General features: G+C 72.1%; 100 protein-coding genes, 1 tRNA gene and 2 pseudogenes (1 of these 103 cut by a window edge). 65 read left to right on the top strand and 38 right to left on the bottom strand.

All coding sequences use genetic code 11. From position 1 onward, the window contains the following. Positions 1-432 precede the first annotated feature (432 nt). Positions 433-1,212, top strand: a complete 780-nt coding sequence (locus OG490_RS29190; protein WP_330299241.1) for a TetR family transcriptional regulator — start codon at positions 433-435, stop codon at positions 1,210-1,212. A 95-nt stretch (positions 1,213-1,307) separates the two neighbouring features. Further along, positions 1,308-1,706: a VOC family protein gene (locus tag OG490_RS29185; protein WP_330299240.1), complete on the top strand. Its 399-nt coding sequence runs from the start codon at positions 1,308-1,310 to the stop codon at positions 1,704-1,706. Here the strand turns inward: OG490_RS29185 and OG490_RS29180 are convergent. Beyond that, positions 1,640-2,401 carry a helix-turn-helix domain-containing protein gene (locus tag OG490_RS29180; RefSeq protein WP_330301117.1) on the bottom strand — a complete coding sequence of 254 codons (762 nt, stop codon included), beginning with the start codon at positions 2,399-2,401 and terminating at the stop codon, positions 1,640-1,642. The two genes, OG490_RS29185 and OG490_RS29180, sit on opposite strands and share 67 nt — an antisense overlap. Before the next feature lie 37 nt (positions 2,402-2,438). Then, positions 2,439-3,554: a YihY/virulence factor BrkB family protein gene (locus OG490_RS29175; RefSeq protein ID WP_330299239.1), complete on the bottom strand. Its 1,116-nt coding sequence runs from the start codon at positions 3,552-3,554 to the stop codon at positions 2,439-2,441. A 17-nt stretch (positions 3,555-3,571) separates the two neighbouring features. On the opposite strand from OG490_RS29175, the gene OG490_RS29170 reads away from it, so the two are divergent. The 14 genes from OG490_RS29170 to OG490_RS29105 all read left to right on the top strand — a co-directional run bounded on the left by OG490_RS29170 (position 3,572) and on the right by OG490_RS29105 (position 17,300). After that, positions 3,572-5,215 carry an acyl-CoA dehydrogenase family protein gene (locus tag OG490_RS29170; RefSeq protein ID WP_330299238.1) on the top strand — a complete coding sequence of 548 codons (1,644 nt, stop codon included), beginning with the start codon at positions 3,572-3,574 and terminating at the stop codon, positions 5,213-5,215. A gap of 376 nt (positions 5,216-5,591) precedes the next feature. Further along, a complete protein-coding gene (locus OG490_RS29165) occupies positions 5,592-6,968 on the top strand; it encodes a GAF domain-containing protein (protein WP_330301116.1) in 1,377 nt (458 codons plus the stop codon). Positions 6,969-6,981: 13 nt separating this feature from the next. After that, positions 6,982-7,545: a GNAT family N-acetyltransferase gene (locus tag OG490_RS29160; protein WP_330299237.1), complete on the top strand. Its 564-nt coding sequence runs from the start codon at positions 6,982-6,984 to the stop codon at positions 7,543-7,545. 154 nt (positions 7,546-7,699) lie between these two features. Beyond that, on the top strand, positions 7,700-7,783 hold the full coding sequence (locus OG490_RS29155) for a putative leader peptide (RefSeq protein WP_312847410.1): 84 nt from the start codon (positions 7,700-7,702) through the stop codon (positions 7,781-7,783). 201 nt (positions 7,784-7,984) lie between these two features. After that, positions 7,985-9,694, top strand: a complete 1,710-nt coding sequence (locus tag OG490_RS29150) for a nitrite/sulfite reductase (RefSeq protein ID WP_330299236.1) — start codon at positions 7,985-7,987, stop codon at positions 9,692-9,694. Next, positions 9,691-9,870 carry a hypothetical protein gene (locus OG490_RS29145; protein ID WP_330299235.1) on the top strand — a complete coding sequence of 60 codons (180 nt, stop codon included), beginning with the start codon at positions 9,691-9,693 and terminating at the stop codon, positions 9,868-9,870. Before OG490_RS29150 ends, OG490_RS29145 begins: the two co-directional genes overlap by 4 nt. Continuing rightward, positions 9,867-10,595, top strand: coding sequence for a phosphoadenylyl-sulfate reductase (locus OG490_RS29140; protein ID WP_330299234.1), 729 nt, complete (start codon positions 9,867-9,869; stop codon positions 10,593-10,595). The genes OG490_RS29145 and OG490_RS29140 overlap by 4 nt, the downstream gene beginning before the upstream one ends. A gap of 53 nt (positions 10,596-10,648) precedes the next feature. Further along, positions 10,649-11,194: an adenylyl-sulfate kinase gene (gene cysC, locus OG490_RS29135; protein WP_215148038.1), complete on the top strand. Its 546-nt coding sequence runs from the start codon at positions 10,649-10,651 to the stop codon at positions 11,192-11,194. Beyond that, complete coding sequence (cysD, locus tag OG490_RS29130) at positions 11,191-12,129, top strand: sulfate adenylyltransferase subunit CysD (RefSeq protein ID WP_330299233.1); 939 nt, start codon at positions 11,191-11,193, stop codon at positions 12,127-12,129. Before cysC ends, cysD begins: the two co-directional genes overlap by 4 nt. A gap of 2 nt (positions 12,130-12,131) precedes the next feature. After that, positions 12,132-13,472, top strand: coding sequence for a sulfate adenylyltransferase subunit 1 (locus OG490_RS29125; RefSeq protein WP_330299232.1), 1,341 nt, complete (start codon positions 12,132-12,134; stop codon positions 13,470-13,472). A 211-nt stretch (positions 13,473-13,683) separates the two neighbouring features. Continuing rightward, the gene (locus OG490_RS29120) at positions 13,684-14,811 is read left to right on the top strand and encodes an aliphatic sulfonate ABC transporter substrate-binding protein (protein ID WP_330299231.1); all 1,128 of its coding nucleotides are present in this window, start codon (positions 13,684-13,686) and stop codon (positions 14,809-14,811) included. Positions 14,812-14,846: 35 nt separating this feature from the next. Next, a complete protein-coding gene (locus OG490_RS29115; RefSeq protein ID WP_330299230.1) occupies positions 14,847-15,644 on the top strand; it encodes an ABC transporter ATP-binding protein in 798 nt (265 codons plus the stop codon). Continuing rightward, entirely contained in the window at positions 15,631-16,521 is an 891-nt protein-coding gene (locus OG490_RS29110; protein WP_330299229.1) for an ABC transporter permease, read from the top strand. The genes OG490_RS29115 and OG490_RS29110 overlap by 14 nt, the downstream gene beginning before the upstream one ends. A gap of 5 nt (positions 16,522-16,526) precedes the next feature. Beyond that, on the top strand, positions 16,527-17,300 hold the full coding sequence (locus OG490_RS29105; RefSeq protein WP_330299228.1) for a sirohydrochlorin chelatase: 774 nt from the start codon (positions 16,527-16,529) through the stop codon (positions 17,298-17,300). A 185-nt stretch (positions 17,301-17,485) separates the two neighbouring features. Here the strand turns inward: OG490_RS29105 and OG490_RS29100 are convergent, their stop codons facing one another. Continuing rightward, positions 17,486-18,490: a ketopantoate reductase family protein gene (locus tag OG490_RS29100; protein WP_330299227.1), complete on the bottom strand. Its 1,005-nt coding sequence runs from the start codon at positions 18,488-18,490 to the stop codon at positions 17,486-17,488. Positions 18,491-18,535: 45 nt separating this feature from the next. On the opposite strand from OG490_RS29100, the gene OG490_RS29095 reads away from it, so the two are divergent. Continuing rightward, entirely contained in the window at positions 18,536-19,393 is an 858-nt protein-coding gene (locus OG490_RS29095) for an aldo/keto reductase (RefSeq protein ID WP_330299226.1), read from the top strand. A gap of 30 nt (positions 19,394-19,423) precedes the next feature. Here OG490_RS29095 and OG490_RS39240 read toward each other — a convergent pair. Continuing rightward, positions 19,424-20,323 (bottom strand): annotated as a pseudogene (locus OG490_RS39240) (AraC family transcriptional regulator); the annotation flags it as partial. 38 nt (positions 20,324-20,361) lie between these two features. On the opposite strand from OG490_RS39240, the gene OG490_RS29080 reads away from it, so the two are divergent. After that, positions 20,362-20,979, top strand: a complete 618-nt coding sequence (locus tag OG490_RS29080; RefSeq protein WP_443065889.1) for a zinc-binding dehydrogenase — start codon at positions 20,362-20,364, stop codon at positions 20,977-20,979. A gap of 43 nt (positions 20,980-21,022) precedes the next feature. On the opposite strand, the gene OG490_RS29075 is transcribed toward OG490_RS29080, so the two are convergent. Continuing rightward, on the bottom strand, positions 21,023-21,577 hold the full coding sequence (locus OG490_RS29075) for a DUF1697 domain-containing protein (RefSeq protein WP_330299225.1): 555 nt from the start codon (positions 21,575-21,577) through the stop codon (positions 21,023-21,025). Positions 21,578-21,597: 20 nt separating this feature from the next. After that, positions 21,598-22,934 (bottom strand): annotated as a pseudogene (gene mgt / locus OG490_RS29070) (macrolide-inactivating glycosyltransferase). A 106-nt stretch (positions 22,935-23,040) separates the two neighbouring features. Here mgt and OG490_RS29065 point away from each other — a divergent pair. From OG490_RS29065 to OG490_RS29055, 3 genes are all read left to right on the top strand, one after another. After that, positions 23,041-23,904, top strand: coding sequence for a phosphotransferase enzyme family protein (locus OG490_RS29065; protein ID WP_330299223.1), 864 nt, complete (start codon positions 23,041-23,043; stop codon positions 23,902-23,904). A gap of 550 nt (positions 23,905-24,454) precedes the next feature. After that, complete coding sequence (locus tag OG490_RS29060; RefSeq protein WP_330299222.1) at positions 24,455-24,802, top strand: hypothetical protein; 348 nt, start codon at positions 24,455-24,457, stop codon at positions 24,800-24,802. Between the two features lie 84 nt (positions 24,803-24,886). Beyond that, the gene (locus OG490_RS29055; protein ID WP_330301113.1) at positions 24,887-25,969 is read left to right on the top strand and encodes a serine hydrolase domain-containing protein; all 1,083 of its coding nucleotides are present in this window, start codon (positions 24,887-24,889) and stop codon (positions 25,967-25,969) included. A gap of 34 nt (positions 25,970-26,003) precedes the next feature. On the opposite strand, the gene OG490_RS29050 is transcribed toward OG490_RS29055, so the two are convergent. Then, on the bottom strand, positions 26,004-26,729 hold the full coding sequence (locus tag OG490_RS29050; protein ID WP_330301112.1) for an exonuclease domain-containing protein: 726 nt from the start codon (positions 26,727-26,729) through the stop codon (positions 26,004-26,006). Between the two features lie 85 nt (positions 26,730-26,814). Further along, positions 26,815-28,131: an SAV2148 family HEPN domain-containing protein gene (locus tag OG490_RS29045; protein WP_330299221.1), complete on the bottom strand. Its 1,317-nt coding sequence runs from the start codon at positions 28,129-28,131 to the stop codon at positions 26,815-26,817. A 314-nt stretch (positions 28,132-28,445) separates the two neighbouring features. On the opposite strand from OG490_RS29045, the gene glgX reads away from it, so the two are divergent. Beyond that, a complete protein-coding gene (glgX, locus tag OG490_RS29040; protein ID WP_330299220.1) occupies positions 28,446-30,560 on the top strand; it encodes a glycogen debranching protein GlgX in 2,115 nt (704 codons plus the stop codon). On the opposite strand, the gene OG490_RS29035 is transcribed toward glgX, so the two are convergent. Next, a complete protein-coding gene (locus OG490_RS29035; RefSeq protein ID WP_330299219.1) occupies positions 30,557-31,891 on the bottom strand; it encodes an MFS transporter in 1,335 nt (444 codons plus the stop codon). The genes glgX and OG490_RS29035 overlap by 4 nt on opposite strands. Before the next feature lie 82 nt (positions 31,892-31,973). Here OG490_RS29035 and treY point away from each other — a divergent pair, with 82 nt between their 5' ends. Beyond that, positions 31,974-34,310 carry a malto-oligosyltrehalose synthase gene (gene treY, locus OG490_RS29030; RefSeq protein ID WP_330299218.1) on the top strand — a complete coding sequence of 779 codons (2,337 nt, stop codon included), beginning with the start codon at positions 31,974-31,976 and terminating at the stop codon, positions 34,308-34,310. Between the two features lie 227 nt (positions 34,311-34,537). After that, complete coding sequence (locus tag OG490_RS29025) at positions 34,538-35,860, top strand: M14 family zinc carboxypeptidase (protein WP_330299217.1); 1,323 nt, start codon at positions 34,538-34,540, stop codon at positions 35,858-35,860. Between the two features lie 33 nt (positions 35,861-35,893). Here the strand turns inward: OG490_RS29025 and OG490_RS29020 are convergent, their stop codons facing one another. Continuing rightward, complete coding sequence (locus tag OG490_RS29020; protein WP_330299216.1) at positions 35,894-36,379, bottom strand: GNAT family N-acetyltransferase; 486 nt, start codon at positions 36,377-36,379, stop codon at positions 35,894-35,896. Positions 36,380-36,490: 111 nt separating this feature from the next. After that, the gene (locus tag OG490_RS29015; protein WP_330299215.1) at positions 36,491-37,054 is read right to left on the bottom strand and encodes a DUF1707 and FHA domain-containing protein; all 564 of its coding nucleotides are present in this window, start codon (positions 37,052-37,054) and stop codon (positions 36,491-36,493) included. A gap of 143 nt (positions 37,055-37,197) precedes the next feature. Between OG490_RS29015 and OG490_RS29010 the strand changes: the two genes are divergently transcribed. Next, the gene (locus tag OG490_RS29010) at positions 37,198-38,400 is read left to right on the top strand and encodes an RNA-guided endonuclease InsQ/TnpB family protein (RefSeq protein WP_330299214.1); all 1,203 of its coding nucleotides are present in this window, start codon (positions 37,198-37,200) and stop codon (positions 38,398-38,400) included. Between the two features lie 150 nt (positions 38,401-38,550). After that, positions 38,551-40,314 carry a malto-oligosyltrehalose trehalohydrolase gene (gene treZ, locus OG490_RS29005; RefSeq protein WP_330299213.1) on the top strand — a complete coding sequence of 588 codons (1,764 nt, stop codon included), beginning with the start codon at positions 38,551-38,553 and terminating at the stop codon, positions 40,312-40,314. Positions 40,315-40,335: 21 nt separating this feature from the next. Here the strand turns inward: treZ and OG490_RS29000 are convergent, their stop codons facing one another. Both OG490_RS29000 and OG490_RS28995 read right to left on the bottom strand, forming a co-directional pair. After that, positions 40,336-41,457 (bottom strand): aminopeptidase P family protein, encoded by a 1,122-nt coding sequence (locus tag OG490_RS29000; RefSeq protein ID WP_330299212.1) that lies wholly within the window; start codon positions 41,455-41,457, stop codon positions 40,336-40,338. Between the two features lie 195 nt (positions 41,458-41,652). Continuing rightward, entirely contained in the window at positions 41,653-42,807 is a 1,155-nt protein-coding gene (locus OG490_RS28995) for a heparan-alpha-glucosaminide N-acetyltransferase domain-containing protein (protein WP_330299211.1), read from the bottom strand. 241 nt (positions 42,808-43,048) lie between these two features. Between OG490_RS28995 and OG490_RS28990 the strand changes: the two genes are divergently transcribed. From OG490_RS28990 to OG490_RS28975, 4 genes are all read left to right on the top strand, one after another. Next, positions 43,049-43,121: transfer RNA gene (locus OG490_RS28990), tRNA-His, on the top strand. A gap of 225 nt (positions 43,122-43,346) precedes the next feature. Further along, on the top strand, positions 43,347-44,489 hold the full coding sequence (locus tag OG490_RS28985; RefSeq protein ID WP_330299210.1) for an alpha/beta hydrolase: 1,143 nt from the start codon (positions 43,347-43,349) through the stop codon (positions 44,487-44,489). Between the two features lie 330 nt (positions 44,490-44,819). After that, complete coding sequence (locus OG490_RS28980) at positions 44,820-46,901, top strand: RICIN domain-containing protein (RefSeq protein WP_330299209.1); 2,082 nt, start codon at positions 44,820-44,822, stop codon at positions 46,899-46,901. A gap of 95 nt (positions 46,902-46,996) precedes the next feature. Continuing rightward, on the top strand, positions 46,997-47,614 hold the full coding sequence (locus OG490_RS28975) for a hypothetical protein (RefSeq protein WP_330299208.1): 618 nt from the start codon (positions 46,997-46,999) through the stop codon (positions 47,612-47,614). A gap of 7 nt (positions 47,615-47,621) precedes the next feature. On the opposite strand, the gene OG490_RS28970 is transcribed toward OG490_RS28975, so the two are convergent. Further along, on the bottom strand, positions 47,622-48,377 hold the full coding sequence (locus OG490_RS28970; protein ID WP_330299207.1) for an alpha/beta fold hydrolase: 756 nt from the start codon (positions 48,375-48,377) through the stop codon (positions 47,622-47,624). A gap of 71 nt (positions 48,378-48,448) precedes the next feature. Between OG490_RS28970 and OG490_RS28965 the strand changes: the two genes are divergently transcribed. Next, a complete protein-coding gene (locus OG490_RS28965) occupies positions 48,449-49,183 on the top strand; it encodes a hypothetical protein (protein ID WP_330299206.1) in 735 nt (244 codons plus the stop codon). Here the strand turns inward: OG490_RS28965 and OG490_RS28960 are convergent. Next, the gene (locus tag OG490_RS28960) at positions 49,170-51,230 is read right to left on the bottom strand and encodes a phosphocholine-specific phospholipase C (protein ID WP_330299205.1); all 2,061 of its coding nucleotides are present in this window, start codon (positions 51,228-51,230) and stop codon (positions 49,170-49,172) included. The genes OG490_RS28965 and OG490_RS28960 overlap by 14 nt on opposite strands. 183 nt (positions 51,231-51,413) lie before the next feature. Here OG490_RS28960 and OG490_RS28955 point away from each other — a divergent pair, with 183 nt between their 5' ends. From OG490_RS28955 to OG490_RS28920, 8 genes are all read left to right on the top strand, one after another. Then, on the top strand, positions 51,414-53,771 hold the full coding sequence (locus tag OG490_RS28955) for a hypothetical protein (RefSeq protein ID WP_330299204.1): 2,358 nt from the start codon (positions 51,414-51,416) through the stop codon (positions 53,769-53,771). Between the two features lies 1 nt (position 53,772). Next, positions 53,773-55,059 (top strand): TRAFAC clade GTPase domain-containing protein, encoded by a 1,287-nt coding sequence (locus OG490_RS28950; RefSeq protein WP_330299203.1) that lies wholly within the window; start codon positions 53,773-53,775, stop codon positions 55,057-55,059. Next, the gene (locus OG490_RS28945; RefSeq protein ID WP_330299202.1) at positions 55,056-57,524 is read left to right on the top strand and encodes a GTPase-associated protein 1-related protein; all 2,469 of its coding nucleotides are present in this window, start codon (positions 55,056-55,058) and stop codon (positions 57,522-57,524) included. Before OG490_RS28950 ends, OG490_RS28945 begins: the two co-directional genes overlap by 4 nt. Next, complete coding sequence (locus OG490_RS28940) at positions 57,521-59,098, top strand: TRAFAC clade GTPase domain-containing protein (RefSeq protein ID WP_330299201.1); 1,578 nt, start codon at positions 57,521-57,523, stop codon at positions 59,096-59,098. Before OG490_RS28945 ends, OG490_RS28940 begins: the two co-directional genes overlap by 4 nt. Before the next feature lie 37 nt (positions 59,099-59,135). Further along, a complete protein-coding gene (locus tag OG490_RS28935) occupies positions 59,136-59,264 on the top strand; it encodes a hypothetical protein (protein ID WP_330299200.1) in 129 nt (42 codons plus the stop codon). A gap of 36 nt (positions 59,265-59,300) precedes the next feature. Then, positions 59,301-59,963 (top strand): vWA domain-containing protein, encoded by a 663-nt coding sequence (locus tag OG490_RS28930; protein WP_330301111.1) that lies wholly within the window; start codon positions 59,301-59,303, stop codon positions 59,961-59,963. Positions 59,964-60,037: 74 nt separating this feature from the next. After that, positions 60,038-60,937, top strand: a complete 900-nt coding sequence (locus OG490_RS28925; RefSeq protein ID WP_330299199.1) for a protein phosphatase 2C domain-containing protein — start codon at positions 60,038-60,040, stop codon at positions 60,935-60,937. Then, positions 60,934-62,265, top strand: coding sequence for a protein kinase domain-containing protein (locus tag OG490_RS28920; RefSeq protein ID WP_330299198.1), 1,332 nt, complete (start codon positions 60,934-60,936; stop codon positions 62,263-62,265). The genes OG490_RS28925 and OG490_RS28920 overlap by 4 nt, the downstream gene beginning before the upstream one ends. A 30-nt stretch (positions 62,266-62,295) precedes the next feature. Here the strand turns inward: OG490_RS28920 and OG490_RS28915 are convergent, their stop codons facing one another. After that, complete coding sequence (locus OG490_RS28915; RefSeq protein WP_330299197.1) at positions 62,296-62,622, bottom strand: hypothetical protein; 327 nt, start codon at positions 62,620-62,622, stop codon at positions 62,296-62,298. A 28-nt stretch (positions 62,623-62,650) separates the two neighbouring features. After that, positions 62,651-64,144 carry a hypothetical protein gene (locus tag OG490_RS28910; RefSeq protein ID WP_330299196.1) on the bottom strand — a complete coding sequence of 498 codons (1,494 nt, stop codon included), beginning with the start codon at positions 64,142-64,144 and terminating at the stop codon, positions 62,651-62,653. Positions 64,145-64,237: 93 nt separating this feature from the next. On the opposite strand from OG490_RS28910, the gene OG490_RS28905 reads away from it, so the two are divergent. Beyond that, on the top strand, positions 64,238-64,378 hold the full coding sequence (locus tag OG490_RS28905; RefSeq protein ID WP_330299195.1) for a hypothetical protein: 141 nt from the start codon (positions 64,238-64,240) through the stop codon (positions 64,376-64,378). A 186-nt stretch (positions 64,379-64,564) separates the two neighbouring features. On the opposite strand, the gene OG490_RS28900 is transcribed toward OG490_RS28905, so the two are convergent. The 4 genes from OG490_RS28900 to OG490_RS28885 are packed head-to-tail and all read right to left on the bottom strand — an operon-like array spanning position 64,565 to position 68,235. Continuing rightward, positions 64,565-65,158, bottom strand: a complete 594-nt coding sequence (locus OG490_RS28900; protein WP_330299194.1) for a GTP-binding protein — start codon at positions 65,156-65,158, stop codon at positions 64,565-64,567. Further along, positions 65,145-65,513, bottom strand: coding sequence for a DUF742 domain-containing protein (locus OG490_RS28895; RefSeq protein ID WP_330299193.1), 369 nt, complete (start codon positions 65,511-65,513; stop codon positions 65,145-65,147). The genes OG490_RS28900 and OG490_RS28895 overlap by 14 nt, the downstream gene beginning before the upstream one ends. Continuing rightward, positions 65,513-65,932 (bottom strand): roadblock/LC7 domain-containing protein, encoded by a 420-nt coding sequence (locus tag OG490_RS28890; RefSeq protein ID WP_330299192.1) that lies wholly within the window; start codon positions 65,930-65,932, stop codon positions 65,513-65,515. The genes OG490_RS28895 and OG490_RS28890 overlap by 1 nt, the downstream gene beginning before the upstream one ends. Next, on the bottom strand, positions 65,929-68,235 hold the full coding sequence (locus OG490_RS28885) for a sensor histidine kinase (RefSeq protein WP_330299191.1): 2,307 nt from the start codon (positions 68,233-68,235) through the stop codon (positions 65,929-65,931). Before OG490_RS28885 ends, OG490_RS28890 begins: the two co-directional genes overlap by 4 nt. 299 nt (positions 68,236-68,534) lie before the next feature. On the opposite strand from OG490_RS28885, the gene OG490_RS28880 reads away from it, so the two are divergent. Genes OG490_RS28880 through OG490_RS28855 form a run of 6 tightly spaced genes read left to right on the top strand, consistent with a single transcriptional unit; the run spans position 68,535 to position 72,610 of the window. Continuing rightward, on the top strand, positions 68,535-68,924 hold the full coding sequence (locus tag OG490_RS28880; RefSeq protein WP_330299190.1) for a WXG100 family type VII secretion target: 390 nt from the start codon (positions 68,535-68,537) through the stop codon (positions 68,922-68,924). A 52-nt stretch (positions 68,925-68,976) separates the two neighbouring features. After that, positions 68,977-69,276 carry a WXG100 family type VII secretion target gene (locus OG490_RS28875; RefSeq protein ID WP_330299189.1) on the top strand — a complete coding sequence of 100 codons (300 nt, stop codon included), beginning with the start codon at positions 68,977-68,979 and terminating at the stop codon, positions 69,274-69,276. Continuing rightward, positions 69,276-70,973 carry an RNase A-like domain-containing protein gene (locus OG490_RS28870; RefSeq protein WP_330299188.1) on the top strand — a complete coding sequence of 566 codons (1,698 nt, stop codon included), beginning with the start codon at positions 69,276-69,278 and terminating at the stop codon, positions 70,971-70,973. The genes OG490_RS28875 and OG490_RS28870 overlap by 1 nt, the downstream gene beginning before the upstream one ends. A 13-nt stretch (positions 70,974-70,986) precedes the next feature. Continuing rightward, positions 70,987-71,640 carry a hypothetical protein gene (locus OG490_RS28865; RefSeq protein WP_330299187.1) on the top strand — a complete coding sequence of 218 codons (654 nt, stop codon included), beginning with the start codon at positions 70,987-70,989 and terminating at the stop codon, positions 71,638-71,640. Continuing rightward, a complete protein-coding gene (locus OG490_RS28860) occupies positions 71,637-71,963 on the top strand; it encodes an RNase A-like domain-containing protein (protein WP_330299186.1) in 327 nt (108 codons plus the stop codon). The genes OG490_RS28865 and OG490_RS28860 overlap by 4 nt, the downstream gene beginning before the upstream one ends. Positions 71,964-71,974: 11 nt before the next feature. Beyond that, positions 71,975-72,610 carry a contact-dependent growth inhibition system immunity protein gene (locus OG490_RS28855; RefSeq protein WP_330299185.1) on the top strand — a complete coding sequence of 212 codons (636 nt, stop codon included), beginning with the start codon at positions 71,975-71,977 and terminating at the stop codon, positions 72,608-72,610. A 50-nt stretch (positions 72,611-72,660) separates the two neighbouring features. On the opposite strand, the gene msrB is transcribed toward OG490_RS28855, so the two are convergent. The 4 genes from msrB to OG490_RS28835 all read right to left on the bottom strand — a co-directional run bounded on the left by msrB (position 72,661) and on the right by OG490_RS28835 (position 75,955). Further along, positions 72,661-73,068, bottom strand: a complete 408-nt coding sequence (gene msrB / locus OG490_RS28850) for a peptide-methionine (R)-S-oxide reductase MsrB (protein ID WP_330299184.1) — start codon at positions 73,066-73,068, stop codon at positions 72,661-72,663. Positions 73,069-73,103: 35 nt separating this feature from the next. Beyond that, on the bottom strand, positions 73,104-74,501 hold the full coding sequence (murC, locus tag OG490_RS28845) for a UDP-N-acetylmuramate--L-alanine ligase (protein ID WP_330299183.1): 1,398 nt from the start codon (positions 74,499-74,501) through the stop codon (positions 73,104-73,106). A 63-nt stretch (positions 74,502-74,564) separates the two neighbouring features. After that, complete coding sequence (locus OG490_RS28840; protein WP_330299182.1) at positions 74,565-75,032, bottom strand: indole-3-glycerol phosphate synthase; 468 nt, start codon at positions 75,030-75,032, stop codon at positions 74,565-74,567. Between the two features lie 149 nt (positions 75,033-75,181). Continuing rightward, entirely contained in the window at positions 75,182-75,955 is a 774-nt protein-coding gene (locus OG490_RS28835; RefSeq protein WP_330299181.1) for a pyrimidine reductase family protein, read from the bottom strand. 84 nt (positions 75,956-76,039) lie between these two features. Here OG490_RS28835 and zapE point away from each other — a divergent pair, with 84 nt between their 5' ends. The 5 genes from zapE to OG490_RS28810 all read left to right on the top strand — a co-directional run bounded on the left by zapE (position 76,040) and on the right by OG490_RS28810 (position 81,314). Continuing rightward, complete coding sequence (zapE, locus tag OG490_RS28830) at positions 76,040-77,095, top strand: cell division protein ZapE (RefSeq protein ID WP_443065987.1); 1,056 nt, start codon at positions 76,040-76,042, stop codon at positions 77,093-77,095. Positions 77,096-77,157: 62 nt separating this feature from the next. Next, positions 77,158-77,583 (top strand): OsmC family peroxiredoxin, encoded by a 426-nt coding sequence (locus OG490_RS28825; RefSeq protein ID WP_330299179.1) that lies wholly within the window; start codon positions 77,158-77,160, stop codon positions 77,581-77,583. Between the two features lie 221 nt (positions 77,584-77,804). Continuing rightward, positions 77,805-79,160, top strand: a complete 1,356-nt coding sequence (locus tag OG490_RS28820; RefSeq protein WP_330299178.1) for an alkaline phosphatase PhoX — start codon at positions 77,805-77,807, stop codon at positions 79,158-79,160. Positions 79,161-79,557: 397 nt separating this feature from the next. Then, entirely contained in the window at positions 79,558-80,379 is an 822-nt protein-coding gene (locus OG490_RS28815) for a polyphosphate kinase 2 family protein (protein WP_330301110.1), read from the top strand. A gap of 17 nt (positions 80,380-80,396) precedes the next feature. Then, positions 80,397-81,314, top strand: a complete 918-nt coding sequence (locus tag OG490_RS28810; RefSeq protein WP_330299177.1) for a polysaccharide deacetylase family protein — start codon at positions 80,397-80,399, stop codon at positions 81,312-81,314. Positions 81,315-81,349: 35 nt separating this feature from the next. On the opposite strand, the gene OG490_RS28805 is transcribed toward OG490_RS28810, so the two are convergent. Both OG490_RS28805 and OG490_RS28800 read right to left on the bottom strand, forming a co-directional pair. Then, positions 81,350-81,583, bottom strand: coding sequence for a hypothetical protein (locus OG490_RS28805; protein ID WP_330299176.1), 234 nt, complete (start codon positions 81,581-81,583; stop codon positions 81,350-81,352). Between the two features lie 45 nt (positions 81,584-81,628). Further along, positions 81,629-82,303: an AIM24 family protein gene (locus tag OG490_RS28800; protein WP_330299175.1), complete on the bottom strand. Its 675-nt coding sequence runs from the start codon at positions 82,301-82,303 to the stop codon at positions 81,629-81,631. Between the two features lie 71 nt (positions 82,304-82,374). On the opposite strand from OG490_RS28800, the gene OG490_RS28795 reads away from it, so the two are divergent. The 5 genes from OG490_RS28795 to OG490_RS28775 all read left to right on the top strand — a co-directional run bounded on the left by OG490_RS28795 (position 82,375) and on the right by OG490_RS28775 (position 88,357). Continuing rightward, positions 82,375-83,124 carry an aminoacyl-tRNA hydrolase gene (locus tag OG490_RS28795; RefSeq protein WP_330299174.1) on the top strand — a complete coding sequence of 250 codons (750 nt, stop codon included), beginning with the start codon at positions 82,375-82,377 and terminating at the stop codon, positions 83,122-83,124. A gap of 146 nt (positions 83,125-83,270) precedes the next feature. Beyond that, entirely contained in the window at positions 83,271-84,623 is a 1,353-nt protein-coding gene (locus OG490_RS28790; RefSeq protein ID WP_443065986.1) for a DUF692 domain-containing protein, read from the top strand. After that, the gene (locus OG490_RS28785) at positions 84,620-85,744 is read left to right on the top strand and encodes a TIGR04222 domain-containing membrane protein (protein WP_330299172.1); all 1,125 of its coding nucleotides are present in this window, start codon (positions 84,620-84,622) and stop codon (positions 85,742-85,744) included. The genes OG490_RS28790 and OG490_RS28785 overlap by 4 nt, the downstream gene beginning before the upstream one ends. 84 nt (positions 85,745-85,828) lie before the next feature. Further along, positions 85,829-86,641 (top strand): TIGR04222 domain-containing membrane protein, encoded by an 813-nt coding sequence (locus OG490_RS28780; protein WP_330299171.1) that lies wholly within the window; start codon positions 85,829-85,831, stop codon positions 86,639-86,641. An 81-nt stretch (positions 86,642-86,722) separates the two neighbouring features. Further along, a complete protein-coding gene (locus tag OG490_RS28775) occupies positions 86,723-88,357 on the top strand; it encodes an alpha/beta hydrolase (RefSeq protein WP_330299170.1) in 1,635 nt (544 codons plus the stop codon). 104 nt (positions 88,358-88,461) lie between these two features. Here OG490_RS28775 and hemQ read toward each other — a convergent pair whose 3' ends face one another. Beyond that, the gene (gene hemQ, locus OG490_RS28770) at positions 88,462-89,175 is read right to left on the bottom strand and encodes a hydrogen peroxide-dependent heme synthase (protein ID WP_330299169.1); all 714 of its coding nucleotides are present in this window, start codon (positions 89,173-89,175) and stop codon (positions 88,462-88,464) included. A 4-nt stretch (positions 89,176-89,179) separates the two neighbouring features. Further along, positions 89,180-90,709, bottom strand: a complete 1,530-nt coding sequence (hemG, locus tag OG490_RS28765) for a protoporphyrinogen oxidase (protein WP_330299168.1) — start codon at positions 90,707-90,709, stop codon at positions 89,180-89,182. 170 nt (positions 90,710-90,879) lie between these two features. Between hemG and OG490_RS28760 the strand changes: the two genes are divergently transcribed. Further along, positions 90,880-91,935 (top strand): DUF4349 domain-containing protein, encoded by a 1,056-nt coding sequence (locus tag OG490_RS28760; RefSeq protein ID WP_330299167.1) that lies wholly within the window; start codon positions 90,880-90,882, stop codon positions 91,933-91,935. Positions 91,936-91,999: 64 nt separating this feature from the next. Continuing rightward, positions 92,000-93,388: an FAD-dependent oxidoreductase gene (locus OG490_RS28755; RefSeq protein WP_330299166.1), complete on the top strand. Its 1,389-nt coding sequence runs from the start codon at positions 92,000-92,002 to the stop codon at positions 93,386-93,388. Between the two features lie 102 nt (positions 93,389-93,490). Here the strand turns inward: OG490_RS28755 and hemE are convergent, their stop codons facing one another. Continuing rightward, positions 93,491-94,555, bottom strand: a complete 1,065-nt coding sequence (gene hemE / locus OG490_RS28750; RefSeq protein WP_330299165.1) for a uroporphyrinogen decarboxylase — start codon at positions 94,553-94,555, stop codon at positions 93,491-93,493. A gap of 91 nt (positions 94,556-94,646) precedes the next feature. On the opposite strand from hemE, the gene OG490_RS28745 reads away from it, so the two are divergent. The 3 genes from OG490_RS28745 (at position 94,647) to OG490_RS28735 (ending at position 97,748) form a co-directional block, all read left to right on the top strand. Continuing rightward, positions 94,647-95,309 (top strand): DUF3000 domain-containing protein, encoded by a 663-nt coding sequence (locus tag OG490_RS28745; RefSeq protein WP_330299164.1) that lies wholly within the window; start codon positions 94,647-94,649, stop codon positions 95,307-95,309. Positions 95,310-95,635: 326 nt separating this feature from the next. Then, complete coding sequence (locus tag OG490_RS28740; protein ID WP_330299163.1) at positions 95,636-96,304, top strand: response regulator transcription factor; 669 nt, start codon at positions 95,636-95,638, stop codon at positions 96,302-96,304. Positions 96,305-96,437: 133 nt separating this feature from the next. Next, positions 96,438-97,748: a ribonuclease D gene (locus OG490_RS28735; protein ID WP_330299162.1), complete on the top strand. Its 1,311-nt coding sequence runs from the start codon at positions 96,438-96,440 to the stop codon at positions 97,746-97,748. Positions 97,749-97,788: 40 nt separating this feature from the next. Here OG490_RS28735 and OG490_RS28730 read toward each other — a convergent pair whose 3' ends face one another. Continuing rightward, a complete protein-coding gene (locus tag OG490_RS28730; protein WP_330299161.1) occupies positions 97,789-98,979 on the bottom strand; it encodes an alpha/beta fold hydrolase in 1,191 nt (396 codons plus the stop codon). 333 nt (positions 98,980-99,312) lie between these two features. Between OG490_RS28730 and OG490_RS28725 the strand changes: the two genes are divergently transcribed. The 3 genes from OG490_RS28725 (at position 99,313) to OG490_RS28715 (ending at position 103,956) form a co-directional block, all read left to right on the top strand. Then, a complete protein-coding gene (locus tag OG490_RS28725; protein WP_330299160.1) occupies positions 99,313-100,536 on the top strand; it encodes a thiolase family protein in 1,224 nt (407 codons plus the stop codon). Next, positions 100,533-102,671: a 3-hydroxyacyl-CoA dehydrogenase NAD-binding domain-containing protein gene (locus OG490_RS28720; RefSeq protein WP_330299159.1), complete on the top strand. Its 2,139-nt coding sequence runs from the start codon at positions 100,533-100,535 to the stop codon at positions 102,669-102,671. Before OG490_RS28725 ends, OG490_RS28720 begins: the two co-directional genes overlap by 4 nt. 211 nt (positions 102,672-102,882) lie before the next feature. After that, positions 102,883-103,956, top strand: a complete 1,074-nt coding sequence (locus tag OG490_RS28715; RefSeq protein ID WP_330299158.1) for an LCP family protein — start codon at positions 102,883-102,885, stop codon at positions 103,954-103,956. A gap of 40 nt (positions 103,957-103,996) precedes the next feature. Here OG490_RS28715 and OG490_RS28710 read toward each other — a convergent pair whose 3' ends face one another. The 7 genes from OG490_RS28710 to OG490_RS28680 all read right to left on the bottom strand — a co-directional run bounded on the left by OG490_RS28710 (position 103,997) and on the right by OG490_RS28680 (position 113,045). Beyond that, positions 103,997-104,512, bottom strand: coding sequence for a GNAT family N-acetyltransferase (locus OG490_RS28710; protein ID WP_330299157.1), 516 nt, complete (start codon positions 104,510-104,512; stop codon positions 103,997-103,999). A gap of 20 nt (positions 104,513-104,532) precedes the next feature. Further along, entirely contained in the window at positions 104,533-106,047 is a 1,515-nt protein-coding gene (locus tag OG490_RS28705) for an amino acid permease (protein ID WP_330299156.1), read from the bottom strand. Between the two features lie 93 nt (positions 106,048-106,140). After that, on the bottom strand, positions 106,141-108,057 hold the full coding sequence (gene dxs, locus OG490_RS28700) for a 1-deoxy-D-xylulose-5-phosphate synthase (protein ID WP_330299155.1): 1,917 nt from the start codon (positions 108,055-108,057) through the stop codon (positions 106,141-106,143). Between the two features lie 262 nt (positions 108,058-108,319). Beyond that, positions 108,320-109,609, bottom strand: coding sequence for a sugar ABC transporter permease (locus tag OG490_RS28695; protein ID WP_443065985.1), 1,290 nt, complete (start codon positions 109,607-109,609; stop codon positions 108,320-108,322). A gap of 26 nt (positions 109,610-109,635) precedes the next feature. Continuing rightward, positions 109,636-110,424 (bottom strand): ATP-binding cassette domain-containing protein, encoded by a 789-nt coding sequence (locus tag OG490_RS28690; RefSeq protein WP_112447331.1) that lies wholly within the window; start codon positions 110,422-110,424, stop codon positions 109,636-109,638. A gap of 175 nt (positions 110,425-110,599) precedes the next feature. Then, the gene (locus tag OG490_RS28685; RefSeq protein ID WP_330301108.1) at positions 110,600-111,700 is read right to left on the bottom strand and encodes a sugar ABC transporter substrate-binding protein; all 1,101 of its coding nucleotides are present in this window, start codon (positions 111,698-111,700) and stop codon (positions 110,600-110,602) included. A 130-nt stretch (positions 111,701-111,830) separates the two neighbouring features. Further along, positions 111,831-113,045 (bottom strand): ROK family transcriptional regulator, encoded by a 1,215-nt coding sequence (locus OG490_RS28680; RefSeq protein WP_330299154.1) that lies wholly within the window; start codon positions 113,043-113,045, stop codon positions 111,831-111,833. Between the two features lie 609 nt (positions 113,046-113,654). On the opposite strand from OG490_RS28680, the gene mgtA reads away from it, so the two are divergent. After that, positions 113,655-115,343: the 5' portion of a magnesium-translocating P-type ATPase gene (gene mgtA / locus OG490_RS28675; RefSeq protein ID WP_330299153.1), read on the top strand. 1,032 nt of this gene lie beyond the right edge of the window; only the first 1,689 of its 2,721 coding nucleotides appear in the window; it begins with the start codon at positions 113,655-113,657; the stop codon falls past the right edge of the window.

Here is a 115,343-nt window from a genome sequence, read left to right as displayed (position 1 = left end):
GCGCGGGAGATGAGGAGAAGTCAGCCGGAGACCACGGAAGTGACATTGATGGTCTTCTGAGTGCGGGCAACGCCCTGCGCCATGACAGTCATCAATGAACTCACCTCCGAGTCGTACACACACGTGCTGACGAGCGGTCCCGCCACTGCTCGGCGGGAACGTCCCCACCGTAACAAGGCCCTTGAGGACCGCGCCAATTCTTTTTCGGGTTCCTTTTCGGGTTCCCTTCCGGGCCGTGCCGGGACTTACCGTCGGTCAGGGGCCGGCCATCGGTCCCTTCCCCAAGTCGGTTGAGGAGTTAGGCTGCTCCGCGTGGACAACCGTGAGCTTGCAGATTCTGAGACGCTTTACGAGACGGTAATCGGCCCGTCGGCCTCGTGCGGCGAGCCGGTCGTCGAGACGGCCTCGGACACCAGGAAGCGGATTCTGCGGGTGTCCACGGAACTCTTCTCGGTCCACGGTTTCCACGACACCTCGCTGCGCGAGATCGCCGAGCGGGTGGGCATCTCCAAGCCGGCGGTGCTGTACCACTTCCCCGGCAAGGCCGATATCCTCGGCGCCCTCGTGGAGCCGATGCTCCGCGATCTGGTGGCGGCCATGTCCCGCGCCGCGGCCGCCGCACCAGAGGAGCCGGCCCCGGACGGGCCCGATGGAACCGGCGGGACCGGCGGAACCCGCGGGACCGGCGCGGCAGGCGCGGCCGACCGGGTCCGCTGGGCCGCGATCGAGGGGGTCCTCGACACCTGGCTGAGCCACCGCCACCTGCTCCGGCTCAACCTCCAGGACATGGCCGTGGCCACCCCCGGGCCGGCCTTCGCCCGCCTGCGGGAGGCGATGCTCCGGGCGAACGCCCTGGTCGCGGGGGCCGGTCCCGGGTTCGCGGAGCGGGTGCGGGCCGCTCAGGCCATCGCGATGCTCTCCGACCCCGTGGTCCTCTTCGCCGACGCCCCGGTCCCCGAGCTCCGCGCGGCGGTCCTGGACGGCGTACGCCGCCTCCTGGACGGGCCCGCCGAGCACCCGCCCACGGCTCCGGCCGCGCGTCCCGCGCCCGGGGGCCGGCGCGGACGGCCCGCCGCCATGACTGCCGCCATGACCGAGGCCGCGCGCCGGATGCACGCCGCCGGCAGCGGTGCGACCGCGATCGCCGCCGCGCTCGGCGTCTCCCGGGCCACCGTCTACCGCCACCTGCCGCCGGAGGAGGACGCCGGGTGAGGTGAGGATGCCTGGTGAGGAGGACGTCGGGTGAGGTCCGGTTCATGTCCGATTCCTTCAAGACCGGCGGCCCCGGCCGCCCCTAGCCTGACGGCATGACTCCCCGACTCGACATGATCGGCATCATCGTCTCCGACATGGCCGCCTCGCTCGCCTTCTACCGCCGCCTGGGCCTCGACGTCCCGGCCGAAGCGGACTCCCAGCCGCACGTGGAGGCCGTCCTGCCGGGCGGTCTGCGGATCGGCTGGGACACCGAGGAGGTCATCCGCTCCTTCGACCCGTCCTGGACCCGGCCCGAGACCGACGGCCGGGTGGGGCTCGCGTTCCTGTGCGACTCCCCCGCCGAGGTGGACTCCCTGTACGCGGCATTGACCGGGGCCGGGCACACCGGCCACCTGAAGCCCTGGGACGCCTTCTGGGGCCAGCGCTACGCCGTGGTCCTCGACCCGGACGGCAGCGGGGTCTCCCTCTTCGCCGCGGCCGACCCCGCCTGACCGGCGGCCGTCGACGCCGCCGCGTAGGCCCCCGGTGTGGTCGCCGCCAGGGCCCGTACCTCGCGGGCGTAGTGCGCCTGGTCGGCATAGCCGGCCGCCTGGGCCACCTCCGCGTGCGGCAGCCCGCGCCGGGTCAGCGCGAGGGCCCGCTGGAGGCGCAGGATCCGCCCGAGCGTCCGGGGCCCGTAGCCGAAGGCGTCCAGCGACCGCCGGTGCAGCTGCCGCTCCCCCAGGCCCACCGCCGCCGCGACGGCGGCCACGCCCTGCCCGGCCCGCAGCCGGGCCGCGACCTCCCGGGCCAGTGCGTCCGGGGGACCTGCTTCGGCCTCGCGGAGCCGGGCCAGCTCCTCCAGTCCCGCGCACGGGTCCTCGTACGAGGCCACCTGCCCGGCGAGGCGCCGTACCTCCGCCGCCGGCCACAGGTCGGCCAGTTCCACCCGGCGGTCGCGCAGCGCGCTCGCCGGTACGCCGAGCAGCGCGGGCGCGGTGCCGGGGGCGAGCCTGATCCCGGCGAAGCCGGTGCCGGGGACCTCGCCGGCGGGGTGGGCCGCGGTGTCGGGTCCGGCCACCAGGAGCCGCCCGTCCACCCACAGCAGGTCCATGCAGCCGTCGGGCAGCACCACTCCGCCACCGGCCCCGGCGGCCCGCCAGAGCACGGCGCCGGGCAGCACCCGGGACGGCCGTTCCTCGTACACGCCCCTCACGCCCCTCAGGCTACGACCGGCGGTCAGGTCAGTGCTTGCGCAGCCTGGAGTGGTAGTCCTCGGGCGGCAGGAACTTCGACCAGCGCTCCGGGAACTCCGAGGGCATGTCGTCGTCCTCGTCGTCCTCCGACTCGCCTTCGGCGAGCGCCCGCCAGGCGGCGGCGCGGGCGACCAGCTGGGCGGCTTCCGCCTCGCGGACCCGCTCGTTCGCCTCGCGCGCCGCCGCCGTGGCCACCGAGGGCCAGACCCGGTCGATGGCCGCGTTGACGGCGGCGCCGACGAGGACGGCGAAGGCCGAGATGCCGATCCACAGGAGGACGGCCACGGGGGCGGCGAGCGATCCGTAGATCGTCGGGCCCTCCACGGTATTGGTGAGGTAGATCCGCAGCAGGAACGAGCCCAGCACCCACATGGCGAGGGCGACGAGCGCGCCCGGCACGTCCTCGATCCAGGGCGAGCGGACGGGGACGGAGACGTGGTAGAGCGTCGTCAGGAAGGCGATGCAGAGCAGGGTGACCACGGGCCAGTACAGGACCGCGATCACTTCCGTGCTCCACGGCACCAGCCGTACCACCGCGTCGGGGCCGACCACCATCAGCGGCAGCACGATGGCGCCGATCAGCAGGGCGATGACATAGAGGAGGAAGGCGAGCAGCCGGGTCTTGACGATGCCGCGCTGCCCGTCGAGCCCGTACATGACGGTGATGGTGTCGATGAAGACGTTGACGGCGCGCGAGCCGGACCACAGGGCGAAGGCGAAACCGAGGGAGATGAGGTCGGGGCGGCCCCGGTTGGTGACGTCGTCGAGCATCGGTTTGGCGATGTCGTTGACGCCCCGGTCGGAGAGGACGGTGCCGACCGCCCGCAGGATGTTCTCCTCGATGCTGGCGACGGTGGTGCCGCCCGACCAGCCGTCCACGTAGCCGAGCAGACCGAGCAGGCCGAGGAAGAGCGGGGGCAGCGAGAGGAGGGTGAAGAAGGCCGCCTCGGCGGCGAGTCCGAGGATCCGGTACTCGATGCACGAGTTGACGGTGTCTTTGAGCAGCAGCCACGCCATCTTGCGCATGGAGACGTTGCGGTAGAGGACTCGGGCCCGGTGGAGCCGTCCTGGGATCCGCTCGGGTGTTTCTTTTGCTGGCTGCACGTCCTTACGGTATCGGCATGGCAGCCACCACCCACACAGTCACCAATCAGGCCCCGCTCCTCACGGGCTACGACGTCTACGGCAGCGACCGGGTCCTGAGCGAGGGCGTGGAGCGGCATCTCGAGGGCGCGGCGCCCGAACTCGCCGCGGAGGTAAGGGGAGAGCTCACCGAGCTGGGTCGTGCGGCCGGTTCCCGGCAGGCCCAGGACTGGGGGACGCAGGCGAACGAGAATCCGCCGAAGCTGCGGACGCACGACCGGTACGGCAACCGGATCGACGAGGTGGAGTTCCACCCCTCGTGGCACCGGCTGCTGGGGCACGCGGTGGGCTCCGGGCTCACGGACGCGTGGGGGCGGCCGGCGGGGCACCTGCGGCGCGCGGCCGGGTTCTTCGTGTGGTCGCAGGCGGAATCGGGGCACGGGTGTCCGGTGTCGATGACGCACGCGGCGGTGCCGGCGCTGCGCACGGATCCGGAGTTGGCCGCCGAGTGGGAGCCGCGGCTGACCTCGCACGTGTACGAGGAGGGGCTCAGGCCGGCCGGACAGAAGGCCGGGGTGCTCTTCGGAATGGGGATGACGGAGAAGCAGGGCGGCAGCGACGTACGGGCGAACACGACGGCGGCGGTGCCGCTGGACGCCTCGGGCGAGTACCTGCTGACGGGGCACAAGTGGTTCTGTTCGGCGCCGATGTGCGACGGGTTCCTGGTGCTGGCGCAGGCGCCGGGAGGGCTGACGTGCTTCCTGGTGCCCCGGGTGCTGCCGGACGGCACGCGCAACGTCTTCGCGATCCAGCGGCTGAAGGACAAGCTGGGGAACAAGTCGAACGCCTCGAGCGAGGTGGAGTTCGACGGGACCTGGGCGCGGCGGGTGGGCGAGGAGGGCCGAGGGGTGCGGACCATCATCGAGATGGTCGCGGCCACCCGGCTGGACTGTGTGATCGGCTCGGCCTCGCTGATGCGGCAGGCGCTGACGCAGGCCGCTCACCATGCGGAGCACCGCTCTGCTTTCGGAGCACCGCTCATCGACCAGCCGCTGATGCGCAACGTGCTCGCCGACCTCGCTCTGGAGTCGGAGGCCGCCACCACCCTGACCCTGCGCCTCGCGGCCGCGTACGACGCCGGCACCGAGCAGGAGCGGGCCTTCCTGCGCCTCGCGGTGCCCGTCGCGAAGTACTGGGTGACCAAGCGCTGTACGCCGATGGTGGCGGAGGCACTGGAGTGTCTGGGCGGAAACGGCTACGTCGAGGAGTCCGGGCTGCCCAGACTGCTGCGCGAGTCCCCGCTGAACTCCATCTGGGAGGGATCGGGCAACGTACAGGCCCTCGACGTGCTGCGCGCGCTCCAGCGCGAGCCGCAGGCGCTGGGCGCCTTCCTCCAGGAGGTGGGCCTGGCGCGGGGCGCCGACCACCGGCTGGATTCGGCCATCAAGAACCTGCTGACCGAGCTCGCCGACCTGGAGGGCATCGAGGCGCGGGCCCGCCGGGTGGTGGAGCGGATGGCCCTGGTGCTGCAAGGATCCCTGCTGGTCCGATGGGCCCCGCCGGAGGTGGCGGACGCCTTCTGTGCCTCGCGGCTGGGTGGCGACTGGGGCGCGGCCTTCGGCACGCTGCCGCACAGCCTGGACCTGCAGTCCGTCGTGGAACGGGCCCGGATCGCGGGCTAGCGGTGGTCCCCAAACCGCCGCGGGCATGGATCCGGGCCCGTTGAACCGGATCAGGGGTGGCGCCGCGCCGACTCGGCACCACCCCTGATCCGAGAAGCCCCGAGGAAGGAGCTGTCACGTCGCTCGGCGACGTCCGCACAGTTTCGATCGGACGACCGGGACTTGGCGAGAGTTGCATGACGTTGCAACCTTTGAAGCACCACCCGCACGGCGTACCACCTGCACCACGCACCACCCGCACGACCAGCACCACGTGCACGACCAGCACGACCAGCACCACGTGCACGACCGGCACGACGCACCACATGCTCCACACGGGGAGGTTCCGGTGGCCCACACCACAGGCAGCGCGGTCGATGCGGCACGCATCTCGGCCATGGACGCGCGGGAGGCCGCGCGTCTGCTCAAGGGAGTACGGGAGGCGGCGCTCACCGGGGGCCGGCCCCCGACCGCACCGCGCCCGGAGATCGCCGAGTCCTGGCGCCGGATGCTGGCGGGCGGGGTCCACCCGGACCGCGACACCCGCAACCGGATGCTGTCGTCCGCCGAGACCGAGGAACGGCGCCAGACCTCCCCGCTACGAGAACTCCTGCCCGTCCTGCGCGAGGGGCTGCTGCCCGCGCTGGACGAGGCCCTGCACATCATGGTCGTCGCCGACGCCGACGGGCGGCTGCTGTGGCGCGAGGGCCACTCCTCCATCCTGCGCAAGGCGGACCGGCTCGGCTTCGCCGTGGGAGCCGACTGGGACGAGGCCGTGGTCGGCACCAACGGGGTGGGCACCGCCCTGGTGGCCCGCAGACCGGTCCAGGTGTTCTCGGCGGAGCACTTCGTCTCCAGCCACCACGACTGGACCTGCGCGGGAGCCCCCGTACGGGACCCCCGGGACGGGCAGCTCCTCGGGGTCGTCGACGTCAGCGGCCCGCTGGCCACCATGCACCCGGCGACCCTGGCCTGGGTGAGCTCGGTGGCCCGGCTCGCGGAGCGGGAGCTGCGGATCCGGCACCTGGAGTCCCTGGAACGGCTGCGCTCCGTCGCGGCCCCGCTGCTGGCCCGGCTGCCCGGCCGGGCGGTGGCCGTCGACGGCCACGGCTGGACGGCGGCCGTCACCGGGCTCGCGCCGACGGAGCGGATCCCGCTGCCGAAGACCTTCGGGCCGGGCCGGGTGTGGATGCCGCAGCTGGGCGACTGCGTCGTGGAGCCCCTGCCGGGCGGCTGGCTGCTGACCGTCGCGGAGGTCCGCAGGGGCCCCGAGGCCGCCGCCCGCGTCGTCCTCGACCTGAGCAGGCCCGGGGCGTGGCTGGCCACCGTCTACGGGGCTTCGGGCAGCTGGTCCCAGGAGCTGAGCCCGCGCCACGCGGAGCTGCTGTTCCTCCTGGCGGAGACCCCGCGGGGCCGCTCGGCGGCGGAGCTCTCCCAGGAGCTGTTCGGCGACCCGACGCGGACGGTGACGGTGCGCGCGGAGATGTCCCGGGTCCGGCGCAACCTCGCGGGCGTCCTGACCCACCGCCCGTACCGCTTCGCCGAGGACGTGGAGGTGGAGCTGATCCGCCCGGGGAACCCGGCCGCCCTGCTGCCGCACTCCACGGCCCCGGCGGTGATCAGGGCCCGGCTCTGCCATCCGGGACCGGAGGGGCCGGCGGACCCCGGGGGTCCAGCAGGCGCAGCGGGCCCGGCACGCCCAGCAGGCCCCGGGGGCTCCGGCGGCCCCGACGGCCCTCCCGGGGGGTCCCGGAGCCACGGCTGGGGAATGTGATTCCCTGAAGTCCATGAGCACCATCACCCTGACCACCTGGTCCCTGGAAATGACCTCGCCGTCCGATCTCGTCCCGGCGGCGGTCCCCGGGCCCGAGATCAAGATCGTCCGGTCGGAGGTCCCGTCCCCGGAGTTCAGCCGCTTCCTCTACGCCTCGGTGGGCGGCGACATCCACTGGACGGACCGGCTGGCGCTGACCCGTGCGCAGTGGGTGGAGCAGCTGGAGCGCCCCGGCGTGGAGACGTGGGTGGCGTACGACCGGGGCACGCCCGCGGGCTACGTGGAACTCGACCCGCAGCCGGACGGTGTGGTGGAGATCATGTACTTCGGTCTGCTCCCCGATTTCCGGGGCCGCCGGATCGGCGGGCACCTGCTGTCGGTGGGCATCGAGGCGGCCTGGTCCCTGGCCTCCCGCTGGCCCTCCCTGTCGCCGACGAGCCGGGTCTGGCTCCACACGTGCAGCGAGGACGGCCCGACGGCGATGTCCAATTACCTCCGTCGCGGTTTCAAGGTCTTCCGCGAGGAATCGGAGCCCAAGGAAGCCGCCCCCACCCCGGGTCCCTGGCCCGGCGCGTAGCCGCCGCACCGCACGGCCCCATCGGACCGGGTCCGATGGGGCAAAAGGGCTCCTGAGGTGACCCCCGTCACGGGGATCTCGCGATGCGAGACGAGTTCGTCCGGATTGTGGACAGTAGTGGACTCCTCCAATCGCCACATGCCACGCTTCCGCCATGAACGGAGCTGGAATTGCCTTGGTGAGTCGGCGGCACGTCGACCTCGGCCGCATGTCCAGCGCCATCTGTCCGGCACGCTGAGGGAACCAGCACCGCCACACGGCGCATGGCGCACCGCAGCCGCCGCGCCCGCCGTAAACACAGACAACCACTGCAGCCCCCTGTAGGCAGGACGCCGCCCCAAAAGGGCGATATCCGGCCACATCCGCTCCACGCGCGCCAGGGGTCACGCCGCCGCACCGCCCCCTGCCCATGCCTTGAGCCGAAGAAGGACGTACCGCCATGGCCGCCACCCCCGAAACGACCGCAGCCGCCGCACCCGGCGCCGCCGCGCGCCGCAAGACCGGCCGTCACCGCGGTGAGGGCCAGTGGGCCGTCGGACACCACACGCCCCTCAACGGCAACGAGCAGTTCAAGAGGGACGACGACGGTCTCAATGTGCGGGCGCGCATCGAGAACATCTACTCCAAGGCGGGCTTCGACTCGATCGACCCCAACGACCTGCGCGGCCGTATGCGCTGGTGGGGGCTGTACACCCAGCGCAAGCCCGGGATCGACGGCGGCAAGACCGCGATCCTGGAGCCGGAGGAGCTGGACGACAAGTACTTCATGCTGCGCGTCCGCATCGACGGCGGCCGGCTGACCACCGAGCAGCTGCGCGTCATCGGCGAGATCTCGCAGGAGTTCGCCCGCGGCACCGCCGACCTCACGGACCGGCAGAACGTGCAGTACCACTGGATCCGCATCGAGGACGTCCCGGAGATCTGGCGCCGTCTGGAGGCCGTCGGCCTCTCGACCACCGAGGCCTGCGGTGACACCCCCCGCGTCATCCTCGGTTCGCCCGTCGCCGGCATCGCGCTGGACGAGATCATCGACGGCACCCCCGCCATCGACGAGATCTATGCCCGCATCGTGGGCAACCCCGACTTCTCGAACCTGCCCCGCAAGTTCAAGTCCGCGATCTCCGGCTCGCCGCTGCTCGACGTGGCGCACGAGATCAACGACATCGCCTTCGTGGGCGTGAACCACCCCGAGCACGGCCCCGGCTTCGACGTCTGGGTCGGCGGCGGTCTCTCCACCAACCCGAAGCTGGGTGTGCGCCTGGGCACCTGGGTCTCGCTCGACGAGGTCCCGGACATCTACGAGGGCGTCATCTCGATCTTCCGCGACTACGGCTACCGCCGGCTGCGCACCCGCGCCCGCCTGAAGTTCCTCGTCGCCGACTGGGGCCCGGCCAAGTTCCGCCAGGTCCTGGAGGACGAGTACCTGGGGCGCAAGCTGACCGACGGCCCCGCGCCCGAGCAGCCCAGCGGCCAGTGGCGCGACCACGTCGGCGTCCACCAGCAGCAGGACGGCAAGTTCTACGTGGGCTTCGCGCCCCGCGTGGGCCGCGTCGACGGCGCCACCCTGACCAAGATCGCGGACGTCGCGGCGCAGCACGGCTCCGGCCGGCTGCGCACCACGGCCGAGCAGAAGATGATCGTGCTCGACATCGAGGCCGACCAGGTCGACTCGGTCGTCGCGTCCCTGGAGGCGCTGGACCTGCGGGTCAACCCGTCCCCGTTCCGCCGCGGCACGATGGCCTGCACCGGCATCGAGTTCTGCAAGCTGGCCATCGTCGAGACGAAGGCGCGCGGCGCCTCGCTGATCGACGAGCTGGAGCGCCGCCTGCCGGAGTTCGCCGAGCCGCTGACCATCAACATCAACGGCTGCCCGAACGCCTGCGCCCGTATCCAGGTGGCGGACATCGGTCTCAAGGGCCAGCTGGTCCTGGACGACGACGGCAACCAGGTGGAGGGCTACCAGGTCCACCTGGGCGGCGCACTCGGCCTGGAGGCCGGATTCGGCCGCAAGGTCCGCGGTCTCAAGGTCACCTCGGCCGGTCTGCCGGACTACGTCGAGCGGGTCGTCACGCGCTTCGAGGACCAGCGCGAGGACGGCGAGCGCTTCGCCGCCTGGGTGACCCGCGCGAAGGACGAGGACCTGTCATGAGCGAGCGCGCCGCACCGTTCTACTGCCCGTACTGCGGCGACGAGGACCTGTTCCCGAACGAAACAGGCCACGGCGCCTGGGAATGCAGGGCCTGCAATCGAGCCTTCCAGCTGAAGTACCTCGGGCTGCTGGCCCGGGGTGTTCAGTCCAATGCCGCTGGAGGGGAAGAGATATGACCACCATTCAGGATGCCGATCTCAAAAACGGCACCCCGACGGACGCCGAACTGAAGGCGCTGGCCGAGCAGGCGGGCCGGGACCTCGAGGACGCCACCCCGCTGGAGATCCTCACCTGGGCGGCCGAGACCTTCGGCAAGAAGTTCGCCGTGACCTCCTCCATGGAGGACGCGGTCGTCGCCCACCTGGCCTCCCGCGCCTTCCCCGGCGTGGACGTGGTCTTCCTCGACACCGGCTACCACTTCGAGGAGACCATCGGCACCCGTGACGCGGTCGAGGCCGTGATGGACGTCAACGTCATCACGCTCACCCCGCGCCAGAGCGTCGCCGAGCAGGACGCCGAGTACGGCCCGAAGCTGCACGACCGCGACCCCGACCTGTGCTGCGCGCTGCGCAAGGTCAAGCCCCTGGAAGAGGGCCTGACGGCGTACGACGCATGGGCGACGGGTCTGCGCCGCGACGAGTCCCCGACCCGGGCCAACACCCCGGTGGTCGGCTGGGACGAGAAGCGCCGGAAGGTCAAGGTCTCGCCGATCGCCCGCTGGACCCAGGACGACGTGGACGCGTACGTCCTGGAGCACGGGGTCCTCACCAACCCGCTGCTGATGGACGGTTACGCCTCCGTCGGCTGCGCCCCCTGCACCCGACGGGTGGCGGAGGGCGAGGACGCCCGCGCCGGCCGCTGGGCCGGGCGCGGCAAGACCGAGTGCGGACTGCACGGCTGATGACGGCCACCAGCGCGACCAACGAACGTACCGAACCGACGGAGACGAACCAGATGAGCGTGAGCGACCAGGGCGCCACCGTGTGGCTGACCGGGCTGCCGAGCGCGGGCAAGACCACCATCGCCTACGCGCTGGCCGAGCGGCTGCGCGCCGAGGGCCACCGCGTGGAGGTCCTCGACGGCGACGAGATCCGCGAGTTCCTCTCCGCGGGCCTCGGCTTCAGCCGCGAGGACCGGCACACCAACGTGCAGCGGATCGGTTTCGTCGCCGAACTCCTCGCGTCCAACGGCGTGAAGGCCCTCGTCCCGGTCATCGCTCCGTTCGCGGACAGCCGCGAGGCCGTCCGCAAGCGCCACGCCGCCGAGGGCACCTCGTACCTGGAGGTCCATGTGGCCACCCCGGTCGAGGTCTGCTCGGAGCGTGACGTGAAGGGCCTGTACGCCAAGCAAGCGGCGGGCGAGATCTCCGGCCTGACCGGAGTCGACGACCCGTACGAGGCGCCGGAATCCCCGGACCTCCGTATCGAGTCGCACACGCAGTCCGTGCAGGAGTCGGCTTCGGCCCTGCACGCGCTGCTCACCGAGAGGGGCCTGGCATGAGCGCCACCGTCGCACACGTCCACGATGGGACGGACGCACCCTACGCGCTGTCGCACCTCGACGCCCTCGAATCGGAGGCCGTGCACATCTTCCGCGAGGTGGCGGGCGAGTTCGAGAAGCCGGTGATCCTCTTCTCCGGCGGCAAGGACTCCATCGTCATGCTGCACCTGGCGCTGAAGGCGTTCGCGCCGGCGCCGGTGCCGTTCACCCTGCTCCACGTGGACACCGGCCACAACTTCCCCGAGGTCCTGGAGTACCGGGACCGCGCGGTCGCCAAGCACGGCCTGCGCCTGCACGTGGCCTCCGTCCAGGAGTACATCGACGCCGGCAAGCTGCGCGAGCGCCCGGACGGGGTCCGCAACCCGCTGCAGACCGTCCCGCTCACCGAGGCGATCCAGACCCTGAAGTTCGACGCCGTCTTCGGCGGCGGCCGCCGCGACGAGGAGAAGGCCCGCGCCAAGGAGCGCGTCTTCTCCCTGCGCGACGAGTTCTCCCAGTGGGACCCGCGCCGCCAGCGCCCCGAGCTGTGGCAGCTCTACAACGGCCGCCACGCGCCGGGCGAGCACGTGCGCGTCTTCCCGCTCTCCAACTGGACCGAGCTGGACGTGTGGCAGTACATCGCCCGCGAGAAGATCGAACTGCCGGAGATCTACTTCGCCCACGAGCGCGAGGTCTTCAAGCGCAACGGCATGTGGCTGACGGCCGGCGAGTGGGGCGGCGCGAAGGCGGACGAGACCACCGAGACCCGTCTGATCCGCTACCGCACCGTCGGTGACATGTCCTGCACCGGTGCCGTCGACTCCGACGCCACCACGCTGGACGCCGTGATCACCGAGATCGCCGCCTCCCGGCTCACCGAGCGGGGTGCGACCCGCGCCGACGACAAGATGTCCGAGGCCGCGATGGAAGACCGCAAGCGCGAAGGGTACTTCTAACCATGACCTCCACCACCGAGCAGTTCGCCGACCTGTCGGCGACCACGCTGCTGCGCTTCGCGACCGCCGGTTCCGTCGACGACGGCAAGTCCACCCTGGTCGGGCGCCTGCTGCACGACTCCAAGTCGATCCTCACCGACACCCTCGAAGCGGTCGAGGCGGTGTCCGCCCAGCGCGGTCAGGACACCCCCGACCTGGCGCTGCTCACCGACGGCCTGCGCGCCGAGCGCGAGCAGGGCATCACCATCGACGTGGCCTACCGCTACTTCGCCACCACCCGGCGCCGGTTCATCCTGGCCGACACCCCCGGGCACGTGCAGTACACCCGCAACATGGTGACCGGCGCCTCCACCGCCGACCTCGCCGTGGTGCTGGTCGACGCCCGCAACGGCGTGATCGAGCAGACCCGTAGGCACGCCGCCGTCGCGGCCCTGCTCCGGGTCCCCCACGTGGTCCTGGCCGTCAACAAGATGGACCTGGTGGGCTACGAGGAGTCGGTCTTCGCGAAGATCGCCGAGGAGTTCACCGCGTACGCCTCCGACCTGGGCGTCCCGGAGATCACCGCGATCCCGATCTCGGCCCTGGCCGGGGACAACGTGGTCGAGCCCTCCGCGCACATGGACTGGTACGGCGGCCCCACGGTGCTGGAGCACCTGGAGACCGTCCCGGTCAGCCACGACCTGACGACCTGCCCGGCGCGTTTCCCGGTGCAGTACGTGATCCGTCCGCAGACCGCCGAGAACCCCGACTACCGGGGCTACGCGGGCCAGATCGCCTCCGGCGTGCTGCGGGTCGGCGAAGCCGTCACCGTGCTGCCGTCGGGCCGCACCTCGGTCATCGAGGGCATCGACGCGCTCGGCCAGAGCGTGGACATCGCCTGGGCCCCCCAGTCGGTGACCCTGCGCCTGCGCGACGACATCGACATCTCGCGCGGTGACCTCATCGCACCGTCCGCGAGCGCCCCCGCCACGACGCAGGACGTCGTGGCGACGGTCTGCCACGTGGCGGACCAGCCGCTGGCCGTCGGCGCCCGCGTGCTGATCAAGCACACGACGCGCACGGTCAAGGCCATCGTCAAGGAGATCCCCTCGCGGCTGACCCTGGACGACCTGTCCCAGCACCCGAACCCCGGGCAGCTGGTGGCCAACGACATCGGCCGGGTCGTCGTCCGTACCGCCGAGCCGCTCGCGCTCGACTCGTACGCCGACTCGCGCCGCACCGGGTCCTTCCTGCTGATCGACCCGGCGGACGGCACGACCCTGGCGGCCGGCATGGTCGGCGAATCCTTCGCCTCCACCGCCGAGACGACCGTCCAGGCCGACGAAGAAGGGTGGGACTTCTGATCATGCCTGCCGACATTTACTCCACCTTCGCGAAGGAGGGCGGCCGCGTAGGCAGCGGCTCCCTCGGCAGCGGCCAGGGAGGGGTGGGGCGATGTGCGTGATGACGTACGCGCACTGCATGCGCGCCCTCACCCCCCACGAGCTGTACCTGCCCTTGTTCAGCAAACGAAGACGTGCGTCGTGACACGACGCTACGAGAGGAAGTCCTCCCGTGCCTGCCATCGGTACCTCTGCTAAGACCCTGCGCCGCGGCGTTGCCGCCGCTGCCGCCCTGCCGCTCCTGATCGGCGCGCTCGCCTCCTGCGGCTACGGCTCCGAGGCCAAGAAGGACGGCGCCGCGACCGCGAGCGCTTCCGCCGACACCGGCAAGAAGCTCTCCGCCTCCGAGGTCCGCATCGGGTACTTCCCGAACCTGACGCACGCGACCGCTCTGGTCGGCCTCCAGGAGGGCCTGATCGCCAAGGAGCTCGGCTCCACCACGATCAAGCCGCAGACCTTCAACGCCGGTCCGTCCGAGATCGAAGCCCTCAACGGCGGCTCTCTCGACATCGGTTTCATCGGCCCCTCGCCGTCGATCAACGGCTACGTGAAGTCCAAGGGCTCGAACCTGCGGATCATCTCCGGCTCCGCCTCGGGCGGCGTGAAGCTGGTCGTGAACCCGGAGAAGATCAAGACCCTGGACGACCTCAAGGGCAAGAAGATCGCCACCCCGCAGAAGGGGAACACGCAGGACGTCGCGTTCCTCAACTGGATCGCCGAAAAGGGCTGGAAGGTCGACCCCGAGTCCGGCAAGGGCGACGTCTCCGTCGTCCGCACCGACAACAAGGTCACCCCGGACGCCTTCAAGCAGGGCTCCATCGACGGCGCCTGGGTGCCGGAGCCCACGGCCTCCAAGCTCGTCTCCGACGGCGGTTCCGTCCTCCTCGACGAGACCTCCCTGTGGCCCGACAAGAAGTTCGTGATCACGAACGTCATCGTGTCGCAGAAGTTCCTCAAGGAGCACCCGGACGTGGTCGAGGCCGTGCTCAAGGGCACGGTGAAGACCAACGAGTGGATCAACGCCAACCCGGACAAGGCGAAGGCCTCCGCCAACGCCAAGCTGGCGGCCGACGGCGGCAAGCCGCTCGACGCCAAGGTCATCGACCCGGCGTGGCAGTCGATCCTGGTCACCGACGACCCGCTGGCGGGCACCCTGAAGACCGAGTCGGACTGGGCGGTCAAGGCCAAGCTCATCGAGCAGCCCGAACTGGCCGGCATCTACGACCTGTCGCTGCTGAACAAGGTTCTGAAGGCCGCCGGCAAGCCCGAGGTCTCCGACGCCGGTCTCGGCGCCAAGTAAGTCCGTAGCCCAGACAATCCCAGGAGGTGATGACCATGGCCACCATGCTCGCCAAGGCTGCCGAGGGCACCGTCGCGGAGCAGCACGAGTACGCCGCTCGCATCGAGCACGTCTCGAAGTCCTTCTCCGGCCCGGCCGGATCGCAGCTCGTCCTGGACGACATCAGCCTCGATGTCGCTCCCGGCGAGTTCGTCACCATCCTGGGTGCCTCCGGGTGTGGCAAGTCCACCCTGCTCAACCTGGTCGCGGGACTGGACAAGCCGTCCGTGGGGTCGATCGAGACCCCCGGCGGCCGTCCGGCCCTGATGTTCCAGGAGCACGCCCTCTTCCCGTGGCTCACCGCGGGCAAGAACATCGAACTCGCCCTGCGCCTGCGCGGGGTGGCCAAGGCCGACCGCAAGCCGGAGGCCGAGCGCCTCCTGGAGCTGGTCCGCCTGGGCGGCTCGTACGGCAAGCGGGTCCACGAGCTGTCCGGCGGCATGCGCCAGCGCGTGGCGCTGGCCCGGGCCCTCGCCCAGGACAGTCGGCTCCTCCTCATGGACGAGCCCTTCGCCGCCCTCGACGCCATCACCCGCGACGTACTTCACGGCGAACTCACCCGCATCTGGGCCGAGACCGGTCTGTCCGTCCTCTTCGTCACGCACAACGTGCGCGAGGCGGTCCGGCTCGCCCAGCGCGTGGTCCTGCTCTCCTCGCGCCCCGGCCGGGTCGCGAAGGAATGGACCGTGGGCATCCCCCAGCCCCGCCGCATCGAGGACGCGGACGTGGCCGAGCTGTCCCTTGAGATCACTGAACACCTGCGTGGGGAGATCCGCCGCCATGGCCAGCACTGACACCACCCCGAAGGCGAAGGCCGACGATCTCGCCGGACTCGAAGCGGGCCTCGACGCCCTCGACGCCGTCCAGACCCACCGCACCCCGGTCCGGGAAGTCCTCGTCAAGAAGGTCCTCCCGCCGGTCCTCTCGGTCGGACTCGTCCTGGTGGTGTGGCAGGTCCTCGTCTCGGCGAAGGTCGTCGAGGAGACCAAGCTGCCCGCGCTGTCCGCCGTCTGGGACAGCCTGTCCGACATGTGGCTCAAGGGCACCCTGATCGAGGTCGTCTGGACCAGCGTCTCCCGCGGTCTGCTCGGCTTCCTCCTGGCCCTGGCCATCGGTACGCCGCTGGGCCTGCTCGTCTCCCGGGTCAAGTTCGTCCGGGCCGCGATCGGCCCGATCCTCCAGGGCCTGCAGTCCCTGCCCTCGGTCGCCTGGGTTCCTCCGGCCGTCCTGTGGTTCGGCCTCAACGACACCATGATGTACACGGTGATCCTGTTGGGCGCCGTACCGTCCATCGCCAACGGGCTCGTCTCCGGCGTCGACCAGATCCCGCCGCTGTACCTGCGGGCGGGCCGCACCCTCGGCGCCACCGGACTACGCGGCGCCTGGCACATCGTCCTGCCCGCCGCCCTCCCCGGCTACGTCGCCGGCCTCAAGCAGGGCTGGGCCTTCTCCTGGCGCTCGCTCATGGCCGCGGAGCTCATCGCCTCCTCGCCCGACCTGGGCCTGGGCCTGGGCCTGTTGCTGGAGAACGCCCGCAACAACATCGACCTGCCCGGCGTGTTCCTCGCGATCATCCTGATCCTGGTCGTCGGCATCGCCATCGACCTGCTGATCTTCAGCCCGGTCGAGCGGTGGGTGCTGCGCACCCGCGGCCTGCTGGTCAAGAGCTGATCACCGTGCACGCGCACTCCACGCACTCGCCTGCCCTGCTGGTCATAGCCCACGGCAGCCGCGATCCGCGGCACGCGGCCACCGTGCACGCCCTCACCGGGCGGGTACGGGCGCTGCGGCCGGGACTTCGCGTGGAAACGGCCTTCCTGGACTTCGACACCCCGACCGTCGACCAGGTGGTGGCCTCCCTCTACCTGTCGGGCGTACGGGAGATCGTGGCCCTGCCGCTGCTCCTGACGCGGGCGTTCCACGCGAAGTCCGACATCCCGGCGGTGCTCGCGGGAGCCGGATCCCACCTGCCGGACCTCTCCATCCGCATCGCGGACGTACTCGGCCCTTCCCCGCTGCTGCTCGCGAACCTGGAGCGGCGCCTGTGGGAAGCCGGCCTCACCCCGGCGGACCGCGCCACCACCGGTGTGGTGCTCGCGTCCGCCGGTTCCTCGGACCCGGAGGCGATCGCAGTGATCGCTGAAATCGCGCGGGAGTGGCGGCACACCGGTTGGTGCGCCGTGCGGCCTGCGTTCGCCTCCGCTGTTCTCCCCCGGACGGAGGACGCCGTCCGTGCACTGCGCGCGGAGGGCGTCCGCCGGATCGCGGTGGCCCCGTACGTGATCGCCCCCGGCCGGCTCCCGGACCGCATCGCGGCCGGCGCCGAAGCCGCGGGCGCGGACGTGGTCTCCGCCGTCCTGGGCCCTTCCCCGGAACTGGCCCGCCTGCTGCTCCGCCGGTACGACGCAGCCACCGCAGCCCCGGCCCGGCTCCCGGCCCTTTCGGCGTAGCCGCTGCGCGGAGCCTGCTCCCTGGGGCTCCGCCCCAGACCCCGCGCCTCAAACGCCGGCGGGCTGGATCTTTCAGCCGTCCGGCGTTTGAGGACCGGGTCCGGGCAGAGCCCGGCTGGGGGTCCCCCCGGACGGAGTCTGGGGGATGGTGGAAGGGCGGGTAGGGGACCGCTCCGCGCAGCGGCTCAGGCCCGCGCCAGCGCCTCGTCGGCCAGGGCCGTCAGGTCCTCGATGGACATCGCACCAGGCGGCAGGCCCTCCCGGGCAAAGATATTGGCCGCGTGCCGCAACGTGTCGTTCACGGGGGTGGCCACCCCATGAAGCCGCCCGAGCAGCGTGATCTCCCCGTTGAGATAGTCGGCTTCGACCGACCCCGTCCCCCGCGCCAGCGACTGCCACGACGACCCGCCCCGCACCCCGGCCGGCTGGTCCACCTTGCCGTCGCGCGCCGCGGACTGCTCGGCCTCCGAAGCAAAAGAGATCCCCGCCGCCGCGTACACGGCCTTGCCCTCGCGGATCGCCCGCAGCAGCAGCGCGCCCTTCGCAGGTTCCGGCTCCGGTCCCGTCGTCGCCTGGATCGCGTTGCCCAGGTTGCCCAGCAGCTTCGCGTACTTCCACCGCATCACGTCGTCGACGACCGGCGCCTCGAAGCCCGCCTTCTCCAGGTCGGCGGCGATCCGCCGGGCCTTGCCGTCCGCCGGGCCGCCGGCGGCGCGCCCGATGTGCAGGATCCCGGTCAGCGGGGCACACAGTGCGGACACGGTCCCGGGCTCCAGGAACGTCGCCGGCAGCCACACGCAGACCCCGTACACGCGCGCGAAGCGCCGTAGGGCGAGGCGTTCGCTCTCCACGCCGTTCTGCGCGCACAGCACCGGCAGCCGCTGGGCCGCGGTGCCGCCGCCCGCGACCTCGGCGTCGCCCCACGCGTCGAGCGCGGCGATCGCGTCCTGGGTCTTGACCGTCAGCAACAGGACGTCGTCCGACCGCAGTTCGCCCAGCTCTCCCGGTCCGCCGACCACGGGCAGCCGGTGCACCCGTTCCCCGTCCGCCGTCGTGAGCCGCAGCCCGTCCGCCCGGAGGGCCTCCTGGTGGGCGCCCCGCGCGACGAGGACGACCTCGCTGCCGGAGTCCGCGAGCCGTCCGCCGATGGTCGCGCCGATCGCCCCGGCGCCGATGATGATGTAACGCATGCCCACGAGCGTGGCACATCCACGGCCCTGGGCTACGGTCGGGCCATGTCTGTTGACGTGGATGAGATGTTCACCCTCGGCGGGGACCTGCCCCTGCGCCGCCTCGGGCTCGGCACCGGCGGCCTGGTCGGCGCCGGCTACTGGGGCCCGCGCGGCAGCCGTGCCGAAGCCCGTACGGTGCTGCGCGCGGCCGTGGAGCGCGGGGTCACCCTGATCGACACCGCCGACAACTACGGCCCCGGCCTCGCCGAGGAGCTGGTCGCCGAGGCCCTCCACCCGTACCCGGAGGGGCTGGTGGTCTCCACCAAGGGCGGAGTGGTGCGCACGGGGCCCGACCAGTGGCACGTGGCGGGCCGCCCGCAGGAGCTCCGGGCCATGTGCGAGGCGAGCCTGGGCAGGCTGCGCCTGGACCGGATCGACCTCTACCAGCTGCACCGCTTCGACCCCGCCGTCCCGATGGCGGAGCAGCTGGGCGCGCTGGCCGAGCTCCGGGCGGAGGGGAAGATCCGCCACATCGGGCTGAACACGGTGACGGCGCAGCAGCTGCGCGAAGCCCTCGCGGTGGTCCCGGTGGCGAGTGTCCAGAACCCGTACAACCTGCTCGACCGCGCCTCGGCGGAGCTCCTCACCCTCTGCGAGGAGCGCGGCATCGCCTTCCTCCCCTACTACCCGCTGGGCAGCGGCGCCCTGACCAGCGGGAGCGCGGCAGCGCTGACGGCGGTGGCCGCCGAGCACGGCGCGTCCACCGGCCAGATCGCCCTGGCCTGGCTGCTCCACCACTCCCCGGTCCTCTGCCCTACCCCGGGCACCGGCTCCCCGGCCCACCTGGCGGAGAACCTGGACGCGACCACCATCCACCTGACCGCGCGCGAAATGGCCCTGCTGGACGGGCTGGCGGGCTGAGAGGCGGACGGGCTGGCCGGGGCACCGGGTTCAGTTCCCGCGCCGGTACGCGCCGGGCGGCATGCCGTACATGCGCTTGAACGCGTCGGCGAAGGCGAACTCGGAGGCGTAGCCCACCTGGACCGCGATGGATCTCAACGGCGCCTTGGAGGCCCGCAGCAGGCGGGCCGCCGTGGTCATCCGCCACCAGGTCAGGTAGCCGAGGGGCGGCCGCCCGACCAGTGCCGCGAAGCGTCTGGCGAACGCCGCCCGGGAGAGACCGGCTTCGGCGGCGAGCGCCGCCACCGTCCACGGGGCCGCCGGCTCCCGGTGGATGGCGGCCAGGGCGGCGGTGACGCAGGTGTCGTTGAGGGCTGCGGCCCAGCCGGTGGTGTTCCCGCGGGCGAGCTGTTCGGCGAACCAGATGCGCAGGATGTACAGCAGCAGGGTGTCCAGGAGCGCCGGGACGACCGCGTCCATGCCCAGGCGGCGGTCGTCCAGCTCGGCGGCCAGGAGCCCCACGGCCGAGCGCAGTTCCCGGTGGCGGCCCTCGTTCGCGGGAAGGTGGATGCGGTCGGGCAGGGTGTGCAGCAGCGGGTGGGCGCGGTCCGGGTCGAGCCGGTAGGTCCCGCAGAGCAGTGCCGTGACCGGGCCCTGCGCCCCGGAGCGGTCGACGCTGTCGGAGGCGTAGGGCCCGGACGGCAGGGGGCCGTCGGGTCCGCAAAGGGTCACCGGTGCCGGGGTGGCGGGGCTGTCGGCCAGGGTGTGGCCATGGCCGCGGGGCATGAACAGCACGTCGCCCGCGCCGAGTCGGAGGAGGTCCGCACCGGGCTCCAGCAGCCAGCAGTGGCCCTGGAGCACCACCTGGAACCCCGCGGATCCCGGAACGGTGGCGAACTCCTGCGCCCACGGCGCGTGCCACCGTACGTGCGCTCCGGGTCGCCGCGACCTCGTTCAATCCCACCGAAGCCGCCCTGCGCGGCGGGCTGTTGCAGGCGTTCCTGCCCGTGGAGCTTCCCTACACCCTCGGCTGGGACGTGGCCGGGACGGTCGCCGAAGTCGACCCGGGGGCACGGGGGTTCGCGGTCGGGGACCGTGTCATCGGCCGGCTCGACGATGCGGGCGGGGCCGCGCAGTACGTACGGGCCCCCGTCGCCACGCTGGTCGCGGCGCCCGCCTCGCTGCCCCTCGCGCACGCCACGGCCAGTGCCCGCAGCGCCGCGGCGGTCCGGCGGCAGGGGGCCGACGAGGTGGTCGACTACACCGCCGGGCCGGTGGGCGGCGCGCTCGACGGTCCGGTGGACACGCTGCTGAACCTGGTCCCGCTGAGCCCGCCGGACTCCGCCGCCCTGGCCTCCCTGGTACGGCCCGGCGGACGGATCGTCTCGATCGCGACCCCGCTGGAGCCGCCGGCCGCCTCCGGCGTGAGCGCGATGCACATGGTCGCCCGCAACGACCCGGCGCAGCTGGCCGCGCTGGTGGCCCTCGTCGACGCGGGCACGGTCACCGTGGACATCAGCGCGTCACGTCCGCTGTCCGACCTCGCCGATGTCCACCGCCTCGGCGAGGCAGGACGGATCCGGGGCAAGGTCGTCCTCGTACCGTGAGCCCGGGCCGACCGGGCCTACGGGACCGACGGGGAACACCCCCTCAGGCCCCGGTCAGTTCGACGAGCTTGGCGACCGTGTTCCAGTTGCGGGACGTGACGTCGAGGCCCTTCACCACGGCCGGCTTCGCGAGTGCTTCGCCCAGTTTCGAGCGGCCGAGGCCGTTCGGGGCGTAGAGGTAGATCACCCGGTCGCCGACGCGGTACTCCTCCGGGAGGTACGCGGGTCCGTCGATCGAGGCGAAGCGGGACTCGGCGGGCTGCTCCGAGCAGAAGGTGGCGTGGAGCTGCTTGCCTTCGAGTTCGGCGGCCGGGAAGGGGCAGGCGTCGGCCACGGCGCGCAGGTAGGGCCCGTCGACCACGAGGCAGGGGACCCGGAAGCCGAAGTGGGCCTCGATGGCGGCCTCCAGCTCGCGGGCGAGGTCCTCGGGGGTCTTCTTCGACGCGGTGGCGAAGACGGCGTTGCCGCTCTGTAGGTACGTCTCCACGTCCGTATGGCCGAGGCCGGCCAGGACCGTCCTGAGTTCGGCCATCGGGACCTTCTTGTTCCCGCCGACGTTGATGCCGCGCAGCAGCGCCGCGTACTTCCGAATGGTCATGCCCGAACGATAGGGCGGCCCTATGACATTCCGGCCTCTGCGGCTGATGGGGTCCTTTCGGCTGATGGGGTCCCGTCGGCTGACGCGGTCCCTTCCGCCAGTTCGGCCTCGATCAGGTCCGCAGCCCGCCGCGTGCCGCCCTCGGTGGCCATCTGTGCGCGGATCGCCTCCGCCCGCGCCGCCACCTCCGGGTCGGCGACCAGGGTGAGGACGGCCTTGCGCAGGGTGGCGGCGTCGGCCTCGGCCATCGGGAGGTGCCGGGCCACGCCGAGGGCGGCCAGCATGTCGGCGTTGCCGAACTGGTCGACGGCCTGCGGGACCGCGACCATCGGGGTGCCGGTGGCCAGTCCCTCCTGGCTGCCGCCCGCGCCCGCGTGGGTGATGAAGGCGTCGGCCCGGTGCAGGATGTCGAGTTGGGGAACCCAGCGGTGGACTTCGGCGTTGGCGGGGATCTCGCCGAGCTCGGCCTCGTCGGTGAACTTGCCGATCTGGAGCACCACGTGCCAGTCGGGCAGGTCCCGGAAGGCCTCCAGGCAGGCGCGGTAGAAGGCGGGCTGCTTGGTGAAGGTGGAGCCGAGGGAGACCAGGAGGATCTTCTTGCCTTCGGCCCGCGCCGGGCTCCGCCACGTCCCCTGGGTGGCGCTGCGGTCGCCCTGGCAGGCCCCGACGAAGGTGTACACGGCTTCGTCGACCCGGTCGGCGTGCGGCTGGAGGGCGCGCGGGATGAGTACGAGGCTGCGGCGGGGCCGGCCGACGAACCGGTCGCTGTCCTCGTCGATGCCGTTCTCGTCGAGCCAGGAGCGGAAGCGGGCGTAGTACGCCTTCCCGCGCTCGGAGGCGCGCAGTCCGGCGAACAACGGCTCGGCGACCTCCTCCTCGTAGCCGGTCCAGGCGACCAGGTTCGGGGAGAGGGAGACGGCGGGGACCCCCCAGCGGTGGGCGAGGACGATCGCCGGGTAGGCGGTGATGTCGTGGAGGACGAGGTCCGGCTCGTCGCCATTGAAGGCGGCCGCCAGTTGCGGAAGCGCTTGGACGGCGTCGGTGAGGAAGGGCTCGATGTTGTCGATGAGTTCGGCGCCCCAGGCCTCGGGTTCGTCCTCGGTGGGGAGGGTGGAGTTCCAGATCACCGGGGTGGCCCCGGTCTCGGCGATCTTGTCCGCGTAGGCGGCGGGGACGGCGTAGCTGACGCGGTGGCCGCGGGCGACGAGTTCCCGGATCACTTCGATGCTCGGATTCACGTGACCGGCGGCGGCGATGGAGAACATGGCGATGTGGGCGGGCCGGCCCGGCAGGCCGTGGGCTGAGGTCATGCCTCCACCATAACGAGACGAGACGTCTCGTTCAACCGGAAAGGGATCGGCCGGGTGCGAAACTGGGCGCATCACGATCACCCCGGGGGCTCCACCGAGCCCCCGGGACGCCCGGAGCACCGGGACGGACGGCGGAGAACGGCGGAGAACGGCATGGACGAGGCGCAGGCCAGGGACGCACTGACGGCGGCGGGCCTCGCCGCACGGGCCGAATCCCCCGAGCTGCTGGCCCTCGGCGAGAATGCCGTCTTCGCGCTCGGCGACGGCCTCGTCGCCAAGGTCGGCCGGGAAGCGGCCCTGCTGCCCCGCGCCGAGCTGGAGCTCGCGGTGGCGGGCTGGCTCGCGGAGTCCGGGGTCCCGGCGGTCCGCGCGGCCGAGCCGGAGCCCCGGCTGGTCGACGGGCACCCGGTGACGGTGTGGCACCGGCTCCCCGACGCGGTCCGCCCCGCCGGCCCCGAGGACCTCGCGGTACTGCTGCGCCGGATCCACGCCCTGCCCGCGCCCCCCTTCGTACTGCCCCCGCGGGATCTGCTGGGCGGGGTCGAGCGCTGGCTCCGGCTCGCGGGCGGGGCGATCGACCCGGCGGACGCGCAGTACCTGCGGGCCCGCCGCGACGGCTACGCCTCCGAGGTCGCCGCCCTCACCCCCCACCTGGCACCGGGCCCGATCCACGGCGACGCGCTGCCGCGCAACGTCCACGTGGGCGCGGACGGGCCGTTCCTGGTCGACCTGGAGACGGTCTCCTTCGACCTGCGCGAACACGACCTGGTGGTGATGGCCCTGTCCCGCGACCGCTACGGCCTGCCCGCCGGGTCCTACGAAGCGTTCGCCGCCGCGTACGGGTGGGACGTGCGCTCATGGGAGGGCTGCGCGGTCCTGCGCGGCGCCCGCGAAACGGCCAGCTGCGCCTGGGTCTCCCAGCACGCCCCGACCAACCCGAAGGCCCTGGCCGAGTTCCGCCGCCGGGTCGACTCCCTGCGCGAGGGCGACACGGAAACCCGCTGGCACCCGTTCTAGGGCTGACGTATCAATTCCCGCATATGAACATCCCCGTCACCATTCATCAGGCCCGGCTCGGTCGGGCGGAGTTCAAGGTCATCCGCCCGGCCCGGCCGCCGGCCCGCGCAGTGCTCGTCGACCGCGACCGGTTCCTGGACTTCCATCTCGACCGGCATGCCGCACGGCTCACCGCCGGGCTGTGGTCGATGGCCGCCTCCTCCCCGCGCTCGCTGATCCACCTGCCGATCCGGACCAACACGGATCCCGGGTCCGATCCGCTGGATCCCGGCAGGCGGCAGCTCGACCTCGTCCTGCTGCACCACTCGCTGCGGTTCCCGCCCCGAGGGCCTGTCGTCACATTGCCGTCTGCCCCGCGGCGCCTGGCACGCACTCTCGCCGTACCGGGCGCAAGCCCTGGTACGTCCAGTACGAGGGCTTCCGCCCGGCACGCCGAGAGCACGCACCAGACCCCGCGGGGCCGCCCTTCGGGCGACGACGGCAATGTGACGACAGGCCCTCGCGCTGGAAGGAGCTGCGCGCACGGCTGGGTCCGGGCCGCGCGCAGACCGTGTCGCCGCCCGCTCCCGCGCCCTGCTCCGAAGCCGGGTCCGCCGATCCGGGGGTACGCCACCACGCCGAGAACCGGGACCTGTTCCACCAGCACCTCCACGCCGACACCCTCTTCATGACCGGCAGCGCGAAGCTGTTCCGGGAGACCGCCCGTCGCTTCTTCGACGTCGCCCTGTACGGTCCCGGGCACGGGGCAGGTTCCAGCGGCTACGGGCACTACTGCACCGAATTCCACTCGCTCGACGGCATCCTCGGCAACGCACGCCAGCTCCACATCGAATACCGCGACCGGTGGGATCCGCGAGAGTCGGCAGAGTCGGCAGAGCCCGCCGGTAACACGCCCTGATGTCCCGAAGATCCCCGTAGGAGTTGGCTCGTGCGTGAGCAGGCAGGGCCGGTCGCGGTGGCCTTGGCAGTGGCCGTGGGCCTCATGACGACGGCCGTCCTGGCGCCGCCCGCCGCATCCGCCGCCGGATCCGCCGCCGGGCCGGACGGTGTGCAGCGGGGCCTGGACGCGCTGGTGCGCTCCGACGGCCTGCCCGCCGCGCTGGCGAGCGTCGAGGACCGCGAGGGCCGCACCCGTACCTACACCGCGGGGGTGGGTGACCTGGCCACCGGCTCGCGGGTGCCGGTCGACGGACAGGTCCGGATCGGCAGCAACACCAAGGTGTTCACAGCGGTGGTGGCCTTGCAGCTGGTCGGCGAGGGGAGGCTCGACCTCGACGCCTCCGTCGACACCTATCTGCCCGGGCTCCTTCGCGGGGAGGGGATCGACGGACGCGGGATCACCGTCCGCCGGCTCCTCCAGCACACCAGCGGACTTCCCGACTACGGGGACCTCGTCGGCGACGACATGCTCCGGCGCCGGTCCTTCGACCCCCGCGAACTCCTGGACCTCGCCCTGCGGCGCACGGCCGACTTCGCCCCGGGGACGAAATGGCAGTACAGCAACACGAACTACGTGGTGGTCGGTCTGATCATCCAGGAGGTCACCGGCCGGCCCCTCGCGCAGGAGATCGAGGAGCGCGTCATCCGGCGCATCGGGCTGCGCCACACCTACTTCCCCGACCCCGGGGACACCACCCTGCGGGAACCGCACCCCGAGGGCTACGAGCGGGACCCGGCGGGCGCGCCGGTGCGGGAGGTCACGGAGATCGACCCCTCGGCGGGCTGGGCGGCGGGCCAGCTGATCTCCACCGACTCCGACCTCGACCGGTTCTTCGGCGCGCTCCTGGCCGGCCGGCTCCTCCCGGCGGCCCAGCTCGCCCAGATGCGCACCACCGTCCCCATCGGGGACTCCGGGGCCGGCTACGGACTGGGGATCGTGAGCAGGCCGCTGTCGTGCGGCGGTGTCTACTGGGGCCACGGCGGTGACATCCCGGGCTACGAGACCCGGGGCGGAGCCACCGATGACGGCCGCGCCGCCCACGTCACGGTGACCGCGATCCCGGCGGACCCGGCGGTCACGGCCCGCCTGGAGGACGTCGTGGACACGGCCCTGTGCCGGGGCTGAACCGCGCCCGGGGACGGGTCGCGGCCACCTGGGCTCACGCCCCCGCGGCCACCAGCCCCCGCAGCGGCCACGCCGGGTCGATCACCGCGTCCGGGCTGCCCTGCCCCCGCAGGTACGCCTGGAAGTCCCGGGCCCAGCGCTGGTGCCAGTCGCCCTGGCGGGCGTGCAGGGCTTCGGGGGCGAGGGCTGCCACCTCCGGGTGGCGGGCGGCTATCGCACGGGCCACGCCCACCGCGGCCAGCGCGTCCGCCCCGGCGTCGTGCGCGGCGTCGAGGGTGACCCCGTACACCCCGCAGGCCGCCTCCAGCGTGCGCTTGCCGCGCCGGTAGCGGTCGACGGCCCGGTCTATGGTCAGCGGGTCCACCACGGGCCCGGTCTCCGCGCCGCCCAGCCGGTCGGCGAGCGAGGGCAGTCCGTGCCGGGCGAGCTCGGCCGTCAGCAGGGTCAGGTCGAAGGCCGCGTTGTAGGCGACGACGATCGCGCCCGCCCGCCAGTGCTCGACCAGCGCGGCCGCGATCTCGTCCGCGACCTCCCGCACCGGGCGGCCCTCCGCGACCGCCCGCTCGGTGCTGATGCCGTGGATCGCCGAGGCCTGTTCCGGGATCGGTATCCCGGGATCCGCGAGCCACGTGCGCCGGCCGTACACCTCGCCGCCCCGCACCTCGACCACCGCGGCCGTCACGATCCGCGACTCCCCCGGCTCCGTACCAGTCGTCTCCAGGTCGAACCCGATCAGCACTCCGCCGTGCCAGTCCCCCATGCCGTGCAAGTCCACCCCGTGCCCCTCCCCCACCCGTACCCGTACTTCGGTCAACGACTTTCAGCCTGCCACGGGCCACTGACAGTCAGGACACCGGGCGGGAATCCTGCCAGATCGACTCGAATTCCTCACGGTACGTCGGGAAGAGTCCGTGCTCGGCATCGCGACCGTCGCGGCCGTCGCGCCCGGTCTCGCGCGGGCCGCCACGACCGCCGCCGCGCAGGACCAGGACGGGGGCCTCCATGCCGCGGGCCCGGCGCAGGTACGACTGGACCACCGCGATGCCCGAGGACTCGCCCTCCACCAGGTAGGCGGTGAAGCGCGGGGTCTCGTCGAAGACGTGGATCTCGAAGCCGGAGGCGTCCCGCAGCCCCGCCCGGACCCGCCGCACGTGCAGGATGTTCATCTCCACCGAGCGGCTCAGCTCGCCCTTGCGCAGTCCGAGCTCCCGCTCGCGCCGTTTGACGGCGCTGCTCGCCGGGTTCAGGAACAGCAGCCGCACCCGGCAGCCGGCCTCGGCGAGGCGTACGAGTCTTCGGCCCGAGAAGTTCTGGACCAGGAGGTTGAGGCCTATACCGATCGCGTCGAGCCGGCGCGCACCGCCGAACAGGTCCTCCGCCGGGAGCTGGCGCTGCAGCCGCACCCGGTCCGGATGGACGGAGATGACGTCCGCGTACCGGTCCCCGACCAGGTCCTCGACGGCGTCGATCGGCAGCCGGTCCGCCGACGGCGAGCCCGCGCCGCCGCCCAGTACCTCCAGCAGCCGCGCGGAGGCCCGCTCGGCCTGTTCCAGGACGGCCCGCGACAGGGCGCGGTTGCGGGAGACGACGTTGCGGGTGACCTCCAGCTCGTCCAGGGCCTGCTCGATGTCGCGCCGGTCGTCGAAGTACGGCTCGAAGCAGGGCCAGTGCTGGACCATCAGCTCGCGCAGCTGCGGCAGGGTGAGGAAGCTGAGCACGTTGTCGTCGGCGGAGTCCAGCAGGTAGCCCTTGCGCCGGCTGACCTCCCGTACCGCGACCGCGCGCTGCACCCATTCCTGCCCGGCGGGCCCGGCGGCCGCGACCACCCAGTCGTCCCCGCCGCCGCCGTGCACGGGCTCGTAGACAGGCCGGAGCACGGCCCCGACCACCGCCCGCAGCCGCTGTTCGACCAGATTCAGCCAGATGTACGCACGGCCCGCGCGCTGGGCCCGGGTGCGGACCTCGCTCCAGGCGTCCGCGCCCCAGTCCAGCTCGGCCCCGGTCCCGGCTCCGGCCGGCTCCCGGCCGGTCCTCCCGGACTCCGGCGGGGCCAGCGACACCGCTCCGGCGGGCAGCCCTCCCGACGCCGTACCCGCGGCGTCCGCCGGGCCTCCCTCGTGACCGCTGTCACCAGGGGGCAGCTCCAGACCTCCCGAGCTCACCCGTGCACCGCCTCCTGCGTCTGGACGCCCGTCTCCAGTGATCACGGAAGGGTACTCCGCGCGCAGGGCCCCCTGCAGCCCTATGGGGGCCGACGGTCCGTACAGCGGCTGTCCGTTGACCCATTATCCGATGTCCCCGTCATCCGATGTACCCACGGTCCGCCGACCCTCTTATCAGCTCTCCGGGTCACCCGGTAGGACCCTCCCAAGTCCCCGCGTGAGGCCCCTCTTTCGGGGAAGATCTGGCAGTGACGTGGTCCTCGCCGCAGAAGGCCAGCACAGTAGCCCGACACGGAACGGAAGAGTCGCCATCCATGCAGGTCTGGCCGGGACACGCTTATCCGCTGGGCGCCACCTACGACGGCGCCGGCACCAACTTCGCGGTTTACTCGGAAGCCGCCCGCCGCATCGAACTGTGCCTGCTGCACGACGACGGCTCGGAGACCGCGGTCGAACTGCGCGAGACCGACGCCTTCGTCCGGCACGCCTACCTGCCCGGGGTGATGCCCGGCCAGCGCTACGGGTTCCGCGTGCACGGCCCGTACGAGCCCGAGCGCGGCCGCCGCTGCAACGCGGCGAAACTGCTCCTGGACCCCTACGCGCGGGCCATCGCCGGGAGCGTCGAATGGGGCGAGGAGGTGTACGGCTACCACTTCGGCCGCCCCGACTCCCGCAACGACCTGGACTCGGCACCCAAGAGCATGAGCTCGGTCGTGGTCAACCCGTACTTCGACTGGGCCAACGACCGGCCGCCGCGCCACGAGTACCACCACACCGTGCTCTACGAGGCCCACGTGAAGGGCCTGACCATGCGCCACCCGGACCTCCCCGAGGAGCTGCGCGGCACGTACGGGGCGCTGGCCCACCCGGCCGTGATCGGGCACCTCACCAAGCTGGGCGTCACCGCGCTGGAGCTGATGCCCGTCCACCAGTTCGTCAACGACCACCGCCTCGTCGACGACGGGCTCAGCAACTACTGGGGCTACAACACCATCGGCTTCTTCGCCCCGCACAACGGCTACGCCTCCGGCGACCGCGGCCAGCAGGTGCTGGAGTTCAAGTCGGCGGTCCGGGCCCTGCACGAGGCGGGGATCGAGGTGATCCTCGACGTGGTCTACAACCACACCGCCGAGGGCAACCACCTGGGCCCGACCCTCTCCTTCCGCGGGCTCGACAACGCCTCGTACTACCGGCTCGCGGACGATCCCCGGCACTACATGGACACCACCGGGACCGGGAACTCGCTGCTGATGCGCTCCCCGCACGTGCTCCAGCTGATCATGGACTCGCTGCGGTACTGGGTCACCGAGATGCACGTGGACGGCTTCCGCTTCGACCTGGCGGCCACCTTGGCCCGGCAGTTCCACGAGGTGGACCGACTGTCCTCGTTCTTCGACCTGGTGCAGCAGGATCCGGTGGTGAGCCAGGTCAAGCTGATCGCGGAGCCCTGGGACCTGGGCGAGGGCGGCTACCAGGTGGGCAACTTCCCTCCGCTGTGGACCGAGTGGAACGGGAAGTACCGGGACACGGTACGGGACCTCTGGCGCGGGCAGCCGCGCACGCTGGCCGAGTTCGCGGGGCGCCTCACGGGCTCCTCCGACCTCTACCAGGACGACGGGCGGCGCCCGCTGGCGTCGATCAACTTCACCACCTGCCACGACGGCTTCACGCTCAACGACCTGGTCTCGTACAACGAGAAGCACAACGAGGCCAACCGCGAGGGCAATCGGGACGGCGAGACCCACAACCGGTCCTGGAACTGCGGGGTGGAGGGTCCGACGGAGGACCCGGAGACGATGGAGCTGCGCGAGCGGCAGATGCGCAACTTCGCGGCCACGCTGATGCTTTCGCAGGGCGTGCCGATGATCAGCCACGGCGACGAGTTCGCCCGTACCCAGGCCGGCAACAACAACGCCTACTGCCAGGACAACGAGCTGTCCTGGGTGGAGTGGCCGGAGCCCGGCAAACCCGCGCCCGCCCTCCTGGAGTTCACCCGGCGGATGGTGTGGCTGCGGCGCGAGCACCCGGTGTTCCGGCGGCGCCGGTTCTTCCACGGCCGGCCGGTGGAGGGGACGCACGACGACCTCTCGGACATCGCCTGGTTCACCCCGCACGGCGAGGAGATGCGGGCCCGTGACTGGCAGGCGCAGCACGCGCGGGCGCTGGCGGTGTTCCTGAACGGGGAGGCGATCTCGGAGCCGGGCTCCCGCGGGGAGCGGATCACCGACGACTCGTTCCTGCTGATGTTCAACGCGGGTGCGGAACCACAGGACTTCACGGTCCCGGCCGGGCACGGCGCGCAGTGGCGCCTGGTCGTGGACACGGCGCGGGCGGATGTACTGCCACCCGGCACCGGGCCGCAGTATGCGGCCGGTGACCGGGTGACGCTGACAGGGCGGTGTCTGGTGGTGCTCCAGCGGCCCGCTTAGGCGACGCCCTCGAGGACGGGTTCGGCGGATCCGGACCGCGCGGCTGCGGACTGCGCGGTCGCGGATTCGGTGGATTCGGCGGATTCCGCGGGGACGGCCGGGGACTGGGCCACCGGGGTGTGCGTGCGGGCGGAGGGCACCCGGGTGACGAGGGCGAGGGTCAGGCACAGGGCGGCCGCCCCCACGGCCACCGCGAAGGCCGCGGAGGGCCCGTACCACTCGGCGAGCCGCCCGGAGACGGCCAGCGAGGCGGCCTGTCCGGCGACCAGCGAGCTGGCGGCGAAGGCCATCGACTCGGCGAGCCGGGAGGGCTCGACGACCCGCTCCGTGAGGGCGAAGGCGGTGATCAGGTGCGGGGCGTAGGCGGCCCCGAGCACGGTGACGACCACGTACAGCGGCCACAGGGTGTCGGTGAAGACCAGCGGCACGGAGAGCACGAGCGCGGCGGCGGTGGCCACCCGCCAGCGCAGCCGCAGCCCGAAGCGGGCGGGCAGCGCGCCGAGCGCGAGCCCGACGACGGCGCTGACCACGCCCATGCAGGCGTACACGATGCCGGCCTGGCCGGGGACGCCCAACTGTGCGGTGAGGGCGGCGATTCCGGCCTGGCAGCCACCGAACATGGCCCCCTGGAGGGCGAGCGAGCCCCGGACGGAGTAGACGACGCGCGGCGGCCGGACCCGGACCCGGCCCTTGTCCGTACGGAGCCTCGCGGGCGCACCGGCCGTGACGGCGGCGGTCGGGTGCAGGGCGAAGGCGGCGCCGAAGACGGCGACGAGTACGGCCGCGCCGCAGAGGGCGACGGCCGGGTGCGCGACGAGCGTGGCGAGACCGACGAGGGCGGGTCCGAAGACGAAGGAGACCTCGTCCAGGGTGCCTTCGAGCGAGTGGATGGCGCCCACGACGCTCTCGTCGGCCTTGGCCCGGTGGGCCAGGGCCACGGAGCGGGTACGGGCCAGCGGGCCGATCAGGGGTATGGAGGCGCCGGTGACGGCGCCGATCGCGGCGAGCGGGACGGTGGCGAGGCCGGTCAGTGCCCCGGCCACGAGGGCGGCGGTCGCGCAGGCGTTGACCGCGGCGGCGGCGAGCACCACCGGGCGCTGTCCGTGGCGGTCCGCGAGCCGTCCGAGGACGGGCCCGAAGATCACCTGTCCGGCGGAGAGGGTGCCGCCGACTATGCCGGCGGTGGCCAGGGAGCCGCTGGTCTCGGCGACGAGCAGAACGCTGCCGAATTGCGACATGGCGACGGGCAGTCGGGCGAGGAAGGAGAAGAGCGGGAGAAGGGGCCCGGTCAGGGCGATGACTTGACGATAGGTGTTGACGGTTCCAAACACTTGAGCAACGTTAACCCGGCGCAGTCACCCGGATGCATTGGGTAATGGCACGGAATCCCGCATCCTGGGTACGTACGTTCTCATGAGCCTGCCCGAGCGCACCGGTCCCGAATTCGGCCTAACGGAATCTGATATTCCGCCAGCCTTTACCCCGGCGTCGACCTACCGACTCCAACTCCGCCCCGAGTTCACCTTCACGGATGCGCGGGCAGCGGTACCGTACCTCGCCTCGCTCGGCGTATCGCACCTGCACCTCTCCCCCGTACTGGAGGCGGTCCCCGGGTCCTCCCACGGCTACGACGTCACCGACCACACCCGGGTCCGCACGGAGCTGGGCGGGGAGGACGGGCTGCGGGAGCTGTCCGCCGCGGCCCGCGCGCACGGGCTCGGGCTGGTGCTCGACATCGTGCCGAACCACATGGCGCTGCCGGCGCCGCTGCGGCTGAACCGGCCCCTGTGGGAGGTGGCACGCCAGGGTCCGCACTCCCCGTACGCACGCTGGTTCGACATCGACTGGGAGGCCGGCGGCGGCAAACTCATGCTGCCGGTGCTCGCGGCGCCCCTGGACCCGCGGGAGGCCAGGGTGGAGGGGCGGGACGGGCGCGACGGCGGGCGGGACGACGGCCCGCCCGGCGACCGGGGCGCCGTGCTGCGGATCGGGGATCTGGAGTTCCCGCTGCGGGAGGGCACGGCCCAACTGGACCCGGCGGAGCTGCTCGCCGCCCAGTGGTACCGCCCCGCGCACTGGCGCGAAGCCCGCACCGGCCTCAACTACCGCCGCTTCTTCACCATTTCCGAGCTGATCGGGGTCCGGGTCGAGGATCCCGAGGTCTTCGCGGCCACCCACGCCAAGGTGCTGGAGCTGGTCCGGGACGGGGTGGCCGAGGGGCTGCGGATCGACCACGTGGACGGCCTGGCGGATCCGGAGGGGTACCTGCGGCGGCTGCGGGCCGCCGTCGGCGGGGGCTGCTGGGTGGTGGTCGAGAAGATCCTGGCCCGCCACGAACGGCTGCCGACGGCCTGGCCCGTGGCCGGGACCACCGGCTACGACGCGCTCCACCAGGTGGACGGGGTGTTCACCGACCCGGCCGGGGCGGCCCGACTCGCCGCCGATTTCCGGGAGTCGACGGGGCAGCCGGAGTGGTCGCGGACCGCCCGGTCGAGCGCGCGGGAGGTCCTGACCGGCGACCTGGCCGCCGAACTCGCGACACTGGAACGACTAGCCGGCCCGGAACTGGCCGCAGCGGTACGGGAACTGCTGATCGCCTACCCCGTCTACCGGCCCTACCCCGGCGAACCGGAACTCGCGTCCACCGCCCTCGCGCAGGCCGCCGAGCGGGCCGGCGCGGACACGGTGGCGGGCGTACGGGACCTCGTGCTGCGGGATCCGGCCTTCGCGGCCCGCTTCGCCCAGACCTCGGCCGCGCTGCGCGCCAAGTCCCTGGAGGACAGGGCCTTCTACCGGTACGCACCGCTCCTGTCGGCCACGGAGGTCGGCGGGGATCCCGGGAACCCGGCCGTCACCGTGGCGGAGTTCCACGCGTACTGCGCCGAGCTGGCCCGGCTGTGGCCCGGCTCCGGGACGGTCCTGACCACGCACGACACCAAGCGCAGCGCGGACGTCCGGGCCCGGATCTCGGCACTGTCGCAGGACCCGGCCCTCGCGTCCGGTCCCGCCGGCCCGGATCCCCAACTCGGCTGGGTGGCCCGGCAGACGGCCCTCGGCCTGGGCGACGCCGGCCCGGAGCGCGCCGAACGGCTGGAACAGGCCCTGCTGAAGGCCGTCCGCGAAGCCGCCCTGCACACGAGCTGGACCGAGCAGGACCCGGCGTACGAGGCCACGGTGTCCGGCCACGTCCCGGCGGCCGCCCTGGAGCTGCCCGGACCGCTGGCGGCGGCGGCCCGCGCCAACCTGCTCGGCATGGCGCTGCTGCACCTGGCCATGCCCGGGGTGCCGGAGGTCTACCAGGGCGCCGAGACGGAGTACCGGGCCCTGGTCGATCCGGACAACCGCCGCCCCGCCGTCTTCCCCCGGGAGGCCCTGGCCCGCCTGGACGCGGGCTCCGCGCCCCGGGGCACGGCCGAGGAGAAGCTCGCGCTGACCGCCGCCCTGCTGCGGCTGCGCCGGAGCCGTCCCGGGCTGTTCGCCGGGTACGCCCCGCTCCCCGCCCGCGGCCCGGCGGCGGAACACTGCGTGGCCTTCGCCCGCTCCCCCGGCCTGGTGGCGGTGGCCACCCGCCTGTCGCACGTGCTCGCGGGGGCGGGAGGCTGGCGGGACACGGCCCTCGCGCTGCCGGCGGGGAGGTGGCGGATGCTGCCGGTGTTCGGGGCCGCGCGCGAAGCCCCGTACGAGGGCGCGATCCGGCTGGCCGGGCTGCTGGACCGGGCGCCCGTGGCCCTGCTGGTCCGGGAGGGCTAGGCCGTCTCTTTCGGATCTTGCCTGGTCCGCGCCGCCCGGCACCGCACCTCGCCGCGCTGCCGGGTCACCCGAGTACGTCCAGTACGCGGGTGACCCGGCAGCACGACGAGGCACGGCACCGGACGACGCGGACCCGACCGACAAGATCCGAAAGAGACGACCTAGGGGTGTTCGCCTGCGTGTCCGAACACGGCTATCCGGCGCTCCCCACGGGAATGGGATCACCTGTGACCCTCATCCGTGACATGTGCTACCCCACCCCCCACGAACTCGCCCTCGCCGCCCGCGCGCTCGCCGACGAACACCCCGCCCTCGTGCGCCTGCGCCAGGCCGGTACCTCCCGGGCCGGGGAGCCGCTCTGGGTGCTCTCGGTCGGACCCGCGACCGCCGAACCGGACGGAGAAGCGGACGGAGTACCGGCCGGAGCAGCGGACGGAGAAGCGGACGCCGGTGCCGATCCGCGCAACGTGCTCGTCGTCGCCGGTGCGCACGCCAACGAACCCGTCGGCGGCGCCACCGCCCTCGCGCTCGCCCGGCACCTGATCCGCGAGCCCGCCGCCACAGCCACCTGGCACTTCCTGCTCTGCGCCGACCCCGACGGCGCGGCCCTGCACCGCACGCCCCGCCCGTACTCGCTCCTCGACTACCACCGGAACTTCTTCCGGCCCCCCGGCCCCGAACAGCCCGAGTGGGCGCCGTCCTTACTGCCCCCGGACCGCCTCCCGCCGGAGACCCTCGCCCTCACCCGCCTCATCGACGAACTGCGGCCCGCCCTGCAGATCTCCCTGCACGGCACCGACCTCGGCGGTTCCTGGGTCCAGCTCACCCGGGACATACCCGGTCTCGCCGAACCCTTCGGCAAATCGGCCGCCGAGCTGCACATCCCGGTCGAGACCAGCGCCTCCGACGCGTCCGGCTGGCCCTCCCCCGGGGCGGGGATCTTCGTGATGCCCGATCCGGGGGCCGGGGCGGCCGGGGCGTTCCAGCCCGAGGACACCCGGCTCAGCACCTGGTACCACGCGCACCGCCACGCCGGTACGACCGCGATCGTCGAAGTGCCCATGTGGGCCTCGGACCTGGTGGACGATCCGGCCCCGCACCCCGACCCGCGCGGCGCCCTGCGCATGCTCGCCGCCCGGCTGACCGCCGACGCCGCGCGCGTGGCGGAGCTGCGCGAGGGCGCGGTCCGCGGTACGGATCCGGCCGCCGCGGCCCTGCTGCGCGCGGTGGACTGGACGCTCGCGCTGATCCCCGCGATCACCGTCGAGTGGACGGGCTCCGGAGCTCCGGCCGAGGCCACGGCGGCTTACATCGGGAGCATCGACGCCTTCGGCCGGCGGCTCTCGCTGCGTGCCGCCGCGATGCTGCTCCGGGTACTGCGCGCCCAGGGCCATCCGGCCGCGCCGGCCGTGGACCGGCTGGTCACCGGCTGGTGCGAGGAGTTCGCGGCCCGCTTCCAGGCCCGCTGGGTCCCGGTGGCCACCCAGGTGGAGCACCAGTCCCGGGTCGTCCTGGCGGCCTACGAGCGCCTCGTGGCGGCGACGGGATAGCCGGCCCGGCCGGCCGGCCGCGTACGGCAGCCGTCACGCACCCTCCACCGGCAGCGCGTACCTCCGCTTCGCCCGGCCCGTGGCCCCGAGCCGGTCGTAGAAGCGGATCGCGCCCTCGTTCCAGTCGGGCGTCTGCCACTCGACGTGCCCGAGGCCGAGCTCGCGGGCCAGGCCCTTCACGCCCTCCATCAGGGCGGCGCCGAGGCCGTGGCCGCGAGCTTCCTCGGCGAGGTAGAGGCAGTCCATGTGGAGGTAGTGCCGGGCGTCCCAGAAGGCGAATTCGGCCGAGCAGGCGGCGTACCCGGCGACTTCGCCGTCCGGGGTCTCGGCCAGCAGCACCCACAGCCGGGCGTCTTCGGCGAAGAGCTGTGCGCCGAGCCGGTCGGCGAGACCGGCCGGGCGGGGCGCGGACTTCTCGTACGCGACGTGCTCGCGGATCAGCTCGTCCAGCCGGGGCAGGTCCTCGGGACGGGCGGGCCGTACGACGGGTGCGGCAGCCGCCGCGGACGTGTGTTCCATGGGTGTCATCCTCACGCGCGGGGCGCGGGCGTGCTCCACCCGGGTGCCCGGCCCGATGCCACCGGGCTCATTCGCCCGGCCCACTCGTCCGGCCCACTCGCCCGGGACGCCTCAGCCCGCCGTCAACCGGAACGACATCCGCCCGAAGCCGATCTGGTCCCCGTCCCGCACCACGGCCGAGCCCGTCACCCGACGCCCGTTCACCGTGGTCCCGTTGGTCGAGCCGAGGTCCCTGACCACCCACACCCCGTCGCGCAGGCGGAGCTCGGCGTGCGCCCGGGACACCGTCTCGTGGTTGAGCCGCAGCCCGTTGCCCGGATCGCGGCCGATCCGCAACGCCCCCGCGCTCGGGTGCGGGAGCAGCAGCTTGGGCAGCTTCTCCACGGTCCAGGCCCGCCGCACGCCCACCCCGACGGCCGAGGCCCGCCCGACCCAGCCGAACAGCCGACGGGTCCAGGTGCCCTCGCCGACCTCCTCCGGCTCGAGGTCGGCGGTGAGCACGGCGAGCTCCTCGGAGCGCCGGGCGGCGAGGGCGAGTTCGATCCGGCGCACGAGGGTGTCGTGCGACAGCTTGCCCTGAGCCGCGCCCTCGCTGAGCTTGCTCAGCGCGTAGTCGCGCTCGGCATCGGAGAGCCGCGGCACGGGATAGGCGGAGAACTCGAAACTCGACGTCACAGGCTCTCTCCCAGGATGTTTCGGGGCTCCGCCGGGGGAGGAATGGGCTTTTGTATTCTAGGCGCAGAGCGCCTCGGTTCTCTTCGCACCTGTGGTGACCTGCGCTTTCTGGCGGTGTCAGTGGGCTCGGCTAGGTTCATCGCGTGACGGCGCCACAGAACACGGAAGAGACCGGGCATGTCCGGTATACCTACCGCGTGCGTGTGTCGTCGACCGCCCGGGCCAAGTTGTTGGGTGAGTGGGCGCGGTGTCGGTGGGTTTGGAACGAATGCGTAGCTCGATCAACGAAGGCTCGCACCGAGGACGAGAAGTGCGGTCCGGCCCGGCTGGACAAGATGTTGACCGGTGCGCGCACCGCGAATGCGTGGCTGCGGGAGGGTTCCTCTGTCCCTCAGCAACAGTTGGTACGCGACTTCGGGAAGTCCCGCACCAAGGCGTTGAAGGACATCAAGGCCCGGTTGCCGGTGCGGCAGCGGGCTGGAATGCCGAAGTACAAGAAGAGGAACGCGGCCCATCCGACGCTTAATTACACCCGGCGCGGCTTCCGGATCAAGGACGGCCGCCTGCACCTCGCGGGCGGCATCATCCTGACCGTGGTCTGGTCCCGCGACCTCCCGATGGACCCGTCGTCCGTGCGGATCTACCGCGACAGCCTCGGCCACTGGTACGCCTCCTTCGTCGTCCCCGCCGAAGCCCAGCCTCTGCCCGAGACCGGTGCCGTGATCGGGATCGACTGGGGCGTCAAGGAGACCGCGACCACCACTAGCGACGCCCACGACCTCCCGCACGCCGAGCACGGCAAGAGGGCCGCCGCCCGGCTCGCCCACTACCAGCGGATGATGGCCCGCCGGAAACCCGCGAAGGGCAAACCCGGTTCGAGGGGCTACCGGACGGCGAAGAGACTGACGGCGAAGCTCCACACGAAGGTGGCCCGGCAGCGCCGGGACACTGCCCGCAAGTGGGCGAAATCCGTGGTCCGCGACCACGACGCCCTCGCTGTCGAGGACTTCCACCCGAAGTTCCTCGCCAAGTCGACCATGGCACGTAAAGCGGCTGACGCCGCGATCTCCGCGACCAAACGCGAGCTGATCTCGATGGCGCGCAAGCACGGGCGCATCGTGCACCTTGTCCATCCCGCGCACACCACCATGGACTGCGCGCAGTGCGGAGCGAGAACCAAGCACGCACTACCTCTCTCAAAACGTACCTACACCTGCACCGCGTGCGGAGCCGTGTCCCCCAGGGACAAGAACTCCGCACACGTCATGCTGGTCCGGGCTGGTCTCAACCCGGCTGGTGCCGATCGCGTAAGACCTGGCAGCCCGCCGGGCCGCCAGGCTGCGTGAGCCAGGAATCCCCGCCCCTCGGGGCGGGGAGGATTCAAAGGGTGATTGTCGGCCCGTCAGGGGCAGAGTGTCCAGAACTCCTCCGCCGAGCCCGGGATGATGGCCCGGACACGCAGGTTGGGGTAGCGCCGCCAGACGAGGGGACCGTCCGTGCAGTTCGAAGTGTGGGCACCGCTGACAGGCCGGGTCGCCATGCGGCTCGACGAGGTCACGTACGAGATGGCGCGCGATCCGGAGCGCGACGGCTGGTGGGTCGTGGAGGCCCCGGCCGCCGACGGCTCCCGGTACGGGTTCCTGCTGGGCCATGCGGAGGACACCGGGGAACCCCTGCGGCCCGACCCGCGCGGGCGGCGCCTGCCCACCGGGCCCGAAGGCCACTCGGCGGTGGTCGACTTCGAGGCGCTCGCCCCCGAGGTCCCGGCCCCCTCGCCCCGCGTCCCGCTCCAGGACGCCGTCCTGTACGAGCTGCACATCGGCACCTTCACCCCCGAGGGCACCTTCGACGCGGCGGCCGCCCACCTCAACCACCTCACCGCCCTCGGCGTCACCCACGTCGAGCTGATGCCGGTCTGTTCCTTCCCCGGGCGGCACGGCTGGGGGTACGACGGGGTCGCGCCCTGGGCCGTGCACGAGCCGTACGGGGGTCCGGCCGGGCTGGTCCGGTTCGTGGAGGCTGCGCACACCGCCGGGCTGGGCGTGGTCCTGGACGTGGTCCACAACCACCTCGGCCCCTCCGGCAACCACCTCCCCGCCTTCGGCCCGTACTTCACCGACACCCACCACACCCCCTGGGGCTCGGCGGTGAACCTCGACGCGCCCGGCTCCGACGAGGTGCGCGCGTACCTCCTGGGCAGCGCCCTCGCCTGGCTGCGCGACTACCGGATCGACGGGCTGCGCCTGGACGCCGTGCACGCGCTCGTCGACGGGCGGGCCCTGTCCTTCCTGGAGGAACTGGCCGCGGCGGTGGACGAACTGGCCGCCGAGACCGGCCGTCCGCTCTTCCTGATCGCCGAGTCCGACCAGTGCGATCCGCGCACCACCACGCCCCGCGGCGCGGGTGGCCTGGGCCTGCACGCGCAGTGGAACGACGACTTCCACCACGCGCTGCACTGTGTGGTGACCGGCGAATCCCAGGCGTACTACGCGGACTTCGCCGAGGCCCCGATCGGCGCCCTCGCCAAGACCCTCACCCGGGCCTTCTTCCACGACGGGACCTGGTCCTCCTTCCGGGGCCGCCACCACGGCCGTCCGCTGGACCGCGGCCGCACCCCCGCGCACCGGTTCCTCGGCTACACCCAGACCCACGACCAGATCGGCAACCGGGCGGTGGGCGACCGGCTCGCGGCCTCCGTCTCCCCGGGGCTGCTGGCGTGCGCGGCGACGGTGGCGCTGACCGGGCCGTTCGTGCCGATGCTGTTCATGGGCGAGGAGTGGGGCGCGGGCACGCCCTGGCAGTACTTCACCGACCATCCCGACCCGGAGCTCGCCGAGGCCGTACGGACGGGCCGGCGCCGGGAGTTCGCGGCGCACGGCTGGAAGCCGGAGGAGATCCCCGATCCCCAGGACCCGGCCACCCGCGAGCGCTCCTGCCTGGACTGGACCGAGCCCGGGCGGCCGCCGCACGCCCGCCTGCTGGACTGGTACCGCACCCTGGTCACCCTCCGGCGCACCCACCCGGACCTGCGCGATCCCGATCTGGCGTCGGTCCGGGTGGCCCACGACGAGGAGCGGCGCTGGCTGACCTTCCGCCGGGGTGACATCCGCGTGGTGGTGAACTTCGCCGCGGAGCCCGTCACGGTCGCCCTGGGCCGCAACGGCGTACGGGTGCTGGCCGCCTGGCTCCCGGTGGACCACCCCGACTCAGCCGGACGCGTCCGCGTACCGGCCGAATCGGCGGTGGTCCTGGGCCATTAGGCCCGCCGGGCCGCCCGGGGCCTATTCGACGATGGCCATTTCCCGCGAGGCGTTGTTGAAGCTGCGGCAGCCGTTCTCGGTGACGGTGATGATGTCCTCGATGCGGACGCCGAAGCGGCCGGGGAGGTAGATGCCGGGCTCCACCGAGAAGCACATGCCGGGCACGAGGGGCTGTTCCTCGCCCTCGACCATGTACGGGGGCTCGTGCGTGGTGACTCCGATGCCGTGGCCGGTGCGGTGGATGAACTGCTCGCCGTAGCCGAACTCGGTGATCACCGCGCGGGCCGCCCGGTCCACGTCCTGGCAGGCGGCTCCCGGCCGGGCCGCCGCCACGCCCGCCAGCTGGGCCTCGCGGACGATGTCGTGGACGCGCTGCTCCTCGTCGGTGGGCTCGCCGACGTGGACGGTGCGGGAGATGTCGGAGCCGTAGCCGTCCTTGAGGCCGCCGAAGTCGAGGACGATCATGTCCCCGTTCCGGATCACCCGGTCGCCGGCCTCGTGGTGCGGGTTGGCGCCGTTGGGCCCGGAGCCGACGATGGCGAAGTCGACCTGGGAGTGCCCGTGGACGCGCAGCAGCGCCGTCAGGTCGTCGGACACGTCGCTCTCGCGGCGGCCGGCGAAGGGGACGTGCAGGATCTGCGCGTACGCGGCGTCCGCCGCCTCTCCGGCCGCCGCGAGCCGGGCCAGTTCGCGCTCGTCCTTGACCGCGCGCAGCATGGGCAGGGCGTCGGACAGCGCGGCGTACGAGGTCGTCGGCAAATCCCGCTGGATGCCCAGCAGGTGCAGCGCCCAGGTGTTGTCGCTGACCCCGAAGCGGCCGGTCACGTCGAGCAGCGGTGAGGTCACGGTGTACGGGTTCTTCCCGTCGGCCCAGTCGCGCAGGGTCAGCGCGGCCGCCCCGGGCGCCTTCGCCGCGTCGGGGGCCTCCAGCGCGGGGACGACGAGGACGGGGTCCTGGCCGGCGGCGAGGACGAGCAGGGTCAGCCGCTCGGTGTCGACCGGCCGGTATCCGGTGAGGTGGGCGAGGTCGGGCCCGGGGGAGATCAGCAGGCCGGCCAGCCCGGCGTCGGCGGCGGCCTCCGCGGCGGCGGCCATCCGGGCTGCGTAGTCGGCGGCCGTGAAGGGTTCGGAGTCGTGGTCCATACCCGGGATCCTGCCGCGCTCCGCCCGGCGATGGCAGGGGCCGCGCCGATCGGCTCCGCCCCGGCCCGGCGCGGAGCCCTGCGGGGCTTGTCCCCTACCCGCCCCTTCGCCCGTTCCCTGGGCTCTGCCCAGACCCGCGCTTGCCCGGGGAACGGTGGAAGGGCGGGTAGGGGACAAGCCCCGCAGGGGTCCCGGTCACGCCGGGGTCACCGCCCGCAGCGCCCACTCCAGCGGCCCGCGCCGCAGCTCCGTACCGCGCAGGAGCCGGCTCCAGACCAGGCACCCGCTCACGGCGGCGGCCGAGAAGACGGCCAAGGCTTCCCATCCGCTCCAGCCCCGCAGGAACAGCGCCAGCGCGAGCGCATGCACCACGTATACCGACAGGGCCATCGCCCCGACCGCGGCGAGCGGCCGCAGCGCCTTCGCCACCCACCCGGCGGCCCCCGCGGCGAGGGCCAGCGAGCCGATGAGGGCGGCGCCGACCCCGGCGTTGCCGAGGGTCTCCAGCGGGGTCTGGCTGTAGGGGCTGGCCAGCAGCATCCAGTCCCAGGAGGTGCTGGGGACGGCCCCGAACTGCTCGCCCAGCACCGCGGCGACCGGGTCGGGCTCCGCCATCGCCCAGGGGTGCTCGCGGGCGACGGCCCGCAGCAGTGCTTCGCTCCGGCCCCCGGGGCCGAGGGCGAGCCAGGAGGCTCCGTACCCGAGGACGGCGGCCGCCGCCCCGGCGCCGGTGAGCAGCCGGAGCGAGCGCTTGCCGCGCAGGTCGGCGAGGCGGCCGAGGGCCATGCCGACCAGGATGTACGGGAAGTAGGTGAGCAGCGGGTACGCGCCCGAGAGCAGCAGGTCGCGCGCGGTCTCCCCGGCTCCGGCCCAGCTCGTCAGGGAGGCCGGGACCGGGGTGGCTCCGCGCCCGCCGGTGCGCAGCCCGAGGGCCTGGCCCAGGGCGTAGGAGAGGACCGGGCCCAGGACCACGGCGGCCCCGGCGGTGGCGGCCAGGGTGCGGGTGCGCAGCCGGGTGAAGGGCTCGGCGGCCAGGAAGTAGACGGCGTAGAAGGCCAGGATCACGAGGATCCCGGGCGAGAGCGCGGCGAGGAGCAGGCCCAGCGCGGCGAGGATCGCGCAGCGGGTCAAGGTGGCCCGCAGCGGCGGCGGTTCGGTGGCGCGGGAGCGGGCCAGCGCGAGGGAGAAGCCCGCTATGAGGGTGAAGACGGCGGGGGCGCGGCCGTCGGCGGCCACGAGCAGCCAGCCGGCGCCGTCGGGGACGGGCGGCGGGCCGACGTGGACGGCGAACATGCCGAGGACGGCTGCGCCGCGGGCCGCGTCCAGGCCGGTCAGTCGGTTTGATCCCATATGGGTATGGAGGGCGATCGGGGCGGCGGGGTTGCCTGCCGGGGCCGATGGGCCCGGGTCGATGGGCCCGGGCGGATCGAGGGCGGGCGGATCCGGGCTCGGGGGATGCTCGAGGCGGGCGGCCGGCGCGGTGGCGTCGTACGAGGTCACGCGCCCTCGCCCGATAAGGCGTCGCGGGAGCACCCCGCTGATCGGCTATGCTGTGCATGCACATCGAACGGGTGGTCCGCCGCCCGTCGTGGTGGGTGTAGCTCAGTTGGTAGAGCACCTGGTTGTGGTCCAGGTGGCCGCGGGTTCAAGTCCCGTCACTCACCCTGTTGATCCCGTGGGGGGTACGAGGTTTCCTCGTACCCCCCACGGGTTTTTTGTATCCCCGCACCCTGCGCCGCGGCCGCGTCCCGCCCGGCGATCACTGCGGCCTCCCGGGCGGCCTGGCAGGATCAACGGTATGAAAAGCGACATCCGGGTCCTGATTGCCGACGACCGGGACACGGCCGCCGCCCCGCGCGGCCCGGTCGGCTGACCCGGGCCCGGCGTCCGTGTCCACGTGGCTGTCCATCAACGGTCTCGCGGTGCTGCTGCTCACCGTCCTCCTGTCGGCCGCGGCGTTCGCGGGCACGGTGTGGGTGTGGCCCCGGCTCGCGGGGCGCGGGGTGCGGCCGGTGCTGGGCCGGGCCGGGCTCCAGCTGACGGTCATGCTGACGATGGCGGCGCCGCTGCTGCTCGCGGTGAACTCCTCGTACGGCTTCTACAGCTCCTGGCGCGACCTGCTGTCCCTCCAGCGCGAGGAGCCGGCGCCCGCGGGGACGGACCCCGCGGGGCAGGACGGGCTGCTGGTGCGCAGTACGCACTCCTGGCGCCACGGCGGCTCGGACGACCCGGCGGTGATCGGCCGGATCGAGGCGGTCACGGTGCGCGGGCCGCGCAGCGGGCTGTCGGCGCAGGCGTACGTGTACCTCCCGCCGCAGTACCTGAACGCGACGGCCGAGCGGCGTGCGGAGTTCCCCGTGGTGCTGGCGCTGAGCGGGTTCCCGAGCACGACGCGGGTGCTGATCGACCTGTTCCGGTATCCGCAAGTGGCGCTGGACGCGGTACGGGAGGGGAAGATGCGGCCGGCGGTGCTGGTGCTGACCACTCCGACGGTGGCACCGCCCCGGGACACGGAGTGCGTGGACGTGCCGGGCGGGCCCCGGGTGGAGACCTTCTTCGCGGAGGACCTGCGGGCGGCGACGGCCGCGCACTACGGCCTCACGCGCGACCCCCGGGGATGGGGCGTGATGGGCAACTCGGTGGGCGGGTACTGCGCGCTGAAGCTGGCCCTGCGCAAGCCGGAGGCGTACGGGGCGGCGGCCGGACTCTCGGCCTCGTACGAGGCGGCGCGGGATGCGGACACCGGCGACCTGTTCGGCGGCGACGCGCGACACCGGCGGGAGAACGACCTGCTGTGGCGGCTGCGGAACCTGCCGCAGCCCCCGGTGTCCCTGCTGGTGGCGAGCAGCCGCAAGGGCGAGCACCAGTACCCGCAGACGCTGGAGTTCATCGAGGCGGTGCGCCCGCCCGCCCGGATCTCGTCGATCATCCTGGCGAGCGGCGGGCACAACTACGAGACATGGGGGCGAGAAGTGCCGCCCGCGCTCGTGTGGTTGGTGGGCCGGCTGGCTCCGGGTGACGGCGGGTCATGAGGACGCACCGCCGGTCACGGCGTTTCGTGACGGGTCGTGACGGACTCAATTCGACAGGTAGTAATTAGATGAATCCCCGACTAAATTCCCGTCAATAAACCCTTCTCGATTATTTCGATTTGATAACTACGCCGCATCAAAGGCCTGGACCTTCACCTCAAGAGAAGCTCAATTACCTTGATTTCACGGGCAATTGAGTGTTCGTCAAATCAGACGGACAGGTAACGGAATGATTTCTTGAGGCGCACTCCCGTTTGTCCGAATTCTCCGCCGCATCCGTCTGGCAGGCTTCCGCGCACCCAGTCACTCCGATCACGAGTTGAGGTGCGCATGACAGGACGACGCAGACGGCGGGAACACCGGCGCAGACCACGCCGGTTCATACTTCTCACCGCCGCCACCGCCACGGCGGCGGTCATCGCCGCCGGCATCGCCTACTCCGGAATCGGCGACGGCGCCCAGGCCGCGGCGCCCGCCCAGGCCTCGGGAGCCGCCGCGGACGCCGCACCGGCCGCCGCCCCCGCACGCGACCAGGAACCGGACCCCCTCGCCGGCGCACCCGCCAACGACGACGGGCGCGGCATGATCTACGACGGGCTGCAGCCCGCCCCGAAGGGCGACCGGTGCGTCGGCGTCTACCGCACCGGAACCGGCCTGTGCACCCACGGCCCCGACGCACCGCCCACCGGCGTGGACATCAAGAAGGACATCGCCCCCGCCGTCGCCGCCAAGGCAGCGGCCGCCGATCCGGCCCGCCCCGCGGCCGAGGACCCGGCACCCGCCCAGGACGGCGGGCGCCCTCAGGACGCGCCCGCCGCCGACGCCGGGGCCGCGAAGACCGGCGCCGCCGCACCCGGGCCCTCGGCCGCCACCACGGCCGTAGCCGCGGGCCCCGCGGGCCAGACCGTCCAGTGCGACGGCGACGGCAGCACCGGAAACCGCGTCCAGGTCGCGTACGTCCACGGCCCCGGCCGGGACCGCTACTCGGAGTACGCGGCCTCGTTCCGCAAGTGGGCGGCCGATGCCGACCTCATCTACGCGACGAGCGCCCAGGAAACGGGCGGCATCCGCCACATCCGCTACGTGACGGCCGCCGACTGCACGCCGACCGTGCTCGACATCGAACTCCCCGACGCGGCCCTGTCCGAATTCAGCGCCACCAACGCCGCACTCGCCGCGAAGGGCCTGGACCGCCGGGACCGCAAGTACATGCTGTTCGCCGACACCCAGGTCTACTGCGGCATCGGCACCTTCAACGGCGACGAGCGGCCCGGCCAGGGCAACCAGAGCAACTTCGGCCCCTCCTACGGGCGTACGGACTCCGGCTGCTGGGGCGGCCACACCGCCGCGCACGAACTCGGCCACAACCTGGGCGCGGTCAACAACAGCGCCCCGAACACCAGCCGCGGCGCCCACTGCACCGACGAGTTCGACGTCATGTGCTACTCGGACACCCCGTACTACCCGCAGATGCGCAACGTCTGCACCAACCAGGCCTCCGAGAACATCCTGGACTGCAACCACGACGACTACTTCCACACCAGCCCGAAGCCCGGCAGCTACCTGGCCACGCACTGGAACATCGCCGACAACCAGTTCCTGATGCGCGACAACGGCGGAGGCGGCACCGGCCCCGACCCGAAGCCGACCCCGACGCCGACCCCCACCAACAAGCCGACTCCCACGCCGACTCCGACTCCCACACCGACCAAGAAGCCCACCGGCGGACCGGCCGTGACGGCTGGTCAGATCCGGTCCGACTCCGCCGTGGTGAGCTGGCCCAAGGTCGAAGGCGCCGCCTGGTACCAAGTCATGCTGGGTGGCAAGCACTTGACATGGACCCAGTCCCCGGTGCTGCGCATCTACAACCTGCGGCCGGGCACCTCGTACTCCGTCTCCGTATCCGTCCGCGACACCGCGGGCCGGGACAGCGGCGCCGGCCGGGCCACGACCTTCCGCACCCTGCGCACGGACGGCGGCGCGACCACCCCCGGCATCCGCTACCTGCTCGGCAACGGCAGCACCGGCATGGCCGCCGAGCTGTGGGGCGGCCGCGACGCCGACGGGACCGTGCTCGTCGGGTCCCCCGCCAACGGCTACGCGCAGCAGCAGTGGTACTTCGACGACGCGGGCGGCGGGCTGGTCCGCATCCGCTCCGCGGCCTCCGGCAAGTGCCTGCAGCCGGGCGGCGCACCCGCCGACGGCATGTGGGTCGCGCAGCGGCCCTGCGGCTCGGACGCCGCCCAGTCCTGGCGGCTGACCTCCCGCGACGGCGCGGTGACCGTCACCGACCCGGGCGGCGGCTTCGCCCTGACCGTGGGCAACCGCCCCTACTACGGGACCCGGTTGCTGGAACTCCGGCACGCCGACGGCGGCACGGGCCAGCTGTGGACCGTACAGAAGACCGGCTGACCGGCTGAGCGACCCCCCGACCGACCCGGCGGACGGCCGCGCCCCGCGGCCGTCCGCCGGCCCCTCACCCCACCCGGAGCACTGCCACGATGCACATGAGAACCGCTTTCCCGACCTCCCGGGCCTCGCTGGCCTCACTGGCCTCACTGGGCGCACTCGGCCTGGTCCTGCTGGCCCCCGCCGCGGCCCGTGCCCACGGCGACACCGTGAAGGTGGTGGTCACCGGCGAGCGCGCCGGCCACGTCACCGCCGACGTCACCTGGGAGAACGACGGGGAGGCCGTCGACTCCGCGGTCGCCGCCACCGTGAACGCGGTCAGCGGCGACGGCGCCCATACCCTCGGCCCCTGGCGCCTGGTCCGCGATCCGGCCGCGCCGCCGGCCGGGTGGAGCACCGCCGAGACGCTGCCGCCCGGGTCCTGGAAGGTGAGCGTGGACGTCGGTTTCCCGGCGCTGGGCCACGGCGAGCGCGAGGTGGCCGTACCCGTGGTGGATCCCGCCCCGCCCACCGCCTCGCCGACGGCCGCCGCCCCCGGCAGCGAGTCGCCGACGCCCCGCACAGCGGCTTCCACGCCCACTCCGGCGCCCGCCCCCGAGCCCGGCGCCGCGCGGGGCGGCGCCGCCTGGTGGACGGTGGCCGGCGTGGCCGTGACCGCCCTGGTCGGCGCGGCGGTCGGCATACTGCTGCGCCGCCGCAGGGCCCGCCGGGGCTAGGCCGGAGCTAGCTCCGCAGGAACGCCTCCAGGGCGGTGGCGAAGGCCACCGGGCTCTCGTGCGGCGGGTAGTGGCCCGCGCCGGGGAGCGGGTGGATCCGGCAGTTCGGGTACCAGACCTGCCAGGTGGCCCGCATGACGTCGGCGGTGAGCGCGAGGTCGTACTCGCCCACGAAGACCAGCACCGGGACGGTGTTGCCCTTCACGGCCGCGGACAGGTCGAGCGGCTGCCAGCTCGCGAGGTACCCGGCGAAGGCCTCCGGCCGGGAGACGGTGAGGGAGTGCTCGACCATCCGCTCCAGCCAGTACGGGCTCGCGCGCCGGCCGGTGACGAGGTCGAGGATGGCGCGGCGGTTCTCCGGGTGCTCGGCGGCCCCGTAGAACAGCGCGTGGGTCGCGTCGTCCATCTCGTACGGGCCCGCGGGGACCGGGTTGATCCCGGCCAGCTTCTCGATGCGTTCGGGCGCGCGGACGAGGACCTGCTGGGCGGCCTTGCCGCCCATGGAGTGGCCGAGGAGGGAGAAGGTGTCCCAGCCGAGCTCGTCGGCGAGCGCGAGCACGTCATCGGCGATCTCGCCGAGGGTGTACCGGCCGGGGAGGTCCCGGCGGTCGCCGTAGCCCCGGTAGTCGAGGAAGGCGTACGAGAACTCGCGCGGATCCAAGTACTCCAGCACGGAGCCCCAGTTGGCGGAGGTCCCGAACCAGTCGTGCAGCACGATGACCCGGACGGGACCGGTGCCGATCCTGCGGTGGGCGATGGCCATGCGTTCTCCCTCGGTGACGGGGCACGGAAAACCAACTCCGTACCTCTGCCCACCGGACCTACGATCACACCGTGAAGCCCCTGTCGCGCACCGTACGCATCCGCGTGGACCAGCCCTCGACGGTTCACGTGCCCGCGTTTCATCCCCCGGCCTACGAGATCCTCGACGCGGACGAGATCCGGGAACTGGTGGCCGCGTGGCCGGCGGAGGAACCGCCTTCGGACATGGTGTGGATGTGCCTCGACGGCGACACTGTCCGGCTGACCCTCTACGAGGCGGGCGGTCAGCGGATCAGGAGCCTGCGGGCGCACGGGACGGGTCCGCACACCCTGCTGCTCGACCCCCGGACCCCGGGCGGCATCCCGTACCGCCACCGGGCCCACTGGGCAGCGGCCGCACCCGGGCCGCTGCGCGGTTACGCCGGGGCCCTGGCCCGGGGTGACCGGCCGGCGCCGCCACCCGGGATCCCGTCGGCCCTCGTCTTCACCTGGCTCGGCGCCGCACGGGCCCGCCCCACCGACGCGGCCCGGCGGATCGCCGACGAGGCACCACTGGCCCTGCTGGCCGAGGTCCCCACGGAGGAACTCGCGTGGGCCGTAAGGGAGACGGACCGCGCGGGCCTGGAGGGGGCGGTCCGGTTCTTCGCGGGCGAGCACTTCACCACCCGCCACCCCAAGCGCCGCCGGGTCCCGGACACGGCCCGCGACCTGCTGATCCGACACGCCCGCAGCCACCGCCCGCAGGACCTTCCGGTCCTGGAGCGGCGGCTGCTGCGCGCACCGGACGACCGCGTCAGACGGTCTTGATCGCCGGGTCCGAGACTCCGGTCGCGCCCGTTTCGACGTGGCCCGCGAAGCGGCGCAGGAAGGTGGTGTCCGCGTCGGAGACCACGTTGACGTCGTACCAGCGGGAGGTGGCCGTCAGGGCCACCGTGCAGGGGACCGTCGCGCCGGCCGCGACCCGCAGGGTCTGGGGCGTGCCGCCGTAGGTGTTGGTCACGGTGAGGTTGACCGCGGCGGTGCCGCCGTTGGTCAGGGACAGGACCAGGTTGCCGGTGGTCCAGTCGTGGCGGGCCGTGACCTCGGGGCCGGCCTTCTTCGCCGGGCCCTTCCAGGTGCGCAGGAAGCCGTTCGGGCCCCAGACCGTGAGGTTGATCTGGTTGCCGGTGGAGCTGCTCGTGCTCCAGGTGTCCGCGAGGGTCTTGCCCGCCTCGACCGTGTAGGGCCACGGGCCGTCCGTGCGGTTGCCCGAGGTGCTGTGGAAGTGGGCGCCGAGGGCGGGACCCGAGGAGAAGGTCAGGGTGAACTTGCCCGTGGAGACCGTGGCCTTGCCGTCCACGTAGGGGACGTAGCCCAGTGCGCGCGTCGGCTTGCTGCCGGCCTCCTGCTTGGGCAGCGTGCCCGTAGCCGGCGGGACCGGGTGGTAGGAGGCGTGGGCGTTGTGGTCCGGCGGGACGTACGCCGCGGTGGAGGGCAGGGCGGCGGGCGAGGCGTCGGCCTTGGTGAAGTCGAAGGCCGAGGTCAGGTCTCCGCACACCGCGCGGCGCCACGGGGAGATGTTGGGCTCCTGCACGCCGAACCGCTTCTCCATGAAGCGGATCACCGAGGTGTGGTCGAAGGTCTCGGAGCAGACGTAACCGCCCTTGCTCCACGGGGAGACCACGATCATCGGGACGCGCGGTCCGAGCCCGTACGGACCGGCCGTGTAGCTCGCGTTGCCCGCGAACAGGTCCTTGGAGACGTCGGCGGTCGACAGGCCCCACGCCGAGGAGGCCGGCGGGTACGGCGGCACGACGTGGTCGAAGAAGCCGTCGTTCTCGTCGTAGGTGATGAAGAAGGCCGTCTTCGCCCAGACGTCCGGGTTGGCCGTCAGCGCGTCGAGCACCTGCGAGATGTACCAGGCGCCGAAGTTCGTGGGCCAGTTCGGGTGCTCGCTGAACGCCTCGGGCGCCGCGATCCACGAGACCTGGGGCAGCGTGCCGCCCACGACGTCCGCGCGCAGCTTGTCGAAGTACCCTTCGCCCGCCTTGGCGTTGGTACCCGTACGGGCCTTCTCGTAGAGGGCGCTGCCCGGCTGGGCGTTGCGGTAGCTGTTGAAGTACAGCAGCGAGTTGTCGCCGTAGTTCCCGCGGAACGCGTCGCTGATCCAGCCCCAGGATCCGGCCGCGTTCAGCCCGTCGCCGACGTCCTGGTAGATCTTCCACGACACCCCGGCCGACTCGAGGCGCTCGGGGTAGGTCTTCCAGCCGTAGCCGGCCTCCTGGTTGCCGAGGACCGGGCCGCCGCCCACGCCGTCGTTGCCCGTGTAACCCGACCACATGTAGTAGCGGTTGGGGTCGGTGGCACCGATGAAGGAGCAGTGGTAGGAGTCGCAGACGGTGAAGGCGTCGGCCAGCGCGTAGTGGAACGGTATGTCGTTCCGCGTCATGTACGACATGGTCGTGGTGGTCTTGGCCGGCACCCACTTGTCGTACTTGCCGTTGTTGTACGCCTGATGGCCGCCGGCCCAGTCGTGGTTGAGGCCCTCGACGAACTGCATGCCGAGGTCGTTGACCTGCGGGTGGAAGGGGAGGATGTCCTTCGTCCCGTTGGACTGGTAGAAGACGGACTTGCCGTTGTCCTGCAGGACGGGACGCGGGTCGCCGAAGCCCCGTACGCCCTTCATCGAGCCGAAGTACTGGTCGAAGGACCGGTTCTCCTGCATGAGGACGACGATGTGCTCGATGTCCTGGATGGTCCCGGTGCTGCCCTGCGCCGGAATGGCGGCGGCGCGCGCGATGCTCTCGTTGAGCATGGCGGCGGCGGCCGTGCCGCCCGCGATCTGCAGGAACCTGCGGCGGTTCAGTTCTGCCATGGGGTAACGACCTCTGCGGGTGAGGGGGGTGTCGGGGGGCGCCCCAAGGACAGCGCCCCCGGGGTACCGGACGGAGATCAATTCGTGACGCTGCGCCGTACACCTGGAGAACGAAAAGCTCTCCGAACAGCCCGTGCATCTGCTGAAATGACCTCCCACACACTGCACGGGGGGCTCAGACGGATGGCCGGGACCGACTTCGGGCATGCCCTCGGGCTGTCCCGCGCGCTCTCCGGCCTGCCGCTCTCGCCGCTCGTGGGAGGGTACGGGGAACTCGTCTCCGCGCAACAGACCCTGGGCTTACGTCACTTGTGCGAACTCCTACTCCCCGCGAGCGGCAGCTTACGGGTGCTCGACGGGGTCTTCCGCGTCGAAGGGCCCGGGCGGCGTCGCCATGTGGGCGCCGGGGTGCTACGCGCGCTGCGCCATGGGCGGCCCGAGGCCGCGTGGCTGCTGGACCGGCTGGCCGGGATCCAGGAACGGGACCCGGCGGCCCTGCGGCGGATCCTGCTCTACCAGCTCGTCCACCTGCTCCATGACCACCCCGAGGGTCATCTGCCCGCCACGGCGGCCGGCTTCGGGGTCGACCCGGCGGAGGCGGCCGCCCTGGTGCGGGCGGCCGCCGGGCGGGTCCGGCTGGCGGCGCGAGAGCGCGCGGCCGCCGAGAGCCTGGAGGACGACTGGCGGCGCGGGCGGGTGCGCTCCGCCGAGAGTCGGGCCGCCCTGCTGCCGACCGGGGGCGGGGACCGGGAGCTGGCGGCCCGGCTCGCCGAGCTGGCGGCCCGGGCCAAGGCCGCCGATGCGGCGCTGCGCGAGGCCCGGCGCTACGAGGACCGGGGGGATCCGGAGCGGGCCTGCGTCCAGTACGAGGAGGCGGCCTGGCTGGCGGGAGACTGCCCGCGCGCGGTGCGGGGGCTGGTCCGCACGTACCGGCCGGAGCCGGGCGATCCGGGCCCGTTGGAGAGCGTACTCGTACCCGGTGGGGTCGAACTGCGATGGCCGCCCGGCGACTTCGCGGGCCAGAGCTGGCGGGTACTGCGCCTCACCCGGGGCGAGCCGGTGACGGTACCGCTCGCGGAGGTGCCGGGGCAGCCGCGCGGGGGCGTCCTGCGGGACCAGGACGCCGGGATCGGATTACAGGTGCGCTACGTCGCGCTACCGCTCGGGGACGACGGCGCGCTGGACGGGCCGCCGCTGATCGGCGCCCCGCTGGCCGTGGCCCCGGCGGTGACGGGGCTGAGCGTCTGTGACGGCAACAGGTGGATCGAGGCCTCGTGGACCGGGCCGCCGTTCGCGGCCGGCCCCGAAGTGGCCCTGACCGGGCCACGAGGACCCGTGGCGGACCTCGCGCCGGGCCGGGAGACCCTGCGCGCGGAGGGGCTGGAGCCCGGCGCGTACGAACTGACGGTCCGGGCCCGCTACAGCGCGCCGGGCCGCTCCGGCCGCGCCGTCCTGTCGGCGGCCGCGACGATCCCGGTCACCGTCCATCCCTGGCCGGCCCCCGTGCACACCCTGACGGCGTCGCCCCGGGAGTCGGGCGGGCTGGACTTCCACGTGACCCGCGCCGAGGGTGCCTCGGGCACCGAGGTGCGCCTGGTGGAGTGGCCGGACGTACCCCCCGTGCCCGGCACCGAGTTGAAGACCGCCGATCTGCCGCCACCACTGGACTGGATCAGCCCGGGCGGGCCCGAGATGGCAGGCGCCGTTGGCACCGCCGACGCCGGCGCGGGCCGGTTCGCCACCTCCGGGACGGACCCGGCCGTGGCCACCGAAAGCCGCACCGGCGGACGCGGCCTGCGGGTCGGGCTCCGGGTCGGGCTGCCGCCCGGTGGCCTGCTCGTGAACGTGGCCGCCGTGGCCGTGCTCGGGGAGCGGGCGGTGGCCGGGCCCGTCGTGGCGGTCGAGGCACCGCTGGCCGTGACCGGGCTCGCGCTGCGCCGGACTGCGCCCGACCAGATCCAGGTCACCTTCGACTGGCCCGGGAGCACCGGCACCGTGACGGCCGCCGTCACCCAGGACGGCAGGGTCAGCGACCATGCCGTGGCCCGCACCGTGTTCCTGCGCGAAGGGCTCCGGCTGCCCGTCACCCCCGCCGCGTTACGGGTCGACGCCTACGCGGCGCCCCGCAGCGCCCGGGCCGTGCTCGCCGCCGCGCCCGGCGACGCCCGGGCCGAACTGCCCGCCGACGTGACCATCGCCTACGAGCTGCTGCCCGGCGCCCGGCGCGGCCTGCGCCGGGGGCCCGCCGTCCTGCGGGTGACCGTGCGTGCCCCGGCCGGCGCCGCCGACCTCCCCGGCTTCGTGCTGGTCGCCCGCGCCGACGGCGGCCGCAACCCCCGGCGGCCCAGCGGCCCGTCCGGCGGCACGCCCCTGTGCCGGCTCACCGGCGACGAGCTCGCCGCCACCGGGACGGTGGAGCGTGAGCTCGACCCCGCCACCGCCCCCGGCCGCCCCTACGCCGTGCGCGGTTTCCTCCTCGGCGGCCACGCCGCCTCCGTCCGGCTCGAAGAGCCCCCGATCCACTCCCTGGTGGTCCGCTGACATGACCTCCGTCGTCTGCCCCTACTGCTTCAACCGGTCGCCGGCCGCCCGGCTGCCCTACCGCTGCCAGATGTCTCCCACCGGCGTGCGCGGCGGCAAGCCGTGTACCTCCGAGCTCGACACCGTATGGGCCGAGTTCATCGGCCCGGCCGTGCCGCCCGCGCTGAAGATGCGCGGGCCCGTCTTCACCGCCGCGCGCGGGCTCGGCGGGCGGATCCCCCGCCAGCTCCCGCTCGGCGCCGGAGGGTCGCGCGCTGACTGTCCCGGCTGCGGGGTGTCCACCCCGGTCCGGGTGTGCCTGCGCTGCCACAGCGACCTCCCGAGCGACTACTGCGACCAGGACACCAGGATCATCGCCCTGCTCGGCCCCAAGGGTTCCGGCAAGAGCACCTACGTCTCCGTCCTGGTCAACGAACTGCGCGGCAGGGTGGGCCGCGCGTACGGAGCCTCGCTCACCGCGATGGGCGGCGAGACCCAGCGCCGCGACCGGGAGATGGCCGAGGACCTCTACGACCGGCTGCGGCTGCCCGAGGCGACCAGACCCGCCGCCCTGGGCTTCAACGACCCGCTGCTGTACCGGCTGAGCCTGCCGCTGCGGCGCAGGCTGCGCGGGGACGGCAGCCGGCACACCGCGCTCGTGTTCTTCGACGCGGCGGGCGAGGACCTGGGCAGCTCCGAGGCCATGGACCGGTACACCCACTACCTCGCCGCCGCCGACGGGATCATCCTGCTCGTGGACCCGCTCCAGATGAGGGCCGTACGCGACCGGCTGCCCGTCGACTCCGACCTGCCGCTGCCGGTCGTGGAGACCCCGCCGCAGCAGATCGCCGCCGATCTCGCGGCGCAGCTGCGGGCCCACGGCCGGGGCTCCACCCGCGGCCGGGTCACCACCCCGGTGGCCGTCGCCGTGACCAAGACGGACTCCCTCTCCCCGCTGCTGGGGCCGCATTCACCGCTGCTGCGCAACGCCGACCATTCGTCCGGGGCGGTGGACGAGGACGACCGGCTGGCAGTGCACGAGGAGATGGAGTCACTGCTGGACGGCTGGGACTCGGGTGCCCTGCTGCGGCAACTGGAGCGGGACTTCGCCCGGTTGTCTCTGTTCGGGCTCTCCGCGCTCGGCTCGCCACCACCGGCGGATGCCCCGGCCGACGCCCCGAAGTCGGGTCCGCGGCCGCTGCGCGTGGAGGACCCGCTGCTGTGGCTGCTGGGCCTCGGCGGGCTGCTGCCGCAGGCCTCCGCCGCTGCCCGCGCGGGCAGCCGTAACGGACCGGGAGGAGATGCGTGAACCTCGCGCAACTGCACTACACCTCGGCCCCTCCCGGGCCCGACGGCTCCGGCTTCCGGTTCACGGCCGTCAGCCCCGGGGTGCCGACCGCGCTGTTGCGCGAGGCGGAGCAGCTGATCGGCTACGAGCCGCCCCGGGATGCGCCGCCGCGTCCGAACCGCGAACAACTCGCCGCCTTTCCCAAGGCGTTGAGCCTCAGCGTGTTGGCCGATGGCAGCCGGCTGCTGGCTCGTTCCGTGTACACGGGTGCCGACTACAGCGGCCGTTGGGGCAATTTCCACGCCCACGCGGTGCACCTGCCGCAGCAGGCCGACTCCGGTCCCGCCGTCGGGCCGCTGCCGATCACCACCTGGGGCTCGCCCCAGTGGGCCGTCGACACCCCGTCGGACGGCGCGCCCCCGCTGACGGCGGTGCCCGCCCCGGGCTCGTTCGATCAGGCCGGGCTGGCCGGGTTCGTCGCCGCGCGGGGGCCCTGGCTCGCGGGGTTCTTCGCCGACCTTCGCCGGCTCGGTGAGGACCCGGCGGCCCCTCAGATCGTGCTCGTGGAGGCGGACAACGAGGCCGTGTCCCGCTGGATCATGCTCGCGTGCAGTGTACTGCCGCACCAGCGGGGGCAGTGGCTCACCTTCACCACCTACACCCGGCGGCCGCAGCTCGCCCGGCAGCAGATCATCGGCGTGGTGCCCGAGGACGGTCTCGGACTGGCCGGTCAGGAGCTCCGCTACCGGGTGTACGACGCCACGCGCGCGGCCGCCCCGGCCGCCGGGCCCCCGGACGTGTGGGCCGACACCGCCGCGCGGATCTGGCAGGCGCGGCGGCAGGAGCTGTTCGCTCAGGTCCGGCAGCTCGGCGCCGATCCGTACGAGGCGGGTCCGCTGGCCGCGCTCGCCCTGGCCGCCGACGTGGCCCTGGCCGGGCCCGGCCGGACAGCGGCCGCGGACTGGGCCGCCGGGCACCGGGACGCGCTGGACGACGTACGGCTCCACGCGCTGACCCTGGCTCTGGGCCGCCCGGCGGACGCCCCGGACCGGGACCAGGCCGAGGTCGCCGCGTGCGGACGGCTGCTGGCGGCCCTGGACGGATGGGCTCCGCCGGCCGTGTCCCAACCCCTGGCGACGCTGATCCTCGCCGAAGCGGTGCTCGGCGGAACCGTCCCCGCGGAGCTGCCCTCCGCGCAGGCGCTGGGCGCGCCCGCCCGGGCCCGGCTGGCGGCGGACCTGGAACCGGGCCTGCGGGCCGCGCTCTGCGCCCCCGACGCCAAACCGGCGGACCGGGCCGGGCTGTTGCGGATCGCCTCGGTGCTCGGGGTGGACGCGGCGGACCTCCTGCCCGGTGCGGCCCGGCAGTTGGCGCTGGAGCTGCTCGCCGACCCGGAGCGGACCTACGGCGGCGGGGTGCGGGCCGCGCTCGCGGAGCTGCCGGCGCTGCGGGCCCTCGTACTGGACCGGCTGGACTCCCTCGCAGCGGGCGATCCCCTCGCGGCGCAGGGGCTGTTCGCCCGGACCGGGCTGCGGCTGACGGCGTCCGACGCGCTGCCACACCTGCGGATGTGCGCGCAGGCGCCGGCGGCGACGGCGGCCGCTCCGGACCGGGTCGCGGCGCTGCACGCCCTGCTGGCCGGATCCAGGGTCTCGCTGTACGCGGAGCCGCTGGTGCTGCGAACGGCGATGCGGCTGGTGTGGGACGAGGAGCCGCCGGGCGCGGGCGAGGCCCGCCTGGTGCTCGCGCAGGTGGGGCCGCAGGTCCACCGGGACGCCGGGACCTGGGAGACGCTCGCGCAGGCGGCGGCACGGGCCCCGACCGGGGAGGTGGAGGCGGCGGAGCTGGCGCCGGAGATCCTGGGGCACTTCCAGGAGGAACTCCCCGCCCGGCTGCGGCCGTCGCTGCTGATCCTGGAGCTGGCCCGGAACCTGCGGGCGGGCACGGTTGGCCCTGGGTGGGTGCGCCAGGTGCTGGACCTGCGCTCGCTGGATCCGGAGCCGGGGGCGCGGGGGCAGGCGTACGCGGCGCTGTCCGCGCGACTGCTGGCCGAGAACCGGCCGGAGAGCGAGCTGCGGGCGCTGATCGAGAGCAACGACGCGGAGCTGCTGGCCGCGTACCGGCTGGCCGCGCGCGACGCGGAGGTCACCGCCCGGCTGCGGCTGGCGCCCGGCTACGTCGCGGACTGCTTCACGGTCTGGTCCTCGCAGCCGCAGGCAGGCCCGGTCTGGCAGGAGGCCCGCACCGACCTGCTCGACGGAGTGCTGCGTCCGATCGTACGGGTCCTGCCGCAGGCCGATCTCACCTCGGTGGAGGAGGCCCTGGCCCGGCTGGGCGGCCGCTGGGCGGAGGACTTCCGCACCTGGCAGCGCCCGAGCGCCTTCGGCCGCCTGCGCGACCGTTTCTCCGGCTCCGGTCGGCGACGGTCCGGCCCCGGGTCCGGTGATCCGGGCAGCCCCGGCCGGGACGGGGGATGGAGGGCGTGAATCAGCAGGCTGTCGTGATGACCCTCGTCTACGGAACTGGCGCCGTCGGGGTCGCCGTGTGCCTCGGGTACGGGCTGTGGCGGTTCCTCGGGCTCGCCCTGGGCGCCGCCGGGCGGGCCTTCGAGCCGCGCACACCCGGGGCCACCGACCCGCGGATCGCGCCGTATTCCGGCGGCGAGCCGACCCAACCCGCCTACTGGGCCAGGCAGATGTGGCTGGACTCCCGGTCCGCCGCACTGTTCGCCGCCCGTACCGTCTGGTTCCTGCTGACCCGACACTGGCTCGGCAAGGTGGTGGGCGACCGGCTGCTGCACGGCCGCCACGGCCGCAGCGGCATCCGCGCCGAGAACGGCCTCGGCCGGCTGATCCGGCGGATGCTCGCGCCCGGCATCGCACTGTCCGCGCTGCTGTCCGCGCTGCTCGCCTCGGCCGTGCTGCTCTGCGTGGCGCTGGTCTTCGCCGTGCAGCTCGCCCTGGTCGCGCTCGGGGCCCTCGCGGCCGTCCTGGCGGGGCGGAGCGCCGAGCGGCTGTGGAAGCTGGCCCGGGGCGTACGCATGAAGTGCCCGTATCCCGGCTGCTACCGGCCGTTCCCGCTGGCCGTGCACCTGTGCCCGGACTGTGGTGCGGCCCACCGCGAGCTGCGGCCCGGCGGGTTCGGCGCCCTGCGGCACGTCTGTCGCTGCGGCCGGGCCCTGGCGACCACCGCCATGACCGGGCGGCGGCGGCTCACCGCCCACTGTCCGCACTGCGACCGGCCGCTGCCCCCGGCCGTCGGCACGACCCGGGTCGTGCACCTGCCGCTGATCGGCGGCACCTCCGCCGGCAAGACCATGCTGATGGCGGCCATGCTCGACGGGCTGCGGTCCTGGTCGCACCAGTCCGGGCTGACCGTCGAGTTCGCCTCCCCGGAGGACCTGCGCGAGGCCAACACCCTGGGCCGGCAGCTGAACCAGTCGGGCTGGACCCTCAAGACCCAGGGCGGCCAGCCCCGCGCGCTGATGCTGCTGGTGGGCCGCGGGCGCCGACGCCGGCTGCTCTACCTGTACGACCCGATGGGTGAGTCCCTGCGCGACGCGGACACCACGCGCCGCCAGAGCTACCTCGCGCACGCCGACGGGGTCCTGCTCGTCGCGGACGTGCTCGCCTCACCCGTCGTACGCCGCTCCCTGCGCGCGGGGGATCCCGAGCTGGCCGCGGCCGCCCGGCCGGCCGACCTGGGCCCGGTGGAGACGTACGCCGGGTTCACCGGCGAGCTGCAGGGGCTCGGTGGCCGCCGTCAGCGCCTCGCCGTGGCCACGGTGGTCACCAAGCGGGACGCGCTGGACCGGCTGACATCCTTGCCGCGGCCCGCAGACCCGGTCGACGACTGGCTGAGCGGGATCGGGCTCGACGACCTGGTCCGCACCCTGGGCCACGATTTCGCGGCGGCGCGCTACTGGGCGGTGAGCGCCCGCGCCGCGACGGGGGCGGGCGCCCTGGACTCCGAGCAGCGGCGCGCCGCGGAGCCGGTGCTGTGGCTGCTGTCGCGGACCGGGCTTCGCGTGGGCCGGCTCACGGAGGGCAGGCGGTCGTGAGGGAGCAGGCAGTCGTGAGGGAGAGGAGCAAGACCCCATGATTACACCGCAGATCGTGCGGGGCCGGCGGCTGATGCTGGCCCTGCTCGTGGTGGCGGTCGTGGTGACGGCAGCCACCACGGTGGTGGCGCTGGTGCGGTATGTACCGCAATGGAGCGGGAGTTGAAGGAGACATGCGGTGAGTGACATCCCCGGCGGGCCGATGGCGAACAGGCCCGTCCATTTCATCTGGCTGCTCGACTGCTCGTACTCGATGCAGGGTGAGAAGATCGGCCAGCTCAACTACGCGATCAGAGAGGCCGTTCCGGCCATGCGATCGGTCGCGCAGGACAATCCTGCGGCCCAATTGCTGCTGCGCACCATGACGTTCTCCACGACCGCCCGCTGGCACCACCAGGACCCAGTGCCGGTGGAGCAGTTCACCTGGCAGGACGTGCAGGTCGACGGCATGACCAATCTGGGTGACGCGCTCCACCTCGTGTCGCGCGAGCTGGACACCCCGCCGATGCCGCAGCGCGCGCTGAAGCCGGTGCTGGCCCTGGTCTCCGACGGGGTGCCGACGGACGACTGGAAGGCGGGGCTGCGGGCGGTGGACGCGACCCCCTGGGGCCGCAAGGCGGTCCGGGTGGCCATCGCGATCGGCGCGGACGCGGACCGGACGGTGCTCCAGGAGTTCCTCGGCAATCCCGAACTCCAGCCGCTGGACGCGAACAGCCCCAAGCAGCTGGCCGCGGCGATCCGCTGGGCATCGACGGCGGCGGTGAAGGCGGCATCGCAGCCGGTGGCGGGTTCTTCGGACCCGACGCTGAAGCAGCCGCCGTACGCCCCGCCGGCGCTCGACGACGATGACGACGACGTGTGGTGAGCGGGCCCTTGCCGACCGACGGACCCGGACCCGCACGACCGCGCTGGGACACGCTGCACGGCAGCGTCCAGGGCGTGAACAAGACACGCAACCAGGACCATTACGAGGTGGAGGGGCTCGGCACCGCGGGATCCCCACTGATCATGGCGGTGGCCGACGGCCACGGCTCGGCGGTGCACGCGCGCAGCCATCTGGGCTCCCGGTTCGCCGTGGACCTCTTCGTCCAGGAGGCCCGGCTGTTCGCCGCGCTCGCCCAGCCCCGGGGCGAGGAGCGGCCGCCGAGCCTGGCCTGGCTGATGCGCTACGCGGAGTACGCCTTCCCGCGCCAGCTCGTCAGCGCCTGGCGGGACCGGGTGCTCGGCAACTGGGAGCGCGCCAGCTCGCACGGAGAGCCGCCGGTGCGCGACGAGGAGAAGCTGCTCCTGTACGGGAGCACGTTCGTCGGTGCCGTGCTGACTCCCCGGGTCTTCGCGGCCTGGCAGCTCGGCGACGGTGAGCTGACCATCGTGGGCGACGACGGGGTAGCCGTACCGCTCGCGCCGCAGGAGGCCGATCTGGGTGACGAGACGGAGTCTCTGTGCACCCCAGAGGCCTGGCTGCGGGTGCGGACGCACTGGGCGCCGGTGACGGCCCCCTCCCGGGCGCCCCGGCTGGTCGCCCTCTCCACCGACGGGCTGTCGAAGAGCTTCGCCTCCGACATGGGGTTCCGGCAGTTCATGACCGGGCTGGACGAACGGCTGTCGGCGGAGGGCACGGAGCGCGTCCGGGCCGCCCTGCCGCAGTGGCTGGGCAAGGCCTCGCAGCACTCGGGGGACGACACCACCCTGGTGGCGGCCTGGCACACCACGGAGGACCCTCGGGACCCGCACGACCCGGAGGCCACCGCCGAGATGACCTCACCGGCAGCCCCGCCGGTCCCGGCAGTCCCCGTAGACATGGAAGACCTGCGAGACCCGTACAGGAGTGACGAATGAGCGGCATGCTCGACAGCGGTACCAGACTGACGGCCGACAGCGGTATGAGCGTGGAGGTCTGCGACCTGCTCGGCGCGGGCGGCCAGGGGGAGGTCTACCGGGTCCGGACCCCGGCCGGGGACCAGGCCCTCAAGTGGTACTACCCGATCTGCGCGACGCCCGCGCAGGAGGACATCGTCCGCCAGCTGGTGGACCGCGGCCTCGACGACGACCGTTTCCTGTGGCCGCGGGATTTCGTGTCCGACCACCGGGGCGGTTTCGGCTATGTGATGGACATCCGGCCGGACCGGTTCAAGGGCCTGCCGATGCTCTTCCGCCGCCAGTTGCAGACCTCCATCCGCGCGCTGCTCAAGGCCTGCCTCTACACCGTCGAGGCGTACCAGGCGCTGCACTCGCGCGGGATCGCCTACCGGGACATCTCCTGGGGAAACATCTTCTTCGACCCGGCCACCGGCGAAGTGCTGGTCTGCGACAACGACAACGCGGTGGTGGAGGGCGACAGCACCGGCATCTCCGGGACCATGGAGTTCATGGCGCCCGAGCTGGTGCGGGGTGAGCCCGGCGTCTCCCCCGGCACGCAGAGCGATCTGCACTCCCTGTCCGTGCTGCTGTTCATGCTGCTGATGAACCATCACCCGCTGAAGGGGAAGCGGGAACTGGAGATCCGCTGCCTGGACGAGGCCGCCGAGCGCAAGCTCTACGGGAAGCAGCCGCTGTTCGTCTTCGACCCGCTGGACCGCTCCAACGCGCCCGACCCGGTCGAGCATCCGACGGTGCTGGCCACATGGGCGGTGGCACCGCCGTCCCTGCGTGAGCTGTTCATCAAGAACTTCACGACGGGCCTGCACGATCCGGCGGCCCGGGTGCGCGAATCACAGTGGCGGGACACCCTGCGGGCGGTCCTCGACGCGGTGGTGGACTGCGCGCACTGCGGGAAGCAGAACATGACCGAGCCGCTGTCCACCACGCCGGTCGCCTGCTGGAGCTGCCGCAGCACGCTGGTGCTGCCGCCCCGGCTTGTGCTGACCACTCCCCCGCCGCACACCGAGCACCACATCCTGCTGCACCGGACCTCGCGGGTGCAGGCGCACCACCTGGCTCCGGAGCCGGCCCGGCATGACTACGGCGACGCCACGCTGGTGGCACTGCTGACCGAACATCCGCAGCGGCCGGGGAAGTTCGGGCTGGCGAACCGCTCCGGGTCGTCGTGGACGGGCACCCGGGCGGACGGCAGCACGCAGGAGATCGCCCCGGGGCAGACCGTGCCGCTGCGCTCGGGACTGGAGCTGGACTTCGGCGATGCGCGGGCCGTCGTACGGGCCAAGTGACCCGGCCCCGGCGGACCGCGCCCGCCGGGGTCAGCCCAGCAGCCGGGTGAGCTCCTGGGCGAGGGCGAGCCCGGTGCTGCCCGCGCCGAGGCCGAGGGTGATGGTCTCCAGCGCCCGCCGGACCACCCCCGGTTCGGCGGCACGCTGCTCCCGTCCGGCCCGGTCCAGCTCGCCGTGCAGGGTCTGTGCCGCGTCGAGCTGTGCCTGGTCGGCGCCTGCGGAGCGCAGCCACTGGGCGAGTTCGGCGGCGAGGCGCAGGGTCTGCGCCGCGGTGTCCTGCTGTCCGATGTTGATGGTGCCGTTGTCCCCATAGTTGCCGGGGCCGGTGATGTCGCCGTGGAAGTTGTAGGTGCCCATGCGGGTCTCCTCCTTGGTTTCGTAGGGATCAGGGCCGGCCCGCGCCGCCGCCCTGGCCGCCCGGCTGCCCCCCGGACCCCGGCTGGTTGATGGTGCCGCCGGCGCCGTAGTTGCCGGGGCCGTGGATATCGCCCTGGAAGTTGTACGTGGTGGTGTTGATGACCTGCTGCGCCTGGTCGTAGGAGGCCGTGTCGACGTTGTGGTCCTGGAGGAACCGCTCGGTCGCGATCAGCACGCCCTGCTGGAGCCGCTGCAGGAAGTCCTGCGAATCGGTGCGCTCGGAGAAGCCCAACTGCTCCCAGTCTGCGACCCGTTCGCGGATGCTGTCCACGGCTCCGTAGTCGTACGCCAGGTGCTTGCGGTCGATCTCGCGCCGCAGCTTCTCCAGGTCGCGGGCGCGCCTGCGCCGTTCGGAGCCCCGGCGCGAGAGCCGGGAGGCGGCGCCGAGCAGCAGGGGCAGGGCTGAGCCTGTGGCGAAGCGGAACAGGTCCCACCAGCGCTCGAAGCCGCCCACCGGCAGGCGGTGCACGCGGTAGAAGCGCGCCTGGAGCGGGGGGATCCCGTAGGCCGCCACCTCCCAGGTGAGGCTGGGGTGCTGGAGCCGGGCCCGCAGGTGCATGGAGACGATGACGCGGCCTCCCTCACCGGCCCGCTCAAGGCTGAGGTAGGTCCGCATCCCGGCTCCGGGCTGGACCAGGCCGGCCTGCACGAGCTGCTTGGGGATCTGGGCGCGCGGCCGGCGGAGCCGGTCGGGCAGCAGGTCGGGGCCGACGTAGGTGACGTGGTCGCCTATCACGTACAGCCGGTTGCGGGCCCGCAGGCCCTTCAGGCCAGCGATGTGCTCCATCTCGCGGGCGATGAAGGTGTGCAGGTCGACGGCGTCGAAGGGTCTGATGGTCAGCTTCCCGCCGCCCGCCGGATCGTCGGCGGGCCGGCTGACGTCGATGGGCTGCCAGACCATCTCCTTGATCTTCTCGCCGCTGCCGACGAAGGGGTTGGTGCGCTCGGCCCGTGCGGCATACGGGACCACGTTGGCCCGCTTCTGCTCCAGCAGCCGGTTCTCCACCTCCGGGCCGACGCCCGGGGCCAGGTCCATCGGCCGGTCCGCGCCGTGCTCGACGGCCAGGGCCGCCGCCCGGGCCTCGCTCTCCGCCCGGTGGACCAGCCACCAGGCCGCCCCGTACGCGGCGGCCATCGCCGCGAAGGCCCCGTAGGCCAGGTCGGCCGGACCGGCGGCCAGCCCGTAGAGCGCGGCCGGTACCGCGGCCCACACGCCGAGCGCGCAGAGCCAGGCGAGGCGCCGGTCCCGGGCGTCGATGCGCCGGGTGGCGGCCCGCGCGTGGCGGGACAGCGCGATCAGGTCGATGCCGAGGGTGAGCCCCGTGGCCTTCAGCCGGTCCTCGGTGAGCTCAATCTCCACCTCGCGGGCGTATCCCTCGTCAAGATGCGCTCCCGCGCACAGCAGGCGTGTCACCGCGTCCTGCCGGTACTGCGCCAGTGCCGGTAACTGGCGAGCTGGCATGTCCCGCCTCCTCCCCCGAGATGGTTGTCGCCTCACCCTACGGAAGGGGGCCCGGTCCCGGAGCCGGAATACGCACCACCCACCGGACCGACCGTGCGCGACCAGCGAACGGCCCTGCAGGCTCTGGTGGACGGCATCCAGTTCGGCGTCATCATCGCGATCTGCGCGGTAGGCCTCGCCTCGATCATCGGCGGCCCGAGGAAGGCCAGCTGTCCCGTCTCCGGGAGCACGTAGCCGAGCTCGAGCTGGCCGTCGCCACCGGTGGCCGCGAACCGCGGACGCACCGGGGCTTCTGGCTCGAACGGAGATCCCCTGATGGGCCAGCGAAAGCCGAATGCCACCCCGTTCGTCACACAGGGCGGCCGTCCGTCGCTTACGGTGGCTTCCCACCGCCCTGGCCGTTCAGCCGGCCCGGCCGCCTCAGACGGCCGCCGCGGCCCCCGCGTTGGCGATGACCCGGTCGAGGAGCGAGAGCAGGCAGGCGCGGACGTCCTGGCGGGAGCGGGCGTCGAGCATGAGCACGGGGGTGTTCGGATCGCGCAGGTGCAGGGCCGCCGCAATCTCCTGCGCGGTGTACGGCTGCTCGCCGTGGAAGCAGTTCGCGCCGACCACGAACGGCAGTCCACGGCTCTCGAAGAAGTCGACGGCCGGGAAGCTGCGGTCGAGGCTTCGCGTGTCAACCAACACGACCGCCCCGAGTGCTCCGTTCAGCAGGTCGTCCCACATGAACCAGAAACGTTCCTGGCCCGGTGTGCCGAACAGGTAGAGGACGACTCCGGCGTCGGTGAGGGTGATCCGGCCGAAGTCCATGGCCACGGTGGTGGCCGTCTTGGACTCGATGCCGTCGAGGTCGTCGACGCCGACACCCGCGGACGTCAGCCGCTCCTCCGTACGCAGCGGCTCGATCTCGGAGATGCTCTCCACCAGGGTCGTCTTGCCGACTCCGAATCCACCGGCGATGAGGACCTTGACCGGGGCCGATTGCTGAGGGGCGGGCGTGTCATATCCGGGCAAGGTTGTCCCTGATTTTCATGAGCAGGTGGACGTTGGTGGTCTCGCCGACCGCCAGGGGCGGCCGGATGTGGATCAGCCCGCGGTCGGCGAGTTCGCCGAGAAGCAGCGTCATCGGGGTGAGGCGGATGTGCATCCGCGCCGCTACCTCGGCGACCGCCCGACCGCCCGGCCCCGCGCACATGGCGAGGATCTCCTGCCACTCAGTGGGCAGACCGGCGTGGGCGTCCCCGGCCACCGCCGCCGTGATCGTCGTGTCCATGGTGAGGACGGTGTGCGTAGCGGCCGTACGTCCGTCGGTCAGGGCGTACAGCCGCGTCCGGCGGCGCCTTGCGGGCTGGGGCTCGTCCTGCGGCATTACGCGGTCGGCACCTGGGCGCGCTCCGGGGTTCCCAGCCACTCGCCGAGCGCCTGGGCGGTCCGTACGGCCTCGCCGCCCAATTCCCCGAGCCGCGCCTTGCGGGAGGTCACCACGATGAGCGTACTGCCCTCACCGCACCCGACGATGCAGAGGTACCTGTCGTCCATCTCGACCAACTGGCGGATGACGCGGCCGCCGTCGACCTCCCGGGATATCGCCTTCATAGTGGCCGCGATACCGGAGGCCGCGGCCGCCATACGCTCGGCCTGGGGCTGGTCCAGCAGGTAGGCGCTGAGCTTGATGCCGTCGTTGGACAGCAGCACGGCTCCCTGGATGCCGGCGATCCTGCTCAGGTTGTTGTCGAGGACGCTGTAGATCACGTCGTTGGATGTCGCAGTGTGCGATGAGGTAGTCATGGCTGATCCCGTCGGAGCTCTTCATCCACTGTCTGGGTCCCGTGTTCGTAGTCCGCCCAGGCGTCGGCCACCTCTTCGGGGGTCGCCGTGTCCTGCCGGACGGCTGTTTCCGGTGCGCTGGGCGCGCGTAGCCGCTCGGCGATGTGGGTCTGCGGGACGCGCTCGGGGAGGGCCGGCCGCGTGGGGCCGGCCGCCGGGGCCGGGCGGACCGCGGACTCGGGTACAGGCGCGGGCACCGTCGTACGGCGGCTCGGCAGCCCGGCGCCGGTGTGCAGGACCAGCTCGGCCTTGCGCTCCTCGGGAAGGCGCGGCGCCGGGGCGGCGGCCGACGGCGCCGGGGCCGCGGGCTCTGCCGTCGGCTCGCGCGGTGGTTCCCCTTCAGTCGCCACCAGCAGCTCCCTGGGGAGGATCACCACGGCGGCGGTCCCTCCGTACACCGAGCGGCGCAGGGTGACCGTCGCCCGGAGCTGGTCGGCGAGGTGACCGACCACGAAGAGCCCGAGCCTGTGCGCGTTCTGCGCCAGAACGGAGTACGGCGGGGCCTCGTGCAGGCGGCCGTTCATCTCCTCGTACCGCTCGGGGGTCACCCGCGGCCCACGGTCTTCGATCTCGACCGACAGCCCGTCCGCGACCATTTCGGCGCGGATGACCACCTTCGACCGCGGCGGGGAGAACCGGGTGGCGTTGTCCAGCAGCTCCGCGAGCAGGTGGCTGATCTGGCTGATCACGCGCGGTTCCACGCTGGTCTCGTCCAGGGCCTGCCGCTCGATGCGCCGGAAGTCCTCGACCTCCGCGGCGGCTTCGCGCAGCAGGTCGGCGATACGCATGGGCTCGCTGTGCGGGTCGGGGACCTCGCCACCCGCCAGGATGAGGAGGTTTTCGATCTGGCGTCGCATGCCCACAGTCAATTGGTCGGCCCGCATCAACTGGGCGAGCAGCTCTTCGTCGTGGCCGAAGGCGTCCTGGAGGTCTTCCGTGAGGCTCAGCTGGCGGCTGACCAGGTTCCCGGTGCGCGAGGCGATGCCCGTGGCGAACAGTCCGAACCCGTGGCGCTCGGCCGCGAGCTGGCGGTGCCCGTCGACGGATACGGCGACGGCGCGGGCGAACGCGTCGCTGATGCGTCCGACCTCGTCCCGGTCGCCGCGCACCTCCGGCAGGACCCCGACGTCGATGGACTGCCCGCGCTGGAGCCGGGCGACGACGTCGGGGAGGGTTTCCTCGGCGACGGTCACCGTGCGCTCGTGCAGGTCGTGCAGGCGGCGGAGCACCGATCGCGTGGTGAACACGACCACGACTACGACGACCAGGAGTCCGCCACCGCTCCCCCCGATCAGCCAGGCGACCTCGGTCTCCAGCTCCGCGGCCTTGTCCTCGCCGCGCGTGAGGACCTTCCGCGCCCGGTCGACGTTGAGCGTGGCCATCTGCACCGAGAAGTTCTCGTGCGCCGACCGCCAGCCGTCGACCTCGGCGGGCAGCCTGATGCCGGATGCGATGTCCGTGTGCTTCGAGACGATCGCGTTCTCGATGCGGATCTTCGTCTGCCAGTCCTGGGTGGCGGTGATCCGCTCGTAGAACCGCCGGTCCTCCTCGGGCAGAGTCGGCACGACCCATGTCTCGTACAGGTACCGATGGGCTCCCAGGGCGCTGATGAACTGGTCGAAGCCGGCGGAGTTCAGTTCCCTGGACGGCCCGGCCAGGGCCAGGATCGTGTCCTCGCGCGCCACCATCTCGGTGGCCGAGAGCATGGACACCACGGACCGGCTGTCCCTGCCGAGTTCGGCGTCCTCCGCGTGGTTGAACTCCTGCTGGTACGCCTGGATGACCGCGCCGATGGCCCCGGTGTAGTAGGCGAGCGTGCCGTCGGCGCCGCCGGTGTGGGCGTCCGCGCGCTGGCGGTACGCGGCCAGGCCCTCGAGCCGCCGGTTCACTTCCCCGAAGGACGCGTTCGGATCGGCCGCCAGACCGCGGAACGCGGCCGTGGCCCGGTCCGTGGCCTCCCGCCGGTTGCTCAGCTCCTCCTCGGCCCCGGCGGCGCCCGCCCACAGCGAGGCGGTCACCGTCCGCTCGGCCTGTATGTCGACCATGAGCGTGTACAGCGGTGCGCCGACCCGCTCGGAGACCGCGACATCGGCCCGCAGCTGCTCCGACTGCTCGATCAACCGCCCTGCGGTCACCGCCACTTGGGTGCCCATCGCCACGGTGGGGAGCACCGCCAGCCAGATGAGCAGGGTGCGCAGGCGCACGGTGCGCCGCCGACGGGTCGTCGACTGCCCTTGCACGCCTTCGGGTTCCATGGGAGACATCGGTCCTCGGGAGCAGGGGACGGCGGGGGACGGCGGGTGCCGATCATAACCAGCCACATCGAGGAAACGGATAGCTGTCTTCCGTGGCCAAAGCATGCTATTGACGGCGGAGTTATCGCAGGCGAGAGACCTGATCGGAACCCAACCGCGACCCCCTCGACACCGTGGCGGGAAGACCGGGCCCGCGAGCGCTCCCTCGCCGGTCATGGTGATACCCGCCCCGACGTGCCCGTCCAGGCCGACCAACGCTCCTGGAAGCCCTGTTGTTAGGGTGGTGCGAGCGATGAAGGGCGGGGGCCGTGGCAAGCGATGCAGATCTGAACGCGTCCGAGAGCGACCTGACCAAGCTCGCCGACGACATGGATGCGATGCAGCGGCACCTCGACGGTCAGGTCCGGCGCATGGACGCGATCGTCGACCGGATCGAGGCAGGCTGGAAGGGCGAGACTGCCAAGGCCTACCGGGCTCTGCACCGGGGCGCCGCCGAGGACGCCGTACGCATCCGGGAGATCCTCGTCGTCCTCGAGGAGGCCGTACGGATGGGCCGCGACGGGTTCACCCAGCAGGAGCTGGACGTGCTCCAGGCGTTTCGCAAGGTGCACGGTTCGGTCGACGTCGCGCGCGAAGTGGACCGGCTCTCCGAGGGCACGGCCCCGGCGCCGCCGCGCAGCGCCCTCATGGACATCTGACGCACGCATACGCGCACACACACGCACTCCGGACGAAAGGTGGGGGCTCTGCATGTCCGGTGACCACATAGGAGTCAGCTTCGCCACGCTCCAGGGACTGGCCGGGGAGTTGGAGGACATCCTCCGCCAGTTGAACGAGCGGCTCGAAACGCTGTACGCGCGCACCGAGAAGGTGGTGCTGAGCTGGGAGGGCGAGGCGCGTGACGCGTTCATCGACGAACTCGACCGCTGGGACCGCCAGATGCAGGATCTGGAAGCCGCCCAGAAGTGGCTGCACGAGGTCGTGACGACGGGCCACGCCAACTACGCCGCCGCCCATCGGGCCGTGCTGCGTGGATGGGGGGCGGGCTGATGGCCGGACCCACGGCACCCGCCCAGGGCGGGTTCGATGTCACTCCCTCCCAGCTGAACGGTGTCGCCGGGAACGTGGCCCTGCAGCAGAACATGCTGCACACGGGGGCGAACGACTTCCTCTACGACCTCGTGGAGTACATGGACTGCGGCGGGTACGGGAGCGCCGCGCAGAGCGTGTCCGCCGCGTACGTGAAGGTAGGGAATCGTTTCCTCGAAGTGTGGGCCAGGAGCGTCGCCAGCGTGGGGGGCGTCGCGGTCGGATTCGTCACGACGGCGAACAACTACGCCAGGGCGGAGGCCGCGAGCCATCCGTCCGGTACTGCTCCCCCCGTCCAGTTCCCCGTCCCCAAGGTCATCGACACACCCCCGAAGTACCAGCAGATCACCGATCTGCGCTGGGGCGACATGGACGACTACAGCACCGGTTTCACCTCCTGGCTGCTGGAGGGGGTTCCCGACTGGGCGTTGGACATCGTGCGCGGGCTGCTGCACCACGTCGGCCGGTGGGGAAAGGCCGCCGACATCCTGCCGCTTCCCGACTACCTGCAGATCGACAAGATCGCCCTGGCCTGGCTGAGGCCCGGCTTCGCCGTCACCCAGGTCGACAGCGCCCTCACCGGACTGGCCGGATCCATCTCCGACCCCAACAACGGCGAGTGGCAGTCGGCGATGCGCCAGTTCGTCAGCTCCCTCTGGGGCACCACGGCGTGGGGCACCTCGACGGCCGGCTACCAGTGGAAGCACGACGCCGCCGGCGGCCAGGGCACCGCCAGTCACCCCGTGATGAGCGTGCTCTTCGACACCACCCAGGAAGTCAGCCAGGCGATGCGCGCCTTCGCCGAGTCGGCCGAGAAGATGCGCCACGAGGTGTGGCGCATCTACAAGAAGGCCATCCGGGACGCTCTGGCCGAGCTGACGGAACTGCCCGACTTCGACGACGTGAAGAGGATCGGCAAGAAGCTGCTGGGGATCGGCAAGGAGGTGGCCATCAACATCACGCTCAAGGTGGACACCGCCGCGATCAACCGCGCGGTGTCGCTGTACGAGGGCGAACTGCGCGGGGTGGAGAGCCGGCTCAACGCGCTGATGCCGGCGCTCGACGAGGCGTACCGCAGCGCACCGACCTTCCAGTCGGAGGAGGGCCGCTCCCAGGCGTTCGGCGCCCGGTCACTGAACGACTTCAAACCGGAGCACCGCTTCACCATCCCGGGTCAGGACCCGGACAACATGTTCTATCCGATGGACCTGGCGAACCAGGAAGGCCTCTACGACAGCCACCCCATCGACAAGCACGTCGGCCTGACCGACGACCAGCTCAGACAACGCCTCCGCGATCAGGCGGGCGCCCCTGCCGCTTCGTCGTTCAAGGATCTCGCCTCCGCGCAGAGGTACACCCAGTCGACGCTCGAGGACATCGACAATGCCGACCGCATTTCGAAATGGATCGAGAGCGTCGAGAAGAAGAAACAGAACAACCCGAACTACGACCCGAACAAGTCCGAGATCCAGCCCCCGCTCTATCTGGAATTCCCCAACGAGTCCACGGGGCGCAGCGTCTCGCGCGGCGACTATGATACGGACGGCATGAACGCCCGGGCCACAGACAAGAACTGGGTCCAGGTGCGGCTCATCTACAAGGACGGCCTCGTGCCCCCGTTCATCGTGCTCACCGCCATGCCGCACAACGGACCCTAGAAAGGTGGATCACGTGCAGCCATCCCCTACGTCGCTGTTCACGGGCGGCCCGGCGCTCCGGCTCGTCGATCTCGCCCTCTCGGTCCAGGAGTCGGACGGGAAGCTCTCCCTGGACGACGAGATCCGGCGCTACATCCGGGTGGTCGGCAATGACTGGGCCGCCAACTGGAACTGCCCCGTCTATATCGCGACCGGCGTACTGGAGTTCACCGCGGATTCCGTCGCACGGTCCGGAACGCTCGATTCATATCCGCCGGAATTCAGGGAAAAGGTGACGCGGGCCGCCGCCGGAATGGATCCCGCCGAATATCTGCGCACGCTCGCCGAAATGGTACGGATCCTCGACCGTGAGCCGGCGCCCGAGTACGACGAGCTGCCGATGGCGGGGTGGGAATTCCTCCAGGTCTTCCCCCACCTCTTCGGATTCGATGCCGTCCTCATGGACGAGGGGGACCTCCCGTTCGCGGACGACGTCCACAGGTTCGTGACCAGCGAGCATCCGTACTGCGCCGACCGCGCCGTCGCCCTCACCACGGAGGCGCAGCGGGCCCTCGTCCTGTTCCCCGGCGAGCAATGCCTCAAGGGGCGTCTCTACTGGGCCACCCGCGACGCATTGCGTGAGCTCATCGACAGCATCAACGACCACATGCAGCGAGAGCACTCATGACCCCTGCCGAGAGTGCGGCGCCCGTCGCGAACCGCGCCGCCACGTATCCCGACCGGGAAACCGCCCAGTGGGCCACCCAGCACGTCGTCACCCGCAACGAACAAATGATCCACCGCTGGCTGGCCCAGTCCACCCGGCAGCGGATCACCATCGAGGCCGCGTGGCCCTCCCGCACCGAGCCCGTCGGCCGGGTCCTGCTCCAGGCGATGATGCTGGCCGGCCGGGACGCCGTGGAGGTACGGGCCGCCCGCGTCGTGCTCAGGCGCAATGCCGCGAGCCCGCACGGCTTCAGCGTCCACCGCACCTTCCCGATCTACCTCTAGAGGCTGCCCCCGTGTCCCTCAAGCCCCTCGAACACGACCGGAAGTACGGCGAACTCGACCAGGTGATCCACGCACACCTGGGCCGCACCGCCGACGACGAAGAGGCACTCACCGCCTACCTCCGGCACTGCTGGCGAACGCGCCCCTGGGCCATCGCCGTCGCCGAACACCAGCTCCGCGAGTACGCGCAGAATCCGCCGGGCCGGCTCCGGCTGCGCCTCGGCGAGTTCTACCCGGTGCCTGACGTCGGGCTGCCCGACACGGAGATCCAGGACTGGCTGCTGCGCCTGGCGGACCGGCTCAAGGAGAGCGTGGAGACGGGCACGGCTCCGCCGCCCGCGACCCCCCGGACGCACTGGGAGTGGCACGCCCGCTTCCCCGAACTCGGGCAGTTGCTCGGAGGCTGGTTCTCCCAGGACATGCCAGACGAGTTCGAGGACCACGACGCGGCGCTGCGGGACTACCTCGACAGCACCGATCCGGGCCTGATCGCCCAGCTCGACGGCGAACTGCACGATCTGCTGTCACTGCCGCTGGACGAGTCGGACTACGCCGTCGCCCTGGCGGAACTGGGGATGGAAGTCGATCCTCCCGCGCCCCACGGTCCCGGCGCCTGGCTCGCCGAACTGGCCGCCCGGATCCGCTGAGCCGATCGGACCGGCTTCCGGGCCCGTGGGGGTCCGGAAGCCGGCCTCGCTCAGCCCTCGGCCGGGGTGAGCCGCAGGGAGATGGAGTTGATGCAGTAGCGCTGGTCCGTGGGGGTGGGGTAGCCCTCGCCCTCGAAGACGTGGCCGAGGTGGGAGCCGCACTTCGCGCAGAGGACCTCGGTGCGGATCATGCCGTGTGCGGTGTCCGCCTTCAGTTCGACCGCTTCGGAGTCCTTGGGGTCGAAGAAGGAGGGCCAGCCGCAGTGCGACTCGAACTTCTCCGTGGAGCGGAACAGCTCGGAGCCGCAGCCGCGACAGGAGTAGACGCCCTCCGTCTTGGTGTCCGTGTACTCACCGCGGAAGGCGGGTTCGGTGCCGGCGAGGCGCAGCACCTGGTACTCGGACGGGGTCAGCTCCGCCTGCCACTGCTCGTCCGTCTTCTCTACCTCGTACGACATGACCACTCTCCTGCTTCCCGCTCTTACCGGAACCGTCAGTTCGACAGCCGGGCAAGGATGACCGGCCCCAGGTCCGTGACGTCGCCCGCACCCATGGTGAGAACGAGATCTCCGGGCTTGGCCATTCCCGCGATGACGTCGGCGACGGCTTCCTTGGAGTGCTCGGGGGTGACGTCGGCCCCGGCGGCGCGGGCGGCGTCGATGATGATCTCGCTGGTGATCCCGGGGATCGGGTCCTCGCGGGCCGGGTAGATGTCGAGGACGACCGAGGCGTCGGCGAGGGCCAGGGCCTGGCCCATCTCCTTGCCGAGTTCCTGGGTGCGCGAGAAGAGGTGGGGCTGGAAGACGACCAGGATGCGGGAGTCGCCGGCGGCGCCGCGGATGGCCTCCAGGTCGGCGGTCATCTCGGTGGGGTGGTGCGCGTAGGAGTCGATGACCTGTACGCCGGCTTCCTCGCCCTTGAGCTGGAGGCGGCGCTTGACCCCGGTGTACTTGCCGAGGGCGGAGGCCAGGTTGTGCGGTGCGAGGCCGAGCGCGACACCGGCGGCGAGGGCCGCGACGGCGTTGTGCGCGTAGTGGCGGCCGGGCACGGAGACGGTGAAGGTCAGCATCTTGCCGCTGGGCAGGGCCACGGTGACGTCGCTGGTGAGGCCGCGCGGGGTGATTTTGAGGATGCGGACGTCGGCGCTCTCGCCCTCGCCGTAGGTGACGATCTCGATGTCGTACCGGCCGCTGACCCGCTCGGTGATCTCGGCGGCGCCGGCCTGGCCCTCGGCGATGACGAGGGTGCCTCCGGGGGCGATGCGGCCGACGAAGGTCTCGAAGGACTCGTAGATCTCTTCCATCGACGCGTAGTTCGCGTGGTGGTCGAGTTCCGCGTTGAGGATGATCGCGACCTGCGGGGCGTACTTGTGGAAGCTGCGGTCGCTCTCGTCCGCCTCGGCGACGAAGATGTCGCCCTCGCCGTGGTGGGCGTTGGAGCCCGGGGCGTCCAGGTCGCCGCCGATGGCGTACGAGGGGTTCAGGCCCAGGGCCGACAGGGACACCGCCAGCATGGAGGTGGTGGTGGTCTTGCCGTGGGTGCCGGCGACGGCGATCGAGCGCAGGCCGTCCATCAGGCCGGCCAGGGCGTCGGAGCGGTGCACGACGGGGATGCCCAGTTCGGCGGCGCGGGCCAGCTCCGGGTTGTCGGCGCGGATGGCGCTGGAGACGACCACGCAGCTGGCGTCGTCGGCGAGGTGGCCGGCGGCGTGCCCGATGTGGACCGTGACGCCGTGGGCGCGCAGGGCCCGGGCGGTCTCGGAGTCACGGGAGTCGCTGCCGGCCACCTTCGCGCCGCGCTGCGCGAGGATCTTCGCGATGCCGGACATGCCGGCCCCGCCGATGCCGATGAAGTGGGGCCGTTCCATGGCGGTCGGCAGGCCGGGCTTCATTCAGGTAGCTCCAGGATCGAGTGCGTGCGGACGGCCGGACGCGAGGATCCGGCCGCCTCCACCCTATTCGCTGTGGGCGAAGAGCTTGAGCACCGGAACGCCGACCTTGTGCCGCGCCCGCGAGGCCCAGTCGCGGTGGAAGAACTCCTCCACGTAGTGCGGGGCGGTCAGGACGATCACCTCGTCGGCGCCGGTCTCGTCCACGACGGCCTGGAGCTTGTCGAGCGGGTGGTCCTCGATGATCTGTCCGACGGCCTTGGCGCCCTTCTTGCGCAGGGACGCCAGGGAGATCTCCAGGGCTTGTTCCGCCGGTCCGCGGGCGGCGTCGCCCTCGGGTTCGGCGCCTTCGTGGATGGCCTCGGTGAGCTCACCGAGCGCTACGTCGTCGATGGCGCGCAGCAGCCGGTCCCGGTCGCCGCGGGGTTGCATGAGGACGACAAAGGAGACCGCTTCGTCTCCGTGGAGGGTGGTGACGAAGTCCACGTCGACCGGGGTCAGCGGCTGCTCGATCATCAATACGCTCGTGAACACGGACGCCCTCTCCTTCGTGTGCGGAGGCCGGTCGGCCGGCCCCTGCGGAAACCATCCTGCCCCGCTGTCGCACGGGGCCCTGCGCGGGTATACCTGCCCACTTATGTGCCCAGCGGAAGCTAAGCGGAACGACAAATTCCGCTACCCGGTCAGATCCGACGGTAACGCGTGAAGAGAAACCCGGCCTCTTCCAGTACGCAGGCCGGCGCGAGCCGGTGCGGAACCGTGACCGAAGGCCCGCCGGAGATCCGCTGGGCGTCACCGGCCGTGAGCACCGGCGCGATCGTCAGGCACAGCTCGTCCAGCGCGTCGGCGGCCACGAACTGGCCCAGCAGCCGCGGTCCGCCCTCGGTGAGCTGGCGGCGCAGCCCCCGGTCCGCGAGCTCCCGTACCACCCGGCCCGGGTCCACCCCGGTGCCGTCTCCGGCCACCACCACCTCGGCCCCGGCCGCGGCGGCCTCGGCCACCCGGTCCGCGGGCGCGGCGGCCCCGGTGACCACCAGCGTGGGCACGAGCGGGGAGGTGAACAGGGGCAGCGAGAAGTCCAGGTCCAGGCTGGCGGTGATCACGGCGATGACGGCGGCAGGGCCCTGACCTGCGGCCGCGCGACGGGCGGCGAAGGCCTCCCGGGCCCGTGCGGGGCGGTAGCCCTCCTGGCGAACCGTTTCCGCGCCGACGACCACCACATCCGCCAGCGCCCGCAGGGTGCCGAAGATCCGCATGTCGGTCTCGCCGGAGATCGGCTGCGAGCGCCCCTCGTGCTGGGCCGCGCCGTCCAGGCTGGACACCATGTTGGCCCGCAGCCAGTGGCCGTCCGGGCCCGTTTCGGGATACGCGTAGGCCTCGGCGAGCTCGTCCAGCGACCACTCCCGGTCGGTCTGGTCTGCTGATGTCTGATCGGTCACAGGGAACAGGCGTCGCATCGGTGCAGTGTGCCACGCCCCGTAGAGTTAAGAGCTGTGTCAACATCACTCTCGCCCTCAGCACCGGCCTCCGGGCGGCCTCCGATAGCCGACGTCGGCCCGCAGGCCCTGTGCGCCCGCGAGCCCCGGGTGCCCGCCGAACGGCTGGTGGCCGAGATGGTGCCGCCCCCGCGTTTCGACTCGGTGCGCTTCGACACCTACAACCCGGATCCGGCCCAGCCGAGCCAGTCCGAGGCCGTCACGGTCCTCGCCGGCTTCGCCGCAGGGCTCGGCGGAGCCCACGCCACGGGCTCCGGGAAGCGCCGCTGGTTCTCGAAGAAGCCCGCCGCCGTCAGCGCCCCGCGCGGGGTCTACCTCGACGGCGGCTACGGCGTCGGCAAGACCCACCTGCTTGCCTCCCTCTGGCACGCCACCCCGGCCGAGCCCGCGCTCAAGGCCTTCGGGACCTTCGTGGAGCTGACCAACCTCGTCGGCGCGCTCGGCTTCCAGCAGACCGTGCAGACCCTCGGCGGCCACCGCCTCCTGTGCATCGACGAGTTCGAGCTCGACGACCCGGGCGACACCGTCCTCGTCTCCTCCCTGCTCAGCCGCCTGGTCGAGCAGGGCGTGGCGCTCGCCGCCACCTCCAACACCCTGCCCGGCAAACTCGGCGAGGGCCGCTTCGCCGCCGCCGATTTCCTCCGGGAGATCCAGGGCCTCTCCGCGCACTTCCGGCCGCTGCGCATCGACGGCCAGGACTACCGCCACCGGGGCCTGCCCGAAGCCCCGTCGCCGTTCTCCGACGAGCAGGTGGCCAAGGCCGCGTACGCCACCGAGGGCGCCAGCCTCGACGATTTCCCCGGGCTCCTCGACCACCTCGCGCGGGTGCACCCCAGCCGCTACGGGGCCCTGACCGACGGGATCACGGCCGTCTGCCTCACCGACGTCGGCCCGGTGCCCGACCAGTCGACGGCGCTGCGCCTCGTGGTCCTCGCCGACCGCCTGTACGACCGGGAGATACCGGTGCTGGCGTCCGGTTCCCCCTTCGACAAGCTCTTCAGTGAAGAAATGCTGAACGGCGGCTACCGCAAGAAGTACTTCCGGGCCATCTCACGGCTCACCGCACTGGCGCGCGACGCGAAACCCCTGGTGTCCCAGTAGGTTTGGGGACGCCGGGCCGTCTCTACGGCCCGGCCGTACCCACCTTCGTGAAGGGAACCACCATGGCCACCACGCGTTCTTCCCACACCGTCTGGGAAGGCAACCTGCTCAAGGGTTCCGGCGTCGTCTCCCTCGACTCCTCCGGCCGGGGCTCGTTCGACGTTTCCTGGCCCTCGCGCGCCGAGGCCGCGAACGGCAAGACCAGCCCCGAAGAGCTGATCGCCGCCGCGCACTCCAGCTGCTACTCGATGGCCCTCTCGCACGGCCTGGACGGCGCGGGTACGCCTCCCACCCGGGTGGAGACCAAGGCCGATGTGACGTTCCAGCCGGGCGAGGGCATCACGGGCATCCACCTGACCGTGCGCGCCGAGGTCCCCGGCCTGGACGCCGAGGCCTTCGCCGCCGCGGCCGAGGACGCCAAGAAGAACTGCCCGGTCAGCCAGGCCCTGACGGGCACGACGATCACGCTGAGCGCCGAGCTTCTCTGATCCGCGACCGGCCCCCGTCGGAACCGGCTCCTTTCGGGCCGGGCTCCTTTCGGGGCGGGCTCCCTCATCCGCCGGGCGGGCAGATTCGGCCCCGCCCGGCGCTTGAGTGCCGGCCGCGTACCCCCGGGCGAGGGGTCGTCGAGCGCGCCGGACGCAAGGGCAGTGGGCCGGCGTGGTACCACGGGGCCTTCGAAGGTCCGTCCCGCCGCCCGGAGTTGCCGATGAACCTCAGCCGACGCAGCCTGATGGCGGCCGCCACCGTCTCCTTCGGCGGAGCCCTCGGCGCACTGTTCTCCGGCGCCGCCCCGGCCCCCGCCGCCTCCGCCCGGGGCTACGGCCCCCTCGTGGCCGACCCCGCCGGACTGCTCGACCTGCCCGCCGGGTTCGGCTACCGGGTGCTCTCCCGGGCCGGGGATCCGCTGCGCTCCGGCGAGGGCACCGTCCCCGCCAACTGCGACGGCATGGCCGCCTTCGCCGCCGGGGACGGCGGGTCCGACGGCGTACGGCTCGTGCGCAACCACGAGAACCGGACCACTGCGGCCCTTCGGGTCCCCCTCGTCGACGGGCTCACGTACGACCCGTACGCCCTCGGCGGCTGCACCCTCCTCGAACTCGCCCCGGACGGCCGGGTCCTCTCGGAGCGCGTCGCGCTCGCCGGTACGGCCGTCAACTGCGCGGGCGGGCGTACCCCCTGGAACACCTGGCTGTCCTGCGAGGAGACCGAGGACCGGGCGGGCACCTCCGGCTACGCCCGTGACCACGGCCACGTCTTCGAGGTCGACCCCGCCGACCCCCGCCGCTCCGGCGCGGTCCCGCTCACCGCGATGGGCCGCTTCGCGCACGAGGCCGTCGCCGTGGACCCGTACCTGGGGGTGGTCTACGAGACCGAGGACGCCTTCGTCGAACCCTTCGGGCTCTTCTACCGCTTCCTGCCCTCCCGCCCCCTCGGCGGCCCCGGCTCGCTGCGCGCGGGCGGTGCGCTGGAGGCCATGCGCGTCCCCGGACTGCCGAACCTGGCCGTGGTGGACCGGCCCGGGGCCGAGTTCCCGGTGGAGTGGGTCCCCGTACCGGATCCGGCCGCGTCCGGGACCCCGATCCGGCTCCAGGACTTCGGCCCCGGCGGGATCACCCACGCCCAGAAGCTGGAGGGCTGCTACTGGGGCGGCACCGGGGTGCACTTCGTCTCCAGCTACTCCCGTACCCGCGAGGGCTCCCCCGCCGAGCACCACGGGCAGGTCTGGTTCTACGACCCGCTGCGCGCCCGGCTCCGCCTGGACGTGGTCTTCGGCCCGGCCACCGACATCCAGCTGCCGGGCGACTCCCCCGACAACATCTGCCTGGCCCCGGACGGCGGCCTGATGGTGTGCGAGGACGGCGGCGGCGCGCAGTACGTCTTCGGCGTGACCCCGGGCGGCGAGGTCTACCCACTGGCCCGCAACGCCCAGGACATCGGCAGGCCGGGGGCTCCGGAGTGGGGGGAGTTCGCGGGCGTCACCTTCTCTCCCGACGCCCGGACGATGTACGTCAACGCGTACGCGCCCGGAACCACCTTCGCCGTGACGGGCCCCTGGCACTGACCGAGTACTGCCTTACGGCCCGCCCGGCCCGGTCTTTCGCCACCTCGCGGTGCCATCCGATCTGTTGGAAGATCGTATGGAGTCGACGGGATCGAGGTAGCCAGCGGTGGCCAAGAAGGACAAGGACGGCGGGAAGCCGGACAAGGCAGCGAAGCCGGACAAGGCGGAGAAAGCCGAGAAGGCGGCCAAGCGGGAGAAGGCTGCCAAGGACACCAAGCCTCCGAAGCCCGCCAAGGACACCAAGGACGCCAAGCCCGAGAAGGCGGCCAAGGCCGAGAAGGCGCCGAAGCCCCTCTCCCTCCGCGAGCTGCTCCGCATCTCCGCCGAGAGCCCCAAGGCCCCCAAGGGCGCCCGCAGGACCGGTGGCCACGGCGGCTTCGACAGCCCCCTCGCCCCGCTGCTCCGCGTCCCCTCCGGCGAGCGCGTGGACCTCGGCGCGTTCCACCCGGGCGCGCCCCCGGGCGGTCCCACCGACAAGGCGGCCGGCGTGGCGGCCACCGCCCAGATGGCCGAGCAGCTCGCCGACCTCCAGGAGCGGCTCTACGCCGCCAGCACCGCCGGGGACCGGCGCCGCGTCCTCCTCGTGCTCCAGGGCATGGACACCAGCGGCAAGGGCGGCACGGTCAAGCACGTGATCGGCCTGTTCAACCCCTCCGGCTGCCGGATCAAGGCCTTCAAGGCACCCACTCCCGAGGAGCAGAACCACCCCTTCCTCTGGCGCGTCATGAAGGCCCTCCCCCAGCCGGGCGAGATCGGCATCTTCGACCGTTCGCACTACGAGGACGTCCTCATCGCCCGCGTCCGCGAGCTGGTGCCGCGCAGTCAGCTGGGCCGCCGCTACGCGCAGATCAACCGGTTCGAGAAGTCCCTCGCCGACGACGGCGTGACCGTCGTGAAGGTCTTCCTCCACATCAGCTACGAGGAGCAGCGCAAGCGGCTCCTGGAGCGGCTCGACAACCCCGAGAAGCACTGGAAGTTCAACCCGGGCGACATCGAGGAGCGCGCGATGTGGCCCGCGTACCAGCAGGCCTACGAGCTGGCCCTGGAGCGCTGCTCCACGGACGCCGCGCCCTGGTACGTCGTTCCTTCGGACCGCAAGTGGTACCGCAACTGGGCGATCAGCAAGCTGCTCCTGGAGCACCTGGAAGGCCTCGCGCCGCAGTTCCCGAAGGGTGACTTCGACGTGGAGGAGTGCCGTGCGCGTCTGCTTGCCACATAGTCGGATATTTTGCGTATGTGACCATCTCAGTGCGTAAGGCGGCCGCCGTCGCGGCCGTCGCAGCCCTCAGTGCCGCCCTCACCGCTTGCGGGGGCGGCACCGGCGCGTCGAACACCGGCGGCCAGGCCCGTATGGGCACCTCCGCGACCCCCTCGGGGTCCGCCTCCCCGCAGCCGGGCTCCCCGAGTCCCCAGAGCGGCCAGCCGGGCACCCCGCAGGCCGGCGCTCCGGGCAAGGCCCCCACCATGGCGCCCGGCCCGAACGGCCTGACCCCCGTCTTCGAGCGCGCGAAGCAGCGTACCGACAAGACGGTGGCGCTGACCTTCGACGCCGACATGACCTCCGACCAGGGGCCGCGTGCGGCGAAGGGCGAGCACTTCGACAATCCGGAACTGATCTCCACGCTGCGCACGCTCAAGGTGCCCTCGACCGTCTTCATGACGGGGCGCTGGGCCGAGGAGTACCCGGACCAGGCGAAGTCCATCGGTACCGACGCGAACTTCGAGATCGCGAACCACTCCTACAGCCACCACGCCTTCAAGGCCCCCTGCTACGGGCTTCCCACCCTCGACGAGGCCGGCGCGCGGGCCGACGTGGACCGGGCCTTCGAGGCCTTCCGCAAGGCGGGGGCGGTCAACACCGTCCCGTACTTCCGCTTCCCCGGCGGCTGCTACGACGACCAGGCGCTGCGCGCCATCTCCACGGCCAAGGTGACGGCCGTGCAGTGGGACGTGGTCAGCGGGGACGCCTTCGCGAAGGATCCGGACGCGGTGGCCGAACAGGTCCTGTCCGGGGTGAAGCCCGGCTCGGTCGTGGTCATGCACTGCACGCGCAGCGCGGCCCCGGTCACCGAGGAGGCCATCCGGAAGATCGTCCCGGAGCTGCGCAAGCGCGGCTACCGCTTCGTGAAGGTGTCCGAGCTCATCGGGAAGTGAACCGAGGGAACGGCCCAGGAAGCCGACCCGAGCGGTCAGCCCGAGCAGGCGGTGCGCTGCGCGTCCTGCCATTCGCACACCGGGCACAGCACGATGCCCGGTGTCGCGACCCCGTACTCGGTGGGCTTGCCGCACTCCAGGCAGTCGGCGTACGGCGGCCCCGCCACCCGCCCGGCGGGGGCCGCCGGGGCGGGGCAGTACGACGCGGACGACTCGCCCTGCTCGGGCCGGCTCTGCTCCGTCTGGTCCGCTCGCTCCGTCTGGTCCATGGGTACGAGCCTACCCAGCCGGGCCACGGGGCGGGGCGGGGCGGATCAGTGGGCCGCGGCGGTCTCGGTGACCTCGCTCGGGCGGACGATGACGAAGCCTTCGCCGCTGAGCTTGAGCTGTACGGCCTCGCCGGAGCCGCCGCGGATCATCGAGCCGACCGACTGGGACCGGTGCAGGTGAGTCTCCAGCCGGGCACTCCAGCCGACCACCGCGTCCGTGTCCACGTAGACCGGGGCCTCGGGGGTGACCGGGATGATGATCGGGTTTCCGTCACAGACGACGGCGAGCTTTCCGGTGCCGGTGAAGAGGCTGTTGAAGAGGCCTCCGCCCGTCATGCCGGCGCCCTTCACCATCTTGATCTCGTAGGAGAGCGTGGGGTCGAAGCACAGGACGTTGCGGCCGTTGATGGTGAGGGCGTCCCCGGGTTCGAACTCGACGACGAAGCAGTTGCCCGCCTGGTGCGCGAACCAGGCCTCGCCCTGTCCGCGCACGGACATCAGCGGCAGGCCCTCGCCGGTGACGGCGCGCTTGAGCATGCCGCCTATCCCCTGACTCTTGCGCTCGAACTGGAGGTTGCCGCGGAAGGCGACCATCGAGCCCTGGCGGGCGAGCATTTCACCGTTGACGGTGTACTTCACGGACTTGGCGTTCTGCAGGGTCATACCGGGCACGGCAGACGTCTGGACCAGGTTCTCGGACGCGAACAGATCACTCTTCATGCCCGTGATCCTCACCCGGCCCGGACCCCTCGGACATCATCCTGAAGACGGATGCTGGCATCCTTGGCCGGATGAGCACCGAGCACACGCCCCACGACACCCACGTACCCGCCGTCGGGTCGGACAGCCCGTTCCGGCAGGAGCGGATCGCACGCGACGAGGCCCCGCAGTTCGTGCTGCCGCTGGTCGTGCGGATCGAGAAGGCCGAGCCGCCGGCGCGCACGGACGCCCTGGAGACGGCGGCCCGCGCGGTGCTGGTGCTGCTGACGGACGAGCGTGCGGCGGGCGAGGGCGAGTGGGCCGAGGCGGTCCGGGACTGGCAGGACGCGCGGATCCGCAAGGTGGTCCGCCGGGCTCGCGGGGCGGAATGGCGCAAGGCCGGGACGCTGCCGGGTGTCACCGTGCACGGTGACATGTCGGAGGTACGGGTCTTCCCGCCGGTCCCGCTGGACGGCTGGCCCAAGGAGCTGGCCAAGCTCCAGGTGTCGGGCACCGACCTGGACGACCCGCAGCCGGCCGGTCCGGCGGAGGCCGGGCTGCCGGTGCTGTGGCTCAACCCCGATCTGGACATGTCCGCCGGCAAGGCGATGGCCCAGGCCGGCCACGCGGCACAGCTGGCCTGGTGGGAGCTGACCGGGGCGGAGCGGACCGCGTGGCGCGAGGCCGACTTCCGGCTGGCCGTACGGACGGCGCCGCGCGAGCGGTGGGCGGAGCTGTCCGGGAGCGGGCTGCCGGTGGTCCGCGACGCCGGGTTCACGGAGATCGCGCCGGGTTCGTGCACGGTGGTCGCGGACCATCCGGCGCTGCGCGGGCGGCTCTGACGCCCCAGGGGATCCGGCTGGTAGGGGGGCCCGGCCGGGAACCTCAAATGTTGCTCTGAACGTCCCCCTGGGCGGTTGGCTCGACTCCGTCGGGGCCATGACATCGGCAGAGAGACCGATGAGGGGGGCGAGGGGACATGAAGCCCATGGCACACCTGGGGGTGGGCATCGGGTGGCGGCCGGAGATCGCGGACGCCGTGGCGGGGCTGGAGGGCCTGGACTGGGTCGAGGTGGTGGCCGAGAACATCTGTCCGGGACACCTTCCCGAGCCGCTGCAGCGGCTCCTCGACCGCGGGGTCCGGGTGGTCCCGCACGGGGTCTCGCTCGGAATCGGCGGCGCCGACCGCCCGGACCCGGCGAAGCTCGCCGCGCTCGGGGAGCGGGCGGTGGCACTGGGGGCGCCGCTCGTCACGGAGCACATCGCATTCGTACGCACCTCCTCGCAGACGCCCGGCCGGACGCTCGAAGCCGGACACCTCCTGCCCGTGGCCCGGACCTGGGACTCGCTGCACGTGCTGTGCGAGAACGTGCGGATCGCCCAGGACTGTCTGCCGGTGCCGCTCGCGCTGGAGAACATCGCCGCGCTGGTGTCCTGGCCCGGGGAAGAGCTCACCGAGGGCCAGTTCCTGACGGAGCTGGTGGAACGGACGGGCGTGCGGCTGCTGATCGACGTGGCCAACCTGCACACCAACCGGGTGAACCGGGGCGAGGACCCGGCCACCGTGCTGGACGGGATCCCGCTGGAGGCGCTGGCGTACGTGCACGTCGCCGGTGGCGTGGAGCGGGACGGGGTGTGGCACGACACCCATGCGCATCCCGTGCCGGGGGTGGTGCTGGACGTTCTGGCGGAGCTCCGGGCCCGGGTGGAGCCGGCGGGGGTGCTGCTGGAGCGGGACGACGACTTTCCGGCGGGGGCGGAGTTGGCGGGTGAGCTGGCCGCGATCCGGGGGGTGCTGGGCGGCCCTGCGGGAGCCGTCCCCGACCCGCCCTTCCTCCGTTCCCCGGGCTCTGCCCGGACCCGCGCCTCAAACGCCGGCGAGGCTGGATTGGGCGCAGGCCCAGGCGACGAGCTGGACAAGGCGCGGACGCGGGTCGGGATCGGGCAGGCCGCACTGTTGTCGGCGCTGGTCGCCGGGACGCCCGTGCCCGAGGGGTTCGACCGGCAGCGGGTACGGGTGCAGGCGCGGGCGCTCGCGGCCAAGCGGGCCGGGGTCGTGGCCCGGCTGGCTCCCGAGCTGACCGGGATCCTGGGCGGCGAGGACGCGTACCGGGAGGCCTTCCTCGGCTATGCCCGGCACCGGCCGATGACCGCCGGATACCGGCGCGACGCGCTGGACTTCGCGGAACACCTGCTGATCAGGGATCTGCCCGCCGACCCCGACGCCCGGCGCCGGCTCACGCTCTGGTGGCAGGACCGGGCCGGGGCGCGGCCGACGCGCCGCATCGCGCGCTGGGCCCGCTCGCTGACGGCCCGCTCGCTGATGGGGAGAGCCGCATGAGCCTCTTCGACTGGATCGCCGTCGCCGTCTGGGCCGGTGTCATCCTCTCCACCGTGATCCTGCGGCGCAGCGTGCCGCGCTCGCGGCAGCCGGCCCGCGATCCGGCTCCCCGGCTGCTCGACCTGTCCGAGGCCGCGTTCATGGCGGGCGGCCCGGGCACGGTGGTCGACGCCGCGCTCGTCTCCCTGCTCTGCGACGGCCGGATGGTGGCCGGCGGGCCGGGCATCGTCCAGGTGCGCCCCGGGGTGCGGGCCACCGATCCCGCCGAGCGGGCCGTCCTCCAGGCCCACCAGAGCGCGCCCTCGGGGTGGCTCTACCAGATCCGCTACGCCGCCATGCGCGAGCCGGCCGTCCAGGAGACGGGCGACGCGCTGGCCGACCGCGGGCTGATCGCCCCGCCCGGCGACCGCCGCGGGCGGGGGCGCCACGGGGTCGTCCAGGCGGTGCTCTGCGGGGTGCTGCTGATGCTGTCCCTGCCGCTCACCTTCGTCGCCCTGGTCCTCCAGTCCGAGTCCGGGTCCGGCTCCTTCCGCCTGCCCTTCATCGTCGAGGTGCTTCCCGTTCTGGTGGGCGGCATCGTGCTGGGCCTGCGAGGGGCCTACCGCTCCCGGCAGCGGATCACCCGGGCCGGGGCCGCGGCGCTGCGCGACATGCGCGCCCGCCACCGGGCCGATCAGAGCCCGTACGTGCAGACCTCGCTGTTCGGGCTGGGCGGACTGCGCGATCCGTATCTGCGCGGGCTGCTCCTGCCCGCGGCCCGGGACACCCGGCTGGCGGCGGCGCAGGCCCGTATCCGTCCGGGCGGTTCCGCGGGATCCGGGCACTCCACCCGTTCCAGCGGCTCGGAGACCGCCTGGGGGTCCCCGGCGGAGATGATCCCGGTCGTGTGGTGCGCGGGATCGGACGGCGGCGGATCGAGCGGATCCGGCGGCTCCAGCTGCGGATCGGGCGGTTCCGGCTGCGGGTCCTCGAGCAGCAGCTGCTCCTCGGGATCGAGCTGCGGGTCCTCCGGGTCCAGCTGCGGGTCCTCCAGCAGCAGTTGCGGGGGCAGCAGCTCCAGCTGCTCCAGCAGTTCGAGTTGTGGCAGTTCGTCCGGGTCCAGCTGCTCCAGCAGTTCCTGACCGTCCATCACGGACCCGTCACGAGCTGCTCACACCTCGGCAGGGCCCTATCCCCCGTGCTTCCACGTCTTGTAGAAAGCGGGCATGTTCTGGGTCCTGTTCCTCCTCTTGGCCTGGGCAGGGGTGCTGCTCGCGTGCACCCGCCTCCTGAGAGCCGCCGATCAAGCCGCCGGTCAAGCCGCGGGGCCGGCCGGCGAGGCCGCCGCGCCGCCCGGCCGCACCCGCCACCACCACGAGGAGCTGAGCCTGTACGAGGCCGCGTACCTCGCCGGCGGCCCGCGCCGGGTGGCCGATCTGACCCTGCTGTCCATGCAGCGCCAGCGACGGCTGCTGCTCGCGCACACCGGCTGGGCCACCGTGGTCGATCCGGTCGGGCGCGATCCGCACGAGCGCTCCGTACTCGGCGCGTTCGGGCCCGACGGGCAGGAGCAGGTGGCGTCCGTACGGACCGCCGCGGAACGGGATCCTGCCGTACGGGCCCTCGCGGACCGGCTGGGCGACGCGGGCCTCGCGCTGCGCGCCGAGGCCGAGCAGGGGGTCGGCGAGGGGATCCGGGCGGTCCGTCAGGCCACCTGGCTGGTCCTGGGCATGACGGCGGCCGCCCTGTGCGTACCGGCCCCGGGGACCACGACGAAGATGATCCTGTGCTGGTTCTCGCTGCCGCTGATCCTGACGCTGGGCTGCCTGGCCATAGCCCGCGCCGAGGGGCACGCGCACTCCCCGTGGGCCTCGCCCGCCGGTCAGCGGCTGCTCGTGGAACTGGCCCGGGAGCGCGGCGAGCAGGGCTCGCTCACGGCGGTGGCCCTGCGGGGGCTGCGCGCGGTCACCGACCCGGAGCTGCGGGCGGCGCTGGCGTACGGCAGGCGGGGGCGGCGGGCGCGGCAAAGGAGGTACTGAGCGCGACACGGGCCGCCGATCCTGTACAGGGGCCCCGTCTGCGGATCTCATCGGACCATCCGATGAGACGAGGAACCCGCCATGCGGATGCGTGTCGCGCTGGCCGCCGTGGTGCTGGCCGTGTCGGTGCCGGGAGTCTGCGCCGGTCCGGCCCTGGCCCGGGCCGCCGCCCCGCCCGCGGCCGAGGAGGCCGGGGCCGAGTTCGTCGCGCGCCGCGCCGCCGGGGACCCGCTGGAGTTCGGGCCCTGCGCGGCCGCCGAAGGGCTGGGCCCCGCCGTGCGCTGTGCCACGCTGCGGGTGCCGCTCGACTACGCGCGGCCCGACGGGGAGCAGATCGGCATCACCGTCAGCCGGGTCCGCGCCTCCGGCCCGGCGGCCCGGCAGGGGGTGCTCGTGTACAACCCGGGCGGGCCCGGCGGGAACGGGATGTTCTTTCCGCTGGTCGCCGGTCTGCCCGAGTGGCGGCGGATCGGGGCCGCCTACGACCTCGTCGGCTACGCCCCGCGCGGGGTCGGCCGCTCCGGTCCCCCGCTGTCGTGCCAGGACCCGGACGAGTTCGCCCGTACTCCGACCCGGGGCCCGTCCGCCGTGCCGGACCCCGCGGAGAAGCGCGAACGCCTCGCCGCCGCCCGCCGCTACGCGCAGGGCTGCGCGCGGCGCACCGGCGCCGACCGGCTCGCGCACTACACGACCCTGAACAACGTCCGCGACCTGCACGTGCTGCGCGCCGCGCTCGGCGAGGCGAAGCTGAACTTCATGGGGGCCTCGTACGGCACCTACCTGGGCGCCGTCTACGCCACGCTCCACCCCGGCCACGTCCGCCGGATGGTCTTCGACTCGGCCGTCGACCCCGATCCCGCCGGCATCTGGTACCGGAACAACCTGGCTCAGGGGCCCGCGTTCGAGCGCCGGTGGGCCGACTTCCGCGCCTGGACGGCCCGCCACGACGCCTCGTACGGCCTTGGCACCACCCCCGGAGCCGTGCAGGCGAGTTACGAGCGGGTCCGGGCCGCGCTGGCCCGCGAACCGGCGGGCGGGGTCGTCGGCACCGGGCAGCTGCACTCCGCGTACCTCAGGGCCGCCTACTACGACGAGGTCTGGCCGGAGCGGGCGGCGGCGCTGTCGGCGTTCCTGCGCGGCGATCCGGCTCCGCTGATCGCGCTCGCCGCCCCGGATCCGGCGGCCGCCGCCGAGGGCGAGAACGCGACGGCGGTCTACACGGCGACCTTGTGCAACGACGCCCCGTGGCCCGCCGACTGGGAGACCTGGGACCGCGACAACACCGAACTGGCGCGCACGGCCCCCTTCGAGACCTGGGGCAACGCCTTCCTGAACCTGCCCTGCGCCTCCTGGCCGGTGCGCGAGAGGCAGCACCCGGTGGACGTGGGCGGGGCGGCGGCCGCCGCGCTCCCCCGTACGCTCGTCGTCGCGGCCGAGCGGGACGGCGCGACCCCGTATCCGGGCGCGCTGGAGCTCCAGCGGCGGCTCGGGGCCGGGGCGGCGCTGGTGACGGAAGAGGGGGCCGGCACCCACGGAGTGGTCGGTGGACGCAATGACTGCGTGGACCGTCACGTGGAGCGGTACTTGCTGACGGGGGCCACCGCGGGGTGGCGCGTCGGGTGTGCGCCGCATCCGGAGCCCGCACCGGTGTCGCTGGACGACCGGGCAGCGACGGCCCAGGGGCACCCCAGGGCACTGCTGCCGCCAGTCGTCTGAACTTCCGGGCGGGATCTCCGGCTGCGTCGATTCGGGGGCAGGGCCTCCCGATCACCGGCGGTCCGCGGTCAGCGGTCCGCCGGTCCTTCCCCCCAGGGGAGGTCTCAGGCGAGTCCGGCCACCAGATCGGCGACGGACTTGCGGCGCCCGGTGTAGAAGGGCACCTCTTCACGGACGTGCATCCGGGCCTCGGAGGCGCGCAGGTGGCGCATGAGGTCGACGATGCGGTACAGCTCGTCGGCCTCGAAGGCCAGCAGCCATTCGTAGTCGCCCAGCGAGAAGGAGGCGACGGTGTTGGCGCGCACGTCGGGGTAGCCGCGGGCCATCATGCCGTGGTCCTTGAGCATGCGGCGACGGTCCTCGTCGGGCAGCAGGTACCAGTCGTAGCTGCGCACGAAGGGGTACACGCTGACGTAGTCGCGCGGGGTCTCGTCGGCCAGGAAAGCCGGGATGTGCGACTTGTTGAACTCGGCCGGGCGGTGCAGGGCCATGTTCGACCACACCGGCTCCAGGGCACGGCCCAGCTTGGTGCGGCGGAACAGGTTGTAGGCGCTCTGCAGCTCGTCGGAGGTCTCCGCGTGCCACCAGATCATGACGTCGGCGTCGGCGCGCAGGCCGGAGACGTCATAGGTGCCGCGGACGGTGATGTCCTTGGCGCCCAGCTGGTCGAACAGTTCCTGGACCTCGTCGGCATAGCCGCCGCGGTCCTCGGGCAGAACGTCCTTCAGCTTGAAGACGGACCACAGGGTGTAGCGGATGACCTCGTTGAGGTCCTTCGCCTTCTTCCCCGCGTTGGGAATCTTCTCTGGTGCAGTCATGCGTCTATTGTCCCGTGTGCTGATCAGTGGTCTGTGCCAGGGGTGCCCAACCGGCCCCCAACGTGGCGATCACCACGTCCGCGGCCTTCCCCGCACTGGCGATGCACGCCGGGATCCCCACCCCGTCGTAGAGCGCACCGCACACCGCGAGGCCCGGCAGCGCCGCGACGGCGCCGCGGATCCGGGCCACCCGGTCCAGGTGGCCGACGGGGTACTGGGGCAGGCCGCCGTCCCAGCGGGTGACGGTGGAGGCGACCGGGCGGGCGGCGCCCGACAGCCCCACGGCCGCGCCGAGATCGGCGAGCGAGATCTCGACCAGCTCCTCGTCGGAGCGCGTCAGAACGGCCTCGTCGCCGTGGCGGCCGACGGAGGTGCGCAGCAGGAACAGCTCGGGATCGGTCCCGGCCCAGGCCCACTTGTTGCTGGAGAAGGTGGACGCCTTGATCGTCCGGCCGTCCACCGGGGGTACGAGGAAACCGCTCGCGCCGCCGTCGGCGATGGCCGCCGGAAGCTCCGAGCGGCGCAGCGCCATCGTGACCAGGGCCATGGAGGCGTACTCGGCCCCGCGCAACTCGCCTGCGGCTGCGGGCGCGAGCCGGTCCAGCAGTCGGGCGGCCGGCCCGGCCGGGACGGCCAGGACCACCGCGTCGGCCTCGATGACCTCGGCCCCGTCCGGGGTGTCGGCGACCACCCGCCAGCCGGTGGCGGTACGGGTCAACTCGCGCGCGGGGGCGTCGAGGAGGATCCGGGCTCCGGCCGCCCGGCAGGCCTCGGCGACCGCGAGCGGGAGCCGCCCGATGCCGCCGTCGATGCCGGAGAACACCGGCCCGGCCGCCCCGGGCTGCGCCTGGGCCGCCCGGCGCTGCAGTTCCCGTACGCCCTCGCCCAGTGAGGCGTGCGTGCGGGCGGCCTCGAAGAGCTGGGGCACGGCGGCGCGCATCGAGATGCGGTAGGCGTTGCCCGCGTAGACCCCGCCGAGGAGCGGTTCCACGAGCCGGTCGACGACCTCGTGGCCGAAGCGGGCGGCCACGTACTCGCCGATGGCCACGTCCTCGCCGAGCTCCGCGGGGGCCAGCCCGGCCTCGGCCTCGATCCGGGCCAGTCCCTCGGGGGAGAGCACTCCGGACGCGGCGAGCGGGCCCAGGTCGCCGGGGACGCCCATGACGTGGCCGCGCGGCATGGGCCGCAGCTCGCCCCGGGTCCACACGTGCGCGGTGGCGGTGGCGGGCGGCTGCAGGGCCTCACCGAGGCCCACGGCGCGGGCCAGTTCCAGGGCTTCGGGTCGGCGGGCGAGCACGGATTCGGCGCCGAGGTCCACGGGCAGGCCGGCCAGTTCGCCCGCGCGCAGCTTGCCGCCGAGGCGCGGTCCGGCTTCCAGGAGGGTGACGCGGACCCCGTCGGCGAGCAGGCGGTGGGCGGCCGCGAGGCCGGCGATGCCGCCGCCGATGACGAGGGCGTGGCCGGTCCCCCGCTGGGTGTGTCCGTCCGTACGTCCGTCCGTACGCCTGTCCGTACGCGTGTCCGCTTCGTGCATGGACACATCGTCTCAGACCGCGCGTGGGCCGATCACCGAGGCCTGACCGTGACCGCTTCGGCATCACCTCGGGACCGCGGGTGCGAAACCCGCGGCGGGACCCTGGACGTCAGACCCGTGACATCCGTGCGGCAGCGGACACGCGGCCCATTCCCCGGGGGGACTCCACGATGCAGACCCAGTACGCGAGACGGAGCGGAGCACGGTGGTACGGCCGGCGGTCCGCGACGGCCCTGGCCGCGCTCTCGCTGGCGGGGGCCCTCGCCCTCACCGGCTGCGCCGGCGAGGCGGGCGACAAGGCGATGGACAAAGAGGCACCGGCGGCGGCTCCGCGGCAGGAGGGCGCCGCGGGGAAGGCCGACGCAGCCGCCCCGGGCGCACCAGCCCCTTCCGCGGCCGACAAGAGCCAGCCGCAGGCCCCGGCCGTGCGCGCGCAGATCATCCGCACGGCGACCCTGAGCGTGGAGACGGCGGACGCCCAGAAGGCGACGGCCGGGGCCCGGACGGCGGCGGAGAACGCGGGCGGGTACGTGGGCGGCGAGACCACCAAACGCGGTGCCGACGGGGTGGTGACCTCGACCGTGACCCTGCGGGTGCCCGGGGAGCGGTTCGACGCGGTGCTCGGCGCGATGGAGGGCAGCGGAAAGCTGCTCGACCGCAAGGTCGAGGCGCAGGACGTGACGCAGAAGGTCACGGACGTGGACAGCCGGGTCAAGACGCAGCAGGCGAGCGTGGCCCGGGTGCGCGACATGATGGAGAAGGCCTCGGGGCTCAGCGAGGTCGTCACCCTGGAGGCCGAGCTCAGCAAGCGCCAGTCCGATCTGGAGTCGCTGATGGCGCAGCAGACGGCGCTGAAGGACCAGACCTCGCTGGGCACGATCACGCTGACGTTCTCGGAGCCGGGGAAGCCGGCGGCCCAGGAGCCGAAGAAGCCGGAACCGGGCTTCTTCGACGCCCTGGTCGGCGGGTGGGCCGTGTTCGCGACCGTGATCAGGTACCTGCTGATGGCGCTCGCGGCGGCCTCCCCGTTCCTGCTGAGCGGCGGGTTCCTGCTGCTCTGCTTCCGGCAGTACCGCAAGTGGCGGCCTGCGAAGCAGAAGCCCGACCTTCCCGCGCGGCGGCTTCCCGCGCCGACCGGGCCGATGTGGCCGGCCCCCCGGCCCCCGGCCGGCGGCCCCGCCCAGCCCACGGAAGGGGCGACCCCTCCGGCGGACGTCCGGGACTGAACACCCGTACGCCCGTAGCGTGGTCCCCTCAGGCATCGGCGGCGGGGAAGGACGGTACGGGCGCATGGCGAACGGCACGGAGCGGCTGGTGGTGATCGGGGGTGACGCGGCGGGCATGTCCGCCGCGTCACAGGCCCGCCGGCTCAAGGGCCCCTCGGAGCTGGAGATCATCGCGTTCGAGCGGGGGCACTTCACCTCGTACTCCGCGTGCGGGATCCCGTACTGGATCGGCGGGCAGGTGGCCGGGCGGGACGAGCTGATCGCCCGGACCCCCGAGGAGCACCGCGCCCGGGACATCGATCTGCGGACCCGCACGGAGGTGGTGGAGCTCGACGTCCCGGGGCGCCGGGTGCGCGCCCGCGACTTGGATTCGGGCGCCGAGTACTGGACGGCGTACGACAAGCTCGTCCTGGCGACGGGCGCCCGGCCGGTCCGGCCCCGGCTGCCCGGCATCGACGCGGCGGGGGTGCACGGCGTCCAGACCCTGGACGACGGGCAGGGCCTGATGGACACCCTGGAACGCACCACGGGCCGCAGGGCGGTCGTGGTCGGGGCGGGCTACATCGGCGTGGAGATGGCGGAGGCGCTGGTCGGGCGGGGCTTCGAGGTCACCGTGCTGCACCGGGGCGAGCAGCCGATGTCCACGCTGGACCCGGACATGGGCGGCCTGGTGCACAGCGCGATGAACGGGATGGGGATCCGTACGGTCTCCCGCGCCGAGGTGACGAAGATCCTCACGGACCCGGAGGGCCGGGCCTGCGCGGTGGCGACGGCGGCCGGTGACGAGTACCCGGCGGACGTGGTGGTCCTGGGCATCGGAGTGGAGCCGCGCACGGAACTGGCCCGCGCTGCGGGCCTGCCGCTGGGCGACTCGGGCGGCCTGCTGACCGACCTCTCGATGCGGGTGCGGGGGCACGAGGACATCTGGTCGGGCGGTGACTGCGTGGAGGTCCTCGACCTGGTGGCGGGCCGCACGCGGCACATCGCGCTGGGCACGCACGCGAACAAGCACGGCCAGGTCATCGGCTCGGGCGTGGGCGGCGGCTACGCGACCTTCCCGGGCGTCGTCGGCACGGCCGTGAGCAAGGTCTGCGACCTGGAGATCGCCCGTACGGGGCTGCGCGAGCGCGACGCGCTGGCGGTCGGCCTGCGCTTCGTCACCGCCACCATCCGCTCGACGAACACGGCGGGCTACTACCCGGGGGCCGAGGAGATGACGGTGAAAATGCTGGCGGAACGCCGCACGGGCCGCCTCCTGGGCGTCCAGATCGTCGGCGGCGCGGGATCCGCGAAGCGGGTGGACATCGCGGCGGTGGCCTTGACGGCCGGTATGACGGTGGAGCAGGTGGTCTCGCTGGACCTGGGCTACGCGCCCCCGTTCTCCCCGGTCTGGGACCCGGTCCTGGTGGCGGCCCGCCGTGCCGTGTCCGCGGTGCGGGCGGCGGGGGTCTGAGTCCTGCGGGCCGCTTCCCGGGGCTCCGCCCCGGACCCCGCGCCTCAAACGCCGGCGGGGCTGGAATTGCCCTCCGGGCAATTCCAGCCCCGCCGGGGCCGACTAGACCGCCGTCTGGGTGTGGACGTAGTCCACCAGGCGGGTCAGGGCGTCCGGCGGGGTCGTCGGGAGGACGCCGTGGCCCAGGTTGAAGATGTGGCCCTCCAGGCCCGCCGCGGCGGCGAGGACCTCGTCGGTCTTGGTGCGGACGGCCTCCTCCGTGGAGAAGAGGACCGCCGGGTCCAGGTTGCCCTGGAGCGCCTTGCCGGGGCCGACGCGGTGCACGGCTTCGTTCAGCGCGACCCGGTAGTCGACGCCCATGACGTCCGCGCCGGCCTCGCCCATCAGGCCGAGGAGTTCGCCGGTGCCCACGCCGAAGTGGATGCGCGGGACCCCGTACGAGGCCACGGACTCCAGGACCTTGGCGGACGCGGGCATCACCGAGCGGCGGTAGTCCGCCGGGGCGAGCGCGCCGACCCAGGAGTCGAAGAGCTGGATCGCGGAGGCGCCGGCCTCGATCTGGACCTTGAGGAAGGCGGAGGTGATCTCCGCGAGGCGGTCCAGCAGGTCGGCCCACAGCTCCGGGTCCCCGTACATGAGGGCCTTGGTGTGCTCGTGGTTCTTGGACGGGCCGCCCTCGACCAGGTAGCTCGCGAGGGTGAAAGGCGCACCCGCGAAACCGATCAACGGCGTGGAGCCCAGTTCACTCGTGAGCATGCCGATCGCCTCGGTGACGTACGGGACGTCCTCCGGGGTGAGGTCGCGCAGCTGTGCGAGGTCCTCGCGGCGGCGGATCGGCTGGGCGACGACGGGGCCGACGCCCGGCTTGATGTCCAGGTCGACGCCGATGGCCTTCAGCGGGACCACGATGTCGGAGAAGAAGATCGCCGCGTCCACGTTGTGGCGGCGCACCGGCTGGAGCGTGATCTCGGTGACCAGGTCGGGGCGCATGCAGGATTCCAGCATCTGCGTGCCCTCGCGGACCTTGCGGTACTCGGGGAGCGAGCGTCCCGCCTGCCGCATGAACCACACGGGCGTGTGCGGCACCGGCTCGCGCCTGCACGCCTTGAGGAAGGCGGAATCGTACGTCTGGCTCGGCGTGCCCGTGGGGCGGGTGTTGTCGCTCACGACTCAAATCTTCGCACGTATGAAGAAGTGCCCGGCCCGGCGCGGGTGTCCCTGCGCCGTACGGGCGCTCGTTCCGCCTAGTCTTCCCCGCATGGCTGCGGCTCAGGGACGATTTTCAGATGGCGCTGACGGTACGGACAGCGCGAAGGAGAGCTCCGTCCCGCTCCCGTTCCGGCGGGCGGTCGACGGCTTGAAGAAAGCGAGGCTACGGGCGGGGATCGAGATCGACCCCACCAAGCCGCCACAGAGACTGGCACCGCACGCCTACGCGCTGGAGGCGGCGGTAGTGGACGGGGAGGAGGATCTGGCCGACGGCCGGCTCATCCTCCTGCACGACCCGGCCGGGCACGACGCCTGGCAGGGGACCTTCCGGCTGGTGACGCTCGTACGGGCGGAACTGGAGCCGGAGATGGCCGTGGACCCGCTCCTCCCCGAGGTGTGCTGGTCCTGGCTGACGGGGGCGCTGGACGCGCGCGGGCTGACGTACGGGGAGGCGAGCGGGACCGTGACCATGGCCGCTTCGCACTACTTCGGCGGGCTCGGAGAGCGGCGTCCGGCGACACAGATCGAGATCAGGGCGTCATGGACGCCGCGCGAGGGCGTGGGCGGGGTGCCCGACACCTCGGCACACCTGGCGGCGTGGTGCGAACTGCTGTGCCAGATCGCGGGGCTGCCGCCGGTCGGGCCGACGGAGACGGTGACCGGTGTGGTCTCCCTGCCACAGCGACGCGGCCCGCACCACCCGCAGGGGTAGTACCGCAGGGCTCCACGGGGCCCGTACGGCCGTACGCACACGGCCGTACGGGCCCCCGGCATCCCGCCGCGCACCGCCCGTCCGGCACCCCCGCAGATGCGATCAAACCGGCACCGGAGTGTCGGAACGGGGCGTCCCTTGTGGGCTTCTGATCACCCTATGATCGATCATGCGTCCGAATTGCCCGAATTGTTACTCACCAAATCGTGATCATTCCCTAAAGCCGGGCGGGTGACGTGCCGAAGGAGTCAGTGACCATCCGCACGGTTCGCACCGGCTCCTCTTCCCCGAGCCGGCCGTCCCGCCACTCCCCCCAGGAGGCCTAGGTGTCCGTTCTTCTCGAGCAGCCCGCAAGCCTGGTCGCCGCCGCCTACCGCCCGAACAAGCCGACGGCCATGGTCGTCGTGGCCGACCCGCGCGTGCGTTCCACCGTGACCCGCCATTTGTGGGCCCTCGGAGTACGCGACGTGATCGAGGCGTCGTCCATCGCGGAGGCCCGCCCACGCATCGGCAGCCCGCGCGACATCTGCGTGGCCGACGTACACCTGCCCGACGGTTCCGGTCTCACCCTGCTCTCCGAGACCCGCGCCGCCGGGTGGCCGAACGGCCTGGCCCTGTCCGCCGCCGACGACATCGGCGCCGTACGCAACGCCCTCGCGGGCGGAGTGAAGGGCTACGTCGTCACCGGCACCCGGACCAACATCGGGCTCCCTTCGCGGCCCGGCGCCGCCCCCATCGGTGCCGCCGCCGCCCGTATGCACCGCCGCCCCCCGGGTGCCCCGAGCCACCCGGGCGGCTACCGAGAGCTCTCCGGCCGCGAGGTCGAGGTCCTGCGCCTCGTCGCGGAGGGCCAGTCCAACAAGGCCATCGGAGTCTCGATGGGCCTGTCCGCCCTGACCGTCAAGTCCCACCTCGCCCGGATCGCCCGCAAGCTGGGCACCGGCGACCGGGCCGGGATGGTCGCCGTCGCCCTGCGCACCGGGATCATCCACTGACCCCGCCGATACCCCCCGGAGGACACCGGGCCAACACCCGGAAAACCCGGGGAAACGCCCACACTTCCCCCTCGCGCCCGTCGCCGGAACGTTCCGGCGACGGGCGCGCCGCATCCACGGATACCCTTGACCGGTGACCGACGCCCAAGAAACCGCAGCAGACCTGCGCACCACCACCGGGGGCGGCCCCCCGGACGACGAGGTTTCGTCCGATGGGCTGCCCGTTCCCCTGCTAGAACCGCGTGAGGGCATCCCCCCGGTGGTCGCCGACGCCGAGGCGCTCGCCGTGGTGGTCGCGGCCTTCGCCGCGGGCACCGGCCCCGTCGCGGTCGACGCCGAGCGCGCCTCCGGCTACCGCTACGGCCAGCGCGCCTACCTCGTACAGCTCCGCCGCGAAGGCGCGGGCTCCGCGCTGATCGACCCGGTGGGCTGTCCCGACCTCTCCGCCCTGGGCGAGGCCCTGTCCGGCACCGAGTGGATCCTGCACGCCGCCACCCAGGACCTGCCGTGCCTGCGCGAAATAGGCATGGCGCCCACCTCCCTCTTCGACACCGAGCTGGCCGGCCGCCTCGCCGGCTTCCCGCGGGTCGGACTCGGCGCGATGGTCGAGAGCGTCCTCGGCTACACGCTGGAGAAGGGGCACTCCGCCGTCGACTGGTCGACCCGTCCGCTCCCCGAGCCGTGGCTGCGCTACGCCGCGCTGGACGTGGAGCTGCTGGTGGACCTGCGCGACGCGCTGGAGAAGGAGCTGGACCGGCAGGGCAAGCTGGAATGGGCCCATCAGGAGTTCGACGCCATCGCCGCCGCACCGCCCGCACCTCCCCGCAAGGACCCGTGGCGCCGTACGTCCGGCATGCACAAGGTGCGCCGGCGCCGGCAGATGGCCGTCGTGCGGGAGCTGTGGGAGTCCCGCGACCGGATCGCGCAGCGACGGGACGTCTCGCCGGGCAAGGTGCTCGGTGACGCGGCGATCGTCGAGGCCGCCCTTGCCCTGCCGCTGAACGTGCAGGCCCTCTCCGCCCTGCCCGGCTTCGGGCAGCGCATGGGCCGGCGCCAGCTGGACCAGTGGATGGCGGCCGTGGAGCGGGCGAAGGCCCTGCCCGAGAACGAGCTGCCGCAGCCGGGCGCGACCCCGGCCGGTCCGCCGCCGCCGCGCTCCTGGGCGGACAAGGACCCGGTGGCCGCCGCCCGGCTGGCGGCGGCCCGCACGGCCGTGTCGGCGCTCGCGGAGGGTCTGAACCTGCCGCAGGAGAACCTGATCACCCCCGACACGGTCCGCCGGCTGTGCTGGGAGCCTCCGCTGCGGCTGGAGGCCGACGCGGTGGCCGAGGCCCTGACCGGCTACGGGGCCCGCCCGTGGCAGGTCGCACTGGTGACGGACGCCCTGGTCGCGGCCCTGGCCTCGGCCCCGGCCGAGACCGGGACCGAGACCGAGACCGACTGACCGGGACCGGCCGAGGCACCGGACGACGCGGACGGGGCCCTCACTCCATGGGAGTGAGGGCCCCGTCGCTGTCCCTGTAGTAGCTCCCGGTGGTCACTCCCTCGACCTTGCCGAACCTGAGCCAGTGCTCGGACATGGTGTGCACGTCGTTCGCCACGCGCTCCCAGGGCGCCTGGTGTCCCGCGCAGGCGATCCGGAGCATCAGCTTCTTGGCCCCGGGGATCTTCGCGTACAGCTCGGGAACCGAGAAGTAGAGCAGGCCCAGGTTCGGATCGGTGTTCACGATCGTGTCGTTCTCCCCGTACACGAGGCACACGGGCACCGTCCCGCCGAGGACCCCGTGCAGGGGCACGGTGGTGGAGTTCCAGCCCCACCAGTACGAGTTCCGGATGCGGCTCAGGCCCTCCGCGCGCGGGGCCGACGCGGTTCCGACCTCGGGTCCCCAGCCGGCACCGACCGCGTCGGTGGCCATGATCGCCTTCCACACCTCGTCGAGCATGCCGGGCTCGCGCTGGTCGGGGCACTTCAGGTCCTTCTGCCAGGCCGACTCCACGCCCGCCTTCGTGGCGACGGTCATCGGATAGTCGAACGACCCCGGCGTGGACACGGGCAGCGGCACCGGCTCATCGAAGTCGGTCCCGGACGCGCTCGCCCTGCCGTGCGGCGGGAAGATCGGCGCCAGCAGGAAGAGGCTGCGGACCTTGCCCGGATGCTGGATGGCATAGGGGCCGAACACCTGGGAGGCCGCCGACCAGCCGATGAGGTCGACCTTGGAGGCTCCGGTCTTGTCGAGGATGAAGTCGACCACCCTGTCGACCTCGCCCCAGTCGCTCCGGGAGTTGTTCAGCTGGGCGGCGTAGTCCACCGGGCCCGTGTACGGGCTCGCGTTCGGATGGGGCACGAGGAGTTTGCGCTGCGAGGGCGCGGGGCTGACGTTCTTGGGGTCGTCCATCCTGGGGCGGGTGGACAGCCCGGAACCCTGGAGTTCCATCACGAAGACGTCGAACTTGGCCTTCGCCAGCTCCTCGGCCCAGCTGTACTTCTTGTACTGCAGGTCGAAGCCCGCCAGAGCCGGGACGCTCCTGCCGTGCAGCATCAGGACGGGCCTGCTCGGATCGCCGCTCTGCGTGCCGTTGCGCCTCCTGACGAACAGCTTGACGAGGTCGCCGGCGTTCGCCGGGATGGTCGATGTGTAGTCCACGTGGTAGTTCGTCAGGACAGGTGCCGCCATCGCGCTGGTCCGTTCCGTCGATCGCATCCGGAGCGGGCGCCCCGGACCGGGCCAGAATCCGCAAGGGTGTGCGTCCGGCGCCACCGACGCGACCGTGGCTGCCGGACGCCCGACCCGTTCGGGTAGTCCCGTACGCTCCGATCGGCCGGGCGCACGGCGGGGCGCGAGGGGGCTCACACGGTGCGTGCCGCGAGTGTGACCTTCGCCGCTCCTCCGGGAGGGGGTGTGCATGCCGGTTACCGGCAAGTAGCATGGGCCGGGTGAGCGGGCGCTCAGGAATGGGCACGCCCCCGCACAGCAGCAGTGCACACCCGCACCTGGAGGAGAGCCAACGTGCCTCGTACCGTCAGGGACGTCGTCTTCGTCGACGGCGTCCGCACCCCGTTCGGCAAGGCGGGCCCGAAGGGCATCTACAACGAGACCCGCGCCGACGATCTCGTAGTGAAGGCCATCCGGGAGCTGCTGCGCCGCAACCCGGAACTCGACCCCGCGAAGATCGACGAGGTCGCCATCGCCGCCACCACGCAGATCGGTGACCAGGGGCTGACCCTCGGCCGTACGGCCGGGATCCTCGCCGGGCTCCCGCAGTCGGTGCCCGGGTACTCCATCGACCGCATGTGCGCCGGTGCGCTCACCGCCGTGACCGCCGTCGCGGGCGGCGTGGCCTTCGGTGCGTACGACGTCGCCCTCGCCGGCGGTGTCGAGCACATGGGCCGCCACCCCATGGGTGAGGGCGTGGACCCCAACCCGCGCTTCGTCTCCGAGAAGCTGGTCGACGAGTCCGCCCTGTTCATGGGCATGACCGCCGAGAACCTGCACGACCGGTACCCGACGATCACCAAGCTGCGCGCCGACGAGTACGCCGTGCGCTCGCAGGAGAAGGCCGCCAAGGCGTACGCCGACGGCAAGATCCAGGCGGACCTGGTCCCGATCTCGGTGCGCAACACCAACCCGGCGGCCGGCGAGACCGGCTGGGGCCTGGTCACCAGCGACGAGCCGATGCGTCCGGGGACCACCCTGGAGAACCTGGCGGGCCTCAAGACCCCGTTCCGGGTCCACGGCAACGTCACCGCGGGCAACGCCGCCGGTCTCAACGACGGTGCCACCGCGGCGATCATCGCCTCCGAGGACTTCGCCCGCGCGAACAACCTCCCGGTCAAGATGCGCCTGGTCGCGTACTCCTTCGCGGGTGTCGAGCCGGAGGTCATGGGCTACGGCCCGATCCCGGCCACCGAGAAGGCCCTCGCGCAGGCCGGTCTGACGATCGAGGACATCGGCCTCTTCGAGGTCAACGAGGCCTTCGCCGTGCAGGTGCTGGCCTTCCTGGAGCACTACGGCATCGCCGATGACGACGCCCGCGTCAACCAGTACGGCGGCGCCATCGCCTTCGGCCACCCGCTCGCCTCCTCGGGCGTGCGCCTGATGACCCAGCTGGCCCGTCAGTTCGAGGAGCAGCCCGAGGTCCGCTACGGCCTGACCACCATGTGCGTCGGCTTCGGCATGGGCGCCACGGTCATCTGGGAGAACCCGCACTTCACCGAGGGAGAGTCCAAGTGAGCACCACCACTGAGCTCCTGAAGGGCGCGGCCGAGCTGTTCCCGGACGAGGTCGTCACCCAGGCGCACGTACGCCACCTGGACCTGCCGTTCGGCGCCGGGCGCTTCGCGCTCGTCACGCTGGACAACGGCCTGGACCACACCAAGCCGACCACCTTCGGCCCGCAGTCCCTCGCCAACCTGAACGCGGCGATCGACCAGGTCGAGCAGGAGGCCCTCGCGGGCTCCATCGTCGGCGCGGGCATCACCGGCAAGCCGTTCATCTTCGCGGTCGGCGCCGACCTCAAGGGTGTCGAGCTGCTGAAGAAGCACGACGAGGCGCTCGCCATCGGCAAGGGCGGCCACGACGTCTTCAAGCGCCTCGCGGCGCTGGCCGTCCCCACCTTCGCGTACTACAACGGCGCGGCGATGGGCGGCGGTGTCGAGGTCGGTCTGCACTGCACCTACCGCACCGTCTCCAAGGCCATCCCGGCCTTCTCCCTGCCCGAGGTCTTCCTCGGCCTGGTTCCCGGCTGGGGCGGCTGCGCCCTGCTGCCGAACCTGATCGGCGCGGACCGCGCGGTCTCGGTGATCATCGAGAACTCGCTGAACCAGAACCGCCAGCTGGGGGGCAAGCAGGTCTTCGAACTCGGCATCGCCGACGCGCTGTTCGAGGGTGCCGACTTCCTGGAGCAGTCGCTCCTGTGGACCGCCGGCGTGCTGAACGGCACCACGGCGGTCGTCCGCGACGAGATCGACCGCGGTGACGCCTGGGACGCGGCGGTAGCCCGCGGCCGCGCCATCGCCGACTCCAAGGTGCACGGTGCGGCCCCGGCCGCCTACCGCGCGCTGGAGATCATCGAGGCGGCCAAGGACGGCGACCTGCAGAAGGGCTTCGACGCCGAGGACGCGGCCCTGGCCGACCTCATCATGGGCGGCGAACTGCGCTCCGGCATCTACGCCTTCAATCTGGTCCAGAAGCGCGCCAAGCGCCCGGCCGGTGCCCCGGACAAGGCCCTGGCCCGTCCGGTCACCAAGGTCGGCGTCGTCGGCGCGGGCCTGATGGCCTCGCAGCTGGCGCTGCTGTTCCTGCGCCGCCTGGAGGTGCCGGTGGTCCTCACCGACATCGACCAGGAGCGCGTGGACAAGGGCGTGGGCTACGTCCACGCCGAGATCGAGAAGCTGCTCGGCAAGGGCCGCATCAACCAGGACAAGGCCAACCGCCTGACCGCCCTGGTGACGGGCGTCCTGGACAAGGCCGAGGGCTTCGCGGACGCGGACTTCATCATCGAGGCCGTGTTCGAGGAGATGTCGGTCAAGCAGAAGGTGTTCGCGGAGGTCGAGGCGGTCGCCCCGGCGCACGCGATCCTCGCCACCAACACCTCCTCGCTGTCGGTGTCGGAGATGGCCTCCAAGCTCCAGCACCCGGAGCGCGTGGTCGGCTTCCACTTCTTCAACCCGGTCGCGATCCTCCCGCTGCTGGAGATCGTCCGCGGCGAGCAGACCGACGACGCCTCGCTGGCCACGGCCTTCGGCGTCGCGCGCAAGCTGAAGAAGACCGCGGTCCTCACCAAGGACGCCCCGGCGTTCGTCGTGAACCGCATCCTGACCCGCTTCATGGGCGAGATCCAGAACGTCATCGACGAGGGCACCCCGGTGGTCACCGCCGAGAAGGCCATCGAGCCGCTCGGCCTGCCGATGTCCCCGCTGGTGCTGCTGGAGCTCGTGGGCCCGGCGATCGGTCTGCACGTCTCCGAGACCCTGAACCGCGCCTTCCCGGAGCGCTTCACCGTCTCGCCGAACCTCGCCGCCGTCGTCAAGGCCGGCAAGCGCGGGTTCTACGTCTACAAGGCCGAGAACGGCTTCAAGCCGGAGCTCGACCCCGAGGTCGCCGCCCTCCTCGTCCAGGGCGACGTCGTCCTGACCGAGGAGCAGGTCCGCGACCGCGTCCTGGACGCGGTGGCGCAGGAGATCGGCCTGATGCTGGAGGAGGGTGTCGTGGCCGAGGCCCAGGACATCGACCTCTGCCTCATCACGGGCGCCGGCTGGCCCTTCCACCTGGGCGGCGTCACGCCGTACCTGGACCGCGAGGGTGTCTCGGAGCGCGTGAACGGCAAGACGTTCCTGGCCCCGGGCCTGGCCAGCGTCCCGGTCTGACCCTTCGTCGCACCGGTTCGACGTTCCTGACTGCCCGTCCGTGGAATCTCCGCGGACGGGCAGTCGTCGTTTCCGGCTCCGCTGTACACCGCGCGCCTTCACACGGTGTTCGCGAGCACGCCGAGAGCACTCCCGTTCGACGTTCACGTTTGCCTATAGTGACCCCCGGTGTTACGACCGCCGACCCACGGGACCAGAGGACACCTACGGCATGACTGAGGCAACGGACGCACCCCCGCTCCCCCGCACGGCCACCCGCAGAGCAAGCCGCAGGAAGCGGGCGTTCATTGCCGTATCGGTGGCGCTGCTGGCCTTCGTCCTCGTGGTCGGCGGCGCCGGCTGGTGGGCGTACAGCCACCTCAACGACAACATCGACAGCGTCGACCTGGACCAGGCGATAGGCACCGACAACCGTCCGGCGAAGGTCGCCCCCAACGCGCAGAACATCCTGGTCCTCGGCTCGGACTCGCGCGCCGGGGCCAACGCCGAACTCGACCACGACGATGTCACCGGAGCCCGCTCGGACACCGCGATAGTCGTGCACATTCCGGAGGGCAACAAGAAGGCCACCGCGGTGAGCATCCCCCGCGACACCCTCGTCACCCGGCCCGAGTGCAAGGACCAGGACGGCAGGACGGTCAGGACCGAGAACCGGGTCATGTTCAACTCCGTCTACTCCATCGCGGGTCCGGCCTGTGTGGTCAAGACCGTCGAGCAGATGTCGGGCATCCGCGTCGACCACTTCGTCGAGGTGGACTTCGCCGGATTCAAGGAGCTGGTGGACGCGCTCGGCGGAGTGACGGTCACGCTCCAGAAGCCGATCAGCGGCGGGAAGGACGACCTGAACCTGGACGTCGGCCCGCACCGCCTGAACGGCACGGACTCGCTCAAGTTCGTGCGCACGCGCTACGGCTACGGTGACGGCAGCGACCTCGGACGCATAGGCCTGCAGCAGCAGTTCATGATGGCGATGCTGGCCGAGATAAAGAAGCAGGACGCCTTCGGCAACCCGGCCCGGCTCTACAAGCTCGCCGACGCCGGCACCAAGTCGCTGACCACCGACTCCGAACTCGGCTCCCTCAAGGGCCTGGCCGACTTCGCCCAGAGCATGAAGGGCGTGGACCCGGACACCATGGAGACGATCATGATGCCGGTCGACTACGACAAGGTGGACCGCAACCGCGTCGTCGTCGCACAGCCGCAGGCGGACCAGTTGTGGGAGGCCCTGCGGGGCGACCAGCCGATCCCGGCCGCGGCCAAGAAGTCCCCCGCGAGCGGCGGCTGAGCCGTCAGGTGAGCCGTCAGGTAAGCCGTCAGGTGAGCCGTCAGGCGTCCGATCCGCCGAGCACCGCGCGCCAGTCCCCGCTCGCGTGCCACTGCCCCGGCGGGTACTCGAACCGGACCTCGCCCAGGAGTACGAAGCCGGCCGCTCGGCAGACCGCGGCGGAGGCCGGGTGGTCGACGGAGGGGAAGGCGTGCAGGTGACGGCGGTTTCCATGGACGCCGGCATGGGCGATGAGCGCACGCGCGGCCCGGGCCGCGAGCCCCCGGCCCTGGAACTCGGGGAGGATCCCCCAGCCGGCCTCGTAGACCTCCTCGCCCTCCCGGACCCGCTCCCAGAAGCCGACGCTGCCCACGCTCTCGCCGTCGGCGACGACCCGGAACATCCGTCCGGCCGCCGGGTCCCGGGCGCTCATGGCCAGGTAACGCCGGTGCCGGTCCTCGAGCTTGGCCTCGGTTTCCGGGCCGCCGAGGTGCTCCGTCATGGCGGGCTCGTTCTTGCGCAGCAGTAGCCAGAAGTCGTCTTCCGCCCAGGGCTCCAGGGCTATGTTGATCTCCACGGCCCCACAGTAGGAGACGCTCAGCGCCCCTCGCGTGCCGGGTTCGCCGTCATGCCCTCGCCCCGCCCGAGCCGGCTGTGCTTCTTCCCGTACAGGAAGTAGACGAAGAAGCCGATCACCATCCAGATCCCGAACCGCAGCCAGGTCTCGGCCGGCAGGTTGAGCATCAGCCAGACCGAAGCGGCGATCGACAGGACGGGCACCAGCGGCACCCACGGGGTACGGAAGGACCGGTGCAGGTCGGGCCGGGTACGGCGCAGGACCATCACGCCGAGGGCCACGACCACGAAGGCGAAGAGCGTGCCGATGTTCACCAGGGTCGCCAGTTCGTTGATGCTGGTGAATCCGGCGACGACCGCGATGATCCCGCCGAGCAGGATCGTCGGCCGGTACGGCGTACGGAACTTGGGGTGGGTCCGCGAGAAGAACCGCGGCAGCAGTCCGTCGCGGCTCATCGCGAAGAACACCCTGGTCTGGCCGAGCAGCAGGATCATGCACACGGTGGTCAGACCCACGGCGGCGCCGAAGCTGATGATGCCTCCGTAGACCGGATGGCCGGCGGATTTGAAGGCGTCGGCCAGTGGGGCGCTGGTGGACAGCTCCCGGTAGTTCTGCATGCCGGTGACCACGATCGAGACCGCCACGTAGAGCACGGTGCAGATGACCAGCGAGCCGAGGATGCCGCGCGGCATGTCCCTCTGCGGCAGCTTGGTCTCCTCGGCGGCGGTGGCCACCACGTCGAAGCCGATGAAGGCGAAGAAGACCACGGAGGCCGCGGTGAAGATGCCCATGACCCCGAAGTTGGTGGGCTCGTAGCCGAAGAGCAGCTGGACGAGCGGGGCGTTCAGCCCGGAGCCGCCGGACTGGGGCTCCGCCGGGGGGATGAAGGGGTGGTAGTTGGCGCTGTTGATGAAGAACGCACCGGCGATGATCACGATGAGCACCACCGTGACCTTGATCGCGACGACCACCGCGGTGATCCGCGCCGACAGCTTCACCCCGACGACGAGGATCGCCGTGAGGACCAGGACCAGGACGAAGGCGAGCAGGTCGAAGGTGCCGCCCGGTACGTCGGGTCCCTGGAGGGCGGCCGGCAGGTGGATGCCGGCGTTGTCCATCAGGGAGCGGACGTAGCCCGACCAGCCGACGGCGACCACCGCGGTGCCGAGCGCGAACTCCAGCACCAGGTCCCAGCCGATGATCCAGGCGGGCAGTTCGCCGATCGAGGCGTACGAGAAGGTGTACGCGGATCCGGCGACCGGCACGGTCGAGGCGAACTCGGCGTAGCAGAGGGCGGCCAGGGCGCACACCACGCCGGCGGCCACGAACGCGAGGGCGGTGGCGGGTCCGGCACTCTCCTTGGCGACCTTGCCCGTCAGGACGAAGATGCCGGTGCCGATGATGACGCCGACGCCGAAGACGGTCAGGTCCCAGGCGGAGAGCGACTTCTTGAGCGCGTGTTCCGGCTCTTGCGTGTCGAGGATGGACTGCTCGACCGACTTGGTACGGAAGGGGCTGTTCAGATCCGAACTCACCGACGCACCTCCGAACGGTGGGCGTAGCGAAAGGGCCGGGTGGGCCACCCTTCAAGGGTGAACCTCCCGGCCCGTCGCGTGCAACCCCAGCGATCAGTCGACGGTGGCGGCCGTCTCGCTCTCGTAGCGCCCGTCCAGCTTGGCCACCAGGCCGGTGACCTGCCGCGCGATGTCGGGGGCGGTCAGACCGATCTCGGCCATGACCTCCTTGCGCGTGGCGTGGTCCAGGAACCTCTGCGGGATGCCGAAGTCGCGCAGCGGTACGTCCACGCCCGCGTCCCGCAGGGCCTGCGAGACCGCGGAGCCCACGCCGCCGGCGCGGCTGTTGTCCTCGACGGTGACGACCACCCGGTGGCGGTCGGCCAGCGGGGCCAGGGCCTCGTCGACCGGCTTGACCCAGCGGGGGTCGACCACGGTCGTGGAGATCCCCTGCTTGTCGAGGAGGTCGGCGATCTCCAGGCACATCGGGGCCAGTGCGCCGACCGAGACGAGCAGTACGTCCGGACGGGTGACCTCGGGGCCCGGGACGCGCAGCAGGTCCATGCCGCCGATCTTGCCGACGGCCGGAACGGCCGGGCCGACGACGCCCTTGGAGAAGCGCACGACGGTCGGCGCGTCCTTGACCAGGACGGCCTCGTTCAGCTGGGCGCGCAGCTGCTCCGCGTCGCGCGGGGCGGCGAGGCGCAGGCCGGGGACGACCTGGAGGATGGACATGTCCCACATGCCGTTGTGGGAGGCACCGTCGGTGCCGGTGACACCGGCCCGGTCCAGGACGAAGGTGACACCGCACTTGTGCAGGGCCACGTCCATCAGGACCTGGTCGAAGGCGCGGTTGAGGAAGGTCGCGTACACCGCGAAGACCGGGTGGGCGCCGCCGGTGGCCAGGCCCGCCGCCGAGGTGGCGCCGTGCTGCTCGGCGATGCCGACGTCGAAGATCCGGTCCGGGTAGGCGTCGGCGAACTTCTTCAGGCCGACCGGCTGGAGCATGGCCGCGGTGATCGCGACGATGTCCTTGCGGTCCCGGCCGAGCTTGACCATCTCGTCGGCGAAGACGGAGGTCCAGCTGGCGGCGTCGGTGGTGACCGGCAGGCCGGTGTCCGGGTGGATCACGCCGACCGCGTGGAAGCGGTCCGCCTCGTCCTGGACGGCCGGCTCGTAGCCCCGGCCCTTCTGGGTGAGGCAGTGCACGATGACCGGTCCGCTGAAGCGCTTGGCGCGCTGCAGGGCGGATTCCAGGGCCTCGATGTCGTGGCCGTCGATGGGCCCGATGTACTTCAGGCCCAGGTCCTCGAACATGCCCTGCGGGGCGATGAAGTCCTTGAGGCCCTTCTTGGCGCCGTGCAGGGTCTCGTAGAGCGGCTTCCCGACGACCGGGGTGCGCTCCAGGATGTCCTTGCCGCGGGCCAGGAAGCGCTCGTAGCCGTCCGTGGTGCGCAGGGTGGCCAGGTGGTTGGCGAGGCCGCCGATGGTGGGGCCGTACGAGCGCTCGTTGTCGTTGACGACGATCACCAGGGGGCGGTCCTTGGCGGCGGCGATGTTGTTCAGCGCCTCCCAGGCCATACCGCCGGTGAGGGCTCCGTCGCCGATGACGGCGGCGACGTGGTGGTCCTCCTTGCCGAGCACCTCGTTGGCCTTGGCGATGCCGTCGGCCCAGCCCAGCACGGTGGAGGCGTGCGAGTTCTCGATCACGTCGTGCTCGGACTCGGCGCGCGAGGGGTAGCCGGAGAGGCCGCCCTTGGTGCGCAGGCCGGCGAAGTCCTGGCGGCCGGTGAGCAGCTTGTGGACGTAGGCCTGGTGGCCGGTGTCGAAGAGGACCTTGTCCTTGGGCGAGTCGAAGACCCGGTGCAGGGCGATCGTCAGCTCGACCACACCGAGGTTGGGGCCGAGGTGCCCGCCGGTCTTGGAGACGGCGTCGACGAGGAAGGACCTGATCTCGGCGGCGAGCTGGTCGAGCTCCTCCTGGCTGAGCCGGTCCAGATCGCGCGGTCCCTTGATGCGGGTCAGCAGCACCCGTGCCTCCTTGCAGTTGCTTGCTGGTCTGTCGAGTCTAATGTTCCGCTCGCGGCGGGCATCATCGGGCGGTCCCGGTCGGGTCACACCTTTGTCATACCTGTACACCCCGCCACGAAGTCACACCCACCAAACGGGGGTATACCCGTACAGATGTACGTACATACATACGCACAGGTGCCCGGCGCCACTCGAAGTGGCACCGGGCACTGTGACGGTTCTTACCGCCGGGACGGCCGGGCGGTTCCCACCGCCCGGCCGGTCAGGCGCGTCCTGCCGTCTTCTGCGTCTTTCGGGTGACCGAGTCGATCACCACGGTGGAGAGCAGCACGGCGCCGGTGATCATGTACTGGATCGGCGTCGCGATTCCCTCCAGGGCCAGACCGTACTGGATGGACGTGATGACCATGACGCCGAGGAGCGCGTTCCAGGTCCGGCCGCGGCCGCCGAAGAGGCTGGTGCCGCCGATGACGGCCGCCGCGATGACGTTCATCAGGAGGTCGCCCGCGCCGGCGCTCTGGTTGGCCGCCGCGATCTTGGAGGCCCAGAAGAGGCCGCCGATCGCCGCGAAGGTGCCGGCGATCGCGAAGACCGTGATCCGGACCCGGTTGACGTTGATGCCGGCGCGCCGGGAGGCCTCGACGCTGCCGCCGAGCGCGAAGACCTGGCGGCCGAAGGTGGTGCGCCGCAGGACGAAGTCCGTGGCGACCAGGGCCAGCAGGAAGAGCACCACCGCGAGCGGCAGGCCCTTGTACTGGTTGAACACGATCGCGGGGCCGAAGGTGAACACCGCGAGGAGCCCGGTGCGCAGCAGGATCTCGCCGAGCGGGCGGGAGGGGACGCCTGCGGCCTCGCGGCGGCGGGCGTCGAAGAACGTGGCGAGGAAGTACCCGGCCACGGCGAGGGCGGCGAGCCCGTAGCCGACGGCCACGTCCGAGAAGAAGTACGTGGTCAGCTTGCCGACCACGCCCTCGGAGTCGATGTTGACCGTGCCGTTGCTGCCGAGGATCTGCAGCATCGCGCCGGACCAGAACAGCAGGCCCGAAAGGGTGACGGCGAAGGCCGGGGCGCCGATCTTGGCGAAGAAGAAGCCGTGGAGGGAGCCGATCAGGGCGCCTCCGGCGACGGCCGCGCCGATGGCGAGCCATTCGTTGACCCCGTGGGTGACGGCCAGGACCGCGACTATCGCGCCGGAGACCCCGCTGACGGAACCGACCGAGAGGTCGATCTCGCCGAGCAGCAGCACGAAGATGATGCCGACGGCCATCATTCCGGTGGCCGTCATCGTGATCGCGATGTTGGTGAGGTTCTCGGGGCCGAGGAAGTTCGAGTTCAGGCTCTGGAAGATGCTCCAGATGATGATCAGGCCGAGGACGACGGGCACGGAGCCCAGGTCGCCGGACTTGAGCTTGCGGCCGAACTCGCTCAGGTACCCGGAGAAGCCCTGCTCTCGTACGAGGAGGCGGGGGTCCACGGCCGGGATGGCGTCGTGCGCGGCGGCCGGGTTCACCGGGTCGATGTGCTGCGCCTGGCCTGCCGGGCCCTTGCCCAGTGGACCGGCGGCATGCTTGTGGGTGCTCACTTGCGGGCCTCCCCGGTGCGGGCCGCCCGGCGGGTCACGGCGTTGTCCGTGGCCCCGGTGATGGCGGAGATGATCTCTTCCTGCGACGTGTCCTTCACGGAGAAGACTCCGTTGTTGCGGCCCAGCCGCAGTACCGCCACCTTGTCGGCGACGGCCTTCACATCGGCCATGTTGTGGCTGATGAGGATGACGGCGTGGCCGCGCTCGCGCAGCCGCTCCACCAGGTCGAGGACCTGTGCGGTCTGCTCGACGCCGAGGGCCGCGGTGGGCTCGTCGAGGATGACGAGCTGGGGCTCGCCCAGCATGGAGCGGGCGATCGCCACGGTCTGGCGCTGGCCGCCGGAGAGCGAGGCGATGGGGATGCGGACACTGGGGATCCGGATCGACAGGGTGGTCAGGAGCTCGCGGGCGCGCCGCTCCATCTCCACCTCGTCGAGGATGCCGCGCCTCTTGAGCTCGCGGCCGAGGAAGAGGTTGCCGACGACATCGATGTTGTCGCACAGCGCGAGGTCCTGGTAGACCGTCGCGATGCCCAGGTTCTGGGCGTCGTGGGGCTTGGTGATCGAAACCGGGCGGCCCTCCCACTCGATGACTCCGTCATCGATGGGGTGCACGCCGGCGATCGTCTTGACCAGCGTGGACTTACCGGCGCCGTTGTCGCCGACGAGGGCGACCACCTCGCCGGAGTGGATCTCGAGTTCTACGTCGGTGAGGGCCTGAACGGCGCCGAACCGCTTCGAGACCCCTCGCAACGCCAGTACGGGCGCAGCGGACACATGAACCATCTCCTTGCCGCCTGACCGGCGGGGATGTCGTGCAAAAGAGCAGGACCACGGGGGTATTTGGGGAAACCATCAAGAGGAGAAACGATTCTGTCCGGCGTCCCGCCGGTGGCGGGATGGAGGCGGGAACGCCGGACAGGAATGGGGGCCGGCTCGGACGACGCCGAGCGGCGGGGCCTTACTTCAGGCCGAGGGTGGCGCAGGCGGCCGCGTACTTGTCGGTGCAGATCTCGTCGGCCGTGTAGACGTTGTCACGGATGACGGTGTCCTTCACGTTCGCCTTGGTCAGCGAGACGACCGGGATCAGCAGGGACGGAACGCCCTTGGTGGTGGGGCTGTCGACCTTGGCGGTGGCCGTGGTGGCGATCGAGTCACCCTTGGCGAGGGCGACGGCCATCTTCGCGGCGGCCTCGGCCTCGGGGGCGTACGGCTTGTAGACGCTCATGAACTGCTCGCCCGCCACGATCCGCTGCACACCGGCGAGTTCGGCGTCCTGGCCGGTGACCGGGGGCAGGGGGGAGACGCCGGCCGCCTTGAGGGCGGTGATGATGCCGCCGGCCATGCCGTCGTTGGCGGAGTAGACGCCGACGACCTTGTCCTTGCCGAGCGCGGTGAGCGCGGCCGCCATGTTGGTGTTGGCGTTCTCCGGCTTCCACTCGACGGTGTCGTACTCCTTGCCGATGTTCACCTTGCCGTCGAGGACGGAGTGCGCGCCCTTCTTGAACAGCGCGGCGTTCGGGTCGGTGACGGAGCCGTTCATCATGACGATCTGGCCGTCCTTGGCCTTGTCGCCCAGGGCCTCCAGGAGCGCCTTGCCCTGGACCTTGCCGACCTCTTCGTTGTCGAAGGAGGTGTAGGCGTCGATCGGGCCCTCGGCCAGTCGGTCGTAGGCGACGACGGGGATGCCCGCGTCCTTGGCCTTCTTGACCGAGCCCGCGATGGCCTTGGAGTCCACCGCGTCGATGATCAGCACGTTCACCTTGTTGGTGATCATCGTGTCGATCTGCGAGTTCTGGGTGGTCGCGTCCTGCTTGGCGTTGGCGTAGACGACCTCGCCCTTGCCCGCGGTGAGGTCCTTGACGGCCTTCTCGATGAGCGGCTTGTCGAACTTCTCGTAACGCGCGGTCTGGTTCTCCGGCAGGAGCAGACCGACCTTGATCGCGTTGCCCTTGACGGTGTTGGTGGCGTCCGCCTTGTTCCCGGACTCCTTCGCACTGCCACAAGCGGCCAGCGAGACGGCCATCGCACCGGCGGCAACAGCTACGGCGGCTCTGCGCATCTGCGTGTTCATTACTTGAACCTCCCTGACGAGGCCGCAACACTGCGGCCGAGGTGGATGTGAGTCAACCCCGGCCGCAAGTTTGCCGTCAAGGAGTGAATCCTTAACGAGATGACAACGGTGCCATCCGTTATCTAACTGAAGACAAGACGGCTGGTGCTCGCACTCCACTTACATTTTCCGCCAAAAGCGTCGAATCGCCCATCTCGCTCAGCACCAGGGCCAGGGCCCCCAGCACCTCGGCACGCCCGCCCAGCGACCCTGTGAGCACGGACAATTGCCTCGCCGCGCTCGGGATCGCGTACCTTCCGACCGATTCGCGGATGGGGGCCAGGACCAGCTCCCCGGCGTCCGCGAGCGAGCCTCCCAGGACCACCCGGCTCGGGTTCAGGAGGTTGCACAGACTGGCCACGCCGCTGCCGATGTGGCGGCCGACGTCGGTGATGACCCGGCGGCAGCCCGGGTCCCCGCCCCGGGCCAGCTCGACCACCCGCTCCATCGTCAACTCCGGTCCGTGGCTGCTCTGCAGGAGCGGCAGCACGTACCGGGCGGCGGCGAAGGTCTCCAGGCATCCGCGGTTGCCGCAGCGGCAGACCGGGCCCGATTCATCCAGCGTGATGTGCCCGATCTCGCCGGCCGTGCCACCCGGTCCGCGGTAGATCTGACCGTTGATCACCAGCCCTGCGCCGACCCCGCTGGCGACCTTGATGTACGCCAGATCCTTCACTCCCCGGCCACTCCCCCAAACGAGTTCACCGAGCGCTCCGAGGTTCGCGTCGTTGTCCACGTACACGGGCACGCCGAGGCGCTGCGAGAGCTCCTGGCGGGGGTTGATCCCGGCCCAGCCCGGCAGGATCGCGGTGGAGCCGAGGGTTCCGGATTCCACGTCGATGGGGCCCGGGACACCGAGCCCGACGCCGATGACCTTGTCCAGGCCGACCCCGATCCCCGCGATCAGCCGTCCGACCAGGGCCTCGGCCCGGTCGAAGCCGTCCACCCAGGAGGCGTCCACGTCCAGCGGCTCGGATTCCTCGGCCAGCACCTGGTGGGCCAGGTTGCCCACGGCCACCCTCAGATGGGTGTGGCCGAAGTCGACCCCGATCACGATGCCGGCGTCACCGCTGAGCGAGACGCTGCGCGCCCGGCGGCCGCCCGCCGAGGTGTCCGTGACCTCTACGGTCCCGGCCTCCTTGAGCTCGCGCACGATGTTGGAGACCGTGGCCGCCGACAGTCCGGTGGTCCGGGCGATCTCCGCCTGGGTCAGCGAACCCGCGAGCCGCACCGCCCGTACGACGCGCTCCAGATTCGCGCGATGCAGTGAAGACTGCGATCCGGGAGTCTGCACGACTCATCCACTCCTGCCCATAAGCAACGGCAAGCCGTCGCCCCCCGGCCGGGCGCCTTCACGGCTGTGTGCCCTGAGACCCCGGCGTCTCTCCAACTTGTGAACCTTAAGTCGAGCCTTTGGTCCTCGCGACGTCAAGAGGCCGACGCAGAACGAATCGGCCACTACCGGTCATAAGTACGAGAGAAATATCCATAGGCATCGTGTTACGGTCGCTGAGGCGCCGATCTTCTACGGCCTTTCCGGCCGGATCGGGCGCCCTCTGTCATGACAGCGCTACGCAAGGAGGTGTTCGGGATGAGTCCCGATCGAAGTCCTTGCAGCGCTCTCTTCAGCTGATCCCGAGGCGTCCAGACCCGTTCTGCCCTCCTGACCCGCTGATCTCTCTTCGAGCGTGCACGGCCGCGGCCCTTCGCCGCCTCCGTGTGTCTCTGCATTCATCTTCGTAACCCGCAGCCCCTTCCGCATGCCGACCTTCGGTCCGGCGTGCGTCATCCATGCCCATCGGCGTGCCCCGAGGCCGTACGTGCCCTGCCGCGCCGACCCATGATCACTCCACGTGACCGGGCGGCTTCGCGCTGCCCGGACACCGTGGAGGGAGGATTCGCCATGACCATGCTCACCCCCCGTACCCCCACGAAGCTCGCACCCCCGGGCAAGGCCCGCCGCGAGCGCAAGGCCGCCGAGCTGGAGGCCCGCACCCGTACCGTCGGCGAACGACTCGTCGAGGTCAGCGCCCGGCCCGGCGTCCAGGTCCTGCAGGAAGTCGACGCTTCCGCGGCCGGCCTCACCCACTCCGAAGCCGCGCTGCGCCTGGAGCGCCACGGCGCCAACGTCGTCGCCCAGGAGCGCACGCCCCTGTGGTTCGTCCAGCTCGCGAAGGCGTACTGGAATCCCTTCATCGGCGTCCTGGTCTTCCTCGCCGCCGTCATGTACTGGCAGGACCCGGGCGACCCGGGCGTGATCATCCTCTCCGTGATGGTCGGGATCAGCGGCCTGCTGCGCTTCTGGCAGGAATACCGCTCGGGCCGCGCCGCCGACGCTCTCAAGCAGCTCGTCACCACCACCTGCGCGGTGCAGCGCCGGGCCGGCAGCGGCTCGGGCCCCACCACCTTCGAGATCCCGATGGACCAGGTGGTCCCCGGTGACATGGTCAAGCTGGCCGCCGGCGACCTGATCCCGGCCGACCTGCGGCTCATCACCTCCAAGGACCTCATGGTCAGCCAGGCCTCGCTGTCCGGCGAGTCCCTGCCGGTGGCCAAGGCCGACACCCGTGCGCAGGACCTCGGCCAGCACGACACGACGGACCCCGTCGAGGCCGACAACATCTGCCTGATGGGCACTTCGGTGACCTCCGGCACCGCCACCGGAGTCGTCGTCGCCACCGGCGACGACACCTACTTCGGCTCGATGGCCGGCTCCCTGGTCGGCGAGCGCCCCGAGACCAACTTCGACACCGGTGTGCGCCGGGTCAGCTTCCTGCTGATCCGCTTCATGTTGGTGATGGTCCCCGTCGTCTTCATGATCAACGGCCTCACCAAGGGCGACTGGGAGGCCGCCTTCCTCCTCGGCATCGCCGTGGCGGTCGGCCTGACGCCCGAGATGCTGCCGATGGTGGTCTCGGCCAACCTGGCCCGCGGCGCCGTGGCGATGTCCAAGCGCAAGGTGGTCGTCAAGCGGCTCAACGCGATCCAGAACCTCGGCGCCATGGACGTGCTGTGCACGGACAAGACCGGCACCCTCACCGAGGACCGGATCGTCCTGGACCGCTACCTGGACGTGCACGGCGAGGACGACAACGAGGTCCTGGAGTACGGCTACCTCAACTCGCACTTCCAGACCGGTCTGAAGAACCTGATGGACCAGGCGGTCATCGACCGCGTGGGCGAGGCCGAGGAGGTTGTCGTCGACGCACGGTTCTCGATGGTCGACGAGATCCCCTTCGACTTCGCCCGGCGCCGGATGTCCGTGGTCCTCAACCGCAACAGCATCGTCGGCCTGGCCGGCCGCCCCGAGCACGTCATGATCACCAAGGGCGCCGTCGAGGAAGTCCTCGCCCTGTGCACCCACATGACCGACCGCGGCCGCAAGGTCGAACTGACCGAGGAGCTGCGCCGCCGCGCCACCCTCATCGCCGAGGAGAACAACCGCAAGGGCCTGCGCGTCCTGGCCGTCGCCACCCGCACGATGAGCAGCCCGCGCGACACCTACACGGTCGCCGACGAGGACCAGCTGACCCTGGTCGGCTTCCTCGCCTTCCTCGACCCGCCGAAGGCCGACGCCGCCCGGGCCCTGCAG

Origin of the sequence: Streptomyces sp. NBC_00503 (assembly GCF_036346895.1) — a bacterium.
GTDB lineage: Bacteria > Actinomycetota > Actinomycetes > Streptomycetales > Streptomycetaceae > Streptomyces.
The sequence above is the reverse complement of the archived record's forward strand: the minus strand, read 5'-3'. Positions and strand labels throughout refer to the sequence as shown.

Coding starts and splice junctions, on each gene's coding strand:
- OG490_RS28860 (WP_330299186.1), top strand. CDS start 71,637: ATGACCCCTGCCGAGAGTGCGGCGCCCGTCGCGAACCGCGCCGCCACG.
- treY (WP_330299218.1), top strand. CDS start 31,974: ATGAGCCTGCCCGAGCGCACCGGTCCCGAATTCGGCCTAACGGAATCT.
- OG490_RS28800 (WP_330299175.1), bottom strand. CDS start 82,303: ATGAAGAGTGATCTGTTCGCGTCCGAGAACCTGGTCCAGACGTCTGCC.
- OG490_RS28780 (WP_330299171.1), top strand. CDS start 85,829: ATGTTCTGGGTCCTGTTCCTCCTCTTGGCCTGGGCAGGGGTGCTGCTC.
- OG490_RS29165 (WP_330301116.1), top strand. CDS start 5,592: ATGGACGCGCGGGAGGCCGCGCGTCTGCTCAAGGGAGTACGGGAGGCG.
- glgX (WP_330299220.1), top strand. CDS start 28,446: ATGCAGGTCTGGCCGGGACACGCTTATCCGCTGGGCGCCACCTACGAC.
- OG490_RS29055 (WP_330301113.1), top strand. CDS start 24,887: ATGACGACGGCCGTCCTGGCGCCGCCCGCCGCATCCGCCGCCGGATCC.
- OG490_RS29050 (WP_330301112.1), bottom strand. CDS start 26,729: ATGGGGGACTGGCACGGCGGAGTGCTGATCGGGTTCGACCTGGAGACG.
- OG490_RS29125 (WP_330299232.1), top strand. CDS start 12,132: ATGACCTCCACCACCGAGCAGTTCGCCGACCTGTCGGCGACCACGCTG.
- OG490_RS28920 (WP_330299198.1), top strand. CDS start 60,934: ATGAGCGGCATGCTCGACAGCGGTACCAGACTGACGGCCGACAGCGGT.
- OG490_RS28995 (WP_330299211.1), bottom strand. CDS start 42,807: ATGGGATCAAACCGACTGACCGGCCTGGACGCGGCCCGCGGCGCAGCC.
- OG490_RS28895 (WP_330299193.1), bottom strand. CDS start 65,513: ATGCCGCAGGACGAGCCCCAGCCCGCAAGGCGCCGCCGGACGCGGCTG.
- OG490_RS28890 (WP_330299192.1), bottom strand. CDS start 65,932: ATGACTACCTCATCGCACACTGCGACATCCAACGACGTGATCTACAGC.
- OG490_RS28970 (WP_330299207.1), bottom strand. CDS start 48,377: ATGGCCATCGCCCACCGCAGGATCGGCACCGGTCCCGTCCGGGTCATC.
- OG490_RS29170 (WP_330299238.1), top strand. CDS start 3,572: ATGGCAGCCACCACCCACACAGTCACCAATCAGGCCCCGCTCCTCACG.
- OG490_RS28955 (WP_330299204.1), top strand. CDS start 51,414: ATGGCCGGGACCGACTTCGGGCATGCCCTCGGGCTGTCCCGCGCGCTC.
- OG490_RS28975 (WP_330299208.1), top strand. CDS start 46,997: ATGAGAACCGCTTTCCCGACCTCCCGGGCCTCGCTGGCCTCACTGGCC.
- OG490_RS29110 (WP_330299229.1), top strand. CDS start 15,631: ATGGCCAGCACTGACACCACCCCGAAGGCGAAGGCCGACGATCTCGCC.
- OG490_RS29000 (WP_330299212.1), bottom strand. CDS start 41,457: ATGGACCACGACTCCGAACCCTTCACGGCCGCCGACTACGCAGCCCGG.
- OG490_RS28875 (WP_330299189.1), top strand. CDS start 68,977: ATGTCCGGTGACCACATAGGAGTCAGCTTCGCCACGCTCCAGGGACTG.
- OG490_RS28730 (WP_330299161.1), bottom strand. CDS start 98,979: ATGGCGGCACCTGTCCTGACGAACTACCACGTGGACTACACATCGACC.
- OG490_RS28785 (WP_330299172.1), top strand. CDS start 84,620: ATGAGCCTCTTCGACTGGATCGCCGTCGCCGTCTGGGCCGGTGTCATC.
- OG490_RS28690 (WP_112447331.1), bottom strand. CDS start 110,424: ATGGTTCATGTGTCCGCTGCGCCCGTACTGGCGTTGCGAGGGGTCTCG.
- OG490_RS29155 (WP_312847410.1), top strand. CDS start 7,700: ATGAACGGAGCTGGAATTGCCTTGGTGAGTCGGCGGCACGTCGACCTC.
- OG490_RS29020 (WP_330299216.1), bottom strand. CDS start 36,379: ATGGAACACACGTCCGCGGCGGCTGCCGCACCCGTCGTACGGCCCGCC.
- OG490_RS28910 (WP_330299196.1), bottom strand. CDS start 64,144: ATGCCAGCTCGCCAGTTACCGGCACTGGCGCAGTACCGGCAGGACGCG.
- OG490_RS28790 (WP_443065986.1), top strand. CDS start 83,271: ATGGCACACCTGGGGGTGGGCATCGGGTGGCGGCCGGAGATCGCGGAC.
- OG490_RS28760 (WP_330299167.1), top strand. CDS start 90,880: ATGCAGACCCAGTACGCGAGACGGAGCGGAGCACGGTGGTACGGCCGG.
- murC (WP_330299183.1), bottom strand. CDS start 74,501: ATGAAGCCCGGCCTGCCGACCGCCATGGAACGGCCCCACTTCATCGGC.
- OG490_RS28795 (WP_330299174.1), top strand. CDS start 82,375: ATGAGCACCGAGCACACGCCCCACGACACCCACGTACCCGCCGTCGGG.
- msrB (WP_330299184.1), bottom strand. CDS start 73,068: ATGTCGTACGAGGTAGAGAAGACGGACGAGCAGTGGCAGGCGGAGCTG.
- OG490_RS29145 (WP_330299235.1), top strand. CDS start 9,691: ATGAGCGAGCGCGCCGCACCGTTCTACTGCCCGTACTGCGGCGACGAG.
- OG490_RS29150 (WP_330299236.1), top strand. CDS start 7,985: ATGGCCGCCACCCCCGAAACGACCGCAGCCGCCGCACCCGGCGCCGCC.
- cysC (WP_215148038.1), top strand. CDS start 10,649: ATGAGCGTGAGCGACCAGGGCGCCACCGTGTGGCTGACCGGGCTGCCG.
- OG490_RS28745 (WP_330299164.1), top strand. CDS start 94,647: ATGGCTGCGGCTCAGGGACGATTTTCAGATGGCGCTGACGGTACGGAC.
- OG490_RS28960 (WP_330299205.1), bottom strand. CDS start 51,230: ATGGCAGAACTGAACCGCCGCAGGTTCCTGCAGATCGCGGGCGGCACG.
- cysD (WP_330299233.1), top strand. CDS start 11,191: ATGAGCGCCACCGTCGCACACGTCCACGATGGGACGGACGCACCCTAC.
- OG490_RS29140 (WP_330299234.1), top strand. CDS start 9,867: ATGACCACCATTCAGGATGCCGATCTCAAAAACGGCACCCCGACGGAC.
- OG490_RS28775 (WP_330299170.1), top strand. CDS start 86,723: ATGCGGATGCGTGTCGCGCTGGCCGCCGTGGTGCTGGCCGTGTCGGTG.
- OG490_RS29075 (WP_330299225.1), bottom strand. CDS start 21,577: ATGACCATTCGGAAGTACGCGGCGCTGCTGCGCGGCATCAACGTCGGC.
- OG490_RS29100 (WP_330299227.1), bottom strand. CDS start 18,490: ATGCGTTACATCATCATCGGCGCCGGGGCGATCGGCGCGACCATCGGC.
- OG490_RS28915 (WP_330299197.1), bottom strand. CDS start 62,622: ATGGGCACCTACAACTTCCACGGCGACATCACCGGCCCCGGCAACTAT.
- OG490_RS28685 (WP_330301108.1), bottom strand. CDS start 111,700: ATGCGCAGAGCCGCCGTAGCTGTTGCCGCCGGTGCGATGGCCGTCTCG.
- OG490_RS28715 (WP_330299158.1), top strand. CDS start 102,883: ATGACTGAGGCAACGGACGCACCCCCGCTCCCCCGCACGGCCACCCGC.
- OG490_RS28805 (WP_330299176.1), bottom strand. CDS start 81,583: ATGGACCAGACGGAGCGAGCGGACCAGACGGAGCAGAGCCGGCCCGAG.
- OG490_RS29185 (WP_330299240.1), top strand. CDS start 1,308: ATGACTCCCCGACTCGACATGATCGGCATCATCGTCTCCGACATGGCC.
- OG490_RS29160 (WP_330299237.1), top strand. CDS start 6,982: ATGAGCACCATCACCCTGACCACCTGGTCCCTGGAAATGACCTCGCCG.
- OG490_RS28935 (WP_330299200.1), top strand. CDS start 59,136: ATGATTACACCGCAGATCGTGCGGGGCCGGCGGCTGATGCTGGCCCTG.
- OG490_RS29095 (WP_330299226.1), top strand. CDS start 18,536: ATGTCTGTTGACGTGGATGAGATGTTCACCCTCGGCGGGGACCTGCCC.
- OG490_RS28755 (WP_330299166.1), top strand. CDS start 92,000: ATGGCGAACGGCACGGAGCGGCTGGTGGTGATCGGGGGTGACGCGGCG.
- OG490_RS28980 (WP_330299209.1), top strand. CDS start 44,820: ATGACAGGACGACGCAGACGGCGGGAACACCGGCGCAGACCACGCCGG.
- OG490_RS28870 (WP_330299188.1), top strand. CDS start 69,276: ATGGCCGGACCCACGGCACCCGCCCAGGGCGGGTTCGATGTCACTCCC.
- OG490_RS29065 (WP_330299223.1), top strand. CDS start 23,041: ATGGACGAGGCGCAGGCCAGGGACGCACTGACGGCGGCGGGCCTCGCC.
- hemG (WP_330299168.1), bottom strand. CDS start 90,709: ATGCACGAAGCGGACACGCGTACGGACAGGCGTACGGACGGACGTACG.
- OG490_RS29115 (WP_330299230.1), top strand. CDS start 14,847: ATGGCCACCATGCTCGCCAAGGCTGCCGAGGGCACCGTCGCGGAGCAG.
- hemQ (WP_330299169.1), bottom strand. CDS start 89,175: ATGACTGCACCAGAGAAGATTCCCAACGCGGGGAAGAAGGCGAAGGAC.
- OG490_RS28835 (WP_330299181.1), bottom strand. CDS start 75,955: ATGCGACGCCTGTTCCCTGTGACCGATCAGACATCAGCAGACCAGACC.
- OG490_RS28825 (WP_330299179.1), top strand. CDS start 77,158: ATGGCCACCACGCGTTCTTCCCACACCGTCTGGGAAGGCAACCTGCTC.
- OG490_RS28930 (WP_330301111.1), top strand. CDS start 59,301: ATGGCGAACAGGCCCGTCCATTTCATCTGGCTGCTCGACTGCTCGTAC.
- OG490_RS28885 (WP_330299191.1), bottom strand. CDS start 68,235: ATGTCTCCCATGGAACCCGAAGGCGTGCAAGGGCAGTCGACGACCCGT.
- OG490_RS28950 (WP_330299203.1), top strand. CDS start 53,773: ATGACCTCCGTCGTCTGCCCCTACTGCTTCAACCGGTCGCCGGCCGCC.
- OG490_RS28820 (WP_330299178.1), top strand. CDS start 77,805: ATGAACCTCAGCCGACGCAGCCTGATGGCGGCCGCCACCGTCTCCTTC.